Source organism: Streptomyces sp. ME19-01-6, from assembly GCF_033793745.1.
Lineage (GTDB): Bacteria > Actinomycetota > Actinomycetes > Streptomycetales > Streptomycetaceae > Streptomyces.
Genome location: NZ_JARAXF010000019.1, coordinates 113,623 through 217,143 on the forward strand (window position 1 = coordinate 113,623; position 103,521 = coordinate 217,143).

The 103,521-nt window shown below is 68.6% G+C and carries 84 protein-coding genes and 19 pseudogenes (1 of these 103 only partly in view); 44 read left to right on the forward strand and 59 right to left on the reverse strand.

Annotated features, from left to right (window positions below):
• The 3 genes from PV419_RS33320 to PV419_RS33330 form a co-directional block, all read left to right on the forward strand.
• Positions 1-591, forward strand: partial view of an ATP-binding cassette domain-containing protein gene (locus PV419_RS33320; protein ID WP_319695310.1) — the 3' portion only. It extends 321 nt beyond the left edge of the window; only the last 591 of its 912 coding nucleotides appear in the window; its start codon lies beyond the left edge, outside the window; its stop codon occupies positions 589-591.
• Between the two features lie 159 nt (positions 592-750).
• The gene (uidA, locus tag PV419_RS33325) at positions 751-2,544 is read left to right on the forward strand and encodes a beta-glucuronidase (RefSeq protein WP_319695311.1); all 1,794 of its coding nucleotides are present in this window, start codon (positions 751-753) and stop codon (positions 2,542-2,544) included.
• A gap of 90 nt (positions 2,545-2,634) precedes the next feature.
• Positions 2,635-4,146, forward strand: coding sequence for a cellulase family glycosylhydrolase (locus tag PV419_RS33330; protein WP_319695313.1), 1,512 nt, complete (start codon positions 2,635-2,637; stop codon positions 4,144-4,146).
• A gap of 1,150 nt (positions 4,147-5,296) precedes the next feature.
• Here PV419_RS33330 and PV419_RS33335 read toward each other — a convergent pair.
• Both PV419_RS33335 and PV419_RS33340 read right to left on the reverse strand, forming a co-directional pair.
• Positions 5,297-5,776, reverse strand: a complete 480-nt coding sequence (locus tag PV419_RS33335) for an integrase core domain-containing protein (protein WP_319695314.1) — start codon at positions 5,774-5,776, stop codon at positions 5,297-5,299.
• 131 nt (positions 5,777-5,907) lie between these two features.
• A pseudogene (locus PV419_RS33340) lies at positions 5,908-6,204 on the reverse strand (transposase); the annotation flags it as partial.
• 637 nt (positions 6,205-6,841) lie between these two features.
• Between PV419_RS33340 and PV419_RS33345 the strand changes: the two are divergent.
• On the forward strand, positions 6,842-7,594 hold the full coding sequence (locus tag PV419_RS33345; protein ID WP_415925431.1) for an integrase core domain-containing protein: 753 nt from the start codon (positions 6,842-6,844) through the stop codon (positions 7,592-7,594).
• A gap of 141 nt (positions 7,595-7,735) precedes the next feature.
• Here PV419_RS33345 and PV419_RS33350 read toward each other — a convergent pair whose 3' ends face one another.
• Genes PV419_RS33350 through PV419_RS33380 form a run of 7 tightly spaced genes read right to left on the reverse strand, consistent with a single transcriptional unit; the run spans position 7,736 to position 15,832 of the window.
• Positions 7,736-8,998, reverse strand: a complete 1,263-nt coding sequence (locus tag PV419_RS33350) for an aminotransferase class III-fold pyridoxal phosphate-dependent enzyme (protein ID WP_319695318.1) — start codon at positions 8,996-8,998, stop codon at positions 7,736-7,738.
• Between the two features lie 12 nt (positions 8,999-9,010).
• Positions 9,011-9,964: a cupin domain-containing protein gene (locus tag PV419_RS33355; RefSeq protein WP_319695320.1), complete on the reverse strand. Its 954-nt coding sequence runs from the start codon at positions 9,962-9,964 to the stop codon at positions 9,011-9,013.
• Between the two features lie 31 nt (positions 9,965-9,995).
• Positions 9,996-11,453, reverse strand: a complete 1,458-nt coding sequence (gene ahcY / locus PV419_RS33360) for an adenosylhomocysteinase (protein ID WP_319695321.1) — start codon at positions 11,451-11,453, stop codon at positions 9,996-9,998.
• Between the two features lie 56 nt (positions 11,454-11,509).
• Positions 11,510-12,298, reverse strand: coding sequence for an ABC transporter permease (locus PV419_RS33365; RefSeq protein WP_319695323.1), 789 nt, complete (start codon positions 12,296-12,298; stop codon positions 11,510-11,512).
• A gap of 11 nt (positions 12,299-12,309) precedes the next feature.
• The gene (locus PV419_RS33370) at positions 12,310-13,077 is read right to left on the reverse strand and encodes an ABC transporter permease (protein WP_319695324.1); all 768 of its coding nucleotides are present in this window, start codon (positions 13,075-13,077) and stop codon (positions 12,310-12,312) included.
• Positions 13,074-14,033 carry an ABC transporter ATP-binding protein gene (locus PV419_RS33375; RefSeq protein WP_319695326.1) on the reverse strand — a complete coding sequence of 320 codons (960 nt, stop codon included), beginning with the start codon at positions 14,031-14,033 and terminating at the stop codon, positions 13,074-13,076. The genes PV419_RS33370 and PV419_RS33375 overlap by 4 nt, the downstream gene beginning before the upstream one ends.
• Positions 14,030-15,832, reverse strand: a complete 1,803-nt coding sequence (locus PV419_RS33380; RefSeq protein WP_319695327.1) for a M16 family metallopeptidase — start codon at positions 15,830-15,832, stop codon at positions 14,030-14,032. Before PV419_RS33380 ends, PV419_RS33375 begins: the two co-directional genes overlap by 4 nt.
• A 476-nt stretch (positions 15,833-16,308) precedes the next feature.
• Between PV419_RS33380 and PV419_RS33385 the strand changes: the two genes are divergently transcribed.
• Positions 16,309-16,986: a hypothetical protein gene (locus PV419_RS33385; protein ID WP_319695329.1), complete on the forward strand. Its 678-nt coding sequence runs from the start codon at positions 16,309-16,311 to the stop codon at positions 16,984-16,986.
• Between the two features lie 17 nt (positions 16,987-17,003).
• Here PV419_RS33385 and PV419_RS33390 read toward each other — a convergent pair whose 3' ends face one another.
• The gene (locus PV419_RS33390) at positions 17,004-19,334 is read right to left on the reverse strand and encodes a hypothetical protein (protein ID WP_319695330.1); all 2,331 of its coding nucleotides are present in this window, start codon (positions 19,332-19,334) and stop codon (positions 17,004-17,006) included.
• Positions 19,335-19,494: 160 nt separating this feature from the next.
• Between PV419_RS33390 and PV419_RS33395 the strand changes: the two genes are divergently transcribed.
• Positions 19,495-20,724, forward strand: a complete 1,230-nt coding sequence (locus PV419_RS33395; RefSeq protein WP_319695332.1) for a nucleotidyltransferase family protein — start codon at positions 19,495-19,497, stop codon at positions 20,722-20,724.
• Positions 20,725-20,738: 14 nt separating this feature from the next.
• On the opposite strand, the gene PV419_RS33400 is transcribed toward PV419_RS33395, so the two are convergent.
• From PV419_RS33400 to PV419_RS33420, 5 genes are all read right to left on the reverse strand, one after another.
• Entirely contained in the window at positions 20,739-22,019 is a 1,281-nt protein-coding gene (locus PV419_RS33400) for a helix-turn-helix domain-containing protein (protein ID WP_319695333.1), read from the reverse strand.
• A gap of 298 nt (positions 22,020-22,317) precedes the next feature.
• On the reverse strand, positions 22,318-25,434 hold the full coding sequence (locus PV419_RS33405) for an AfsR/SARP family transcriptional regulator (protein WP_319695335.1): 3,117 nt from the start codon (positions 25,432-25,434) through the stop codon (positions 22,318-22,320).
• A gap of 349 nt (positions 25,435-25,783) precedes the next feature.
• The gene (locus tag PV419_RS33410) at positions 25,784-27,460 is read right to left on the reverse strand and encodes a helix-turn-helix domain-containing protein (RefSeq protein WP_319695337.1); all 1,677 of its coding nucleotides are present in this window, start codon (positions 27,458-27,460) and stop codon (positions 25,784-25,786) included.
• Between the two features lie 1,179 nt (positions 27,461-28,639).
• A complete protein-coding gene (locus tag PV419_RS33415) occupies positions 28,640-28,822 on the reverse strand; it encodes a hypothetical protein (RefSeq protein ID WP_319695454.1) in 183 nt (60 codons plus the stop codon).
• 188 nt (positions 28,823-29,010) lie between these two features.
• Positions 29,011-30,495, reverse strand: coding sequence for a cellulase family glycosylhydrolase (locus tag PV419_RS33420; RefSeq protein WP_415925432.1), 1,485 nt, complete (start codon positions 30,493-30,495; stop codon positions 29,011-29,013).
• Positions 30,496-30,693: 198 nt separating this feature from the next.
• On the opposite strand from PV419_RS33420, the gene PV419_RS33425 reads away from it, so the two are divergent.
• Positions 30,694-31,938: an ROK family transcriptional regulator gene (locus PV419_RS33425; protein ID WP_319695341.1), complete on the forward strand. Its 1,245-nt coding sequence runs from the start codon at positions 30,694-30,696 to the stop codon at positions 31,936-31,938.
• 22 nt (positions 31,939-31,960) lie between these two features.
• Here PV419_RS33425 and PV419_RS33430 read toward each other — a convergent pair whose 3' ends face one another.
• Together PV419_RS33430 and PV419_RS33435 are read right to left on the reverse strand one after the other, a co-directional pair.
• On the reverse strand, positions 31,961-32,809 hold the full coding sequence (locus tag PV419_RS33430; RefSeq protein ID WP_319695343.1) for an ABC transporter ATP-binding protein: 849 nt from the start codon (positions 32,807-32,809) through the stop codon (positions 31,961-31,963).
• The gene (locus PV419_RS33435) at positions 32,806-34,569 is read right to left on the reverse strand and encodes a dipeptide/oligopeptide/nickel ABC transporter permease/ATP-binding protein (RefSeq protein ID WP_319695345.1); all 1,764 of its coding nucleotides are present in this window, start codon (positions 34,567-34,569) and stop codon (positions 32,806-32,808) included. The genes PV419_RS33430 and PV419_RS33435 overlap by 4 nt, the downstream gene beginning before the upstream one ends.
• Positions 34,570-34,699: 130 nt before the next feature.
• Between PV419_RS33435 and PV419_RS33440 the strand changes: the two are divergent.
• Positions 34,700-35,454: pseudogene (locus PV419_RS33440) on the forward strand (IS5 family transposase); the annotation flags it as partial.
• Between the two features lie 155 nt (positions 35,455-35,609).
• On the opposite strand, the gene PV419_RS33445 reads toward PV419_RS33440, so the two are convergent.
• The gene (locus tag PV419_RS33445) at positions 35,610-38,060 is read right to left on the reverse strand and encodes a glycosyl hydrolase 2 galactose-binding domain-containing protein (protein ID WP_319695347.1); all 2,451 of its coding nucleotides are present in this window, start codon (positions 38,058-38,060) and stop codon (positions 35,610-35,612) included.
• Between the two features lie 275 nt (positions 38,061-38,335).
• Between PV419_RS33445 and PV419_RS33450 the strand changes: the two genes are divergently transcribed.
• Together PV419_RS33450 and PV419_RS33455 are read left to right on the forward strand one after the other, a co-directional pair.
• A complete protein-coding gene (locus tag PV419_RS33450; protein WP_319695348.1) occupies positions 38,336-40,060 on the forward strand; it encodes an ABC transporter substrate-binding protein in 1,725 nt (574 codons plus the stop codon).
• Positions 40,061-40,069: 9 nt separating this feature from the next.
• Positions 40,070-41,068, forward strand: coding sequence for an ABC transporter permease (locus PV419_RS33455; RefSeq protein ID WP_319695350.1), 999 nt, complete (start codon positions 40,070-40,072; stop codon positions 41,066-41,068).
• Here PV419_RS33455 and PV419_RS33460 read toward each other — a convergent pair.
• The 4 genes and pseudogenes from PV419_RS33460 to PV419_RS33475 all read right to left on the reverse strand — a co-directional run bounded on the left by PV419_RS33460 (position 41,020) and on the right by PV419_RS33475 (position 43,698).
• A pseudogene (locus tag PV419_RS33460) lies at positions 41,020-41,288 on the reverse strand (DUF1330 domain-containing protein). The gene PV419_RS33455 and the pseudogene PV419_RS33460 sit on opposite strands and share 49 nt — an antisense overlap.
• 33 nt (positions 41,289-41,321) lie before the next feature.
• Positions 41,322-42,755: an MFS transporter gene (locus PV419_RS33465; protein WP_319695352.1), complete on the reverse strand. Its 1,434-nt coding sequence runs from the start codon at positions 42,753-42,755 to the stop codon at positions 41,322-41,324.
• Positions 42,752-43,114, reverse strand: a complete 363-nt coding sequence (locus tag PV419_RS33470; RefSeq protein WP_319695448.1) for a MarR family winged helix-turn-helix transcriptional regulator — start codon at positions 43,112-43,114, stop codon at positions 42,752-42,754. The genes PV419_RS33465 and PV419_RS33470 overlap by 4 nt, the downstream gene beginning before the upstream one ends.
• A 92-nt stretch (positions 43,115-43,206) precedes the next feature.
• On the reverse strand, positions 43,207-43,698 hold the full coding sequence (locus tag PV419_RS33475; RefSeq protein WP_319695355.1) for a hypothetical protein: 492 nt from the start codon (positions 43,696-43,698) through the stop codon (positions 43,207-43,209).
• A 274-nt stretch (positions 43,699-43,972) separates the two neighbouring features.
• On the opposite strand from PV419_RS33475, the gene PV419_RS33480 reads away from it, so the two are divergent.
• Positions 43,973-44,098 carry a helix-turn-helix domain-containing protein gene (locus tag PV419_RS33480; RefSeq protein ID WP_415925426.1) on the forward strand — a complete coding sequence of 42 codons (126 nt, stop codon included), beginning with the start codon at positions 43,973-43,975 and terminating at the stop codon, positions 44,096-44,098.
• Between the two features lie 385 nt (positions 44,099-44,483).
• On the opposite strand, the gene PV419_RS33485 is transcribed toward PV419_RS33480, so the two are convergent.
• Positions 44,484-44,942 carry a hypothetical protein gene (locus tag PV419_RS33485; protein WP_319695357.1) on the reverse strand — a complete coding sequence of 153 codons (459 nt, stop codon included), beginning with the start codon at positions 44,940-44,942 and terminating at the stop codon, positions 44,484-44,486.
• Positions 44,933-45,475 (reverse strand): RNA polymerase sigma factor, encoded by a 543-nt coding sequence (locus tag PV419_RS33490; protein WP_319695359.1) that lies wholly within the window; start codon positions 45,473-45,475, stop codon positions 44,933-44,935. Before PV419_RS33490 ends, PV419_RS33485 begins: the two co-directional genes overlap by 10 nt.
• Before the next feature lie 152 nt (positions 45,476-45,627).
• Between PV419_RS33490 and PV419_RS33495 the strand changes: the two genes are divergently transcribed.
• From PV419_RS33495 to PV419_RS33520, 6 genes are read left to right on the forward strand one after another with little or no spacing between them, the layout of a single operon-like run.
• A complete protein-coding gene (locus tag PV419_RS33495; RefSeq protein WP_415925433.1) occupies positions 45,628-46,098 on the forward strand; it encodes an Asp23/Gls24 family envelope stress response protein in 471 nt (156 codons plus the stop codon).
• On the forward strand, positions 46,095-46,448 hold the full coding sequence (locus PV419_RS33500; protein ID WP_319695363.1) for a hypothetical protein: 354 nt from the start codon (positions 46,095-46,097) through the stop codon (positions 46,446-46,448). The genes PV419_RS33495 and PV419_RS33500 overlap by 4 nt, the downstream gene beginning before the upstream one ends.
• A complete protein-coding gene (locus PV419_RS33505) occupies positions 46,445-46,696 on the forward strand; it encodes a hypothetical protein (RefSeq protein WP_319695365.1) in 252 nt (83 codons plus the stop codon). The genes PV419_RS33500 and PV419_RS33505 overlap by 4 nt, the downstream gene beginning before the upstream one ends.
• A gap of 43 nt (positions 46,697-46,739) precedes the next feature.
• On the forward strand, positions 46,740-46,931 hold the full coding sequence (locus PV419_RS33510) for a hypothetical protein (protein WP_319695366.1): 192 nt from the start codon (positions 46,740-46,742) through the stop codon (positions 46,929-46,931).
• Complete coding sequence (locus PV419_RS33515) at positions 46,928-47,920, forward strand: DUF6286 domain-containing protein (protein ID WP_319695368.1); 993 nt, start codon at positions 46,928-46,930, stop codon at positions 47,918-47,920. Before PV419_RS33510 ends, PV419_RS33515 begins: the two co-directional genes overlap by 4 nt.
• Before the next feature lie 5 nt (positions 47,921-47,925).
• Complete coding sequence (locus PV419_RS33520; protein ID WP_319695370.1) at positions 47,926-48,492, forward strand: hypothetical protein; 567 nt, start codon at positions 47,926-47,928, stop codon at positions 48,490-48,492.
• A 127-nt stretch (positions 48,493-48,619) separates the two neighbouring features.
• Here PV419_RS33520 and PV419_RS53460 read toward each other — a convergent pair.
• Positions 48,620-48,730, reverse strand: a pseudogene (locus PV419_RS53460) (IS110 family transposase); the annotation flags it as partial.
• Positions 48,731-49,642: 912 nt separating this feature from the next.
• On the opposite strand from PV419_RS53460, the gene PV419_RS33530 reads away from it, so the two are divergent.
• Both PV419_RS33530 and PV419_RS33535 read left to right on the forward strand, forming a co-directional pair.
• Positions 49,643-50,902: a hypothetical protein gene (locus tag PV419_RS33530; RefSeq protein WP_319695372.1), complete on the forward strand. Its 1,260-nt coding sequence runs from the start codon at positions 49,643-49,645 to the stop codon at positions 50,900-50,902.
• A complete protein-coding gene (locus PV419_RS33535; RefSeq protein WP_319695374.1) occupies positions 50,820-51,053 on the forward strand; it encodes a hypothetical protein in 234 nt (77 codons plus the stop codon). Before PV419_RS33530 ends, PV419_RS33535 begins: the two co-directional genes overlap by 83 nt.
• A 230-nt stretch (positions 51,054-51,283) precedes the next feature.
• On the opposite strand, the gene PV419_RS33540 is transcribed toward PV419_RS33535, so the two are convergent.
• Positions 51,284-52,021: an SDR family oxidoreductase gene (locus PV419_RS33540; RefSeq protein WP_319695376.1), complete on the reverse strand. Its 738-nt coding sequence runs from the start codon at positions 52,019-52,021 to the stop codon at positions 51,284-51,286.
• Between the two features lie 92 nt (positions 52,022-52,113).
• Here PV419_RS33540 and PV419_RS33545 point away from each other — a divergent pair, with 92 nt between their 5' ends.
• On the forward strand, positions 52,114-52,995 hold the full coding sequence (locus PV419_RS33545; RefSeq protein WP_319695378.1) for a LysR family transcriptional regulator: 882 nt from the start codon (positions 52,114-52,116) through the stop codon (positions 52,993-52,995).
• 412 nt (positions 52,996-53,407) lie between these two features.
• On the opposite strand, the gene PV419_RS33550 is transcribed toward PV419_RS33545, so the two are convergent.
• Genes PV419_RS33550 through PV419_RS33560 form a run of 3 tightly spaced genes read right to left on the reverse strand, consistent with a single transcriptional unit; the run spans position 53,408 to position 55,370 of the window.
• Positions 53,408-53,668: a hypothetical protein gene (locus PV419_RS33550; protein WP_319695380.1), complete on the reverse strand. Its 261-nt coding sequence runs from the start codon at positions 53,666-53,668 to the stop codon at positions 53,408-53,410.
• 9 nt (positions 53,669-53,677) lie between these two features.
• The gene (locus PV419_RS33555) at positions 53,678-54,505 is read right to left on the reverse strand and encodes a TniQ family protein (protein WP_319695382.1); all 828 of its coding nucleotides are present in this window, start codon (positions 54,503-54,505) and stop codon (positions 53,678-53,680) included.
• Positions 54,489-55,370: an ATP-binding protein gene (locus PV419_RS33560; RefSeq protein WP_319695384.1), complete on the reverse strand. Its 882-nt coding sequence runs from the start codon at positions 55,368-55,370 to the stop codon at positions 54,489-54,491. The genes PV419_RS33555 and PV419_RS33560 overlap by 17 nt, the downstream gene beginning before the upstream one ends.
• Positions 55,371-55,474: 104 nt before the next feature.
• On the opposite strand from PV419_RS33560, the gene PV419_RS33565 reads away from it, so the two are divergent.
• Complete coding sequence (locus tag PV419_RS33565) at positions 55,475-55,723, forward strand: hypothetical protein (RefSeq protein ID WP_319695457.1); 249 nt, start codon at positions 55,475-55,477, stop codon at positions 55,721-55,723.
• Positions 55,724-56,382: 659 nt separating this feature from the next.
• On the opposite strand, the pseudogene PV419_RS33570 reads toward PV419_RS33565, so the two are convergent.
• The 3 genes and pseudogenes from PV419_RS33570 to PV419_RS33580 all read right to left on the reverse strand — a co-directional run.
• Positions 56,383-56,775, reverse strand: a pseudogene (locus PV419_RS33570) (recombinase family protein); the annotation flags it as partial.
• Positions 56,776-57,125: 350 nt separating this feature from the next.
• Positions 57,126-58,286: a macrolide family glycosyltransferase gene (locus PV419_RS33575; protein WP_319695386.1), complete on the reverse strand. Its 1,161-nt coding sequence runs from the start codon at positions 58,284-58,286 to the stop codon at positions 57,126-57,128.
• Positions 58,287-58,312: 26 nt separating this feature from the next.
• A complete protein-coding gene (locus PV419_RS33580) occupies positions 58,313-59,749 on the reverse strand; it encodes an MFS transporter (RefSeq protein WP_319695388.1) in 1,437 nt (478 codons plus the stop codon).
• A gap of 136 nt (positions 59,750-59,885) precedes the next feature.
• On the opposite strand from PV419_RS33580, the gene PV419_RS33585 reads away from it, so the two are divergent.
• Positions 59,886-60,560 carry a TetR/AcrR family transcriptional regulator gene (locus PV419_RS33585; RefSeq protein ID WP_319695390.1) on the forward strand — a complete coding sequence of 225 codons (675 nt, stop codon included), beginning with the start codon at positions 59,886-59,888 and terminating at the stop codon, positions 60,558-60,560.
• A 49-nt stretch (positions 60,561-60,609) separates the two neighbouring features.
• Here PV419_RS33585 and PV419_RS33590 read toward each other — a convergent pair whose 3' ends face one another.
• From PV419_RS33590 to PV419_RS33600, 3 genes and pseudogenes are all read right to left on the reverse strand, one after another.
• Positions 60,610-61,143, reverse strand: coding sequence for a Tn3 family transposase (locus PV419_RS33590; RefSeq protein WP_319695450.1), 534 nt, complete (start codon positions 61,141-61,143; stop codon positions 60,610-60,612).
• Positions 61,144-61,180: 37 nt separating this feature from the next.
• Positions 61,181-62,689, reverse strand: a pseudogene (locus PV419_RS33595) (Tn3 family transposase); the annotation flags it as partial.
• Positions 62,592-63,533, reverse strand: a complete 942-nt coding sequence (locus tag PV419_RS33600) for a DUF4158 domain-containing protein (protein WP_319695391.1) — start codon at positions 63,531-63,533, stop codon at positions 62,592-62,594. The gene PV419_RS33600 and the pseudogene PV419_RS33595, both read right to left, overlap by 98 nt.
• A gap of 98 nt (positions 63,534-63,631) precedes the next feature.
• Here PV419_RS33600 and PV419_RS33605 point away from each other — a divergent pair.
• From PV419_RS33605 to PV419_RS33635, 7 genes and pseudogenes are all read left to right on the forward strand, one after another.
• Positions 63,632-64,698 (forward strand): annotated as a pseudogene (locus tag PV419_RS33605) (Tn3 family transposase).
• 32 nt (positions 64,699-64,730) lie between these two features.
• A complete protein-coding gene (locus PV419_RS33610) occupies positions 64,731-65,384 on the forward strand; it encodes a TetR/AcrR family transcriptional regulator (protein WP_319695393.1) in 654 nt (217 codons plus the stop codon).
• Between the two features lie 50 nt (positions 65,385-65,434).
• Positions 65,435-66,800, forward strand: a pseudogene (locus PV419_RS33615) (MFS transporter).
• 1 nt (position 66,801) lies between these two features.
• Positions 66,802-67,293, forward strand: a complete 492-nt coding sequence (locus PV419_RS33620; RefSeq protein WP_319695395.1) for a MaoC family dehydratase — start codon at positions 66,802-66,804, stop codon at positions 67,291-67,293.
• Positions 67,294-67,539: 246 nt separating this feature from the next.
• On the forward strand, positions 67,540-68,049 hold the full coding sequence (locus tag PV419_RS33625) for a recombinase family protein (protein ID WP_319695452.1): 510 nt from the start codon (positions 67,540-67,542) through the stop codon (positions 68,047-68,049).
• 509 nt (positions 68,050-68,558) lie between these two features.
• Positions 68,559-68,681 (forward strand): annotated as a pseudogene (locus PV419_RS33630) (recombinase family protein); the annotation flags it as partial.
• 73 nt (positions 68,682-68,754) lie between these two features.
• Positions 68,755-69,221: pseudogene (locus PV419_RS33635) on the forward strand (recombinase family protein).
• A gap of 33 nt (positions 69,222-69,254) precedes the next feature.
• Here PV419_RS33635 and fabV read toward each other — a convergent pair.
• The 4 genes and pseudogenes from fabV to PV419_RS33655 all read right to left on the reverse strand — a co-directional run bounded on the left by fabV (position 69,255) and on the right by PV419_RS33655 (position 72,146).
• Positions 69,255-70,463 (reverse strand): enoyl-[acyl-carrier-protein] reductase FabV, encoded by a 1,209-nt coding sequence (gene fabV, locus PV419_RS33640; RefSeq protein WP_319695396.1) that lies wholly within the window; start codon positions 70,461-70,463, stop codon positions 69,255-69,257.
• Between the two features lie 137 nt (positions 70,464-70,600).
• A pseudogene (locus tag PV419_RS33645) lies at positions 70,601-70,942 on the reverse strand (helix-turn-helix domain-containing protein); the annotation flags it as partial.
• Positions 70,943-70,949: 7 nt separating this feature from the next.
• Positions 70,950-71,090: a hypothetical protein gene (locus PV419_RS33650; protein WP_319695398.1), complete on the reverse strand. Its 141-nt coding sequence runs from the start codon at positions 71,088-71,090 to the stop codon at positions 70,950-70,952.
• A 129-nt stretch (positions 71,091-71,219) separates the two neighbouring features.
• Positions 71,220-72,146 (reverse strand): thioesterase family protein, encoded by a 927-nt coding sequence (locus tag PV419_RS33655; RefSeq protein ID WP_319695400.1) that lies wholly within the window; start codon positions 72,144-72,146, stop codon positions 71,220-71,222.
• A 13-nt stretch (positions 72,147-72,159) separates the two neighbouring features.
• Here PV419_RS33655 and PV419_RS33660 point away from each other — a divergent pair, with 13 nt between their 5' ends.
• Positions 72,160-73,032 (forward strand): hypothetical protein, encoded by an 873-nt coding sequence (locus tag PV419_RS33660; RefSeq protein ID WP_319695401.1) that lies wholly within the window; start codon positions 72,160-72,162, stop codon positions 73,030-73,032.
• 155 nt (positions 73,033-73,187) lie between these two features.
• On the opposite strand, the gene PV419_RS33665 is transcribed toward PV419_RS33660, so the two are convergent.
• The 6 genes and pseudogenes from PV419_RS33665 to PV419_RS53470 form a co-directional block, all read right to left on the reverse strand.
• A complete protein-coding gene (locus tag PV419_RS33665; RefSeq protein WP_319695403.1) occupies positions 73,188-73,454 on the reverse strand; it encodes a hypothetical protein in 267 nt (88 codons plus the stop codon).
• Positions 73,455-73,548: 94 nt separating this feature from the next.
• A complete protein-coding gene (locus PV419_RS33670) occupies positions 73,549-74,529 on the reverse strand; it encodes a transposase (RefSeq protein WP_415925427.1) in 981 nt (326 codons plus the stop codon).
• Positions 74,429-74,812 carry a transposase gene (locus PV419_RS53465; RefSeq protein ID WP_415925428.1) on the reverse strand — a complete coding sequence of 128 codons (384 nt, stop codon included), beginning with the start codon at positions 74,810-74,812 and terminating at the stop codon, positions 74,429-74,431. Before PV419_RS53465 ends, PV419_RS33670 begins: the two co-directional genes overlap by 101 nt.
• Before the next feature lie 266 nt (positions 74,813-75,078).
• Positions 75,079-76,315: pseudogene (locus PV419_RS33675) on the reverse strand (IS701 family transposase).
• 88 nt (positions 76,316-76,403) lie between these two features.
• Positions 76,404-76,568 carry a hypothetical protein gene (locus PV419_RS33680; protein WP_319695405.1) on the reverse strand — a complete coding sequence of 55 codons (165 nt, stop codon included), beginning with the start codon at positions 76,566-76,568 and terminating at the stop codon, positions 76,404-76,406.
• 130 nt (positions 76,569-76,698) lie between these two features.
• On the reverse strand, positions 76,699-77,055 hold the full coding sequence (locus PV419_RS53470; RefSeq protein WP_415925429.1) for a ferredoxin: 357 nt from the start codon (positions 77,053-77,055) through the stop codon (positions 76,699-76,701).
• 40 nt (positions 77,056-77,095) lie between these two features.
• On the opposite strand from PV419_RS53470, the gene PV419_RS33690 reads away from it, so the two are divergent.
• Together PV419_RS33690 and PV419_RS33695 are read left to right on the forward strand one after the other, a co-directional pair.
• Complete coding sequence (locus PV419_RS33690) at positions 77,096-77,416, forward strand: hypothetical protein (protein WP_319695407.1); 321 nt, start codon at positions 77,096-77,098, stop codon at positions 77,414-77,416.
• A gap of 47 nt (positions 77,417-77,463) precedes the next feature.
• A complete protein-coding gene (locus PV419_RS33695) occupies positions 77,464-77,973 on the forward strand; it encodes an AAA family ATPase (RefSeq protein ID WP_319695409.1) in 510 nt (169 codons plus the stop codon).
• A 444-nt stretch (positions 77,974-78,417) separates the two neighbouring features.
• Here the strand turns inward: PV419_RS33695 and PV419_RS33700 are convergent, their stop codons facing one another.
• Positions 78,418-79,080, reverse strand: coding sequence for a hypothetical protein (locus PV419_RS33700; protein WP_319695411.1), 663 nt, complete (start codon positions 79,078-79,080; stop codon positions 78,418-78,420).
• Positions 79,081-79,361: 281 nt separating this feature from the next.
• Complete coding sequence (locus tag PV419_RS33705; RefSeq protein ID WP_319695413.1) at positions 79,362-79,919, reverse strand: MarR family winged helix-turn-helix transcriptional regulator; 558 nt, start codon at positions 79,917-79,919, stop codon at positions 79,362-79,364.
• A gap of 68 nt (positions 79,920-79,987) precedes the next feature.
• On the opposite strand from PV419_RS33705, the gene PV419_RS33710 reads away from it, so the two are divergent.
• Positions 79,988-81,250, forward strand: coding sequence for an MFS transporter (locus PV419_RS33710; protein ID WP_319695415.1), 1,263 nt, complete (start codon positions 79,988-79,990; stop codon positions 81,248-81,250).
• Positions 81,251-81,291: 41 nt separating this feature from the next.
• Positions 81,292-82,146 carry an oxidoreductase gene (locus tag PV419_RS33715; RefSeq protein ID WP_319695417.1) on the forward strand — a complete coding sequence of 285 codons (855 nt, stop codon included), beginning with the start codon at positions 81,292-81,294 and terminating at the stop codon, positions 82,144-82,146.
• 150 nt (positions 82,147-82,296) lie between these two features.
• On the opposite strand, the gene PV419_RS33720 is transcribed toward PV419_RS33715, so the two are convergent.
• The gene (locus PV419_RS33720) at positions 82,297-83,193 is read right to left on the reverse strand and encodes an IS110 family transposase (RefSeq protein WP_319695419.1); all 897 of its coding nucleotides are present in this window, start codon (positions 83,191-83,193) and stop codon (positions 82,297-82,299) included.
• A 300-nt stretch (positions 83,194-83,493) separates the two neighbouring features.
• Here PV419_RS33720 and PV419_RS33725 point away from each other — a divergent pair.
• Positions 83,494-83,642: pseudogene (locus tag PV419_RS33725) on the forward strand (AAA family ATPase); the annotation flags it as partial.
• A 42-nt stretch (positions 83,643-83,684) separates the two neighbouring features.
• Here the strand turns inward: PV419_RS33725 and PV419_RS33730 are convergent.
• On the reverse strand, positions 83,685-84,383 hold the full coding sequence (locus tag PV419_RS33730) for a nucleotidyltransferase domain-containing protein (RefSeq protein ID WP_319695421.1): 699 nt from the start codon (positions 84,381-84,383) through the stop codon (positions 83,685-83,687).
• Between the two features lie 557 nt (positions 84,384-84,940).
• Between PV419_RS33730 and PV419_RS33735 the strand changes: the two genes are divergently transcribed.
• Complete coding sequence (locus tag PV419_RS33735) at positions 84,941-85,555, forward strand: transposase (protein WP_319695453.1); 615 nt, start codon at positions 84,941-84,943, stop codon at positions 85,553-85,555.
• A pseudogene (locus PV419_RS33740) lies at positions 85,533-86,407 on the forward strand (integrase core domain-containing protein). The gene PV419_RS33735 and the pseudogene PV419_RS33740 overlap by 23 nt, the downstream one beginning before the upstream one ends.
• Positions 86,408-86,563: 156 nt before the next feature.
• Here the strand turns inward: PV419_RS33740 and PV419_RS33745 are convergent.
• The 4 genes and pseudogenes from PV419_RS33745 to PV419_RS53475 form a co-directional block, all read right to left on the reverse strand.
• Positions 86,564-87,703: an XdhC/CoxI family protein gene (locus PV419_RS33745; RefSeq protein WP_319695423.1), complete on the reverse strand. Its 1,140-nt coding sequence runs from the start codon at positions 87,701-87,703 to the stop codon at positions 86,564-86,566.
• Positions 87,704-87,858: 155 nt separating this feature from the next.
• The gene (locus PV419_RS33750; protein ID WP_319695425.1) at positions 87,859-88,029 is read right to left on the reverse strand and encodes a hypothetical protein; all 171 of its coding nucleotides are present in this window, start codon (positions 88,027-88,029) and stop codon (positions 87,859-87,861) included.
• Positions 88,026-88,508, reverse strand: coding sequence for a hypothetical protein (locus tag PV419_RS33755; RefSeq protein WP_415925434.1), 483 nt, complete (start codon positions 88,506-88,508; stop codon positions 88,026-88,028). The genes PV419_RS33750 and PV419_RS33755 overlap by 4 nt, the downstream gene beginning before the upstream one ends.
• Positions 88,482-88,668, reverse strand: a pseudogene (locus tag PV419_RS53475) (transposase); the annotation flags it as partial. The pseudogene PV419_RS53475 and the gene PV419_RS33755, both read right to left, overlap by 27 nt.
• Before the next feature lie 311 nt (positions 88,669-88,979).
• Between PV419_RS53475 and PV419_RS33765 the strand changes: the two are divergent.
• The 3 genes and pseudogenes from PV419_RS33765 to PV419_RS33775 all read left to right on the forward strand — a co-directional run bounded on the left by PV419_RS33765 (position 88,980) and on the right by PV419_RS33775 (position 91,005).
• Complete coding sequence (locus PV419_RS33765; RefSeq protein ID WP_319695427.1) at positions 88,980-89,240, forward strand: integrase core domain-containing protein; 261 nt, start codon at positions 88,980-88,982, stop codon at positions 89,238-89,240.
• Positions 89,241-89,340: 100 nt separating this feature from the next.
• Positions 89,341-89,489 (forward strand): annotated as a pseudogene (locus PV419_RS33770) (IS5/IS1182 family transposase); the annotation flags it as partial.
• Positions 89,490-89,661: 172 nt separating this feature from the next.
• On the forward strand, positions 89,662-91,005 hold the full coding sequence (locus tag PV419_RS33775) for an endonuclease domain-containing protein (RefSeq protein WP_319695428.1): 1,344 nt from the start codon (positions 89,662-89,664) through the stop codon (positions 91,003-91,005).
• A gap of 107 nt (positions 91,006-91,112) precedes the next feature.
• Here the strand turns inward: PV419_RS33775 and PV419_RS53480 are convergent.
• A pseudogene (locus PV419_RS53480) lies at positions 91,113-91,742 on the reverse strand (phosphotransferase); the annotation flags it as partial.
• On the reverse strand, positions 91,703-92,923 hold the full coding sequence (locus tag PV419_RS33785) for a metallophosphoesterase (RefSeq protein WP_319695430.1): 1,221 nt from the start codon (positions 92,921-92,923) through the stop codon (positions 91,703-91,705). The pseudogene PV419_RS53480 and the gene PV419_RS33785, both read right to left, overlap by 40 nt.
• A 371-nt stretch (positions 92,924-93,294) precedes the next feature.
• Here PV419_RS33785 and PV419_RS33790 point away from each other — a divergent pair, with 371 nt between their 5' ends.
• Positions 93,295-94,041, forward strand: a complete 747-nt coding sequence (locus PV419_RS33790) for a phosphotransferase family protein (protein ID WP_319695432.1) — start codon at positions 93,295-93,297, stop codon at positions 94,039-94,041.
• A gap of 49 nt (positions 94,042-94,090) precedes the next feature.
• Here PV419_RS33790 and PV419_RS33795 read toward each other — a convergent pair.
• Positions 94,091-94,545, reverse strand: a pseudogene (locus PV419_RS33795) (transposase); the annotation flags it as partial.
• Between the two features lie 110 nt (positions 94,546-94,655).
• Between PV419_RS33795 and PV419_RS33800 the strand changes: the two are divergent.
• Positions 94,656-95,141 carry a hypothetical protein gene (locus PV419_RS33800; RefSeq protein ID WP_319695434.1) on the forward strand — a complete coding sequence of 162 codons (486 nt, stop codon included), beginning with the start codon at positions 94,656-94,658 and terminating at the stop codon, positions 95,139-95,141.
• 30 nt (positions 95,142-95,171) lie between these two features.
• A pseudogene (locus PV419_RS33805) lies at positions 95,172-95,522 on the forward strand (transposase); the annotation flags it as partial.
• Between the two features lie 314 nt (positions 95,523-95,836).
• Here PV419_RS33805 and PV419_RS33810 read toward each other — a convergent pair.
• Genes PV419_RS33810 through PV419_RS33820 form a run of 3 tightly spaced genes read right to left on the reverse strand, consistent with a single transcriptional unit; the run spans position 95,837 to position 97,451 of the window.
• Entirely contained in the window at positions 95,837-96,268 is a 432-nt protein-coding gene (locus tag PV419_RS33810) for an SRPBCC family protein (protein WP_319695436.1), read from the reverse strand.
• The gene (locus PV419_RS33815) at positions 96,261-97,049 is read right to left on the reverse strand and encodes a thioesterase II family protein (RefSeq protein ID WP_319695437.1); all 789 of its coding nucleotides are present in this window, start codon (positions 97,047-97,049) and stop codon (positions 96,261-96,263) included. The genes PV419_RS33810 and PV419_RS33815 overlap by 8 nt, the downstream gene beginning before the upstream one ends.
• Complete coding sequence (locus PV419_RS33820; protein ID WP_319695438.1) at positions 97,050-97,451, reverse strand: VOC family protein; 402 nt, start codon at positions 97,449-97,451, stop codon at positions 97,050-97,052. It lies immediately after the preceding gene.
• Positions 97,452-97,693: 242 nt separating this feature from the next.
• Between PV419_RS33820 and PV419_RS33825 the strand changes: the two genes are divergently transcribed.
• The coding region (locus tag PV419_RS33825; RefSeq protein WP_319695439.1) for an SDR family NAD(P)-dependent oxidoreductase at positions 97,694-103,521 on the forward strand (5,828 nt) is incomplete at its 3' end.

Consider the following 103,521-nt stretch of genomic DNA (forward strand, 5'->3'; position numbering starts at 1 on the left):
GTCGGCGACATCCTCAGCGAGCCGCTGACGGCACACGGTGCCACGGCGCGCGAAGCACGGGCCCGCGTTGCGGAGTTGCTGGATCAGGTGGGGCTGCCCGGGGACGCGGCCCGGCGGCTGCCACGCGAGTTCAGTGGCGGACAACGGCAGCGGGTGGCGATCGCCCGCGCCCTCGCGCCCGAGCCGCACCTGATCGTCTGCGACGAACCCGTCTCCGCCCTCGACCTGACGACCCAGGCCCGCGTGCTGGACCTGTTCGTCGACATCCAGCGACGCACCTCGGTCACCTACCTGTTCATCTCGCACGACCTGGCCGTCATCCGGCACGTCAGCCACCGCGTGTGCGTCATGCGCGGCGGTGAGATCGTCGAGACCGGAACCGCCGGCCAGGTCACCTCCCGGCCCCGACACCCCTACACACAGCGGCTGGTGCTCGCGGCGCCCGTCCCCGATCCGGTCCAGCAGCGCGAGCGCCGGGAGCGACGCCACCGGCTCCTGGCGCGCGAGCGGGCGGACCTCTCCGGGGCGCGGATCCCTCGCCGCGGCGCAGCCGCACCGGAGGAGTGGAACGACACCGACAGCGACGCCTGAACCCGTGCGCACCGCGGACCCGCCGGAGAGCCCGACGGTGACGCCGGCCGTCGCCGCGGCGAGCGGACGCGCTCGCGACCGACGCGGGCCCGACCGCCACCCGGACGGCCATGCCGCCACCCGGCGGCCCCACACCTCGGAACAGGAACTCGGAGACCCATGCTGAAGCCCCTCGCCACCGCCACCCGTGAACTGGTCCGCCTCGACGGCCTGTGGGACTTCGCCGTCGACACGGCCGTGGGCGAACGCCCCTGGGCCGGACCGCTCGACACCCGCCTCGAGGCCGCCGTGCCCGCCAGCTACAACGACCTGTTCACCGACAGCGCGATCCGCGAGCACGTCGGCTGGGTCTGGTACCAGCGCAGGGTCCGTGTGCCCCGGGGCTGGTCGGGCGACCGGGTGCTGCTGCGCCTGGACGCCGCCACGCACGAGGGCAGGGTGTACGTCGATGACGTGCTGGTCGCCGAACACGTCGGCGGATACACGCCGTTCGAGGCCGACATCACCGAACGCGTCACCGCGGGGCAGGAGTTCCGTCTGACGATCGGCGTCAACAACGAACTCACCAACGTGACGATTCCCCCCGGCACGATCACCGTCACCGAGGACGGCCGCCGTCAGCAGAAGTACCACCACGACTTCTACAACTACGCCGGCCTCGCCCGCTCGGTGTGGCTGCACAGCGTGCCACCGGCCCACATCCAGGACATCACCGTCGTCACCGGGCTCGACTCGACGACCGCGACGGTGCAGTACGAGATAGAGACCAGCGAACCCGCCGCCGTGCGCGTCAGGATCCTGGACGCCGAAGGGGCCGAGGTGGCCGTGGGGGAGGGCGCGAGCGGGACGCTGCGCATCGAGGACGTGACACCGTGGCGGCCGGGCGCCGCGTACCTGTACGACCTGGTCGCCGAGATCGTGGACGGTGCGGAGGTACGGGACACGTATCCCCAGTCGTTCGGCGTGCGCACCGTCGAGGTCCGAGGCACCCGGTTCCTCATCAACGGCGAGCCCTTCTACTTCACGGGCTTCGGCAAGCACGAGGACACTCCCGTGCGAGGCAAGGGGCACGACGGCGCCTACCTGGTGCACGACTTCCAGCTCATGGAGTGGATGGGCGCCAACTCCTTCCGCACGACGCACTATCCCTACGCCGAGGAGGTGCTGGACTTCGCCGACCGGCACGGGATCGTCGTCATCGACGAAACCGCCGCCGTCGGCCTGAACCTCGCCGTCCAGGGAGGGCTGACGGGCCGCCCGCACCCGCCGACCTACTCGGAGGACACCCTCAACGACGACACGCGCGCGGCGCACGCCCGAGCCCTCCGGGAGCTGATCGGCCGCGACAAGAACCACCCCAGCGTGGTCATGTGGTGCGTCGCCAACGAGCCGTCCACCCACGAGGACGGTGCGCGCGAATACTTCGAGCCGCTGGTCGAACTCACCCGCAAGCTCGATCCGACCCGTCCCGTCTGCAGCACGGCGTCCCTTCTCACCACGCACGAGAACGACCGTATCGCCGACCTGTTCGACGTCGTCTGCCTCAACCGGTACTACGGCTGGTACCTCGCCAACGGTGACCTCACCACCGCGGAGGCGCTCATGGACGCGGAGCTGCGGGCCTGGGTCGACAAGCTCGGCAAGCCGGTCCTGATGACCGAGTACGGCGCCGACACGCTGCCGGGTCTGCACTCGGTCTGGGACCAGCCGTGGACGGAGGAGTACCAGGTGGCTTACCTGGCGGCGAACCACCGCGCCTTCGACCGCTGCGAGGCCGTCGTGGGCGAACACGTGTGGAACTTCGCCGACTTCCAGACCTCCCCCGGCATCCACCGCGTCGACGGCAACCGCAAGGGTGTCTTCACCCGTGAGCGCCGTCCCAAGGCCGCCGCTCACGCCCTGCGGGCGCGTTGGACCCCGCTGTCCGGCCGCAAGCCGTCGACCGACGCCTGACCGGCTCACCGCACACCGATTCCCACGACTGTTGGAAGCGAGGCTTTCCCAGTGCTCTTACCTACGAGACACCCCGCGAAACGAGTGCTGTTGGCAGGAGGTGCCGCGGCGGTCCTCGTCATCTCCTCGCACTCCGGCGCGGCTCTGGCAAGGACGTCTGAGCCGCCCGCCGGCGTCGCGGTCGACTTCGGTTCGACGCAAGGCCCGCTGCCGCGGCCCGAGGCACACAACAACTTCGGCAGCCTCAACTCATGGCCCCAGCAGCGCGCCGACGACGTGGCGTTCCTCAACAGACAGGGACTGCACGGTCAGATCTACCGCGTGTGGGTCAGCAGCCCGAAGGCGCCTGCCGAGAGCAACGTCTTCAACCTGTGCCACCTGGAGACGCAGTCCTGCGACCTGTCCATACTGGACGGCTACCTCACCGACGCGAGCACCGTGTCCGACGAGCTGCTGGTGAACGTCAACCCCACGGCCTTCGTCGAGGGCAAGAGGCCGTGGAAGGACCTCGCTCCGATGCTGGAGCTGATCATCCGCAGCCTGAAGGAGAAGTATCCACGCGTCACGTACATCGAAGCGTTCAACGAACCGGACTGGCAGTTCCACGGAGAACAGCGCCACGACGGACACCCCGCTGAGGAGACGACACTGCAGCCCGACGGTCTGTACCGCTACTACGCGCCGTTCTACGAGGCCGTCGACAAGGTCAACAAGAAGCTGCGGCCTGCGGACCGGATCAAGGTCGGCGGGCCGAGCTTGTCCCTGATGGACCCCAAGTGGGTGAAGCCCTTCCTCGACGCGTACGCGGCCGACCGGAACCCGCGCAAGCGCCTGGACTTCCTCTCGTACCACTCCTACCTCGAATGGGACGACGACTACCAGGTGGCGAAGCCCTACAAGGACGACCTCCGGGTGGTGGCGTCCCAGCGGAAGATCCTCCAAGGGTGGCTGAAGGAGCGCCGACTCGACCAGCATCTCCCCGCCTTCATCACCGAAACGGGCATCTACCCCGGGCCGAGCTTCGACGACACCGGCCCGAGGAAGGACTACATCCGGCAGGCGGCCGCCATGGCCACCTACGGCTACTTGTACGCGAACCAGCCCGGCACCCAGCTGTTCAACTGGAACGTCCGGCACCGGGTCGAGGAACGCAAGGACCAGCTGGTGACCCGCACCCCGAACGGGCCGCTGAAGGACACCTTCACCCCTTACGGGAACATGATGCTGATGCAGTCCAAGATGAAGGACACCCGGGTGTCCGCCGTCGCGGAAGCCGCCCTTGAGGGGGACAACGGCCTCTACGCGATGGCCTCGAAGGACCGCTCGGGCGCGTCGCTGATGGTCTGGAACTGGCAGCACGTGGGCGACCGCAGCTACCGGGCCACCATCACCATGTCCCGGATACCGTCGCAGCTCCGGCACGGCCCGGTCCGCGAGCGCGTATACCGGATCGACCAGACGGCAAGCAACTACTTCGGTGACCCGGCCAAGGCCAGTCTCCAACTGGTCAAGGAGAGGATCGTCAGGTTGGGCAAAACCTACACCGAGACGGTTGACCTCCCGCCCAACGCGATCCACCTGATTCTCCTCGAACGCTCCTGACGAACGAGGATCGTCTCGAGACGACATCAGGGCCCCGCTCCGGCCAATGGATCACCGTATCCACACCGCAGGGAAGCGAGGCCCTGTGGATCTTCGGCCGACCCGGATGCCAGCCGGTGTTGCCGGACCCGGGCCCGCTGTCGCCTTGCCCGGGTTCGACGCCCCACGCGCGGAATTGCGCAGGCGTAGGTCTCCAGCACAACGGCGCGTGGCACATCCCCGACAGCGACGCCGCAGCGGTCCACCCCAACGGCGGCGAACACACCATGTCGGATACTGCCCTGGACACGCTCACCATCTCGGCGCAGGCCCACGGCGAGAACGGCGCATAGGTCATCGTCAGTCACCATCGCCGACCACCGCATCCGTTCCACGCAGCCGACCTGGAACGGGCCGGACGACATCGAGCTGGGCATCGGTCATGAAAGCCGCACCGATGTCCTCGGACGCCTGGACGGACGCTACCTCTCCACCGAAGTAGCCGGCGGGTTCACCGGGCGTTTGATCCCGTGGTCACCCTCAGATAGGCCTCGGTGCCTGCCTCTTCTTGCATGTACGTACGCAAGGCCGATCATCCGAGGTGATCGGCCTTGTGCTTCCGTCAAAGGGTCAGAGTTCGACCGACGCCGAGAGAGAGGGGCGCTTGCTCGTTCGCTCCGGCTCACTAGGTTCGATCTGGGTTTGAGGGACCCTTGGCGTGCGCCTGTCCGGACTGATGGCGCGGCGTGTCGAAAGCCCCAGGTGCCCTCGAAGTACCGCTATACCGTGCAAGGCCATCGTTTTCGCAGGCAGTAACTCTTTCCCGTGCTGGAGTCCGGCAGCACCGAAGGAGTCTGTCGTGCCTAAGAGCGACGTGATCGATCTGTGTCGGCGCTACACGGGGGAATCCTGGGCCGGTGCGAAGGAACGCATCAATCGACTTCCGTCAGGAAGCCCGCTTATCCCCTCCGCCCGAGGTGATCAGGCGTTTCTCGACGGTCAGGTCCTGCGGGCCCTGCTGGAACACCCCCACCACCTATACCACCCGGCCGTTTCGCGTGCTGCGGGTCATCACGGGCGAGCGGCGTACGGTCATCCGCTTCGCAGCCGATTCCGGCCGTAGCGCTTCAAAACAGCTTCACCGGTCGTGAGCTGGGGTTTCGTTGGGTGGTCAGCTTGCTCGGTGGTATTCGTTGATGAGGCCTGTGACAGCCTGTCTGCGTTCGATCCGAGTTGTCGGTAGCGGTATGACGTTCGGGTCGTCGAAGGGTGCGAGCTGGTTTCGGCCTTGGTGGGGCCGATGGCTGTTGAAGTGACGGGCGTAGTCGTGAAGGAGTTGCTCCGCGTGGCCTCTGCCAAAGATCAGCACTCGGTCGGTGCATTCCTCGCGGACGGAGCGTACGAACCGCTCGGCATGCGGATTGCAGTTGGGGCTGCGGGGAGGGGTCTTGGCCACGTTGGTGCCCTCGCTGGCGAACACGGCGTCGAAAGTTGCTGTGCATTTCCGGTCCCGGTCGCGGATGAGGTGGGTGAAGTTTGTGGTGCGGTTGCCGAGTTGCCAGAGCAGCTGTCGGGCTTGCTGGGCGGTCCAGGTGGCGGTGGGGTGGGCGGTGACACCGAGGATGTGGACGGTGCGAGTGCGGACCTCCATGGCGAACAGGGCGTGGCCAGGAGGCCGTTTGCCTGGGCCTTGAGGAATTCCGTCCACTCTCTGCGCGCCGTCTGTCGGCGTTGCCTTGAGTTGAGGCCGGCGGCGCGCAGGATACGGCGGACGGTGGCTGTGCTGATGATGTGGCCGAGGCGGCGTAGCTCGCCGTGTACGCGGCGGAAGCCCCACCGTGGGTTCTCGGCGCCGAGCCGGATGACCAGGTCGCGGACTTCTTCGGATATTGGTGGCCGTCCTGGGGGAGGCGGCTGGGTCCACTTCTTCTTCAGCAGGCGCCGGTGCCAGGCGAGCAGAGTGCGCGGCGAGACGAGTCGGTTGCCGCGGAGGGTGTGGGGGAGGAGCCGGGCGAGTGCGGCGAGCAGCGCCCGGTCCGGCCAGTTGGGCTTCGGGGTGGGCACCTGTCGGCGCAGCACGGTGAACCTCGTGGCGCAGGATGAGTATTTCGGCGTTCTTGGCCGCGGTAGACCGGCACAGCAGAGCGAGCCACGCGAAGATTCGTGTGGCGAGTAGGTAGGTCAGCTGTACGAGCACAATGACGGATCATGCCCGACCGCGGGGTCAATGCCCAGGTCAGCAGCGTTGAAGCAGTTTTGAAGCGCTACGAGGTGCACGGGTGGCCGCTGCTCCCCGCGCCCGCGGGGATGGTGTGGGGCTCGGTTATTCATCGCTGCTGGTCAAAAGGTCACGGCCTCCGCGTAGTACTGCGATCCTGGTTGGATGGTCGTGTCGCTTCTCTACCGGATGACTCGATGTCTTCTCTCTGTCCCAGCAGTGCTCCTAAGCGGGACACCTCGAAGGAGGCTGAGCTTCTCGTCCTGCGGCACGAAAACGCCGTGCTACGACGCCAGCTGCGGGGGCGGGTACGGTACGAGCCTGCGGACCGTCTCGGGTTCGCCTCCCTGTCCTCGCTGATCCCCCGCCGCCGCTGGGCCAAGGTCTTCCCGATCACACCGAGCACGCTGCTGGCCTGGCACCGCAGGCTCGTCGCCCGCCGATGGGACCTACTCCCGACGACGCCGAGGTCCCGGACGGCCGCCCACGCAGGCTGCCATCAAGAAGCTCGTGCTGCGCCTTGCCCGCGAGAACAGCCGATGGGGCCATCGCCGGATCCAGGGTGAACTGGCCCGGCTCGGACACCCGATCGCCGCCTCGACCGTCTGGCAGATACTCCACACCGCAGGCATCGATCCCGCACCCCGCCACACTGGCCCAACCTGGCGCGAGTTTCTCTCAACGCAGGCGACCGGTCTGATCGCCTGCGACTTCCTCCACATCGACACCATCAGCCTGCAACGTCTCTACGCTCTGATCTTCCTCGAGCACCGCACCCGGCGCCTGCACATCACCGGCGTCACCGCACACCCGACCGCGGCCTGGACCACCCAGCAGGCCCGCAACCTCGCCACCGACCTCGGCATACGCATGGACTCGCTGCGCTTCCTCATCCGAGACCGCGACAGCAAGTACACCGACGCCTTTGACGCCGTGTTCCGGGCCGAGGACATCGAGATCATCAAGACACCGGTCCGCGCACCGAAGGCCAACGCCCACTGCGAACGCGTGGTCGGCACCCTCCGCCGAGAAGTCCTGGACCACATACTCATCCTCGGCGAAGCTCACGCGCGCCAGGTCCTGGCCACATACCAGAGGCACTACAACGCGCACCGCCCCCACCGAGCCCGATGCCAACTACCTCCCCAAGCTCACGGACAACCACCTCCGATCCTGGAACCGGCCAGCCGTAGAATCCTGCGCACCCGCATCCTCGGCGGCGTGATCAACGAGTACAGATACGCCGCTTGACCAGGAGTGACGATTATTCGAGCCTCACACGTGGTGCTGGTGATGGCCCAACGCCTCGAGATCCACTACACGCCCAAGCACGGGTCATGGCTCAACATCGCCGAAACACCCAACTCTATCCCAAACATTAGCCGCGACAGTCTACTGGCCGCACGCTGTCTCCTCCTGGGTGCGGGCCATCGCCGCATCCATGTGAGTCAGGCTCTCCTCCACGACCTCGCTGTCGTGCGCAGTGGACACAAACCAGTTGTGCATCGGATGGATCAGCGTGCCCTCAGCAGCAAGGTGGACGGCGAACCGGCTCATCCACGTGTACTCGGTGTCTCCGTCGACCGTCACGGTCGGGATCGCAGGCGGCCCGCTCACCCGCAGCGGCACCCCGTGGCGCTCGGCCAGGCGCAGCAGCCCCTCGGCGAAGGCACTTCCCGTTTCCCTCATGCGCTTCGTGCCGTCCTCACGGCGCAGCAGGTCCAGGTTGGCCACGGCGGCGGCCATGGGAGCGCCGGTGTTCCAAAAAGTGCCTGCGAGAAAGACGGAGTCGGCTGTCGGGCGCAGCTCATCCCGGCCGACCACCGCCGCGATCGGCCAGCCGTTGCCCAGCGCTTTGGAGAAGCAGACGAGATCGGGGGAGAACCCCAGAGCCACGTGTGATCCGCGGAGATCCAGGCGGAAGCCGGCCCGTACGTCGTCGGATATGAGCAGCGTTCCCCACTGGTCGCAGTGGGCTCGCAGGGCCGATAACCACGTCGGGTCAGGAAGCTCGGAGACTCCGGGAATGGGGTGGTGGAACGGTGTGATTGTGACGGCGGCGAGGCGTGGACCGTGAGCGGAGAACAGGTCGTCCAACGCTCCAAGGTCGTTCCAGGGAATGGTCCGCACCGTGTCCGTGTCGCTGGGAAGGCGGCCTTCGGAGGGGTTGCACCACCCGCACCAGGCGTGAGACCCGTGGTAGGCGCCCGCCATGCAGGCAACCATGTCCCGGCGGGTGTGGGCGCGGGCCAGGAGCAGGGCCGTCCAGGTGGCGTCGGAGCCGCTGGTTCCCCACGCCGCCCACGCCGCACCGTCGACCAGGTCCACAAGGGTCTCCGCGAGTTCGACCGAACTCTTGGTCGCGGCCGTCAGCGTGGTGCCGCGCCCGGCCCGGTCCAGCGCGGGGGCGTCGACCTCCTTGCGCCCGTAGCCGTTGATCATCGATCCATAGCCGCACAGGAAGTCGTTGTACCAGTTGCCGTCCACGTCCAGCAGGCGCGCGCCGTCCCCCCGGTCGGCGAACCATGGATAAGAGTCCGGGGCATAGGCGGCGGGGTACTTGTTGTGTCCCCACACACCTCCGGGGACCACGCGCCGAGCTCGGTGCAGCAGGGCCTGCGAACGGGTCAGACTTTTGGTGGGGCGATTCCGCATGGTGCTCCTTGCTCACGGGTGCGTGTACGGTTCCAGGCGGCGTGCGTGGCGGGGGAAGTCCACGGCGATCTCATCGGCGCGGGCGAGCCGCTGGTCGGTGAAGTCGAAGCCCGGCGCGACGATCTCGCTGATCAGGCCCTCATCGACGCCGGGCGGCAGGAAGCTGGTTTTCCACCATCCTCCGGGGCAGGTGAAGGCGGGCACCTGCCCGTGCTCCGCCTCCCGCCCCAGCACGCGCTCGTGGAGGATCCCGTCCGGGGAGAGCATCAGATAGTGGATGGGCCCGCCGAGGTGCAGGAAGTGGGTGATGTCGGAGACGTTGCTGTGCAAGTGTCCGACCGGTGAAGAGTGGTCCAGCAGGTAGTGGATGGTGTTCGCCAGGGCACGGGTTCCCCGGGGGGTTTCCAGGAGCCGCGACGACTGGTACAGCTGCCGGTAGTAGCCGCCCTCCACATGGCTGACGAGGCCGAGCAGTTCGGCGGTGTGGCCGGATTTCCCTGCCGACCAGGTCGGCGAGGGTTGTGCACCGGTCAGCGTGTCCGACGCGGGGCCGGGCCCATCGGGCGCGAGTTCCCACGGCGCGGTGCCCGGCACGGACGCCTCGCTCCACAGGGCGTACCGCGGTTCCTGTGCGATGAGGGAGTGCCAGGTGCCCGCGGGAATGGTGTGCTGCAGGACGTGGCCGGCGTGCGGGGCGCCGCCCAGGACGGCGGGACCATCACCGTGCGTACCCTTGAGCCGTACGCTCAGTGGGGCGCCCTCGTGGAAGAACAGCACAGTGTCCGACGGACTGCGCCGCCACGGCATGCGTACCCCGGGTTCGAGCAGCCGGGTGCGCCAGCTCAGCACAGGGCGGGCCGTGGATTCCCCGGGTACTAGTGAGTTGTGTCGTTCCCCGGTCCAGGCTCCTTCCCTGCTGTCGGTAAGGGTCAGCTGTTGTCTCAACTGGTCCGTACGCGCGGTCATCGCCGTCCCCTGGTGGTTCCGCAGGTCCGCTTCAGTACCGGTAGTGCTCGGGCTTGTACGGGCCGCCGACCGGTATGCCCTGGTCCACGGACTGTTCCTGAGTGAGGGTCGTCAGTTCCACTCCGAGGGCTGTCAGGTGCAGGCGGGCGACCTTTTCGTCGAGGATCTTTGGCAGCGTGGTCACCATGGTGCGGGCCCGGTCGCCGGTGTGCAGTTCGATCTGGGCGAGGACCTGGTTGGCGAAGGAGCTCGACATCACGAAACTGGGGTGCCCGGTGGCGTTGCCCAGGTTGAGCGGCCGCCCCTCGGACAGCAGGACGATCGAGTGCCCGTCAGGGAAGACCCACTCATCGACCTGCGGTTTTACGGGCACCTTGGTCACGCCGGGGCGTTGCGTGAGTCCGAGTACGTCGATCTCAGCGTCGAAGTGGCCCATGTTGCCGACGATCGACTGGTGCTTCATCCGGGCCATGTGGTCGCTGGTGATGACGTTGGGGACGCCTGTGGTGGTGACGAAGAGGTCGGCCTGCTCCACCACCTGGTCGAGCGTGGTGACGTCGTAGCCGTCCATGGTCGCCTGGAGGGCGCAGATCGGGTCGATCTCGGTGACGGTGACCCGGGCGCCCTGGGCCCGTAGCGCCTCGGCGCAGCCCTTGCCCACGTCACCGTACCCGCAGACGACGGCTCGCTTGCCGCCGATGAGCGCGTCGGTGGCTCGGTTGAGTCCGTCGATCAGCGAGTGGCGGCAGCCGTACCGGTTGTCGAACTTCGACTTGGTCACCGAGTCGTTGACGCTGATGGCGGGAAACAGCAGTGCTCCCACGTTCTCGAGACGGTGCAGGTGACGGGCACCGGTGGTGGTCTCCTCGCTCACACCCTCGACTCCAGCGGCGACGGTGCGCCAGTAGCCCGGCTCCTCCGCCACGGCCCGCTCGATCTCCCGCAGTGCCTCCGGGTCAAGGCCGTACGCCCCGAGGACGGGGCCCTGTCCCGTTTCGAAGGCGACACCGTGGTGGATGAGGAGGGTCAGCCCCGCCCCGTCGTCCAGCAGCAGATGGGGACCCCGGCGGCCGGGCCAGGACAGGGCACGGCGCGCGCACGCCCACAGGTCCTGCCGGGTCTGCCCCTTCCAGGCGAAGACCGGGACCCCGCGGTCGCCGTCGGGGCCGGCGGCGACCGCGGCGGCGGCTTCGTCCTGGGTCGAGACCTGGTTGGAGCCGGCCCAGCGCACCTGCGCGCCCAGGGCGGTCAGGGTCTCGATCAGCACGGCTGTCTGTACCGTCATGTGCAGGAAGCCGCTGATGCGGGTGCCCGCGAGCGGCTGGTGCGGACTGTATTCCTCGCGGATGGCCATGAGGCCCGGCATCTCGTGCTCGGCCAGCCCGATGGCGCGGCGGCCCTCAGCGGCGAGGGACACGTCAGCTATCGCGAAGTCCCTCTCCGCGCTCACGCGGGCGGTTGGGCGAACGTCGGTGTGCGGGGTGTTCATCAGCCGGCCTTCCTCAAAGGAGTGTGCTCACGGCGGGCGTGCCGCCGTGCGATCGGTCAGAAGTAGTCGGAGTTCCCTGTGCGGCGTCCGCGGTCCATGAAGGACTCGAAGACCAGGTATGCGGCGGCAAGCCATACCGCCCCGCAGAGCAGTGCCTTTCCGGCAGCCGCGGCGATCGGGAAGGCTCCCGCGTCGGCCTCGACCAGCCGGATGGCCGCGAGGCTGTGGGTGAGGGGGAGCAGGGCGGCGGCCGTGCGTACGGGCAAGGGCCAATGGTCCACCGGCACCTGGACCCCGCAGACGGCCATCATGACGAAGTAGGCCGCACTGGAGACGATGTTGCGCAGACCGTTGGCGTTGAGGACCAGCGCGGCGAGGAAGAGGCCGAGGCAGTAAGTGGTAAAGGCGGTAAGGACGACGAGCGCGGCCACCGGCAGTATGTGATGGGGACGCCAGGTGATGCCGAAAGCCGGACCGAGGGCGAATAGGGCGACAAGGGAAGTAGCGCTTCCGCTCACGGGCCACTGCAGGCTCCTGCCGAAGAAGACCCACACCGGTCTCGCCGGTGCCGCGGCCAGGAGGATGAGCGTGCCGGAGATGCGCTCCCACCCGGTGGAGGCCACGACCTGCACGCATTCGAGCACGCAGGTCATGACGGCGTTGCCGACCACCAGGTAGGCGGTGCGCTCGTCATCGCCGACGGCCCGGCCGAGGAACGTGAAGAACGTGACCTGGGCGAGCATGCGGCCCAGCCAGCCGAACACCCACAGACGCCATGAGTAGATCGCCCGCATGTCGGCGAACGCGTTGGCCGCACTGCTCCTGATGATGAGTACGGACTGCACGACTGCCGCCTTCACGTGTGGACGAGGGTGCCTGACCGGCGCACCCATACGATGACGTGACGCAGCAGCAGCATGCCCACGCCACAAGCGACCGCTCCCAGAGAGACGATGGCCGCCAGCCGGAGCGTCAGATGTGAGACCGCAGGGGCGTCGAGGCTGTCGCGCAGCAGGTCGGCACACCAGGACAGGAAGATGATCCGGGTGACGGGCTGGAGCCAGTCCGGCAGGAAGCTCGGGGGTACGAGGACACCGCCCAGGAGGTAGAAGGGGTAGCTGAGGGTGCTCTGGACGGTCCGCGCCGTCGGGGTGAGGACGAACAGCGGCGACAGGAGACCGGCGGTTGCTGCGGTTGCCAGCCCTGTGGCGAGCAGGCAGGCGCACAGGGCTAATGGATGGGGGACGGCGAGCCAGCGCCCGAAGCCCACGCCGGCCACCAGCCAGGTCTCGACGAAGGCGATGAGGCCCACGACGGCCACCGAGCACATCCGGCCCAGCAGGACCACCGCCATCGGCGCGGGGGCGGCGATCTGTCCCTCCAGTGTGCCGAGGATGCGGTCCTCGGTGATCGCCGTTCCGGCGACGGACAGTGCCAGCGTCCACAGTGACATCAAGGTCGGTGCGACGACGGCGTAGGAGGCCAGGTCGCCGCGTCCGGAGTACTCGCTGACGGTCAGGAAGACCGCCGACAGCAGCGGGGCGGTGACGCAGACCTGGAAGGTGTCCGGCGAGCGGCCCGACAGGCGGAGCTGGAAGACGAAGGCCGTCAGCAGCAGTCTCATCGGCGCACCGCCATGCCGCGCTTTCCCACCAGGCGCAGATAGACCTCCTCCAGGGTGGGCGGCCCGGTGGTCAGTCGGGTCACGCCCGAGGCCAGGAGCGACTCCACGACGGCGCGGGTGGCCATGCCGTCCTCGGTCGCCACCCGGACAGCTCCGGACCCCAGGTCCTCCACGCTGTGTACGCCGTGCAGGCCGCGCAGCGTCTCGAGGAGGGCGGGCGGAACGTCCGCGGCCTCGATCCGCTCGTTCTCCGCCACGAGGGCCCCTACGGCGGTGGTGGACTCGGTGGCGATCACCCGCCCGTGGTCGATGAGGGTCACCTGATCGCACAGCGCTTCCGCCTCACGCATGTCGTGCGTGGTCAGCAGCACGGTGCGGTCGCCGTCGCAGAGCTGTCCGACCAGGGCCCGAAAGTCGTGCGCGGCCATGGGATCCATGCCGATGGTGGGTTCGTCGAGAATCAGGACCGGGGGGTCGGGGACCAGGCCGCGGGCGATGTGCAAGCGCTGCTTCATGCCCCGCGACAGGGTGTCGACGCGGTCGTCGGCGTGTTCGTCGAGGCCTGTGCGCTCCAGCAGTGCGCCGACCCGTCGGCGCAGCTCCCGGCCCCGCAGTCCGTACAGTGCGCCCCAGAACCGCAGATTCTGCCGGGCGTTCAGCCGACCGTACAGGCCACGCTCGCCGCCGAAGACGATACCGATGCTGCGCCGGACGTGGTGGGCGTCGGACAACACGTCGTGGCCCAGGACCTCAGCGGTGCCCCGCGTCGGCAACAGGACCGTGCACAGGATGCGGCACAGCGTGGTCTTGCCGGCGCCGTTGGGGCCGAGCAGACCGTGCACCTCTCCCCGCTCGACGCTCAGGTCGACGCCGTCCAGTGTGAGGCGGCGCGAGCCGTCGTCGCCCCGGCGTGCGGCGTACGCGCGGGTCAGTCCCCGGGTGAGCACGGCCGTCACCGCGGAACTCCTTCCTGCTCGCCTTTGCCGGGCCCTCCGGCCGACTGCCCGGCGAGGGAACGGCACCAGAAGACGTGGTCGACCCCCCACCCGCGGGCCGTCGGAGAGGCGACGACGTGCTCCTCCCGGTCGGTCGGTGTGCTGCCAGCCGTGTGGACGACGTGGCCGATCAGCGGCGGGCCCACGTCGTGCGCGTGCTGTGCGGACGCGGCCGCCGGCATGCCGACTGCCTCCCCGCGGACGGCGTCGCCCGCCTCGACGAGGACGTCGAACAGCTCCACGAAGTCCCGGCCAGTCACCTCGTCCCGCTCCTGGCACAGGAGCGTGGCATGTCCGACGGCCAGCCCCTCGTCAGGGCCACGAAGCCGCGGCGGCCAGGTGTGCCGAGCAGTTGGCCGGCGACGGCGCGAGGGGACCCGTTGATGCCCGTAGCCTCCTGGTCCGTGGCCGCAGCCACCAGGACCTGCGCGAGCCAGCGGACGACAGCGGTGTCGTGTCCGGCGTCCCCCGGGATCACGGCGACCGTGGAGGACTCCCCGCCCGCACGCGGCGGCACCGGTCCCTCGTACGTACCGTACATACGGGGTGTGGCGGTGCCACGGGGGCGGCAGCTCCACACCGGCCGGTACGCGGGCCCCGACTGTCCGTGCTGCTGGGTGCCCGGCGCTCGCGATGTGAGGGAGAGCCGACCACCAGGAGCCGTCCGCGGCCAGAGCCGGGTCGCAGTACGTCACCAGGTACTGCGGTTCCCGGCGTACGGGCTCCAGTCGGCCGTCGGCGACGTAGGCAAGATCTGCGTGTTTCCGCAGCACACCAGCTCGGCACGCCAGTTCCGGCCGGGGTCCAGTGGGCTGTCGGTGTCGAACACGATCTGGCTGCATGCCTGGCGCCGGGCCGCGGCCAGATCGACCGCGGACGGGTCCGGACTCGGCCAGGTCCGAAAGCGTCGTCGTCACCACGCCGAAGATGGCGTCGCCGTGGCCGGTGTCCGCTCCGACGAGCACCCGCCACGCCCCCGCCTCGGCATAGCCGCGGTCCCACGCCTGGAATGAGTAGGCCAGGCCCCGCTCGCCGCGCAGGGTCCGGTGCAGCAGTGACGAGGGGCTGCCGCCGACGGACACCCAGGTGAACTCGTCGGCCCAGCGGTGGGGTGTGCGGGACAGGTCCTTGAGGGGGACGGTGTCCCCGCGTCGGCCACCGGACCTCCGGGGGGCCGTCGCCGCACCGTGCGGCAGGTTCGCCGGTGTGCAGGGGGCGACGACAGCGGGTACTGACCGTCTGGGCAGGAAGCGCTTCAGGTGTCCCTCGCTCACCGCGGGCAGGTCGAGGGCCTCGACCTCGTCCGTCGTACCGCCGACAGGCCGGCCCAGCGGGTGATTGGCGAAGAGAACGGCGAGGAAGGCGTCCTGGACGACGTCGGCGGGGTCCGCGGCGGCGGCCAGCTCCTGGAGCACCACGGAGCGCTCGGAGGCAAATATCCGCGGGGCGTGGCGGGGTTCGGTCACCGCCCGCAGGAGCAGATCCAGGACCTCTTCCAGGTCCTCGGCGAGGACCTGGGCGTGGAAGAGCATGTGCTCCAGCCCGGTCTCGGCGTTCGTCCGGCCGCCGAGGCGCTCGATGTGCTCGCACAGGGAGTCGGCACCGACCAATGGGTACGCCATCAGGAGGTGTTCGAGAGCATGGGCGAGGCGCCCGCTGCCCTCCGGGTCGTGCCGAGGCCCGTGGTCGACAGCCAGACAGATACCCGCTGTTTTCAACCCGCTGTCGCCCACGGAAAGCGCTGGGCAGTTTTCGAGCATAAGGATTTCCCGCCTGAGCTGCTGAGGAGACGAAGGAGGGGCGGTGGGCGCCGCTGAAGACAAGATACGGCGGCGCCCACCTTTCACCGCTGCGGTCAGCGCGTCTTCTTGATCTTGCCAACGCGCGGACGCGGTGTCGACGGGTTACGCATACCCATGCTCCTCTCATCGCGGGGGCAGTGCCGCCAAGATTCTCCACTGGATTCCGGTGCCTTCTGCCCGATTGCCGAGAAGCCTTTCACGGTGAAGTCGAAGAATTCCAGGGTTGCCCGGTTGTCCTTCCCTCATGGCAACGGAAAAGGCTGTTCCGGGAGAAGCAGCCTCCGGCGGAGATGTTCAGAGAAACGTTGTCCGTTGAATTGGGCAACGGGAAACCGCCTTCGCTCACCCGGTTTGATCCGCCATCCTGAACAAAGCGGCCCCACGGCCGAACGAAGACGTTTCACGCCCAGGAAGTCCCAGGAAGGTGAAGTCTCATGGAGGCAGAAAGCTCACCATTGGCCGCCGAGCCGGCGGGCTGTCTGTTCGTCCTGTCGGGTCCATCAGGAACCGGCAAGACCTCGCTCGCCGCAGCCATGACCGAGGCCGATCCGAGGATCGGCCATACGCGTTCGGTGACGACCCGCCTGCCGCGAAGCGCGGCCGAGGCGCATTACGACTACGTCAGTCGCGACAAGTTCCTAAGCATGATCGACGACGGAATGTTCGCGCAGTGGATCCACCCGTCCTTCGACGAGTACTACGGCACCCTGCGGGAGCCGGTGGAGGCGGCCCTCAGCCAGGGGCGAGATCTCGTCTTCGATTACTCGCCGGAGGGCTACCTCAACCTCAGGAGGCTCTTCCCGGACCATACGGTGGGTATCTTCGTCATGGCCCCCACCGTGGCGTCCATGAAGGAGCGGCTGGCCGGACGCGGTAGCGAGAGCGCGGACGAACTGGTTCTGCGCCGACGCATGGCCGAACGGGACTTCGACTTCGTCGACCAGCATGACTACCACGTCATCAATGACGACTTCGAGCAGACCCTGGAAGTGTTGCTGTCCATCCGCCGGGCGGAGAAGGCCCGCCTGGCCCGGCAGCGGAGCGTGCTGGCGGCCTATGCGCAGCACAGCAGGCCGACGCTGCTGCGGTACTACGACCCGCCGGCCCGGTAGCCGGTCCGCCGACGGTATCAGCGTCCCGGTGCCGCACCGGGCGGTCGAACCGGGAAGCTGTCGCGGCCCGATCGGAGGGCGAAGGCCAGTTGCGTCAACCGCGCCGCCAGCACGACGCGTTCCGGCGCCTGCGGTCCGGCCGCGGCAGCCGCGTAACGGGCGGGTCCGTCCGGCACCGAGCCCGCCCATGCCCGTACCGACCAGGCTGCCAGCCTCGCACAGTGCACGGCCTGCTCGGCCCGGCCCGCTCCCAGTTGGCCGCGTGCCTCCGCCAGCAGCTGCCGCGCGGTACGCAGCGTGTCCGGCGACGGGGCGGACCGCACGGAGCACAGCAAGGCGCCCGCTGACTCGACTGCCTCCCGGGCCTGTTGAGCGTCGGCCTCACGCGCCGACCAGATGTCGAGCAGAGCCTCGCGCAGCTCCGACTCGCCGGCCCGGTCCAGGTCGGTCAGGAGCCAGCCCATGGTGTGGCAGCGCATCGGACGCAGGTTCAGCACCAGGGTGGCCAGCGCAAGACTCGCCTCGCGCAGCGGGTCCGCCCGCACCGGTGCCCTGGCGAGGAGCCGCTCGATCCCATCCAACTCCTCGTGCAGCGCAGCGGGCGGCACGCGCAGGCCGACAGCGGCGCCGCGCAGTCGTGTCCCTGCTCCCTCACGCTCCCACAGGACCACGCCCGCGAGGCGGGCGACGCCGGGCAGGTCCGCCAGACGATCCGGCGGTCCTGCCACCAGCCGCTCCGCGTCCGCCAGTTCCAGGTGGTCCGTGCGCACCCCTACGGCTTCGGCCCGGCTGTGCCCGACGGTTCGGCCGCCGGCCGCCGACGGCTCGGCGGGCCCGTCGCGGACGGCAAGCAGCTCCGCCTCCGAGTCCGAGGTGGTCCGCCCCCTGCCCGCGGAGCCGTGCACGATCAGGACCTTGACCGAGGGGTCGCGTCGGAGGTCTTCCGAGGCGCGCCAGGCCGCGTCGACCAGACGCAGCGACCGCTCGTCATCCCACTCGTCGCAGTGGGCGAGCAGCCGCCCGCCGCGCAGTGCCCGCGCCGCCGCCGCGGCGTCCAGGCCGTCGGTCACCTCTTGCACTGCCCTGCGCTGCCCGTCGAGCACGACGAAAGGCGACTCCAGCAGCCGCTCGGGGTCCAGCCCCATCCGTCGGAGAGACTGCCCCACGGCCGTCCGCCCAGGCCGTAGCCCGAACCACGTCATGGCATCCTGCAGCGCCTCGACCGCTCCGTTGCTCAGATGGACACCGTTGTTGGTTCGCTGCACCGGCGTGCCGTCGAGGTTCCGCAGCGGCAACACGCCGGCCCAGGCATCCCCTCGCAGACTGCCCGGCAGGGCGCGGGCGGGGTCGGTCGATCCGCAGAACTCTCGCCGCATGCGGTGCCATGGAAGCGGCGTCCTCGACTGTGCGTGCACCAGGACGGCGACCGCCTGGTGGGTGGCGGCCCGCAACTGGTCCAAAACGCCCGGCAGGTGCGGATTCAGGACGACGAACGCCTGTCCACCGTGGTAGCCGGGATCCTGGAACACGTTGACGTACAAGCAGTCACCGATACCGTTGGGGCCGTCCACCGCTCCGCTGTCGAGCCCGTGCCGGAGGGTGGACTCCTGGCTCCACCGGTCGAGCAATGCGGCGGGCACGCCAAGGGTCCCGATCACCTCCCGTGCGGGCAGCACCGGCAGTTCCCAGGCCCGGGCACCGAAACGTTCCACGAACTCGGGGCGGTCGTAAAGCCGCAGGAAGGCGGCACGCTCCTGGACGGACATCACTCCCCGCTCCGCCAGGTCCACGTGTGGTCGGTAGTGGTGGGATGCGAGGTCCTGCCGACGGATGTCGTCACCGGACAGGATCCGGGCACGACTGGCCCGGTAGCCGCACTCGGCCAGGCGGTCCGCCAGTTCGGTCAGCATCTCGGACAGGACCGACACGCCGGGCTTGAAGACGATGACGCCGTCGGCGGCCACCGGTGCGGCTTCCCCGTCCGCCGGCCAGGCCCCGGGGTGGGTCCAGACCTCTTCGTCCAGCACGGTCTCCAGTCCTGGGGAAGTGCACGCCGCCGCGTCGGCCACGGTCCGCAGCCCCCTGTGGATCTGCGAGGCCGCCCACCACTCGGGGTCTGAGGTGTAGGTGCCGCGCGGATCCACGCTCAGGCCGATGCCCAGGCCACGCAGGACGGTGCGGGAGCCGCCGGAGGCGTCGGCCCGCGCCGCGGGCCGCACTTCGGCGAGAAGGGCCAGTAACCGCCGGGAATCGCACGGGCCCTCGACGACCACGGCGTTGAGATGACCGGCTCCGGGGACGCCGGCACTGTCCCGAACCTCAGTCTGTTTGTTCGCGTCATCGTGCATGGGTCATTCCTCCGGAGGGCGACGGCGGCGGGAGAGCCCGGTCTATTCAGCGGTCACCCGCACCCTAATTCAGTCTGCCCGGCGCGAGTCGGCCGTCTCAAGGGTTGTGCGGTCTCCCCCGCCAAGGAGACAACGGACAACATCGGGCGCGGCACATCGAGTGAACCTGGTATTCGGGCGGACAACGCATTGCCGAAAACATGAGACAACGGTCAATGCCTTTTTTGTTCGGCACCGGACGGGCACGCTGTGCGGCATGAGCCCCTCGGGAGATTTGTTCGCTGACATCACCACGGATTTGCTTTTCGACATGTTCGATGTGCCGGAGGAGGAGGGTCTGGGAAGCCTGCTCCACGCGGCCCGTCAGGCGCATTACACACTTCCCTATCTGGCGCTGTCGGTACTCGACCGGGACGGCCACACCATAGGTCCTGCGGCTGCGGAAGTACTGGCCAGAGCCCGGCGCCGCGCGCGTCATTACGAACGGGTACTGGAGCGGGTTTCCGCACAGACGTCCGTCACGGCCATGAAGGGTCCCTCGCTCTCCCATTACTATCCCGCCGGTGTGCTACGGCCCCAGGGCGACCTCGATCTGGTCGTCCCGGACGAGGCGGAGTTGTGGCGTGCCGCCCGCATCCTGTGTGAAAAGGAACCTCACGGGGCATGGGTCACCCTTTTCGGCGCCCCCGAACGCCATCTGGCGTTCACGCTCACCTGGGACGCGGAAGAACCTCTCCTCGATCCGCAACTCAAGGTGGAGCTGCTGACAGCCGCCCTCCTCGGCGACTTCGACGCCGTGCCCGTGCGTGTTCGTCCGCCGCGCGATCGCCTGCTGTCGAATCTCGTCTGCCTCGCCGAGGAACGCCTGCAGCGCGACTTCCACCCGCGCGACGCACTCGACCTGTACGCGATGTCCCGGCATCCGCTGCCAACGGCCGCGGAACTGGTCGAGACAGCGGACCGGTACCGGTTGGCCCCCGAGATCATCGAACTCGTCCGCTATGCGGAGGACCTGCTGCCCATCGGCCGTTTCGCCCACGTGGCCCCGGTACTGGCCGAAGCGGCCGAAGAGGAGCGGCAGCGGCGCGGCGAGCGCACCCCCGCGCCGACGGTGTCGGGAACCAGGTACCGGCTCCGGCAGGGAATGCCGGTGCACGGCATGCTGCTCGGACGGACGAGCGACAGCCCGGACCGGACATCGGCGGAGTTCCACTGGTACGGCGAGGAGGCGCTGCTGCTGACTCCGCTGGGGGACTACCTGCTGGTGGGTGATCCGTTGGTGTCCCCCGACAGGCATGCCGCCGCGGTCGAGGAGCGGAACCGTCTGGCGTCGGCTGCAGGCACGGCCGACCCGAAGCAGGCGGTGGACGATCTCTTGGACAGCCGGTGAGAAAGGGGGAGGGCTCACGTCCTGCCGCCTCGGACCTCGGCCCGTCGTGCGCACTCGACGGCGAAGGCCCGCATGATGCCGCCGAAACGGTACCTGTCGCCGGGGAGGGCCTCCAGCAGATGGATATCGGACAGAGCGTCCAGCAGTTGTCGGGCTCTCGTCGTGCTCGTTTCGAGCAGCATCGCGGCGTCCGGGGCGGCGATGTCGCCGCACGAGTGCACCCCCAGCACCCTGAAGGCGTGCCCGGCCTCCGGCGCCAGACGGCGGTAGGACCATGACAGCACCGCGCTCATCGTGCTGGTCTCGTCGTCGACCGTGGACAGGCGGCTCAGCAGTGTGTGCGCGTCGCACCGGGCCGTGGGGAGGAGATCTCCTCGCCATCCTCTCTCAGCGGCTATCCTGACGGACAGAGGAAGACGGTCGCACGCCGCTACCACGCGCTCAGCTGTCTCGTTGTCCAAATCGAGGGCGGTTCGGGTCAGTCGGGACAACAGATTCACCCCCTCGACCATCGTCATCGCGGGCATCGTGACCCGCACCGCGCCGTCCCGCGTCACCAGGCCGGACAGGCGGCTACGGCTGGTGACCACCACCATGCAGCCGCTTTCGGCCGGGAGCAGCGGGCGCACCTGCTCGGCGTTGACAGCATTGTCGAGCACGATCAGCATGCGTTTGCCGACCAGGGCGCTGCGATACGCGGCGGCTAAATGATCCACATCGTTCGACAGGGTCTTGCCGCAGTGGCCCAGCGCCTTGAGGAAACCGCGCAGCACCCTCCGGGGCTCCGTCGGCTCCCCGACCGGACCGAACCCATGGAGATCCGCGAACATCGTGCCGTCCGGGAAATACTTGACGACCTGGTGCGCCCAGTTGACGACCGCCGCCGTCTTCCCCGCCCCCGCCGCACCGTCGATCACCGTGACCACTGCCTGGCCGTCCAACTGGCGGTCGACCCCGGCGAGCGCGGCGTCCAGCTCCGCCAGCACCTCCACCCGCCCCTCGAAACCGGTGATGGCCCGAGGCAGCTGCGCGAGAGCCACCGGCTTGCCTTTCCCGCGGTGCTTGGCGCCCGCGGCCAGGGCAATCAGGCGCCCACCTGCCGTAAGCACCTCGTCGCACCGGAGTGCGAGCGCCTGGGTCGGACGCTTGCCCCCGGTCTCGATCCGACTCAGGTGGCTCTTGCTGTAGTTGACCGCCCGGGCCAACTCGCTGAGCGACATGCCCTTGTCGATGCGCAAGGCGCGCAGAGCGTTGCCGAACGCCACGTGGCCATCGAGTACTACGCCCTCCCGCAATTTGTTCGACTCCTCCCGGTCCGCGGCGGCCGATCTGCGTCGGTCGCGTCCGCCGCGTGAAATCAGTCCGAATGACCAACCGCCGCTGCAGTCTCTGCACACAACGGGACTGCTGCGCCTTGGATGACGCTGCGCTCCTTCCCTGAGAGACCGACAGTCAGCCAGTCTCGACCGCACGGAACCGGTACGCCCGACCACGATGAATCTCCGATCTTGCACAGAGCCTTCCGCATACCTTGAATCTGCTGGTAGAGCCGCTATCAGAGACGCGTCGCTACAGTGCGGAGTCTGCTCCACGTCAGTCACATACCGGTTGCCCGGGCGCGATGACGTGGTCGGACGGTGACGGGTGGTAGCCGGTCTCGTGCTGGATCCGCTGGGCCATCGCGGTGTGGCGTGCTGCCGCGGTGGGATCGCCAGTGACGTACCTGATGGCGGCGAGCGTCGTCAGCGCGCGGCACTCGGTCAGACGCAGCTCCAGGTCCCGGGCGATGGTCAGGGCGGTCTCGGCGTCGTCCGCCGCGGTGGCGGCATCGCCGGATGCGAGGCGAACGCGGGCGAGGCCGATACGGGCCTCGGCTTGCTGGTGCCGGAAGTCGCAGCGACGGGTGATCCTCAGGGCTTCTTCCAAGTGCGCGGTAGCCACGTTCAGGCGGCCGCGCAGCCGGTGCAGGCCGCCCAGGGTGATCAGGGAGTCCGCCTCCATGGCCGGGTCGCCGACCTCACGGGCTGTCTGCAGCGCCTGCTCGGCGTGCGCGCCGGCGAGATCGATCCGGCGGGTGTCGCGGTAGACCCTGGCCAGGATCTCATGGGCGTCGGCCTTGTTGTGGCGTTCCTGATGGACCTGGCAAAGACGCAGCGCCTCGGCGCCGTCGGCCAGCGCCTCGCTATACAGCCCCAGCTCGTGGTAGGCAATGGCGCGGTTGATCAAGGAGCTGATCGTGTCGGACGGCTGCCCGTGCTTCAGACAGGTATCGATGGACTCGGTCGTACGGTCGAGTGCTCGATCCAGCTCGCCGAGGTACGAGTGGATCAAGCCCATGGTGTTGAGCGCGATGCCCAACTGCACCGGCCGGTCGAGGCCGCGGAGCATGTCGATGCCGCTCTCTTGCCAGACGAGTGCCCGGCGCATCTCGCCCCGCTGCCCGTAGTGGAGTGCGAGGTTGCTCACGATGGCGGCCTCACCGGGGGTGAATCCGGTGCGCCGGTAGCCCTCCAGCGCGCCGTGTAGGGCGCTGAGGGCGGCCTGCGTGTCGCCGGTGTGCTGGCGCAGGAGAGCGAGGCTGTGCCGCATCGCCGCCTGTGCCAGCACCTCGCCGTCGCGTTCGGCCGCACGCAGCCCGGCCGTCGTCACCGTTTCCCACTCGGGCTGGTGCCGCCGATAGTAGAGGTACATGCGTAGCTGGTCGGCCAGCTGCCAGGCGGGCTGGTGCGGGCCGGCCTGGGCGGCGTGGGTGATGACAGCGACCAAGTTGGCGAGTTCGCTCTCCAACCAGGCAAGTGCCTGGTGCCGGTCGGCGAACCGACCGGGTTCGGTGCGCGGCCGGGGCAACTGGGCCCTACCGGTGTAGTCGAAGGCGGTGGCGGCGTCAGTGGTGGCGAGGTACCAGGCGCAGAGCCGGTGCCAGGCCGCGGGGTGGGCCGGGTCGGCCGCGGCGTGTTCGGCGGCGTACAGGCGCAGCAGGTCATGGAACTGGAATCGGTCGGCGGCGGTGCGCTGCACCAGCCCGGCGGTGGCGAGCTGGTCCAGCAGGTGCTCGGCGACGGGCGGCTTCGAGCCCAGCAGGGCCGTAGCCGCCTCGGTGGTGAAGTCCGGGCCGGGATGCAGTCCGAGCAGGCCGAACAGGCGTGCCGCAGCCGGGTCCAGAGCCGCGTGGGAGTGGTCGAAAGCGGTGCGGACCGCGGCCTGGCGGTCGCCGGCGATGGAGAGCTTGGCCAGCCGACCGTCGTCGGCCAACTCGGCCGCATGCTCGGCCACCGAGCGGCCCGGACGGGCGGCGAGGTTGGCGGCCGCGATACGCAGTGCCAGCGGCAGACGGGCACACAACTCGGCCAGCCGCCCGACCGCCTTCGGCTCCGCACGCACCCTCTGCTCGCCGAGGATTCCGGCCAGGAGAGTGTTCGCCTCAACCGGCTCGAGCACCTCCAACTGCACGGTGTGAGCGGCGTTGCTGGCGGTCAGGCCACGCAGGTCGGGTCGGCTGGTGACCAGTACCGATACCCTGGCGGTACCCGGCAGCAGCGGCCGTACCTGTTCGGCGCTGGCGGCGTCGTCAAGGACCAGCAGGACACGGCGATCAGCCACCCTGCTACGGAAGGCCGCCGCGCGCTCCTCCAGAGTCTCCGGGATCGTGTCAGGGTCCTGGCCGGAGGCACGCAGCAGCCCGGACAGCACCTCGGACGGGTCGCGCGGCCGGTCGCCGGTGCCCAGCAGCCGTACGTACCACTGGCCGTCAGGGAAGGCCGACCGCAGCCGGTGACCGATGTGCACTGCCAGGGCGGTCTTGCCCACCCCGGGCAAGCCGGTTACGACGACGGGCACCGCCTGAGGCGCTGCCAGCACTCCCTCAAGACGCTGGATCAGATTGGCACGCCCGGCGAAGCCCTGCACTGCCGAGGGCAGCTGGCACTGGACAGTCCAGGTCGAAGGGGCCGGCCGGACGGTGGTTTTGGCAGACGGCGTGCTCAGCTCCGCATCCCCGCTGAGTATCGTCTGGTGCAGGCGCCGCAGTTCCTGCCCCGGGTCGATGCCCAGTTCCTCGGCGAGGGTATCGCGGACGTGTCGGTAGTGGGCGAGGGCGTCGGCCTGCCGGCCGCAGCGGGAGAGAGTGAGCATGTACTGGGCGGCCAGCCGCTCATCCAGCGGATGGGCGATGACTCGTTCGGAAAGAGTCGTCAGCAAGGCGGCGTGGTCACCGAGCCGCAGCTGTCTGTCGGTGCAGTCCAGCTCCGCAGCCAGTCTCTCCTTGCCGAGGGCGTCGCGAGCCGCGTTGAACCAGGGGATGTCCACCCCGGCGAACGGTTCCCCCCGCCACAGCGTCAGCGCCCGCCGGAACAAGGCCACCGCACTCTCGTCGTCAGTGGCCCGGCGAGCTTGGACGAGCAGATGGCGGAACAGATGCACGTCCACCGCCAGCTCATCGACGGTGAGCACGTAGCCGCCCCGCCTGCGTTCGATGGCCGCCGCCTGCCCTGGCAGCACGCGGCGCAACCGGGAGACGTAACTGTAAAGGCTCTCTTTGGCACGCTGCGGCGGACCGTTCCCCCACACCCGGTGGACCAGCTGGTCGACCGGCACGGTGCCGTTGGCGTCGACCAGCAAGGCCGCCAGCACGGTCCGCTGCCGGGCGGGCCCCAGATCCACCGGCCCGATGCCGGCCCGTGCCTCAATGCCGCCGAGCAGTCGAAACTCCATCCCCAGCCCCCCGTAACCGATGCCTGGCCTCAGAAGAACCCGCTCTCAACAGCCGATTCTAGATTCGTTCAAGGTCTGTGCATGGTCAGCCGCCCATCGTAGAGCCCGCGACCGGCCGACTGAACGCTCGTCCTTCGTGCGTGAGCGCTCGGGGCATGCGAGGGCGTCGATGCTGTGTCCGCGTTTGCCGGCGGCGGGCCGCGAGGCCGGGGGTGCGTATCGCGTCCGAGCCTGCGGGGGACGAGGCCGTGTTCGCGCCCACGGCCATCGTGCGGGGGACGGTGGCCGTGGGACGTATGCCGGAGCACACCGCCGTCCGCCGCGCACGGGCGGCGGAGTCCCACGTCGATCAACGATCCACGATCAGAACCGGACGTTCCGTGATCGTTATGGTGTCCCGCGCTTCGACGCGACGGCTGTCGCCGTCCAGGTACTCAACGCGTTGGGCCCTTGAACCCACGACGGTGTGCGCGGTGTCGGTTATGGTCCAGCGGATGCGCGCTGTGTGGCGGCGGCCGTCACCGTCTGTCACAAGGAACTCGCACTGCCACACGTTCTCGGGCAGGTCGATCGACAGGCCGTTTCCGCAGGAGCGGATTTCAGCATGGGCCAGCCAGCGTTGGAGATGTTCGATGTACAGCCCGGCCTTGGTCGGGGGGCCTCCCTCGGCCTGGATCACGATCGGGATCGTGGCGTTCCCCCAAGCATAGAAGTACATGCGCTGAAGGCTGAACTTCCGTGCGTACAGGCCTGTCAGGTAGAAGCGGACGGCATAATCGGCTGCCCGTTCCTCGTACAGGGGGGCGTTCAAGGGTATGGACTGTGTGGTTCCCGTACTCCACAGCGGCGGATGAAAACCCGCACGGTGGAATGTATGGTCGATCCGCTCCACTGCCTCGAGCATCGTCTCGGGAGGGTCCTGGACGCGGCGCTGGTAGAGCTTGATTCCGGCCGCGTCGCAATACTGGTAGCCGCCGAGTTCTGCGAAGCGCAGTAGGAACCGGTGTGCTTCGGCCTTCCATAGATCGGTGACGGAAGGGCAGATCACCATGGCGTCGTTGTCATGGCGCCGGATGATCGCGCTGGCGCGACGGGTCATGTCGACGAGGGTTTGCACAGTGCCGTTGTAGTGGTGCGGGTGGTTGGCCGTCACCCAGAGTTCATATGCGTCGATACGGGACCCGGCGTGCTCCACCAAGGCGCGGACGAAGGCGTCCCACTCGTCGAGGTCATCCGGGGGCGCTGCTCGAGAGCCGTCCGGGTACGCGGCCCTGCGGGCGCCAGGAGCGGCCCAGGAAGGCGTGCCACCGAAGACGAAGAACGTAGGCAGACCTTTGCCTTGGGCCTCGTCGAGCAGCCGGTCAAGCGTCGACCAGTCATACTCACCGCGTGTGGGCTCCAGCTGTGACCACCGGGTCTCGCTGTCCCAGAACCGCACACTTCCGACGCGGAAGGACGGCATGGCCCCGCTGTTGCTGTTCATGGTCACGCCGAACAGAGTCGGGTCGACAGGAGACGGTGCCTGTACCCACCGCGCCGAGCCGGCCAAGGTCTGACGAGTCGGTGTCTCGGCACCGTGCGGCCCGCCACCGGATGGAACACTCGCGACTGCGGATCCGAAGACGGTCACTATGAAGGCGACAACCAGGACAAGGCGACGGCGGGTCCATCTGCCGATGAGCGTTCTCCGGACCAAGCGTGCAGTGTGGTCGTGCGAGGACCGCGCGAAGGTACGCGAAGGCTGTATTCCGTCAATCGTTGCAGCGATATCTGCCGGGGATTCGCCTTTCGCCGCTTTCCAGTACTGCAGAAGTCTATTCAGTTCGTCTGGCTCTGCCTTGCACTCCGTGGCGATTTTCAGGACGGTCTCGTATTCGCCTGGAATTCCCTTTCCGCTGCAATAGCGATGCAAGGTCGAACTGCTTGTGAAAACCTTACGCGCCAGCTCCTTGTAGCTGAGTCCGCTCCGCTCCTTCAGTCCGGCGAGCGCGGTGGCTAGCTCCCTGGCTCCCTCGGTCCTTTCCAAGACGACCTCCTGCGCAGCACCCGTCCCGACGGCGTCAACAGCATGACACGAGCATCCCAACTGGACTGTAACGCCGCAGGTAGACCTCAGGGAGCACATCCTACAGAGACTTGGGACGCCATCGATCTTGCCCCGCTGCCCAGCGGTCGCCACCGTTGATCCCGCAGGCCGCGAGCTGCCGCGGCTACGGGGTGGGATGGCCACCTGCGAATGGCGCGAGAAAGGTGAAGAGGTTTCGTATGAGCAAGCGGAATAGGTTCGTCGGAGGCGTGGCGGTTGCAGCGACGGCGGGCGGTACGATCGGCCTCGCGGCTGGGCATGCATTGGCTGGTCAATGGCTGTAAGAAGGATGACTATTCGGCTCCAGCAAGCGTGTCCCGCCGGCCTTGAACGGGTAAGTCACCATGGGTTTCCGGTTCCAACTATCGTTTTCAGGCGCACTGTGACCAAGCGCCTGAGCGATTCCCTCAGCGCTTCTGTTGACCTGGCCGAGCGGCGTAGTTGGTCCGGTCAAGTCTGCGGGTCGGCGGAGCCCTGCCCACGCGCTGAGCGCCAGGGGCCCGGTCGTTCCAGCACCCCCGTGCGCGGCGGAGCAGGATGTCCAGGGCCCTGGAGGCGTCAATGCGAGGGGCAATGCGGGGCCGCCTCCTCAAGAGCGGCCAGGTCTCCTCGCTGACCCGCTTGCCGGTCGCGACGTGGTGAGCCGCTGTTCGGCGTTTGTTCTCGCACCGCCAACCGGTGGGCCCCATTCGCCGCCCCTGTCGCCCGCGAGCCCGGCTTCGTACTTCCGGTCGGGAACAGCCTGTTGCTGGCCGTGGCCCGTGCGGTTGTCGAGGCGAGCGGCCGTGCGGTCGATCTGGCTGTCCAGGGCGATGCCGGCAGTGGCTGCCTTGAGAATGGCGGCGCTGCGACTGCGTCGGCCGCGTCGGGGCGGAGGGCGTGGACGAAGGTGTCGCTGTCCGTGAATCCTGTGCCGCTCGAAAAGTGAGGGGCCTCGCAGCTTCCGGACAGGTGTCTGACCGTTCATTGCGCGCGGTGATTCGCAACTTCTCATACTCGGCGTGGACTTCACGCGGAGGGCGGTAACCCCTCGTGTTTCGCGGTTCTGAGTGATCATGTTCCGGCGGCAGCCCAGGCTGCGAGGACGGCTCGGGTTCAGGGGTGGTCGAGGCCGCAGTGCTACAGAATCGTGTAGGCCTGACACGGCTCGAAGGGGCCGGCGTGCATGCGGCCGCGGGCGACCGAGACGCCGCGGCCACGCTCGGTACCGCCTTGGGCGATCAGCAGGATCGCCGTCGTCCGCGCATGCGGCGGCGCCCCGGCTCGGCGAAACCAGTTCAGGATCTTCCATGCGTGCGGCATCCGCGGCGTCTGTGTCGGCAGCAGTTCAGATCGCCGATTCCGGCATCGCCAGGGTCGCCTTGTACAAGCACCCACCCGCCCGCGACGCACTCGTGGTGCTCGAAGCCGCCCGAGCCGAGTTGTGCCATGGGGACATCCGGCCGGGGCGGCTTCGTCTTCGGCTTGGGCAGCCGTTGGGTGCTCGGCGGTTACGGGGTTGTGTAGGGGTCTTGGCTGAGGAGGTGGGCCTTCAGACCCTCGCCGACGCCAGGCTCCGGGGTGCCGGCCCAGTCCTTGATGAGCACGCCACCGGTGCTGCAGCCCCACGGGTTCCATGTCCACGCGAGATAACCCATGCCGTGCGCGTCGGCCCAGTCCACCAACCGCTGCATGTAGTCGAAGCCGCAGTTGTCCTGGCCGAACTCACCGATGACGACCGGCACCTGTTGCGCGAGCGGCGCGACCTGGCTGTCCCAGCAGGATTCGGTCGCGCAGGCGTTGAAGCTGTACGAGTGCCAGGACGCGGCGATGTTGTTCAACGGGTCGGTCGGCTTGTACGTCAGCCACTCCCGCATGTCGTTGGCCCACTCCAGGCCGCCCAGCATGAGGACATTGGTCGCGCCGGTGGTCCGGACCGCGTCGACGAGGTCCTGCATGCCGGCAGTTTCATAGGGCAGGCCTGTGCAGGTGCCGCCGTCACGCCAGCACTTCCAGCCGAGGGTCTTGTCCCAGTCGCTGGCGACCTCCGGGTACGGCTCGTTGAACAGATCGAAGACGACGGCGTCGTTGCCCTTGAACGCGTTGGCGACACCGGTCCAGAACTGAGGGGCGTACTGCGCGTCCGGCATCGGCTTCTGGCAGGTCGCGGTGGCGTCCTTGCAGTGCCAGTCCGGCCCGTTGGTATAGGCGCCCCGGGTCCAGTGCAGGTCGAGGATCGGGGTGATGCCGTTGGCCACCAGCAGGTTGACGTAGTCCTTGACGCCTTGCTGGTAGGTGGCTCCGTTGGGCGAGCCGTTGATGCCGAGCCAGCATTCTTCGTTCAACGGCAGGCGTACCGCGTGAACGTTCCAGTCCTTCATCGCGTCGACGGAGGCCTGGTCGACCGGGCCGCTGTCCCATTGCCCCTTGCCCTGCACACAGGCGTATTCACCGCTGGAGCGGTCCACACCCAGCAGCCGGTACTGCTTGTCGTCCGCAGTGACGATCTTGTTACCGGAGACCTTCAGCTTCGGGGCCGGGCCGTCGGGGCCGCCGGGGCCGCCGGTCGGAGTGACTGTGGGGCTGGGGGTCGGGGATGTCACCGAGCCGGTGCAGGTCACGCCGTTGAGCGCGAACGACGCGGGTTTCGGATTGGCGCTCTTCCACGCACCGGTGAACCCGATGGAGGCTGACTTGCCGGTATCCAGCGCCCCGTTCCAATCCAGGCTGGCGGCGGACACATGGGCCCCGGACTGTGTCCACGTGGCGCTCCAGCCGTTGGTGACCTTCTGGTCATCGTCCGGGAAGTCGAACGTCAACTTCCACCCCCGCACGGCGGCGCCGAGGTTGGTGATGGCCACGTCCGCGCTGAACCCGCCCGACCATTGGCTCTGCACCGTGTATGTGACCGAGCAGCCGGTGTCGGCTGCCGACGCGGGCAGGGTGGCGGTTGCAAGGCCACCCAGGATCAGCGCACCGGCGGCGCCGGTGGCCATTAAGGCGTGACGACGTTTCACCTGATCTCCTCGTTGCCGTAAGGGACCGATGGGAGCGATGCACCATCGTTAATTCGGTGACTTATGAAAGTCAAGGTGCCTGCGACTGGCTTCTGGCGACTGGGAGGCGGCCGGGGCGAAAGGTCCTGCGCGGCCTAAGTAAAGTAAGGTGGCAAAGCACGGAACTAAGGAGTACACGTGGCGACCAGTCCACTGTGGGCGAGCCGGCTGAAGACGCGCGGCTTGGTCCTCGATGTGATCAGGTCGGCGCGCGCGACCAGCCGGGTGGAGCTCGCGGCGGCGACGGGTCTGACCGGTGCGACAATCTCCGAGGTCGTGCGTGAGCTCATCGCCGACGGCCTGGTCGTCGAAGTCGGCCGCGGCGCGCCGACGGGCGGCAAGCCGCGCACGCTCGTCCAGCTCAACCCGCAAGCCCGGTACAGCGTCGGAGTTCAACTCGAACGCAACACGTGCGTGATCGTGGTGGTCGATCTGACCGGCCGGCAGGTGGCCCGGACATCGTTCCAAGGGACTGCGGTGATGCCGCCGGAGCGGGCGCTGCCGCTGGTGGCGTCCCAGGTGGAGGCGCTGCTGGCCACCGCCGCGGTCGACCGCGGGAAGGTGCTGGGCGTGGGCCTGGTCAGCTACGGCCCGCAGGATCGGCGCGCGGGTACGTTGTTGACCCCGCAGCCCACCGAGGAGTGGCTCGGCTACCCGGTCGCACCGAGGCTCGCGGAGAGCCTCGGACTTCCCGTCCTGCTCGACAACGACGCCGCCGCGGCCGCGATCGGCGAGTACTGGCTGGGAGCGGTCGCCCCGCGCAGCACCTATGGCTGCATCTACATGGCTACCGGCATTGGCGGCGGGGTCGTGGTGGCCGGCGAGGTGTATCGCGGCAGTTCCTCGAACAGCGTGGAGATCGGCCACATCTCCATCGATGTCAATGGCGAAGAGTGCCCGTGCGGCAACGTCGGCTGTCTGGAGAACTACGCCGGCCCCTCCGCCCTGGTCCGGCAGGCCATGGCGACGCCGGAGCTGGCCCAGCGACTGGCGCTCGGCCCGACCGACGACGGCTTTCTCACGGAGTTCGCGCGGATCGCGGCCGCCGCGAACGCCGGTGACCCCGAGGCCCGGGACCTCGTGGAGCGGTCGGCTCGCCATCTGGGGTATGCCGCCGTCACGATGTCCACCCTGTTCGACGTCGACACGATCGTGCTGGCGGGGCCGAGCTTCGCCGTGGCGGGCTCGATCTACCAGGCGGTGATCCAACAGGAGGTGGACCGACGCACGTTCGCGCGCCGGGTGCATCCGGTGCGGATCGTGCCGTCGGTCAACGGCTCGGACGCGGCGGCGATCGGTGGGGCGGTCCTGGTCCTGCAGAGCGAGCTGACCCTCGCCCACCCGCAGGACGGGGTACAGCCCGCTGCTCGCCAGCACGGGTGAAACCACCCCCTGACATGCCTGCCTAGTTGTGCTCGTACGGCGGCATGCCGCCTGCCCTGATCACCTCCGCGGGGTCGACGTTCACGAACTGGCCCCGTGCGGCCGGGTTGGGTGACGCCGCGGCCAACAGTTTGGTGTAGGGGTGTTGCGGGGTGCGGATCACCTTGTCTGCGGGGCCTCGCTCGACGACTCGTCCCCGGTAGAGGACCAGGATGTCGTCGGCGAAGTGCCGTGCGGTCGCCAGGTCGTGGGTGATGTAGAGGACGGCGAGGTTTTCCTCCCGCTGCAGTTGGGCCAGCAGGTTGAGCACATCCAGCCGGATCGAGACGTCCAGCATGGAGACCGGCTCGTCGGCCACAAGGACGGTCGCACCGGGCGCGAGTGCTCGGGCGATGGCCACGCGCTGGCGCTGACCGCCGGAAAGTTCGTGTGGCCGGCGGTGTGCGATGGTGGCGGCGGGCAGGCTGACCCGCTCCAGCAGTTCCGCTGCCGCGGACCAGGTCTCCGTACGGGTCCGGGTGCGACCGTGCAAGCGCAGCGGGCGCGCCAGGTGGTGCGCGATGGTGTGGAACGGGTTCAGCGAGGCGAACGGGTCCTGGAACACCATCTGCACGTGGTGGCGGTAGTCGCGACCAGGGACCGGTGCGCCGTCGGCTCCGGTGAGGGTGACCCGGCCGCCGGTGGGCCGTTCGAGGCGGGCGATGATCCGGGCGATCGTGGACTTGCCCGATCCGGATTCGCCGACCAGTGCCACCGTGCGGCCCGGGGTGAGGGTGAACGAGACATGGTCGACGGCCCGCAGCCGGGTGGGGCGAAGGCCACCGCGGACCCGGAAGTCCTTGATCAGGTCGGCCACTTCCAGCACCGTCATGACGCGCCTCCGGATCGCACGAACGCCCCGCGCTCGCCAGTGAGGCTGGGGAAGGAGTCGAGCAGTTGGCGGGTGTACGGGTGCCGTGGTCGGTCCCGAATGGCTTCGGCCGGCGTGTTCTCGACGATCTGACCGTCGAGCATGACCGCGATCCGGTCCGCGACCTCCAGCAGCAGGGGAAGGTCATGGGTGATGAACAGGACGGCGAAGCCGATCTCGTCGCGGAGGCGCATGATCTCCTGAAGGATGCCCCGCTGCACGACCACGTCGAGCGCGGTGGTCGGCTCGTCCAGGATGAGGACCTGCGGATCGAGCAGCATCGCCATGGCGATCATCACCCGCTGCCGCATCCCGCCCGAGAGCTCATGTGGGTAGGAGCGCAGGCGCCGGGGATCGACGCCGACCAGCGTGAGCAGGTCGGCGCAGCGGGCCCGCCTGGCCGCGCGGGACATCGCCGGCCGGTGGGTGGTGAGCACGTCCTCCAGTTGTGCCCGGATGGTCATGACGGGGTTGAGTGCGTTCATGGCGCCCTGGAAGACCATGGACAGCTTCGACCACCGGAAAGCGCGCAGCTCATCCGGGGACAGGGCGAGCACGTCGAGCGCGCCGCCCTCACGGTCGTGGAAGGTCACGGAGCCGCCGGTGACCTCAGCGGGTGGCAGGTGCAGCCGGTTCACCGCGTACGCGAGGGTGGTCTTGCCACAGCCCGACTCGCCGACCAGGCCGAGGATCTCACCCCGCCGCAGCGTGAGGGACACGTCCCGTACTGCCTGCACAGGCTGTTCGCCCTGGTAGGCCACGGACAGTCCGGTCAAGCTGAGCACCACGTCGTCCTCGGGGTCCGGCGTGAGGTCGCCGGCGGAGTGGGCCACATGGCGTGCCCGCCGCGGGAGGTTCCGCAGCGTCGGGTTGATGATCTCGTCGATGGTGAAGTTCACCAGGGCGAGACCGCAGCCGAACAGGGCGATGATCAGCCCTGGCGGTACGAACCACCACCAGGCGCCCACCTGGAGGGCGAAGCCGTTCTGCGCGTAGTAGAGCATCGTGCCGAGGGTCGACGAGGAGGATGCGCCCAGGCCCAGGAACGACAGGCCGGCCTCGCTCAGTATCGCGGCGATCACTGAGAACACGAACTGGGAGGCGAGCAGTGGCAGGAGGTTCGGCAGAATTTCGACGCCGATGACCCGCCAGGGTCTTTCCCCGGCGACACGGGCGGCCAGCACATAGTCGCGGTTGCGCAGGGACAGGGTCTGGGCGCGCAGGACGCGGGCCGACCCGGCCCAGCCGGTGATCGCCAGCACCAGCGCGATCGTCCAGGAGCCGCGCTGTTCCGGCGGGACGAACGCGGAGATCACGATGATCAGGGGCAGGCCGGGGATCACCAGCATCACGTTGGAGAACAGCGAGAACGCCTCGTCGACGATGCCACCGAGGTAGGCCCCGACGATGCCGAACAGCGCTGCCAGGACGGTGGCCAGGACGCCGACCAGGACACCTATGTAGAGCGAGCCCCGGGTGGCGTAGGCCATCTGGGCGAGTACGTCCTGACCGGTCTGGGTGGTGCCGAGCAGATGCCCGCCGCTCGGCGAGGTCAGACCGATGTTGTCGATCCGGTCCGGGTCGTCGACCAGCAGGGGGCCGACGAGACCGAACAGGGTGATCGCGAGAATCAGGACGGATCCGACGGCCAGCTTGGGTGACCAGCGCACGCGCCAGCCGTTGTGGAGGCGCGGCTGCACGTCGGGGTTGATGTTCGTCATCAGTGTGCCGCCTTAGAGGTCCTAACAGAAGTTGTTGATCATGTGACTTTCGGCCTCGGTGGCCGTTGGTCTGGTCGTGGGGAAACGACAGTCGCGGCCGTGGATCGTGTCGGATGAACTGTGGTCGCTCATGGAGCCCTTGCTGCCCGATCCGGGTCCGAAGCTGGTCGAGGGCAGACCGCGGATCCCTGACCGGCAGGCGCTGCGCGGGATCCTGTTCGTGCTGCACACCGGCATCCAGTGGGAGTACCTGCCCCAGGAGCTGGGCTTCGGCTCGGGCATGACCTGCTGGCGGCGCCTGGCCGCGTGGAAGCAAGCCGGGGTGTGGGACGAACTGGATCTGGTGCTGCTGAGGAAGCTGCGGGCCGCGAAGAAGCTGGACTGGTTGCGGGTGGTGATCGACTCCTCCCACGTCAGGGCGGCCCGGCGCGGCCCCAAAGCGGGCCCAGCCCGGTCGACCGCGCACGGCCGGGCAGCAAGCACCACGTCCTCACCGACGGCCAGGGCATCCCGCTCGCGGTGTCGCTGACCAGTGGAAACCGCAACGACGTCACGCAGTTGCTGTCCTTGCTGGACAACGTCCCCGCTGTGGTGGGCGCCGTCGGCCGGCCCAGACGCAGACCCGACGCGCTTCTCGCCGATCGCGGTTACGACCACGACAAGTACCGGCGCCTGCTGTGGCAGCGCGGCATCTGCCCGGTCATCGCCGAACGAGGCGTGAAACACGGCTCCGGCCTGGGCGTTTTCCGCTGGGTGGTCGAGCCCACGATCGCCTGGCTGCACGGCTTCCGCCGCCCGCGGATCCGCTGGGAACGACGCGACGACATCCACGAAGCCTTCCTCGGCCTCGCGACCTGCCTGATCACCCACCGACCTCTGAGGCGGCCGCGATGCGGGCACTCGACTGCCTCACCCCGGCCCCGCCCCGCGCCGTCCCCGCACCCTGCGGGGGCTGATCGGCGCCCGCAACAGGCCGACTCACCATCAGGTTCCGCCGTCCCAGCCCAGCTTGGTGGCCGCCGGTTGTGCGCGTCACTCACTCAGAGGTCCTCGACGGCCGGGGCCACGGTGTTGGCGCAGCACAGCACGTCCCGACGTATCAAGGCGGACGGCTGGTGCAGGTCCGTCGACGTGCGCACGAGGAAACTCATGGACTCTCCCGCCGGCAGGGAGACGAGCATGTCGTCCACGACCGCGTCGGGCGCGACCTTGTCGACCAGCAGGGCGATGTCGCGCACGTAGGAGGTGGCTCGCACGTCGATCCGGTAGCCACCGGCCACCGGCAGGACGCGGGCGGTGAACGGAGCCGGGTCGTAGTCGAGGTCGCGGTCCTCGCCGAACAGGTGGTGGGCGCGGGCATCGCCTACGGCTGTGACCAGTACTTCGCTGCGCGGGTTGGCGGGCTTGAGCAGGTCGTCGGCCAGGTCCAGCTGGGCGGTGGACCGGGGTGGCACGCTGAGTGGCAATTCGGCGGTGGCCAGCACCTCGCCGGCGAAGGTCTGTCTCGTCGCGAGCGCGGTACCCGTCCACGGTTGGTCGTGGTCGTTCACCGCGACCAGTGTGGGCCTGCCGTCGCGTGGTTGCACGGTGAGCAGACGCGGCGCGAACGCCTGCTTGATCGCGTAGTAGAGGGGTTTGGCTCGTTCGTCGCTGTCCACCGCGGCCCAGGAGACGGCCGGCCAGCAGTCGTTGAGCTGCCAGACGAGTGCCCCGGCGGTGCGTGGCCACCACGAGCGGAAGTGTTCGATGCCGAACCTGACGGCGCGGGCCTGGTTGAGCTGGGTCGCCCAGTGCCACCGCTCCAGGTCGGCCGGGACCGGCAGGTGAGGCTCCAGACCGCGGTGCAGTTTGCCGTTGCCGTCTTCGGCTTTCTGGTGGAGCAGGAGCGCGGGTGAGGTGGGTGTCATTGGCTCGTCGTGGATCCAGCGCTGGAGAGTCGTCCAGGTGGGCGGGCCCTGGAAGCCGAACTCGGCGCAGAACCGCGGCACATGCTGGCGGTAGTGGGTGTAGTCGACCGCGTTCCACACATCCCATTCGTGGCGGGTGCCGTGATGGGCGTCGTTCGGTGGCAGGTCGCCGGGGCTGTAAGGGCTGCCGGGTGCGTAGGGGCGGGTGGGGTCGAGTTCGGCGACGAGCCCGGGCAGCAGCTCGGTGTAGTAGCCGAGCCCCCAGCTGCGCCCCTTCAGGCCGTCCTGCCAGCCCCAGTCTGTGTAGGCGGGAAGGTTTTCGTTGTTGCCGTTCCACAGTACGAGCGACGGGTGGGTCACGAGCCGGGTGATGTTCTCCCGGGCCTCGGCCTCGACCTCGTGGCGCAGGGGCTCCTCCTCGGCGTAGAAGGCGCAGGCGAAGGGAAAGTCCTGCCAGACCAGCACACCGCGTTCGTCGCAGGCGTCGTAGAAGTCGTCGGTCTCGTAGATGCCGCCACCCCAGACCCTCAGCATGTTCATGTTCGCGTCGACGGCCTGGTCGATCCGGCGTGCCGTCCGCTGCGGAGTGATGCGGGTGAGGAAGTGGTCGTCCGGGATCCAGTTGGCGCCCTTGGCGAAGACCCGTTTGCCGTTGACGACGAAGGTGAATGGCGTACCGATCTCGTCCGGCTCGGTATCCACGGTGACGGTGCGGAACCCGATCCGGTGCTGGCTCGTGTCGACGGGCTCCCCGTCGGCCAGAAGCGTGACGGTCAGGTCGTACAGCGGCTGGTCGCCGTAGCCCAGCGGCCACCACAGCCGGGCGTTCGGCACGAGGACGGTGGCACGCGCGGCGGTGCCGCGGACCGCTGTCCGTACCTGGTCGTCGCCGATCGTGACGGCCACGGTGTACTCGCGGTCGTCGGCGCTGTCCACGTCCACGTGTACGTCGACGCGGCCGCTACCGTCGGGGTCTACGGTGACGAGCGGGCGCACCTGGGCCAGGCGCCCGGCCGTCCACCGCTCCAGCCGCACGGGTTTCCAGATACCGGCGGTCTGCAGGTCCGGTCCCCAGTCCCAACCAAAAGAGCACGCCATCTTCCGGATGGCGTTGTACGGGTGGGGGTAGGCACGCTGGCGCCAGCCGAGCCTGGCCTCCGCCTCTTCGGCGTGGGTGAGCGCTGATCTCAGCGACACGGTCAGCTCGTTGACGCCCTCGCGCAGCGACCCACGGACGTCGTACCGGTAGCTGCGGTGCATGTTGGCGGTGTGCCCGAGTACGTCGCCGTTCAGCTCGACGGTGGCGATTGTGTCGATGCCTTCGAAGACGAGATCTGTTCGCTCGCCGGGTCGCGGCCCTGAGGCTTCGAATGTAGTCGTGTACTGCCAGTCGACGCGATGCATCCAGGTCAGTGCCGCCTCGTTGCCATCCAGGTACGGATCCGGGATGAGGTCGGCGGCCAGCAGGTCGAGGTGGGTGCTTCCCGGCACCTGAGCTGGCACCTGCCGGTTCGCGAGGGTGTCCGTCACCTGCTCTCCCACGGCTCGCAGGCTCCAGCCGTCGTGCAACGTCATCCTGATCATCCGCGCTCTCCTCGGTGGTCGTCGGCACGGCCATGAGATGACTGCAATGCTTACGTTGGTGACTTAATTAAGTCAACAGCAGGGGATGCGAGCCGAACCTTTCGGTGCCGCAGGCGAGGCATACAACTTTGCGTCCTTAGTGTTGACGGCTTTCTTTGTCAACTTAATAATGTCCGGGCGTGCTTGCGGCATCACTGCACCATCGAGCGCCACGACGAGAGGACTTCACCATGCTGTCGACAAAACGAGGCGCGAGAACGCGTGCCGCAGCGATCTTGGTCGCCTCGACCCTGGCCGTCGCGGGATGCCAGTCGTCAGGCACGCCGAACCAGGGCAAAAGCCCGACACTGATCGCGTACACCGGGCAGGCCGGTGACTATCAGATCAACTTCAACCCGTTCGCGCCGACGGCTATCGGTGGGACGGGGACGATCTTCCAGACGCTGTTCTTCTACAACATCGTCCGCAAAGACGCCCCAACGCCATGGCTGGGCAAGGCGTTCTCCTGGAACGCGGACGGCACCAAGCTGTCGATCACCCTCCGGGACGGGGTGAAGTGGTCCGACGGTGTGCGGTTCACCGCCGCCGACGTCGTGTTCACCCTCGACATGATCACCAAGCACAAGGGGATGAACAACGAGAAGTGGTCCGACGGTGTGCGGTTCACCGCCGCCGACGTCGTGTTCACCCTCGACATGATCACCAAGCACAAGGGGATGAACAACGCCGGATACGCGGGTCACGCCACAGCGGTCGACGACACTCACGTGACCATCGCGTTCGACAAACCGTCATTCGTCGACGGCCCGTCGGTCCTGGGCAAGACCTACATCGTGCCCGAGCACAAGTGGAAGGACCTCGCCGATCCGGCCGTCGCTGTTCTGAAGGATCCGGTCGGTACCGGTCCGTACCTGCTTGATGACTTCAAGCCGCAGGCGTACACGCTGAAGGCGAACCCGACCTACTGGGGCGGGGAGCCCGCGGTGAAGAGGATCCGCTACCCCGCCCTCTCCGGCAACCAGTCCAGCGTCACCGCTCTCAAGTCCGGGCAGATCGACTGGCAGACGGGGCCGGTGCCGGGCATCAAGGACGTGACGAAGAACTACCCTGGCTACAAATCCGTCATCACACCGGTGAACCAGATCGTTCTGGACACCTGCAGCAACGCCGATCTCGGCTGCCAGGGCCCGCAGACCGACCCGGCCGTGCGTCAGGCGATCTACCACGCCATCGACCGGACCCAGCTCAACGCGCTGGCGTTCGACAACACGGCCGGTGATATCTCGCCCAGCCTCCTGCTGCCGACCCGGGACCGGGCCCTCATCTCCGGCAAGCTGCAGAACGCGATCGCGCCGACGAAGCCGGACGTGGCCGAGGCACAGCACATCCTGGAGAGCGCCGGCTACACCAAGGGTTCCGACGGGATCTACGCCAAGGACGGCAAGCCGCTGGCGCTGACGGTGAAAACCGTCTCCGGCTGGACCGACTACATCACCGCGGTGAACATGATCGGCCAGCAACTCAAGAAGGCCGGCATCAAGGTCACCCCGCAGCAGCTGTCCTGGAACGAGTTCGTCGACTCCAGGGACCGCGGCTCCTACCAGCTGATCATCGACTCTCTCTACCAGGGACCCGCGCCGGACCCGTACTACCTCTACACCTACTTCTTCAGCACCGCGCAGACCGCCAAGGTCGGCGCCAAACCCGGCTCGAACGCCAGCCGCTTCTCCGATCCGCAGATCGACCGGGCTCTCGACGCGCTCAAGCACATCAACCCCACCGACACCGCCGCGCGGCAGCCCTACCTGGAGAGCATTCAGACCCGCATCGAGCAGTCCATGCCGTACATCCCGGTGCTCACCCAGGGCACGATCAGCGTCTACCACGACGCCAAGTTCACCGGCTGGCCGACCGACAGCGACCCCTATGCCTTCCCGGCGGTCTGGCAAAGCCCCGACAGCGCGGAGGTCTACCTGCGCCTCAAGCCCGCTGGGAAGTGAGTCCAGCCCATGCGGTACTACCTGCGCAAACTCGCTTTCTATCTGGTCGCCCTGTGGGCGGCGGTGACGCTGAACTTCTTCATCCCGCGGATGATGCCGGGCGATCCGGCGGACATCCTCATGGCGAAGCTGCAACAACACGGCACCGGCGTCGACCCGTCCGCGCGCCGGGCGTACGAGCTTCTGCTCGGTACTCACACCGACGAGTCGCTGCTCAGGCAGTACATCGCGTACCTGGGCAACCTGCTGCGCGGTGACTTCGGGATCTCGGTGAGCGACTTCCCGACCCCCGTCTCGACGGTCATCGCCACCTCACTGCCCTGGACCATCGCTCTGGTCGGGATCGCGACCGTCCTGGCGGCCGTGGCTGGGATCGTGCTGGGCGTGCTCGTGGGGTGGCGGCGCGGCACCTGGCTGGACTCGCTGGTGCCGGCGACGACCGTACTGTCCGCGGTGCCGTACTTCTGGTTGGCGCTCATCCTGGTCGCCGTCCTCGGGTCGGCGCTGGGCTGGTTTCCCCTTCTGGGCGGGTACGACGTCGCCCTCACCCCCGGCCCGTACACCGACTTCATCGGCTCCGCGCTGTACCACGGCATTCTGCCCGCGGCCACCATCGTGATCTCGTCGGTCGGAGGCTGGGTGCTGGGAACGCGGAACATGATGGTCTCGGCGATGGCCGAGGACTTCGTGCTCACCGCCAAGGCGAAAGGCCTGAGCGAGCGACGCGTCATGATCCGGTACGCGGCGCGGAACGCGGTCCTGCCATCCGTCGCCGGATTCGCGATCTCCCTCGGCTTCGTCGTCGCCGGCTCGATCGTCACCGAGCAGGTCTTCGCCTACCCCGGCATCGGGTCGAAACTGCTGCAGGCGGTACAGAACAACGACTACGCGCTCATGCAGGCCATCTTCCTGGTCATCACGGTCACGGTGCTCGCCGCCAACCTCGCCGTCGACCTGCTCTACGGCCTCATCGACCCCCGCACCCGGACCGGCGGCTCCTCCTGGTAGGCCGCACTCTCGTGCGCCGCGACGGCCTGCTCGAAGCTGTCGAACTCGATCAGGACGGTGCGCTCGGCGATTCCGGCGTCGTATGCGGCGACCCGACCGCCACGGACGAGGAGCCGCCCGCCCCGAGCTGGACGGCCGGACGGGCCAGCTTGTTGTAGGCAGCCGGCTTCTCAGGGTCTGAAATGGTGCGGTAGACGCTGACCCAGTAGCTCTTGGGCATGGAACCTCCAGTGTTGGGATGAGTGCATCTGACCTACGGGTTGGTCCCGGACGAGCGTCGGCGGGCGAGAGCGAGGCTTGTCAGCGTCGTGATCGCCATGGCGCCGATGCCGACCAGCGCCGCGGTGGTGTAGGCGCTGTCGTCGGGGAAGAGGTGGCCGGGTCCGGTGCCCGCGGCGAGAATCAGGCCGCCGATGGCGCTGCCCAGGGAGTACCCGACGCTGCGGACGACGTAGTTGAAGCTCATGGCGCTCGAAGTCTCGCTCTTGGGGGTGACGGCCAGGATGACGCCGGGCATCGCGGCCGAGAAGCCGCCGACGCCGAAGCCGAGCACGCCCATCGCCGCGAACAGTTCGGCCAGGTCCGACCGGGCCGCCGCGAACAGGACGAACCCGCCGCCGACCACGACGGCGCTGCCGGCCAGGAGCAGGGGGGCGGCGATCCGCGTCCGGACCCGCGGCGTGAGCTTGCCGGCGACGAACCCCAGCACCGAGAACGGGATGAGGACCAGCCCGGCGACGAAGGTCGTCAGCCCGAAGCCGTAGCCGGCGCCGTGCGGCGTCTGCGCGTACCGGGTGATGAGCGTGAGCAGGAGGTACATGCCGATCCCGCCCACGAACATGGCGAGGTTCGCCCCGGTGACTGCCGGGTGCCGCACCGCCCGCACATCGACCAGGGGCGTCGTGCTGCGCAGCTCGATGACGGCCCAGACGCAGAGCAGCACCACCGCGACGACGGCGAGGCCCGCCGCCACGGCGAGGTGCCGGCTCCACAGATTCCGTTCACCGGCGAGGAACAGCACCAGGAGCAGCGCAGCGGCCAGGACGACCGCGCCTGCCACGTCCACGTGGGCGGAGCGGCCTTCGGGGGCTTCGGGCATGGAGCGCCACGCGGTCAGGAGGGCGGCGGCGGTGACGACCAGGCCGAGGCCGTAGGCGGCCCGTACCCCGCCGAGCTCGACGAGCAGTGCGGCCAGCGGGTAGCCGACGCCGGCCCCGATGATCGAGACCACCGAGATCAGGGCGATCACGGCCGCGCTGCGCTCCTCGGGGAGGTGGTCCCGGGCCACGCCCATCATCAGCGCCGTCAGCCCGAGCCCGACGCCCTGGGCCGCCCTGCCGGCCAGCAGCCACGCGAACGGCAGCGGCAGCACGGTGAGCGCGCTGCCGGCGACGACGACCGCCAGCGTGGCGAGGATCGTGGCCCGTCGGTGCGGGCCGGCTCCGAGCCGGCCCAGGACCGGCGTGGCGACGGCGCCGCTGAGCAGCGCGACGGTCAGCGTCCACTGCGCGCTGCCGAGCGAGACGTGGAACGAGGTCGCAACGCTGGTGATGAGCGGCGCCCCGAGGCTGGCGACCGCCGCCACGACCAGAGCGATGAACATCAGGGCGGGGACCAGCAGCCGCGCCTCGGAACGCGCCACCGGGAACGCCTTCACCGCGTCCCCACCGACCGGCTGCCCGGTCACTGCTTCAGCCCTTCGCGGTCCTGGCTTTCGAGCTCTGCCAGATGCTTCAGCGCCGGAAGGGCCGCCACCAGCGCCTCGATCTCGTCGCCGGTGAGCTCGCCGATCAACCGCTCGAACGCGTGGACGCCCGCCTGGCGCCGCGTCCGGACATAGGAGGCGCCGACCTCGGTCAGGCACACCAGCGTGACCCGCTTGTCGGATGCGTCGCCCCGCCGCTCGACCAGGCCGGACTCCTCCATCACCCGGACCAGGGCAGTCATCGCCGGCTGGGTGACGCCCTCGACCGCGGCCAGATCGGTGATGCGCCGCGGGCCGGTCCGGTCCAGGGTGGCCAGGGTGGCGGCGGACGTCAGGCTCATGTCCCGGGGCAGGCGTCTCGCGGCCCTGGTGGCCAGGCCGTAGAGGGCTGCCCCGATGGCGGCGGACGCGCCAGGAGCGGTGTCTTGACGACTCATGCTCGAAGCATAGCATTTTTATATTCATAGTTTATGGAAATGGTCGACTGGCGCGGGCGACCTCGATCCGCACCCGCGACGGCGGCCGGCCATCGCGCTCGGTGCGCGGCCGGAACCTGCCGCGCCCGTCGACCAGGAAGTGCTCGTCCAGCACCTCCGGCGCACACCAGGCCCGACATCCGTGCCAGGCTGGCAGCAAAGGAGGCGGCCTCCTGATACCTGCTGGAGACCATGCCGAAATAGAACAGCGGACCGCTCGCATTATTGATCAAAGGGCCGTCCGACCACGGACTCGCATACTCGTCCTCATCATCGGCACTCAGACCGGGCCATCGAGCCGCCAGTCCTTCGACGTACTGTCTGATACGCGGAGTCGGCGGCTCGCTCGTGCCTCCCATGAATCTGCCGTACAGATCCTCGAAGACATCAAGTGCCGCTGTGTCGTCCGCGGGCCTCGGGCCGTCCCACACAGCCAAGTCGTAGCTCATGGCCGCATTGTGCTTGTACCCGGTGACAGCCCTGACGCCAGGTGCACACACTTCAGTGTTTCATCACGGAACTGCGGACAGAGCCTTGAATCTCCCCACCTGTTGCTGAGCCGTGGGTGCTCTGTTGATCTCCCCACCCTTCGGGTGACCTTGTTCGGTCCTTTCGCGTGATGTCGCCCGGCGTGTCGAATGGCCCTGGGTGTGTCGTGAAGAGCCTGCGTGAGCTATGAGTTCGGCCTGGTCGGGGGCCTGAATACTCACGCGGGAGGAAGACGTGGACGCTCACGCTCTGCGTCGCCAGGGATGGACGATCTCGGCGATCGCACGGCACCTGGGCCGGGATCGCAAGACGATCCGCGCCTATCTGAACGGTGAGCGGGTCCCCGGTCAGCGACGCTAGGCGCCGGCTGAGATCGGGATGTCCGGCCAAGCGGAGGGCCAGCCGGTGCTCGGCGAGCTCCCGGGCCAGTTCCGACTCGTTCAGCACCCACCAGTCGTACTGCACCGTCACTTCGGACAGTCAGGGTCGGGCGCCCGCCAGCGGACGGCGGCTGCGTCCGCTTCTGCTTCACCAGGCGCTGGTGCCAGGCTGGCAGGGTGCGCGGTGAGACGATCCGGTGTTCTCGCAGGGCTCGCGGGAGGAATTGGGTCGGGACGGCGAGCAGTGTACGGTCCGGCCGGCCGGGCCCCGGCGCGGTGACCTGCTGTATCAAGGGATTCTTGGCCCATCTGCCTGACCGCAAGAGCCTGATCTCTGCGGGGGTTGGTGATCATGCCTATGGCGGTCAGAGACGTGGGTGGACGTCATCGATGGTGATGTCGATGCAGAGGAGGCGAAGACCGAGCTGGGTGGCCGCGGCTGCGTGCAGGGCGGCGCGTACCCGGTGGGCGGTGGTGGAGGCGTGCTGGCCGTAGCGGAGGCTGATGCTGACGGCCACGTGGGTGGGGTCTCCAGGGGTGGGGAAGCGGCAGCCTCGGCCGGTGGTGCCGGGGACGCTGCTGGTGGCGGCGGACAGGAGAGTGGCGGCGGCGTGTTCGGTGATGGACAGACGGTGCGGAGGTTCTGCGGGGAGCGGCAGCTTGCGGAAGCGGCGCGGTTCTTGGCGGATCCGGACCATGACACATGCGACGAAGCCCGGGGGGCGCTCGACCGGTTCGGCGGTCAGCGCGGCGGTCGCCTCACGGAGGGTGTCGATGGCGGTGCCGCTCGGCAACCGGTCCGCAGTTGGATGGTTCATCGCCATGGCGTGAGCTCCTGAGCAAGCCGGGCACGAGCGCGGTGGACGCGACCACGGACGGCATCCGGGCTGGTGTGGACGGTGTGGGCGATTTCGTTGGTGGACATGCCTTCCAGTTCTCTCAGCACCCAGCATGCGCGCTGCTCCGGGGTGAGCCGTCTGAGGGCGCGGGTCAGCGCGGCACGTAGTTCGGCGGCCACGGCCTGCTGTGCGGGGCCGGCTGTGCGGGACGGCGGCAGGGCCTCCTCTTCGAGGCTGATCTCGGGGCGCCGGGCGCGGGCGACGTTGACGGCGCGGGTCGCGGCGATGCGGTACAGCCAGGCGGCGAACGCCTGCTCCGCATGGAGTTCGTGCAGGCAGCGCCAAGCGGTGATGAAGGAGTCCTGGGCGGCGTCCTCCGCGGTGTCGGCGTCTCCCACGATGCGCAGCGCGATCCGGTACACCCGAGTGGCGTAGCGGCGCACCAGGTCCTCGAAGGCTGCGGTGTCACCGTCACGGGCGCGGGCGACAAGAATGCCGTCCTCCGCCTCGGAGGTCACCTTGTGCGAGTGCCCCGGCGGGAGGCTACGAACCACATGCGCGTGAGGTACATCCCATGACGGGCGTGAGGATCCCCGGGTCGGCTGTGTCTTTTTGAGTGATGCGGGTAATGAGCTCGCACGGAACGGAGAACGGCGCCGTGAACACACAGATGAAAGAGACGACGGTCAAGTCGAGTGAGCAGTCCGAAGGGGCCCGTTCCGTGACGGCGCGGGGGTCCGCGGAGCTGGTGAGTGAGCAGGGCAAGACGTCGGTCGCGGATGTGGTTGTGGCCAAGATCGCGGGGATGGCGACCCGTGAGGTGCCGGGCGTGTACGCGATGGGCGCCGGCGTGTCCCGTGCGCTGGGCGCGATGCGCGAGCGTCTGCCCGGAGTGGTCGGCCCCGGCATCACCCAGGGGGTCGAGGTCGAGGTGGGTGAACGCCAGGCCGCGGTCGACCTCGATGTGATCGTCGATTATGGGGTGTCCATCCCGGACCTGGCCGCGGGGGTTCGCCGCAACGTGGTCACCGCGGTGGAGAAGATGTGCGGATTGGAGGTCACCGAGGCCAACATCACTGTCGGCGACATCCACATGCCCGGTGATGAACCGGCCGAGTCGGCGGAGTCCCGCGTCCAATGACACATCCGGCACATCGCACACATCCGACACGTCCAGCCCCCGGCCGGGATACGGGCGAGGTCGGCCGACTGGCCGGCCGGATCGCCACAGCGGTGGCCGACTGCCCGGCGGTAGCGGCCCTGGCCGACGGGCCGATCGCCACCTATCTGCCGGGCAGCACCGTGGCCGGGGTCGCCGTCCGCGACACCGAGGTAAAGGTCGAGGTGGTCGCGGTCTTCGGTACGCCGCTGACCGAGGTCGCCGCACAAGTGCGGGCCGCGGTCCACGGGCTGACGCCCGGCACACAGGTGGAGGTGTGCATCGACGACATCGAACTCCCCGACAGCGCCGCCCGGGAGACGCTCAGATGAGCGCACACCCCACACCGCAGCGGCAGGCGTTCCGGGCCTGGGTGCGCCTGCACCACCCGGACGTCGGCGGCGATCCAGAGGAGTTCATCGCAGGGTTGAGCCGCTGGCGCACCGCTGTCGCGGCCCCGCGCTGTTCCGAGGGGGTGCGGGTGAGCGTGTTCCGCAGCCGGGGCGGACTCTGGCTGGCCGCCCGGTGGTGGCGGCGCCACCGGCGCCACCGGCGCCGTCGAGCGCGGCGCGTGCGCTGACGCGGTGCGGCACAAGTTCAGACGAGGGAAATGAGTGAGTGACATGGACGGAACGCAGTGGGCTACAGCGATCGGCCTGGGATTCGGGACCGCGCTGGGCTTCGCCGGAGCCTTCGGTGGCTTCACCGCTTTCTTGATCGTGCTCGTTCTCGGCGCCGTCGGACTCCTCGCGGGCCGGGCCGTGGCCGGTGAACACGATCTGAGCGGCCTGCTGGGCGGCCGGAGGCGGTCGTGACCACGGATTTGGTGCCGACACCACCGGCGGCGCTCGGGCCGCCGGAGACCCGCGGGCACACTGAGATCGCCGATCGGGTGCTGGAACGGATCGCCGTGCGCGCCGTCACCGAAGTGGACCAGGCCGGCGGGGCGCCGCGGCGCCTGCTCGGGGTGCCGCTCGGGCGTGCCAAGGCCCCGCCCGCCCCTCGGGCCACGGCCCACGTGGACGGGCACCTGGCCACCGTGGCGATGACGGTGTCGGTGGCATACCCGGCGCCGATCCGGCAGGTGAGCCGCCGCGTGCGGGAGCGCGTCGCTGCCCGCATCGGCGAGCTGACCGGCCTGGACGTGCGCGAGGTCGACATCGACGTCGCCCGCCTCACCCATACGGCCGCTCCCCGCACCACCGTGGACCACGAAGCGCCGTCCGTGCCCCCGCAGGCGGTCGACCGACAGCGCCGACGGGCAGCGATACGTGCCTTCCGGCCCAGGCGGACCCTCCCGGCCGTCCTGATCGCAGCCCTGCTGGCCGCCGTCGTGCTCCTGGCCGCCATCCAGGTCGTCGCGAGCCTGATCAACCGCGACGCACAGGTGCTGCCGGTGACATGGCTGACCCGGGCAGGCCGCGATCTGCGGTGGGACGATCCCGCCGTGCTCGCCGCAGCCGCCGCGATCCTCGCCGTCGGGGTACTGCTGGTCGCGCTGGCGCTGGCGCCCGGCCGTCCCCGGATGATCGCCCTGCGGTCCGAGGATCCCCACACAACGGTCGGCATCACCCGCGCCGGGCTGCGCCGCTGTCTGACCGCCGCCGTCGGCGGCCTGGACGGCATCGACCGCGCACACGTACGACTGCGCCGGAGGCGGGTACACGTGAACGCCGACAGCCCGCTGCACGACGTCGGCGACCTCCCCCAGCGGGTCCGGCAGGCCGTCACCGACCGCCTCGACGAACTGTCACCCATGAGACCACTTCACGTCCGCACCACCGTACGAGGACGAGAGGAGTGAGCCCGATGCGCCGCCCCACCGCCCGCGCCAACCGCATCGCGCTCCTCGCGGTCGGCCTCGTGCTCACTGCGGGCGGCGCCGCCGCACTCGCCCGCGGCCTCGACCTTCGCCCCGGTCTGCTCGGGGCATCCCACGCTCCACTGATCGACGAGCAGGCTCGCCGCTACGCCGCGGACCACTGGTGGTTCTGGGCCGCCGTCGCCGCGTGCGCCGCCCTGCTCGCACTCCTCGCACTGTGGTGGCTCGCCGCCCAGGCCCACACCGACGCCATCCACCACATCAATGCCGAGCCCGACCCTCGCCACGGCGCCACGCACCTGTCCGCCCGGGCCGCCACCGAAGCACTCGAGGAGGACCTGACCGCCAGCCCCTACGTGCGACGGGCCAAGGCCACCCTTACCGGCGCCGCCACCGTTCCACGACTGACGCTGACCGTCACCCTCACCGCCTACACCGACCCAGGCGCCGCGAACCGGCACATCCACCAGGCACTGGCTCAACTCCGCCACGCCCTCGAAAGCGACCGCCTCACTGCCACCACCCGCATCCACATCGCTCCAGCCGACCACTGAGTACCAGCCCTGGCCCGCGATGCGGGCCGGTTGCCTTAGGCGCGGCCACGTATCGGCTTCAGAGTTCGTCCGTCTGGGTGCGGTCGTCCGCGGAGGATCGGCTGGCCACCAGCCAGGATCACGCCGGCTCTACCGCGCGGGTGTCCACGTCCGGGGCGCGGGCTGCGACCGCGATCACGTGGGCGTCGTGGGCGTCGGTCTTGGCCTCGCCGGGGTAGAGGTCGGCGATCCGCCGCATCTGTGCTTGCCGGAAATCCCATCCGTGCAGGTCATGCGGCATGTCGGTAGGCGTGGAGGATGCCGCCGAGGCGATCGCGTCTTCGTATGTCGAGGCGGCGATTTGGTCCGGATCGGTGGCCGTTTGATCGGTGCGGGTAACGGGTGCAGTGGCCGGGCGTTCGCGATGTCCTGGTGGGCCCGAGCGTTGTAGAAGTGCTCGAACCACCGGAGCGCCTGGAGCAGGTGCCGCTGGTTCCAGGTCAGTGTCCGGTCCAGCAGTTCGCGCCGGCAAGTCTGCACCCACAGTTCCGTGACCGAGCTCATTCTCGGTATCCGAACCGCTCAGAACAATGTCAATCCCGGCATCGGTAAGGACGGCATCGAACAAGGCGGGGAACTTCCCATCGCGGTCCCCGATCAGGAACCGCGCCCGGCAGCCGACATCATCAAGGTCCATGACCAGGTTCTTCGTCGCCTGCACCACCCAGGAGGTGGTCGGGTGTGCGGTGGCGCACAGGACACGGATGCGGCGGCTGCTGTGTTCGATCACCGCCAGTACGTACATCCGCGCGCCGAACAAGATGACCGTCGCAAGGAAATCGCGGGCCGGGAGGGCGTCGGCTTGGGAGCGCAGGAAGCCGGCCCATGTGCTGGAGCTCCGGCCGGGCGCTGGTTCGACGCCGGCATCCTTCAGGATCTTCCATACGGTCGAGGCGACCACCTTCACTCCGAGCACGAGCAGTTCGCCGTGAAGCCGCCTGTAGCCCCAGTTCGGATTCTCCCTCGCCAGGCGCAGTACCAGAGTCCGGATGGAGCGCACCTTACCTCGTCCGGGTGACCGCAGGCCGTTCTGACCCAACCTCGTCCAGAGTGCGCAACCCTCATCCATGTCGGGATTCCTTCAGTCTGGGTGAAGTCGTGAAGGCGTGGGTTGGCTCTGGCCGTAGTGCGCGATCTGCGCGAGTACCGGTCACCGGTGAGCGAGGAGGAGCTCGCCGAGTTCGAGTCCGATGTGCTGGCGGGGTTCGTGCTCGCGCGAGCCTCGGCCGGTCTGGTCGACAGCACGATCCGCAACGACACCAACCACCTGGAGCTGATCCGGGACTGGTTCGGCCGACCGTTGTGGGAGATGGAGCCGACCGACGCCGACATCTATTTCGGCAAGGTGCTTCGCGACGCCAAGCCGTCGACGAGGACCGGCCGGGCCGGTGCGCTGGCGGTGTACTTCCAGTTCCTTGAGCTGCGGCACAAGGTCGAGCTGCACAACCTCACCGGCCGTGTGGTCGAGTGCCCGCTGGACGAGATGAACCGGCCGCGGGCCTCGGTGGAACCGCAGCTGCGGATCCCGCCCAGCGAAGCGGAGATCGAGGAGCTGTTCGCCGGATGGCGCGAGGAGCTGGTGACCTGCCGCAAGTTCGGCCCGGCAGCCCGCAACTGCCCGAGCCGGAGCGGGTGCCGGCCCCGGCGCCAGCGGCGGACTCGCAGGCCACCGCGGTGGGCCAGCCCCGCGCCGTCGCCCCGCGTTCTCGCACGGGCAGGTCCCTGCCCCCTCGATGAACTGCGTGCACTGCGGCAAGCCGCTGCCCGAAGGATCGCGGCGAGACCGGGCGACAGCTCCTTGGCGATCCGCTCCTGGATCGAGGACCGCGCTGGTGAACTGCCCGCCGGCTTCGCCGGCGACGTCCGCGCCTGGCTGCTGGTCCTCCTCGACGGCGACAGCCGCGCCAAGCCCCGGTCCCACACCTGCCTCTACGTCTACTTCGGATGCGTCCGCCCCCATCTGGAGAACTGGGCGCCGACCCGTGGGCACCTGCGCGAGATCACCGCCGCCGACGTGACGGCCGCGCTGTCACCCCTGCGCGGATGGCAGCGTCGCAACGCCATCGCCGCACTTCGCTCACTGTTCCGCTTCGCCAAGAAGCGCGGCCTGATCTTCGCCAACCCCACCACCCGGCTCAAGACCGAAGACATCCCGCGCAGCCTGATGCCGATGACCGATGCTGAGGTCCTCGCCGTCCAGCAGATCGCCGTCACCCCGGCGCAACGGCTGATCGTCGCCCTGGCCGAAGACCCCCAACCGGCACGTTCTGATCAACGCAAAGACCGCCTTGGGAACCGAGCCCGTCAGTGCCGAATACCTCAAGCGGCACCTGCTGCACCAAGGCGTCTACCTCGAACGCATCCGCGGTGACCGGGTACTGCACGAGGCGCTGACCGTCGGCGCCGACCCGCTGCACCTCGCCCTGGTCTTCAACATGTCCCACACCGCCGCGAGCCGCTACGCGGCCATCGCCCAAAGCCTGCTCGACGAGCAGATCGAGCAGGCCGCCGAGGGTGAATGAGTATCCTGCCGATCAGCGGCGACGAACCCACCGCATTTTCGAGCCCGCCTGCCGAAGACGCCGTGGTTTCCCGATGAAAGTCCCTCAGTCACGCTGAACCCACTTTCCTGTCGCGTGGGGCTTGTCTGTGGATCTTGTGTTGAGTTGCGGGGTTGCCAGGTTCGATGAGAACGCTCGGCCCGGGATTCTCAGTGCATCTGGTTTCTGCGGAATCCACGGCGGGTTCGTGATCACCAGGGGACGACGCCGTCGTCCTCGAAGAAGGAACCGGTCGGGCCGCCGTCGGGGAGGGTGGCGAGCCGGATCGGGGTGGCTGCGCCCTGTGCGGGGGTGCGGGGTCCGTGGAAGCCTGTGAAGTCGGTCGCGACCAGGCCCGGGCAGGCGGCGTTGATGAGGATGTTGGTGCCGGCGAACTGTCGGGCGTACTGCAGGGTGAGGGCGTTGAGGAAGGATTTCGACGGTGCGTAGGCCGCCATGATGGGGCCGATCTCGGTGTCCGGGTCCGCCTGTCGGGTCAGGGAGCCGACGCTGCTGGAGACGTTGACGATGCGTGGGGAGGCGGAGCGCCGCAGCAGTGGCAGCATCGCGTTGGTGACCCGGACGACGCCCATGACGTTGGTGTCCACGACGGTGCGTAGCACTTCCGGGTCGAGCGTGGTCGGCTCCTGTAGCCATCCCGGGCCCATTTCGCCCGGGATGCCGGCATTGTTGACCAGGGCGTCCAGGCGTCCGGCCAGTCGTTCGATCAGTTCCGCGGCGGCGGTGACGCTGCGGTCGTCGGTCACGTCCAGTGGTACCCCGAACGCGTCCACGCCGGCGGCGCGCAGTTTGCCGATGGCGGTTTCGCGTCGGGTCGCGTCGCGGGCTCCCACACCGACGCGGTAGCCGAGGCTGCCCAGTCCGGCCGCGATCTCGTAGCCGATGCCCTTGTTCGCGCCGGTCACCAGCGCGGTGGTCGTTTCGCTCATGCCGATGATGTTGGCCCGTGGGCGAGTGGTGCGGCCAACACCGGTACGGTGCCCTGTCATACCCGGCGGGTATCACCGCGTATGCTGCGGCCGTGGACACCCTGGAGACCCGCGAGTTGAGGTACTTCGTGGCTGTGGCCGAGGAGTTGCACTTCGGGCGCGCCGCCGAGCGTCTCGGCATGGCCCAGCCGCCGCTGTCGCGGGCGATCCAGCAGCTCGAACGGCGCCTGGGGGTCTGTTTGCTGGAGCGCAACCGCCGTGGTGTCCGCTTGACCGGTGCCGGGGAGGTGCTGTTGCAGGAGGGCCGGGCGGCTCTCGACGCGGCCGCTGCCGCCGTCCGCCGCACCCGGCGCGCCGGGTGCGCCGACAGTCCCGGCGGCCTCCGCGGTCGGCTGGTCCTCGCGGTGAAGGCCGCCGCGTCCCACGAACTGCTGCAAAAGCTTCTCGACGCCTACGCTGCCGAGCCCGACAGTGCCGAGATCGAGGTACTGCCGTGCGGCATTCACGAGCAGGAAGAGCTGCTGCGCGACGGACGCGCCGATGTCGCGCTCATGCACACGCCGTGGAACTCCCTCACCGGGTTCGACAGCGAGGCACTGGCGGCCGAGGGGCAGGTCGCCGTCCTGCCTGCCGGGCACCCCCTCGCCGCCCGCGAGACCTTGTCCCTGGCCGATGTCAGGGACGTCCCCGGTCTGCCGCTCGCCCGCTGGCCCACCCGCGGCACCTACGCACCCGGCCCTGGCCCCGAGATCCACAACCAGACACAACTGGCCCAGCTGATCGCCCTCGGACGCACCGTGGCGGTCGTCCCCGACTCCGCCCGCTCCTGGCTGTGGGCCGAGCACGCGGCCGTTCCCTTGGCGGACGCACCTTCCGTCGTGACCCACATCGCCTGGCCCGCGCACAGCCGCTCCCTCGCCCTGGCCGGCCTGGTCCGCACGGCTATGGCCAGGTCAGAACGCGAAACAGTGTGAATCCGACGACACGGATGAGATCCGGTGAGAATTCGTCAGCTTCGGTGCGAGAGGACAGCATGAATCCCATTCCCCTGTCCTATTGGCCACACGGTGGACATCACCGGTGGGAAAAGGACAGGGGATCTGGGATCCCACAACAGCTGTAGGATCTCGCAGCCCGTGGCGCAGGCCGAGCTTCTGAACTGCGGTTTTCAAGCTGTCTCACGGCGATGGCACACGGCCCAGTCTCACGAAATGTGGCACTTCCTCGGTGACTTCGCGAGGGCGCAAGTCTGTCCCGTCGAAGTGCATCTGTCAGATGGCGAGCCGCTGACCTGGTGGGCTGTCACGTCGATTGAGAACGCTGGCCCTCAGCGTTCTCAACGGACATGGCTTTCACGGAATCGTTCTGACGGATGGGACGGTTGACTCAGCCGTCTTGCTCTTCAGCGAAGCTGCCCATGGTCTCCCTCAGGCGGCGCCGTGCTGCATCCAGACGCTCCGCGTAGTCAGCAGCAAAGATCCCGGGAAGTGCCTTGTCCAGCGTCCCTGCGAGCTTGTGGATCGGGGCCCACGCGGCTGGGTCGTCGACCAGACGGCTGAGGTCGGTCATCTGAACTCGCTCCAGCCAGTCCGAGAGGACGAGGGCTTCGTCGGGGGTGAGCTTGATGGTGATCTCAGTGTCGTCCACGAGTCGAACTTAGACCGGAGCCTCACGGAAGTCTCGTTCGCGGTAGAGACAGAAGCGCCGGTAGAGGGGGTCGTGGGTTCCGAGGATGGTGTAGATCCGCGCGAATCGTCGGCTCAGTTCGGCGGTCGTCGCCAGGTAGAGCTCCTTGGGATCGAGGGCGGTGGTGGGCGGGTCGAGGATCAGGTGCGTCAGCACCACGATTTCGGGGAACGCCGCGAGGTGGCTGCGGTCCTCAGCCGAGATCTTCTTGCTGACGGCGAGGGCTTCGATTCGGTCAAGACGATCGGTCCACTCCTTTCCGAGATCGATCGGCATTCCGGACGTCTGCCGGTGGCGGCGGGCGAGCTGGTCGAGTCGGCGCTGGGCCTCGATGACTTCGGGTAGGACGCCGAGCGGGATGTCGTGAGTGGAGCGGGTCCAGAAGTGATGCCGCGGGCAGAGGTGGACGTGGGCGGGCGAGAGGGTGATGACCACGGAAGCGGTGGGACTGCGACGGGCTGTGCAGCAGCGGCAGGGGCGGCTGGTCAGCTGTTCCGTTCGCTGCCCGGGACCGTGTGGGCTGAGGAAGTCGGCGAGCGCGGGCAGGGCCCGGGCGAGCTGGGACGTTGGGCGCCCGGAGAGTGTGGCCAGACGGCCGGGGGAGTGGGGATTCCAGCCTGCAGTGGTGTTGCTGAGCTGGGAGAACTCCGGCGGCAGCAGGCCCAGGAGGCGGGCGAGGAAGCCTGCGGGACGGTTGTTGGCGACGGCCAGGCGGTGGAGATAGGAACCGAGGGTCTCGTTGTGGACGGGGCCGAGAGCGATGGGTGGCTGGCGGAGTTGGTCAGGCTGCGCCGGCATCCGGCCTCCGGCGGCGGCGGGGGCGATGGTTGCGGCGGTGTTCCTGGCGGGCGTCCTCGGCGGTCTGGTCGACCTCGACGGTCTCCAGAGTCTTGCGGGTGATGGCCTCGCTGCCGTTGATGATGGCCTCAAGAGCGGCGCCGCGGACGAGTTGGGAGAGGCTGCCGATCGCGCCGTCGGTGCGTTCGTGGAGGTAGCCGTCGAGTTTGACCAGGCTGCCGGGCTTGTGCCGGTGAAGTCGTAGGGCGTCTTCGAGTGAGGCGATCAGGTTCCGCCAGTTCTGCCGTTGTGCGGTGGTGCCGTAGGCGAACGGTTCGGTGTCGGTGACGGTGTATCGGCCGGCGATCTGCTGGCCTCGGACACCGCTGAACAGGCCGCTCGCGGCGACGTCGATGCCTGCGAGGACGAAGGTGGCGGGGATCCGCTCGGACAGGTATTTGAGCTGGTCGGAGGCTTCGGCTCCGGCCTGGGTGGCGAGGTTGAGGTTGTGGATCTCGTCGACGAGTGCGAGCTCGACGCGCATTTTGATCAGCAGGTCGCAGACGGCGTTGGTGATAGAGGTTTGGGTCTCTTGCCGGACGACCGGGAGGCCGAGGAACCGGGCGAACTCGATGGCGAGCATCTTGGGGGTGGCCCGGGGCGGGACGGTGACGTAGACGACCGGCAGCCGTCCCGCGGCGGCCGGGCCGAGTCGTTTGCGGACCAGGAGTTCATGGTTGCGGCCGAGCTGGGCGATGGCGGTCGTCTTGCCGGTCCCGGCCTGGCCGGTGACGATCAGCCCGCGGCGGCCGGAGATCTGGTGCCGGTTGAGCAGGACCAGGCGCCGTCCGGTGGTGAACACGTTGCGGACGGTGGGAGTGGCCACGATCACGAGCCGGGAGTGGTAGTCCAGCCGGGGCTCGTTGTAAGCGAGCCGCTTCTCCTCGTTGAGGGCCTTGAAGGCACGGAGCGAGAGTCAAGCTGAACGACGTGCGGAAACTCGGCCTGCCTGACGAGTTGTTCGCGGACTGTTCGGAGAAGCTGCTGGCCGCGTGGCGGGCGCGGGCGATCAAGATGTATCCCTCGGACTTCCGGGACACCGCCGAGGTCGTACGGATCACGCTGCTTGCGGCGCTGTGCTCGTCCCGGCAGGCGGAGATCACCGATGCCCTGGTGGATCTGCTGGTCGCCCTGGTGCGGAAGATCAATGCCCGTGCCGCCGGGTGGAGAGGCAGCTGACCGCGGAGCTGAAGAAGGTCCGTGGCAAGGAGGGCATCCTCTTCAGGCACGCCAACGCCGCGATCGGCAAGCCGGACGAGATCGTGCGCACGGCTCTGTACCCGGTCGTCGGCGAGAAGACGCTGCGCGACCTGGTCGCCGAGGCGAAGGCGAACGAGAAGGTCTGCATTGACGCGGTTCTCGTACTCGCGGCGGGCCTTGCGCTGGGCGGGGACCACCCCGACGCCCTCGAAGGCCTGGCAGCGGTCGAGGAGTTGGCGGTGCACCGCGGGCACGGCGGTGACACGGAGGGTGTAGCCCGTGCCGCGTCGTACGGCCTGGCCGTGGTCGAGCGCGGCCCGCTCGGCGTCGTCCAGCTCGGCGGCGCGGAGGAAGTCGGCGATCTTGCCGGGCATGTCGAGGGTGACGGGCAGTTCCGGGGCCGAGGCGCTCTCGTCGGTGGCGACGTGCTCGGGCATGAGGTCGGCGACGGCGGTACGCACAGCACCGCGGCTGACGTGGTGCTCGCGGGCCAGGGCGGCGATGGCCTGGCCATCGAGGTAGGCGGCGCGCACGTCGGCGACCGTCTCGCCCACGATGGCAGGGCGACGCCCGCCCTTGTTGCCCTTGGCCTCGGCGGCTCGCAGTCGGTCATAGGTGAGTTCGCGCTGGAGGTCGCGTTGGAGTTCGCCGGCGGCGGCGAGGGTCTGCACCATGAACTTCACCGTGGACAGCAGCTCGCCGGTGCGCGGGTGGCGGGCGGTGAGGTCCATGGCGGAGAACGCGCCGTCGTGGATGCGCAGGGCGAGGCGGTCGCGGTGGAGGACGTCGAGGATGTGGCCGGTGCCGCGTACGAGGCGGAACATCTCGGAGATGTGCACGGTGTCGCCCGGCCGCGGGTACGTGAGCAGTTCGCCGAACTTCGGGCGCTCAAGCGGGTGGAGGCGGCTGGAGGTGCCGGAGTCCTCCTCGAAAGTGACCGGGTCCTCGATTCCGGCCTCGGCGAGGACGAGGTTCTGTCGGGCGGCCGACTGCTGGTCGGTCGAGACCCGCTTGTAGACCAGGTTGGCCATGCCGCTCCCCGTGTCGGTGGTCGCATTCGACCCTAGCTGTCAGCAAACCCTGTCATCAGCCGCCATCGGATCTCATTGGATCGGAGCCGCCAACAGGCCCCGGAAGGTCCGGGTTCGTTGGACGCCCGCCGCACCTGTCGTCATTCGATCGATTGATGACAGCTCGGGCGAGGGGCGAGGCGTTGCGTGCCCAGCCCGACCACCCACCCGTCTCCCTTCTCGTCTCCGCCGTCACCCACGTCGCCGATGTTGAGGCACGGCGTCCCGCACCGGTCGAGCCGGAACATTCCCGGGCTGTCCGTAGTAACTCTCAGCCGCTTGTTGTCCGGTGTAGCCTCAGGGCTCAGGGTCTACCCGGTGGGGAGTTGGCCCTCGATGACTCCGGCCGCGCGGGGTGCGCCCCCGGCCGTGAGGACCTCCTGCTGCATGGCGCGCACTCGCTGCCGCGTGGCAGCGTTGGCCAGCAGGTCGTTCACGGCCGTCCGCAGCGTGTCGGCGGTGACGGCGTCGGGGGTGAGGACCGTACCGAGGCCCAGGTCCGTGATGCGCTCGGCGGTGGTCTGCTGCTCGGGTGTGTGCGGGATCGCCACCATCGGCACGGCCGAACCCAGGGCCTCCATCGTGGAGTTCATTCCGGTGTGGGTGACGAACGCGTCGGCGTGCGCGAGCACGGCCGGCTGCGGCACGCGCTGGTGTGCCTCGATGTTCACGGGCAGCGGGCCCAGGTCGCGCGGGTCGATGCCGGTGCCGACGGAGAGGATGACGTGGTACGGCTGATCGGCGAAGGCGCTCACGCACGTACGGAAGAACTCCGGCTCCTCGATGATCGTCCCGAGCGAGACGAGGACCAGGGGGCTGCCCGGCGGGGTGAAGTCGGCCGGCTCGGTCAGCCGGGTCGGGCCGACGAAGGCATATCGGTCGTCGAAGGTCTCGTTGCGTACGTGGAAGGCCCTGGGCTGGTAGACGAGGTTACGGGCGGCGGGCCGGTAGAAGTCGTGCAGTTCGACGGGCGGCAGGTCGTGACGCTCGAGCAGCACGGCAAGGAGCGCGTCGAACTCGGCCTTCACCGCTGGGGCCGCCTGGAACATCCCGACGATGAACGCCCCGAAGTCGTATCCCTCGCTCGCCGCGTGCGCACTCCACGACTGCACCCGCGGCACCCCCCACTTCGCAGCCAGCAGTGCGCCGGACCAGCCGAGCCAGTCGTTGACGAGCACATCCGGCCGGTCGTCCTCGTAGGCGTCCTCGATCTGCGGCAGCGCCTGCTCGACCTCCTCCAGGAGCGCGAGGGTGCCGCGTGCCGCGGCCTCCATGCCGTCGAGCACGAGGGGCTCGACGGGCTTGAGCCGGTAGGTGACCGGCTCGGCGCCGGCGGCGCGGACCGTGTCGGCCATGGCGGCGTCGGTCGCGTAGGTGACGCGGTGCCCGCGGGCGGTCAGCTCCCGCACGATCGGCAGGGTCGGGTTGATGTGCCCGAAGGCACCGGGGGCAATGAAGGCGATGTGCGCCATGGTGATCTTCCTTTTCGAGTGGAGGGTCAGGCAGCGAGGTCGTGATCGACCAGGTTCTCGCGGGGCAGGGCGAGGCAGAGTGCGGCACCGGCGAGGAACGCGGCGGCCGTCCAGGGCGCGGCGTGGGCTATCGCGTCGTTCCAGCCGCCGGGCACGTGGGCGAAGAAGGTGTTGCCGATCAGGGCGACACCAAGCGCGCCGCCGAACTGCTGGGCCGTGGAGAAGATCCCGGACGCGCAGCCCGCCAGCTCGACGGGAACGGCGCTCAGCACAATGTTGACCAGCGGGATCAGCACGAAGCCGAGCCCGGCGCCGGCGACGACGAAGCCGGGCACGAGCGGCCACGCGGCGGGTGCGGCACTGGTGGCCTGCCCCACCCACGCGAAGCCCACGGCCATCAGCAGTCCGCCGCCGGCCAGGACGTAACGGCCGAAGCGCGCGACCAGGCGGTTGACAAAGGGCGCGGAGAGGAACGCCCCGGCGCTGAAGGTGACCGTCACCAGGCCCGCCTGCGTGGGGGTGTATCCCTGGCCGGACTGCAGCCAGACGGTGAACACCATCAGGTAGCCGGACATGCCGCCGGCGAACAGCATCTGGATCACCAGCCCCGCACCGAACGCCGACCGGGCGAACAGCGCCGTCGGCAGCAGCGGCTGCACCACACCGCGCCGGGACTGATGGCGGACGAGCGCGATCAGCGTCAGGCAGCCGGAGGCGAGCAGCACCCAGCCCCACAGCGGCCAGCCGTTCGCGCGCCCCTCGATCAGCGGCAGCACGATCGCGGCAAGGGCGGCGGCCAGGGTCAGCGCGCCGGGCAGGCCGAGCCGCCCGGAGATGCGCTCAGCCCGCTCGTCCGGTATCCACAGCGCCCCAAGCACGAACACGGCCACAGCGATGGGGACGTTGACGGCGAACACGGTCCGCCAGCCCCAGCCGAACAGATCCCGGTCGGTCAGCACACCACCGAGAACTACGCCCACCGCGCTGGCCGTCCCCGCGACCGCGCCGTAGAGCGCGAAGACCTTGGCCCGCTCGGCCCCGTCGAACAGGGTGCGCACCGTGCCGAGCACCTGCGGAAGCAGCAGCGCCGCCGCCACCCCCTGCACTGCGCGCGCCCCGATCAGCTGTCCCGCGCCGGCCGCGACCGCACTGCCCAGACTGGCCAGGGCAAAGCCCGCCACACCCGTCAGGAACAGCCGCTTGCGGCCGAAGCGGTCGCCGAGATGCCCAGCGATGATCAACGTGGCGGCGAAGCCCAGCATGTAGGCCGACACCATCCACTCCAGCTGCGTCGCGGAGGCGTCAAGGCCCTGGCCTATCGCGGGCAGTGCGGTGTTCACGATCGAGGCATCGATCAGGTCCAGCATCGCGGCCAGGACCATCACGATCGCCGCGCCCCAGCCCTTCGCGTACGGCGGTGTCCTGCCGGTCTCCTGCTCCCGCGCGCTCGTCAGCCCGTCCATGCCTTCACCAGCTCCTGCCTCACAATGTCTTTCCATCACCGAGAATCACCCAACCGGATACATTTGTCAACCAGATGATTGATTAAAGTAGTGACGGGATTGATTCAAGTGTGCGAGCGGCTGACATAATGGGCGTATGACTTCAGCACAGACCGGCGAGGCATCCGGCCCGGAGCGGAAGAAGCGCAGGTCACCGGCGCCCGGCGAGCGGCAGCGGGACGCCGAGCGCACCAAGGAGCGCATCCTCGAAGCCGCTATGGAGGAGTTCTCCGCGAAGGGCCCGGCCGGGGCGCGCCTCTCGGCCATCGCCCGCCGGGCCGGTGTGAACCAGCAGCTGATCTCGTACTACTTCGACGGCAAGGACGGTCTCTACCGCGAGATGGGCAAGCAGTGGCGCGCCCACGAAGCGGAGGCGTTCCCGGACGACATGCCCGTAGCAGAAATGCTCAAGGGGTACGTGCGTGCCAGCGTCGGGCACCACCGCGGCGGCCGCCTGCTCGCCTGGGACGGCCTCGCCGACACCGGCCCCGACGACGAGGACCCCGAAGAGGCCCGCGAGCGCAACGCCCGCCTCCAGCAGGAGGTCGAAGCGATCCGCGCCCGCCAGCGCGCCGGCGAACTCGACGACTCCATCGACCCTGCGGCCCTGATGCTCATCACCTTCGGCGCGGGCAACGCCCTGGCCGTCTACCCCCACATCGCCCGCGGCCTCTTCGGCACCGACGCGAGCTCCCCCGAGCTCGTCGAGCGTTACGCGGACGAGGTCGCGCGACTCTTCGCACGGCTGGCGGGCGGATCCGACCCCCGCTGACGGCCACCTGCGCCGGCCTCCGGGACCTGTTGCCGATGCCTTGGCCCGGTCAGGCCACGGCTCCGAAGGTCTCGGCGTGCACGCCCTGGTCGCGGAGCTGGGTGAAGTCGACGTCGAGCTTCGTCTCGTACGACTCGGGCTGAATGCCGAGTTCGTGTGTGGAGTACTCGCCGAACCGTTCGATGTGCTCGGTCAGGTACGGCCACATGTGGCCCAGGTCCTCCGGGGCGATCTCCCAGCCCTCTTCCAGGAGCTGGCGGACGATCTCCGCGATGTCCAGGGCATTATGGAAGATCACCGCGTTGGTGAGCAGGGCGTTGAACTTCATCGCCCTTTCCTGCTCCATGGGGTCGTTGTCGGCGAGGACGCCCTGGTTGCCGAAGCCGACCCACTGGGAGAACCGGTTGAACGACTCGACCTTGTTCGTCGCCGCGGTCACCCGCCGGCGCAGCGGTGCGTCCGCGAGGTAGCGAAGTAGCTGCACCGTGCGGATCACGCGGCCGATCTCGCGGAACGCGGTGTAGGTGGAGTTCTTGTTCGACCCGGATCGCAGCCGCTTCAGCAGCGTCGAGGAGGAGAAGATCGAAGTCGATGACGTTCTTCCCGGCCTCGCCGAACAGCGAGTCGATGTGCACGTACTCGCTCTGTTTGGACGGGCGGTAGAAGGTCAGGCCCTTCCAGTTCCTGATCCTGGGCCTCAGATCGAAGCCCAGCAGGTGCGCCAGGGCGAAAACAGGAACGCTCTGGCCCTGGGTGTCGGCGTGCACGGTGGTCGGCTTGACCTCGCTGGTGTTCTTGAGGAGGCCCTCGATGATGTAGACGGCCTCCCACACTCCGCACGGGATGAAGTGCGTGGACAGCGCAACGTAGGTGTCGGAGATGTGGTGGTAGGCGATCCCGCCCGCCTTGCCGTACCGCACACTCGTCTCGGCGAGCAGGTTGTTGAGGTAGGTGTCCATATGGGTGCCGTCTGCCGCCACGGCGGTGCCGTCGCCCCACGCCTGGGAGATGTCCAGACGGGCGTGCGCGTTGACCAGGTCGGCGACGGCCTCGTTCAGCAGCACGATGGAGAAGTGCCGGTTCGCCACGTACGACAACTCATGCCCGGACACACCAGGGATGTGCTTGGCCGCCTCGTAGGGGCCCATGTTGGTGCCCTTGACGAACGTGGTGAGCACGTACCGGCCGAACGGATCCTTCAGCTTCGGGTCGTGGCCCGAGGGCGGGCCGAAACGGCGCCACCACTCCACCCAGTACGCGGTACGGGCCACGATCCCCATCAGCGTGCGCTCTGGCATTCGCGCCTTGACCTCCTGCTCCAGCCGCTTCGCCGAGGGCCGCTGCCCCTCGGAGCGGTGCGGCTTCAGCGACGGGATGCCGGTCTCCGGGTCGATGACCAGGCCCTCGTTGTCCGGATACCCGAACATCGCCTCGAAGTGCTTGCGCACGAACCGGCCGGGCCGAGTCTTGTCTAGGACGGCCTTGTGCCAGTTCTGCGTGGCGAACGAGATGTCGACCGCCTCGCCGTTCTCGCCGAGCGTGGTGATGCATTCGCCGCGGGCGCTCTCGTGCCGCATCGCGTGCGCGAGCGCGTCCAGCACCCGGCCGTCCTCGGACGTCGCGGTGAACTCCAGCTTCTCCGCCAGGTCGAACATCACCGACCGGTCCCGGCCCAGCTGCCCATACAGCAGCACCTCCCAGAAGTTGCCGTGGTGGGCGGAGACCTTCTCGATCTGCTCGTACTGCCCCGCGAACCCGCAGAAGCCCTCGACCGCCTTGGTGACCGCCCTCAGACCGCCGGCCTGCACCAGCTGGGCCCTGGCCAGGGCGAGCACGGCCGGGGAGATCTCCCCGCCCAGTCGGCGGGCGACCTCCTCCACTGGCGCCGCCTCGTCCAGCCCGTCCAGGGCCTTCACGGCCTCGGCGGTCATCGCCGCGGCCTTCGCCAGCGCCTGATGGGCGGGGCCGCCGTCGTCGAGGTTCTTGAGCACGGTGCGGTAGTTCCCGATCAGGGCCTCGGTGATCTCCCGCTCAGCGAGCCGGATCTCCTCCAGCTCCTCCTTGGCCTTCTTGATCTTCATGGCGACCCGCTTGCAGAACATCGTCGCCAGGTCGTCGCGCACCCGCATCCGTGCCTTGTGGGCGAGGCAGGCCATCAGCGCGATCCGCTTGACGGGCGCGTAGTCCCGTAGTTCGGAGGCATCTGCCGCATCCGCGTCCCCGGCGAAGTCGGTGATCTTTGGCGCGGCGATGCCGTCCACCCACACGGCGGTGTCGCCGAGCTCGTCCAGCCACTCCCGATGTGTGAACAGACGCTTGAAGTGCGACCAGTTCGGGCCCTGGGCTGTCTGCTTCAGCCGGTTGAACCGCGTGGTGCCGTCGCTGTCGCGCTCTTACAACAGCCGCAGCATCCCCGCTCGCTCCGCCAGGCTCATCCGGTCGTGGATGCCGCAGCAGATCGAGGCGTTTCACTTCGGCCCGGATCGTGGAGGCCATCGTGTCGAAGGTGGAGAACGCCGGCAGTTCGAGACCGGCAGCCAACACCTTCTCCAGCGCGATATTGATCAAGTCGGCGGGCCGGTTCTTCGACGCGGCCTCCTTTCGGATCGCCTCCTCGGCGATCCGCCGGGTCTTTGACTGCTTGTACTTCGTTCCCACCCGCCGGCGCACCTCCGCGCGCTGCCGCTCGGTGGTGCGTCCCGCCTCGTACAACGGGAGCGTGCCCTCCGGCAGCTCGACCGTACGACGGACGAAGTCGACCACCATCTCCGGATACTCGTCCGGCTTCGGGAACCGCCCCATCCGCTGGTACGACTTCAGCGCCAGCAGCAACGCGAGCTGATGCCCATCAAAGTCCATCCGCTCAGCGGCCCCCGCCGCCTCCTCTCGCGTCGGCGCGAAGAAGAGATGCAGCTCGTGCGCGGTGATCAGCCGCTTGAACCGCGGATACGCGGTCCGCTCGATCGAGGTCACAAGTCCTGTCCCCGGCCCAGAGATCAGTCAGTATCAGCACCAACGACCTTCGGCCGAATGGGTGACGGCCGCCATCGAGCCGGACTTCAAGATCAAGTATTGGCGGCTCTTGGGCTTGCCTCGGCGCTACCCCCCTCGCGGCCCGCGACACCGCATGGTGGGGGCAGGGCACGGCATGCGCGTCGGACTCGAGAAAGTTCGGGTCCTGGTCATCGAACTTCATGACCGAGTACCACGCCCGCTACGGCGGCAACGGCGTGATGATCTACTGCCACGTCGAGTGGAAGAACGTCTGCATCTACTCCCAGCTCAAGAGCTGTTCGTCGTCCGAGGTCGCGGCGATGATCGAAGGCCTGCTGCGGCACTGCAGCGATGCTGAGATCGAGTCGAACTACGTCGACACGCACGGCGCATCCGTCGTCGGCTTCGCCTTCACCGAGCTGCTGAACTTCCGGCTGCTGCCCTGGCTGAAGAACATCGGCAGCATCCGCCTGTATCGCCCCGACGACGATCCTCCCGGCTGGCCCGCACTCGGCGGCTCGCTGACCCGGGCCATCAAGTGGGACCTGATCGCCCAGCAGTACGACCAGATGGTCAAGTACGCCACCGCCCTGCGCCTGGGCACCACGGAGGCCGAACAGGTGCTGCGCCGCTTCACCCGCGGCGGTCCCGACCACCCCACCTACGCAGCGCTCGAAGAACTCGGCCGCGCCGTCCGCACCATCTTCGCGTGCGACTACCTCGCCAGTCCCGGCCTGCGCCGAGAGATCCACGGCGGCCTCCAGGTCGTAGAGAACTGGAACTCGGCGAACACTGTGCTGCACTACGGCAAGGACGGCGCCCTGACCGGCCGGACAAGGAGCACGCCGAGACGTCGATGCTTGCCCTGCACCTGCTCCAGTCCGCGCCCGTGCACGTCAACACGCTGCTCCTTCAACAGGTCCTCGCCGAACCGGCCTGGGCAACGAAGCTCACCGACGAGGACCGGCGCGGCCTGACCGCGTTGTTCTGGTCGAACATCAACCCGTATGGCACCTTCCGGCTCGACATGGACTCCCGGCTCGACCTGTCCACAGTGACCATCCCCGGTCAGCGCGCCCCCGGAGCCAGCGCGTGGACCATGCCCGGGACTGAAGTAGCGGGAACACCTGCCTCCGACGAGTAGACACTGTCTACGCAGCTTGGTAGACCATGTCTATGGATAGCGAAGGCTCCCTTCGGGAGCGGTTGATCGACGTCGGAGTGGATCTCGTGACGCCCGAGGGCTCCGCGTCGCTGGGGCTGCGCGAGATCGCCCGCTGCGCGGGAGTGTCACACGGGGCGCCGCGTCGGTACTTCCCGACGCACCACGCTTTGCTCTCCGCGATCGCCCGGTGCGGCTTTGAAGACCTCCGGGCACGGTTCGGGGCCGCGATCGCCAACACGGCATCGCCGCGCGCTCAGTTGCAGGCGGCCGCGCGGGTGTACGTCGGGTACGTGCTAGATTGCCGGGGAATGTTCGAGCTGATGTTCCGTCACGGCCTCCTCGACAGCCGGAAGCATGCGTCGGATGGGCTACGGTTGCGGGAATCGACTCTCCCTCTGTTCGAGCGCATCGTCGCCCTCGTTGCCCGATGCGAGGTGGAGCGGGATGCCGCGCACCGCAGCGGGCCGGCCGAGCCTGCACCACCGCCGACTGTGACGGCTGCCGCCCTGTGGGCGAACCTGCACGGCGTCGCCCAGCTGTGGGCGTGGGGCAGTCTGCAGCTCGCCCTTGACGCCGAACCGCCCGGCGGTGCACCTCGTGGCGACCAACTCGATCGGCTCGTCGCGGCGGTGCTCGACGCTCACCTGGGCCCGGTGAACTCGTGACCGCACCCGTGCGGCGGCATGTCGCGCTCCTGGCCAGCGTGGCCGGGGCGATGCTTGTCGCGCTGGACGGCACAGTCCTGCTGGTGGCGCAGCCCAGCCTGCAGCGCGACCTCGGCATGAGCGTGGCGCAGGTTCAGTGGACGAGCACCGGTTATCTGCTCGCGGTGGCCTCACTCCTCGTCATCGCCGGGCGCCTCGGGGACCGGTACGGGCACCCGCGGCTGCTGCTCGTCGGCGTGCTCGGTTTCGGGGCCGCCTCGGGCGGCATCGCGCTGGCGTCCGGGGTCGGCTGGGTGATCGGCCTGCGTGTCGCACAGGGCGTGTTCGGCGCGCTGCTCCAGCCTGCGACACTCGCGTTGCTGCGGCTGACGTACCCGGCGGACCAACTCGGTGTACCGGTCGCCATCCGCACCAGCGCGATAGGGGTAGCCGCGGGGGCCGGTCCGATCCTCGGTGGTGTCCTCGTCGCCCATCTGGGCTGGCGTGCCGTGTTCTGGCTCAACGCCCCCATCGCCCTTGCGATCGCCGCGCTGACCCTCGCAGTCCGGCCGCCGGCCCCCGAACGCACCGGCTCCCAGCGGCCCGACCTCACCGGCGCAGCCCTGCTCGCGACCGCGCTCGCGGTCATGGTCCATACCCTGGTCGGAGTGCCAACGGGCGGGTGGACCGCCGCGCCGACGCTGCTCGGGCTCCTTTCCGTCACGGCCCTCGCAGCTGTCTTTGCCTCGCACGAACGCCGCACCGCGCACCCGATCGTGCCGCACGCGGTCGCGCGATCCACACCGGTAACGGCGTCAATGGCGATCCTGCTGGTCACCTCCGCCGGCCTGTTCGGCGCGCTGTTCACGGCTACGTTCTACCTCCAAGACGTGCTCAGCCTCGACCCGTTCGCCAGCGGGCTGCGCGTCCTTCCGATGACCGCACTCATGGTCCTCGGCGCGCCCTTGGCCAGCACCGCACTGCGCCGGTATGGCCCGCGCCGCAGCGCGATCGCTGGTACGGCCCTCGTAGCCGCCGGCATCGCGGGGCTGTCCCGGCTCGGTCCGACGAGCCCGTGGATGGCCATGGGCGCGACCTTCGCCGTGCTCGGCGCGGGGTTCGCGACCGTGATGGTCACCGCCACCGGGACCGTCGTCGGGGACGCGCCACCCGGGTACGCCGGGGTCGTCGGCGGGCTCAAGCAGACCGCGATGAACATCGGTCCGATCCTCGGCATTGCCATCGCCTCCAGCGCGGCCAGGGATCACGCCGCAGGGCCCGCAGCAAATAGGCCCCACCCTGCTGGCCCTGGCCGCACTCACCGCCCCCGGCACACTACCGGCGGCCCTGCTACCCCGACGCCCGGCCCACCGAGCAAGACCAGAGCAGACACGACCACCCCAGCCGGTACTCACTCACGACACAAAAGACAGGTGACATGCATACCGATCCCGCAGCTGACGGATTCACAGTGCCCATCAGTGACCGCTACTTCGAGGACTACACAGCGGGAACGACCCACGACTACGGAAGCCTCACAATCACCGAGCAGGAAATCATCGACTTCGCATCCCGATTCGACCCCCAGTCATTCCACGTCGACCCCATCGCAGCGAAAGACGGACCATTCGGCGGACTCATCGCCAGCGGCTGGCACACCGTCGCCCTGATGATGCAGCTGTTCGCCAAGCACTACCTGTCCTCGGTCGCCAGCCTGGGCAGCCCGGGAGTGGACGAACTGCGGTGGCTCAAGCCCGTACGCCCGGACGACTGCCTGCGCCTGCGCGTCCACACCCTCGACACGAGGCGTTCGCGATCCGATCCCGGGCGCGGAATCGTGCGCACACTCGCCGAGCTCATCGACCAGGACGGCGCGCCCGTGCTGCGGGTAACAGTGGTCAATCTGCTCAGGACCCGGCACAGCACCTGAGCTTTCACGACTGGCACATCCCTCATCCCTGAGTGTCGGCAAACGACCGTCTGTCGACACTCGCCGCCGTGATCACGAACCCGCAGGTGGGCACTGTCGGCAACCCGCGTCGGAAGTCGACGCCGGCGATCGGTCGTTGGGGTAGTTTCCGACAATGCCTCTCGGCTACTGCCGCACATCGACGGCCGACCAGAACCCTGATCATCAGATCGAGCGCTTCTCCGCAACGGCGTCGACCGCGAAAGCATCCACGTCGACGTCGCCAGCGGCGCGAAGGCGTCCCGCCCGAAGCTCGATCTCGTCATGCAGCTGATGTGTGAGGGGGACACCTTGAAGGTCACCCGGCTCGACCGGCTCTCCCGCTCCGTGCTGCATCTGGTGACCCTCGGCGCCGACCTGCGCGTGCGCCGCATCGGGCTGCACGTCATCGAGCAGGGTATCGACACCGCCACCATGGAGGGCCGGGCGATGTTCGGGATGCTGTCGGTACTGGCTGAGCTCCAGCGCGAGCTGATTGTGGCGAATACGAACGACGGGCTCGCCTCCGCGCGGGCCCGGGGGCGGGTCGGCGGGCGCCGACCGAAGCTCACCGAGGACCAGGCCGCGCTCGCCCAACGGCTCTACGACGAGCGGGAGAAGACCGTCCAGCAGATCGCAGACATGTTCGGCGTGCCGCGGTCGACGGTGTACGGGCACCTCGACAAGACCAGGACCGTCCCCCGCCAACCCAGGAAGACCGCCGCCCCGAAGTCCTGAAACCAACCGGCGGGCTACTTTGCCCCTGGGGACAGAGCTGGGAGTCCGGGGCCGGCTGGACGAGCTCGGCCGGGCCGCCGAGGAGGTCCGGATGACTCGCAAGACACTGCTGGAGCTGCCCGATCCGCAGCCGCCAGGGCCGCCGGCCCCCAAGCTGCCGGACCATCCGGCCTACCAGCAGATCATGGCCGTGTTTGCCACGGCCGACGCGCCACTGCGGGCGCGGCAGGTATGCCAGGCGATGGACCTGCGCCCTCCTCCGACCGCGGGCCGCCGTCCGCTCGAGCGTGACCGGAAGCCGCGGAACGCCACAGAGGCGGCCGCCCCGATCCGGGGCAGCCGCCTCCGCTGCTACGCCGTGGTCGGTCTTGTAGGGCTTGCGCTCGCTCACGGTGTACAGCTCAGCACGCCCCAGCCCTCCGACCGCCTGGGATGCCACAGTCCCACAAGTTCAGGTGACGACAAATCACCTATCAACTCGCATACCACCCTCTGAGAAGATCTCGGGCATGAACGCGCCCCTGGAGCCGTCCGAACTCCTCGTCGCCTCGCCTGTGATCCTGACCGACATCCGGATCGGGTACGCCAGGGTGTCGACCGGCGGGCAGAAGCTCGACCGCCAGATCGACGCACTCAGCGCGGTGGGCTGCCGCAAGATCTTCGCCGACAAGAAGTCCGGCAAGAACGACCTGCGCCCGGAACTGTCTGAAGGCGTGCCATGCCTTCCTCGATCCCGGCGACACCCTCGTGGTGCCCAGCCTCGGACGGTACGGCCGCTCGCTCCAGGACCTCGTCAACATGGTCGCCGAGCTCCGCGAGCGCGGATCGGCTTCCAGTCCCTGCGTGAGGCGCTCGACACCATGACCCCGGGCGGGCGCCTGATCTTCCACGTCTTCGCGGCGCTCGCCGAGTTCATCCGCGAACTCATCGTCGTCGGCACTTACGAGGGCCTGGCCGCGGCCCGCGCCCGGGGCAAGGTCGGCGGGCGCCCCACCGTCGTCGACGAGGACCTGATTCGGGCGGCCCGGGACATGCTCCCCAACCCGGCCAGCAGCGTGACCTCCATCGCGAAGATCCTTGGCGTCTCCGTCGGGAGGCTCTACAACCACATTCCGGACCTCAAGGAGCTCCGCAACTCCCTCGTCCCGCACCAGCTGGAGGGCAGCAAGTGATCCCCACGTGATCAGGGGTGTTCGTGGCGCGGGTCAGTTGGTGGGGCTGGGCCAGGGGGTGTCGGTTTCGACGGGGTCGGTGTAGTCGATGCCGGGGACGGAGAATCCGTAGAGACGGCGGACTTCGTCGGTGAACCAGTCGAGGTCGGCGAGTTCGGTGATGGTGTCGCTGGTGGCGGTGTTCCAGCGTTCGGCGACGGCGTTCTGCACGGCGGAGTCGAGTTCCCAGGTATCGAGGCGGACGCGGCCCTCGTCGTCGAGGTCGAGGGGGCGGGCGCCGGTCAGCTGGTCCCATAGCTCTACCAGCTGACCGATCGGGGCCACCATGGCGTCGCCGAGGACGCCGCGCAGCAGCCCGACGTACAGGGCGATGCCGGGGATGGCCGTGGAGGACTGGGTGACGGCGGCGGCGTTGACCGAGGTGACGGCCCGGCCCCCCAGCATCTTGCCGAGGCGCTCGTTCAACGTGCGTGCGGTGGCTTCCAGATGAGACTTCGCGGCGCCGATGGTGCCCTGGCGGTAGATCGCCGCAGTGAGTGGCGAGCCGATGTAGGAGAGGGCGGCGGTGGTGAACCCGTCGGCGAGCAGGGACCGGTCGGCCAGGAAGGTGATCCAACGTTCCCAGTCGGCGCCGCCCATCACCGCCACGGTCTGCTCGATGTCGTCGCCCTCGGCCGGCGCGGTGGTGACGTCCTTGACCTCCGGGGCACCGTGCTCGTCGAAGACGAGGGTCTTGGTGGTGTACGGCGAGTCGACCGGCTTGAGGACCGACGCATACACGGTGCCGGTGTCCGGGTCGGTGCGGCGGGGCGCGGCCACCGAGTAGATCAGGAAGTCGAGTCGCCCGCCGAACCGCTCGGCGATCAGGTCGGCGACCTGCTCCTTCACCGTGTCGCTGAACGCGTCGCCGTTGAGGAAGACCACGTCCCGGCCGTGCTGTTGGGCGAGCCGGGCGGTGGCGGCGGTGCGATACCAGCCAGCTGTGCCGGTGCGGCGCGCGGGCGCCTTCTCGAAGCACACGCCGATGCCACGGATACCGACCCGGGCCAGGCCCGCGATCGTAGCGGCCAGACCGTACCCGGCGGACGAGCCGATGATCAGCGCTACCGGCGCTTCGCCGCCGACGGTGGCCGGGGTGGGGACGGCCTGCCACATGTCGTCCACCAGCTGTTGGCAGCCGCCAGGATGGGAGTCGAGGAACAGGAAGCCCCGGCTTTTGGGCGCAATGACGCGTTCGCTCATGGTGTGGTGCCCCAGGTGTTGTCACGGACAAGGACCCGGCGGCCGTGCGGGCCGCCGCGTTCTGCAAGTCTGCGGCCGTGCGGATGACTACGGTGATCTTGACTGGCACAACGATGTCCTGTGGGACTTGTAGGTGTTGTCGGGATCAGTGTGCCGTCCACGATCAGTGCGGCATCCTTGCGGAACCGCTTGCGCGGCTGCAGGGCGAGTGACGGGGCGAGCTGGTCGATGATGCGGCCGACGGCCGACTTCGAGATCCCGAAGAGCGGAGCGAGCTGCCGCAGTGTCAGGTTCGTCCGCCAGTACGCAGCGACAAGCAGGAGCCGGTCCTCCAACGGCAGGCTCCACGGCCGACCTTTGCGAACCGGATCCGCGCCCTCGCGTCGTAACGCGGTGAGCAGCTTGCCGAACTGCTGCGCTGTCAACCCGGTGAAGGGGATTATCCAGGAAGGCTCCGACGCCGTGATCACACCAGTCACGTCGCGATCATTCCACTGCTTCAGGTTCTCCCTGCTCGAACGCGGTACGGCAGAGTTCAATCTGCTCGGCCACCCGCTCCATGAACCAGCGTGTGATCTCGTAGGAGATGACGTGTACCTCGGGCCGTGGACGATCAGTTCCGCTCATCCCAGCGACGAGAACAGCCGGTCGGCTCCCTACCCCCTACCTCACCAGCGTGCCGTCACCTCGGAATGCATCGAGCACCGGCCGCTCCCCACGAGCAGCGGCACGAACCGAATCCAGCCCCACACAGACTCAAGGAAGGAGAGCGAGTTGGCGTGATTGGGCGACGAGGACGCCTCGCGAGTCCCAGATGTCGCAATCCTCTTCATGAAAGCCGCCGGCGACGTGACGGGTGTTGATCTTGCAGGCCAACCAGCCTGGGGCGGGCCGATCCCGCAGGTGGATGGTCAGCTCGAGAGTGGCCGAGGGCATCTCTCCCAGCTCCATGATCGCCGGATATGCCGCGTCGGCCAGGAACGGCAGACTCACAAGGTCGGGTTGGCGGCCGTCGGCGAACCGCATCCAGAACGTCATGCTGGGGTTACCGCTGGGCTGTCCATGCAGCCAACCGGGCGGTTGAGCAGTCCGGTATTCGACCCGGTCTGCGACGGTGATGCCGGGCAGTTCGATCCCGGCAAGTGGATCGGAGAGGTCGTCCGGCGATGGCAGGTCCGGCATCTTCGCCAGCGACAGACTGCGACCGTCCGCCTGGTCGAAGTCGGTGAACGTCGCCACGATCCGCAGGATCTCCTGGCCGCCCTGGCACATCCGTGCCTCGCGGGTAGAGGTTCGGCGCCCTTCCCTGGCCGACTCCACCTGAATCTCGGCCGGCCCCGCTGATCCCGGCCGGAGGAAGAACGCCGAGGCCACCAGCGGATCTGGATGGGCAGAGCGCTCCTGCAGGGCACGAACCCCAACGGCCATGAGATAGCCACCGTTGGGGTTGCCGCTGGTGGTGTTCCAGCGATCGGTGAGCTGAGCCGTGCAGCTTGTCTCACCGGCCCAGTTGAGCCGGGTGTCCTCGTCGAAATCGTGCTCGATGATCTGCCGCATGGGACAGAAGTTACTCAACAAGCGAAACCGCTCACCAGGCAGCCCATTCGTTGCTTCACTCACATCTTCCTCTGCACACCAGATGTCGCGCTCGTCAGAGTGAAACCCGCTGACGCTGACCTGCACAAATACGCTCCTCTTGAGTAACCAAGGATCCTTTGAGTCCGAGACGGTTAGTTCGCCCCTGACCGGGGTCAAGGCCGACGAGCGCGAGACGCTGCTGGACCTGCTCACTGCGAACCGCAACTGGCCGCCGCCCGGCCCGGACAACGGGGGGTGTGATGGAGTGGGCGCCATGACCGACATCGAGACGATCACGGTGCCCCGCCATCTGCGGGGATATCCCGGGGTGGCGTTCGGCGGATACATAGCGGGGGTGCTCGCCGGGCGGGCGGCGGCCAAGACCGTACGGGTGGACTTCCGACGGCCGACCCCAGTGGAGGTACCGGTGGGGCTCACGGAGACCGCCGACGGCGGGGCCGTGCTGACTGGTGCGGAGGGGGTGCTCGCGGTGGCCACGCCCGACGAACTGGACCTCGAAGTCCCCGAACCGCCCTCCTGGGACGAGGCATCGGCGGCGGCCGAGGCGTACCGCGCGGCTCCGCTGGAGGGGGCTGCGGACTGCTTCGGGTGCGGACTTGATCGCACGCCTGACACCGGGTTGCGCCAGCACTGCGGAGGAGTGCCGGGACGGGATCTGGTGGCCGCAGCGTGGACGGCCGGGCCCGCACTCGCCGACACGGAGGGGAAGCTGCGGGCGGAGCTGGTGTGGGGGGCACTCGACTGCCCCGGGAACGCGGCGGGTCGGCTGCAGGGGAAGTTGCGGGAGGGGGCCGTGACGGCCTCGCTCACGGCACGACTGCTCCGGCCGGTGCCGGTTTCCTCCCGGCTCGTGTCTTATGCGTGGGTCCTCTCGGAGGAAGGGCGGAAGCACCGGGTGGCTGTTGCCCTGGCCACGGCGGGGGGCGACCTTTGCGCAGTCGCCTCGGCGCTGTGGGTGGACCTTCGATAACCCCCCGGCGTTGGCTGGGGCCCGCGCAGCTCGGCCGACACGAGGTCCGGCCGACGCAGCCGGACCCGTGCGTGGACAGCAGGACCTCAGACCTAGAGGTTGCCCCGTATCGGGTGTGAGGGTTACGGGACAACCTTTAAACTTGTCGTTTAACTTCAGGCGTTCGGCGGGGTCGCGGCAACGGTGACCTGTGCTGTCCATGACCCGGGTTCCCGAGGCGGATCCCAGGTCACGTCGACGTCAGCTTCGTGAAATTCGTGTGCGAGTCCCACCACCATGGCGGCCACGGCGGCCCGTGCCTCGGCTGGGTCGGTGTTCGGCGGCACCTCGGCAAGACGCCCGCAAATTATCCCGCCTTCCTCTGTGAGGACACTGTGGCGCCAGCCTTCCGGCGTCGCCAGCAGGGCGATGCTTTTCGGCATGCCAAAGGGAGGCCGTCTCTTCTTCACGCGCTCTCGTCCCACCACGGAGCTATCCAACCTCGTCGGCTTCCTGGCGGTTCACGCGGGCGGAAGTTCAGTTGCCACGGCGGGGTCTGGTGCCGACCTTGTGGTGGGCTGGTCGGGCGTGTGCCTCACCGGTGGCGAGGACCCGCCCGACGTCGTGCCGGGGTGCCGGGCGCTGGTTCTTCGAGCCTGGCGGCCTGCCTGGGCCGGGGCAAGACGGTTTCGGTGCACCAGCCGGGGAGCCGGTCTTCGCGTGCAGGCGATGTCGAAGCGGCGCAAGAAGGACTGCCAGCAGCGGTCGACGTCCGCTTCGGTGGCGCCCGTGCGCGACCACCACAGCCAGAGCGGCTTGTTGACCCCACCGCTGGGCAGCTTCTCCACGACCAGGCGGATGACGGTGCCCTCGATGAGGGGCAGCGGCCCGTCGTGGTCGAGCCATGCGGCCCGGCGGGTCAGCCACGGGTGCAACCGGTCCCACGCCTGCGCGGTCGCCTTCCCATAGAGCCGGGTGTCCGTGGTCGTCACGGCCTGCTCGGTGCCCCAGGTTGTGGGGTCGCCGAAGACGAACTCGCCGCCGTGCTTGGGCGGCCGGCCGCCTTTGGGGGTTGGCCAGGTGGAACTCATTGCGGGAGGGTGCCGGACGCCGCATCACCCGATCCGAACGGAGCCGGCCGAGGATCTCGATGGGCAGCCCGGCCAGCAGGTGGGCGATGCGCGGAGCGTCGTATCCCGCGTCCAGCACGACCAGGACCTTCGGGTCGCCCGGCCGCCACTGGCCGGCGGCGACCAACCGCTCGACGACCTCGCGGATCTGGACCGTGGTCACGGCGGCGACGTCGGCGCCGGGCTCCAGGCGGATGGCGTCCAGCACCGCCGTCCAGGACGTGCGGCCGGTCTCCAGCGCGGCCACCACCGAGTACGGCCACCCGGGCACCATCTGGTGCTTGCCCTCACCCCCGCCGAACGCGTGACAAAAGGACCGGGTCAGCACACGTGTTGGCGTCCGGACGCAGCCACGGCGAAACATCCACCGCCAGCACGAGCCGACCATCCGCCGCCCTCGGCAACGGCACCCCGGCCAGGGCACAACGCAGCCGGGCGACGTCGATCCGACCCTGGTTGAGTCCGCCGTACAGAGCTCCGTGCCCGCGACGGTGTTCGGGCGCGAGCGCGAGATCAACGAGCGTTCGCACCGGCCCGTCCGTGCACAACAGCGCGTCGCCTAACTCGAACAACGCGGCGCCTCGCGCGGTCAGACACGCGTACAGCTCCGACCGGAAGTGCGACACTTCCGCGAACGCATCCCGCAGGACGCCCTGATGCACCAAACTCACGACCACGGCCTTCGCGCTGATCCACTCTGTGACGGAGCACAGGATCAGACGAAGGCCGCCTTCACGTCCGCTGAACTGCGAAAACGCCGACCAAGTTCGAGCCGCGTTCGACGCCGGACCATAAATGGCAAGACTGTGACCGTTTGACGAACGGCACCTCTTCGCAGTCCTCATCGTTTCCTGCCGCTGACCTGCCCCTTCGGGTTCAGAAGCACGTACTGAGCACATCTGTGAGGGCCTAGTACTCCAGCCGTAGAACGTGATCTTCATGTCTGATTCGCGGCTTGTCGGCGGGAATGGCTGGCCTGGGCTCGGGCCTGGTGGCGGCGTCGCCAGGCGGACCAGCGGAGCCGGTGGGCCACGTCGTGCACAGGCCGGACGACAAGCGTCGTGAACAGGCACTGGATTTCATTGCAGGTGAGCGGGATCAGCCCGTGGGGGGCGGGATGGCGGGCGTGTTCGTCGGCGCACGACGGCGAGGAAGGCGTGAGCGAGCATGGCCAGGGTGACCCAGCGGGACCACGAGGTGAAGCGGCGGAGCTGGTGCTCGTCCAGTCCGGCCAGGCCCTTTCCGGCCTGAAAGGTTTCTTCCACCCGTCACCTTGATCCGGCGACGCGGACCAGGGCGGCCAGGGGCACCGGGGTGGGCGAGAAACAGCGGTAGTAGGCCAGTTCACCGGTGGTGCGATTACGGCGGATCAGCAGCCGGTGAGTGCCGGGCCGTTCTTCGGCCAGGTCAATGACGGCCCAGTCGTAGAAGCGGTGCCCCTTGGTGCCGGCCCCTGCCGACAGCTTCTGCCAGGCCCGCCTGGGCACCTTCGCGGCCAAGGCGTCCGCGCGGAACTTGCCCGCACCGGTGGTGACTTCGGCCGAGCAGGCGATAGCGAGCACGTAGCCGACCTTGCGCTCTTCCAGCGCGGACCGCAGCTTCGGGTTGCCGCCGTAGACCTCGTCGCCCGCGACCCAGCCCACGCGGTGCTCAGCGTCCAGGAACCGGCCGATCACGCGGGCGGCCAGCTCCGGCTTGGTCGCGAAGACGGTGTCGTCGCCGAGCCCGGCTGCCTGGCAGCGGTCCGGGTCGCAGGTCCACGAGCGCGGAACGTACAGTTCACGGTCCACCGCTGCGTGCCCGCGGCGGCCCGCGTAGACGAGATAAACGGCGACCTGCGCGTTTTCGATTGTGCCGGCGGTGCCGGTGTACTGGCGCTGGACACCGACGGTGTGCGTGCCCTTCTTCACATCCCCGGTCTCGTCGACCACCAGCACCGCGTCCTCGTCGTGCAGATGCTCCAGTACGTACTCACGCACGTCATCACGCACGGCGTCGGCGTCCCACCTGGCCCGGCCGAGCAGGTGCTGCATGCCGTCCGGACTCGCCTCCCCGGCCCACTCGGCGATCGACCAGCAGTTCTTGCGCGACAGGTCCGACATCAGCCTGAGCATCAACTTCTCTGCTCGACGCCTGGGTTCGACCCGGCTGAATCGTCCTGCGATCCGGTCCATCAGGCTCTCGAACATAGCCTGCCACCGGGCAGGCACTACGCTGTGACCTGCGGCCACTGCAAGATCGTTAGTCTTCACACGCCGATGATCAGCGGTGGCCGCGTCTGAGCGAACCTGGAGCAGCCAATGACCTCGTCCAGCCCCGGTCACCCACGACCAGCTCGAAATCTTCGAGGACGTAGGAGATGAGACAGGCGTCCATGAGATGGACCGTCGCGGCGGTGGCGTGCACGACCCTGCTCGGGTCGGTCACCGGGTGCGCCGCCCAGGAGAAACGTCTGCCACCTGTCTCGTCCTCGGCCGTGATCGGCCACTGGAGGGGTGACTGCGGCGCCACTCTCGATGTGGCGAGGAACGGTCACCTTACGTTCGCCGAATTCCCGTCAGGAGAGGGACCACACGACGAGCGGCGGCTCAGCGGGAGCGGCCAGTGGTACCTGTACCGCGGAGGGAAGGGCGCCCCGCCCCCTTCCCTCGACCTGAAATACGACAGGACCCTCTTCTCGCTCCTCTATAACCGATCGTCCGACGGTGCCCTCACCGGGATGCGGTTCGAGGAAGAAGATCGCACCTGCTCGTTCACGCGGAAGGGATAGCCGGTCAGCCGAGTACGCGCAACGAGCGCGACGGGCACAGGTCCACGCCCGCAGTACCCCCTTGCGGAGATCCCCGGCCGGTTCCTCGACCAGGACGACGACCAGACCCTCGTCGTCCTGGGCGAACACCTCCGGGCTGAGCATCGTGCACTGGCCGGAGCCCACGCACCGGTCGCGTTCGGCGGTGACATGTGAGGACGTCCAGGACGTCGACCGGCATCTGTGGCCGGGCACGGCGGCCGAAGGCGTCCAGGCAGTGGCGGACGACTGGTCCCGATTCCGCAACCACGTCGAATCCCTCGGCGATGACCACCTTCTTCGGCCCATGGGTCCCATCGCCGGTCCGTACGCTCACGCGAGCTACCTGCAGCTGGCTCTCCACGCCTTGGACGAAGCTGCCCACCAAGGTGCCGAACTCGGCCTTCTTCGCGATCTCTACCTCCACAGCTTCACCATGGAGCACCGGGCGATCCACCCGATGACCCGAACCTCGCCAGGCTCCTGACAGGCAGCCTGATTACGATCTACGGCTGGAGTACTAGGGTGGGAGGAATGCAAATCATCCTGGTGAGCGGACCCTCGGGGTCGGGGAAGACGACCGTCGCGCGCATCCTGGCCGAGAGCATGCTGTCTCCCAGCGTGCATCTGCATACGGACGACTTCTACGCGGCGATCAAGCAGGGTGCGCTGGCGCCGTACCTGCCGGAGGCGCATGCGCAGAACGAGATCGTCACCGGGGTGATCGCCCTGGCCGCCGCCGGATACGCCGCAGGTGGCTATCACACCGTGGTGGACGGGGTGGTCGGGCCGTGGTTCCTGGAGGCGTACGAGAAGGCGGCGAAGGCCGCGGGTGTCGGGCTGGCCTACGTGGTGCTGCGGCCCGACCGGGAGACCGCGCTCGACCGCGGGACGTCCCGCTCTCGGCATCCGCTCGCCGACCGGGAGATCCTCGGCCAGATCTACGACGGCTTCGCCGACCTCGGCCCGTACGAGACGAACGTCCTCGACTCCACCGCACTTACCGCGGAGGAGACCGCGAAGGCAGTGCTCAGACTTCTATGAAACTGCTCAAACTTCGCTACGACTCTTGGTCGCCCAAGACATCCGAACCCGTCGTCCGGCCCGGTCATGGCGGTTGCTGGGCCTTCGGCGCCGCGGAGGGCACGGGTGTACTTCCCGCCTTGGCGCGCGGCCTCGCGGGCGCGCTGCGCGGCGGTGGACTGCTTCGTCGGCTGTGGTGACCAGTGGAGCAGCCGTTAACGGCTGCCACCTGGGTCACCACAGCCGGTTCAGGAACCGCGAGAGCAGCTGAGCGGACCACATCAGCTGGTGCCGATGCCGGGGCGGTGTGGCTTCTTCCATATGGATCGGAGGTTGAGGAACATCGGACAAGTAGCCGGCAACGTCCGTCAGCTCCCAGGTCCGCACCGCACCCCCCCCGGTAGGAGGGACCGCCTGCAGCTCGATGTGGTCCTGGACCAACTCGGTCCAGGACCACACGTGTGTTCAGGGGATGCGCCAGGTTGCATGCCCGGCTTCCCAGCAAGTCCCTCCGGCTCGCGAACCCGAGGGTGCGGTGCCCTGATTCTGGGGGATGGGCCCGTGGGTTCGGGGCCAACCCGCGGGGCCGGTCTCGGCAGCCTGCTCCAGCAGAACTCGTGCGGAGTCCGCGTAGCGCATGGCCGCCTTCTCGTGAAGCCCGAACACCTCGGCAAAGTGGAGGGGATCGGGGCCCTGGACCATGGCCTCTTCAAGTTGTCGATCGACGCGGAGCCTTTCCAAAGTCGCAGCCAGCCCGGCGAGCGGGCCTGGCCCGGCGTACGAGGCGACAGCCTTGCATGCCGCGACGGCGGTCAGGAAGGACAGGCCGAGCGCCGGCCACAGGCAGGTGCGCACCGCCAGCCGCCGTCGTGTGCTGCCCGGGACGCTGTCGGCGACCTCGCGGGCCAGCACCCAGGGGACGGTGGCGCCGGCGAGGGTGTCGACGCTGAGCAGCACCGAGGGGACGGCGGCGTAGACGGTGAAGTCGGGTGCGGGCAGGCGGTTGACGAGGAACAGGGAAAGCCCGTAGTTGCCCATGCCGACCAGCACGGCGGACAGGGCGAGGTGCAGGGCCCCGTGGACCGTCCCCTTCTGCCGGGGTGCGGCGGGAGCGGCACTCGCCGCCATGGTCACCGCGCCTTTGTCATGCGCTCGTGACCAGCCCGAGTATTTCGAAGCCCGCGCACAGCAGCCCCATGACCCGGCAACTTTACGATGCACACCACTGAATGGCGGTACTGCGGTCCGACTTACCTCAGGAACGTGCCCGTGGCGCACAACACGGTCACGGAGAAGTTCGGCCCCGGGTGACTGCAGGCTCGTCCGTGCGAGGTCACCGCTGATCGTCATCAGGGGCCGAGAGGCGTCGATTCCGCTGGCTGTGGGCGTGGCCGGTGGGGCAGGTGTGCTCATGTGTCCTTGGGGACGTCGTGACGTGTTGCCTGCCCGAACTCGTCCTCCAATCGACCCAGGAGTCGGCCGAGGAGTGCGTTGAGTTCCTCGAGGTCGTGCCGGGTGAGGGCTTCGGTGAACAGCCGGTGTTCCCGGGCCGTGCGCTGCTGGGTGGCGGCGCGCCAGCGGTCCTGGCCATGCAGGGTGAGCCGGACGGGCTTGCTGCGGCCGTCGGCCGAAGCCACGGACTCGATCAAGCCTGCCTGGGCGAGGCGGGCCAGGCGCACGCTCATCGTGCCGGACGTGATGCCCAGCTGCTGGGAGAGCGTGGTGGGGGAAGCCTGGTAGGGCGGGCCCGAGCGTTGCAGCGCCGAGAGCGCCGCCCAGTCGCCGGCGGTGAGCTCGTGGTCCGCCGCGACCTGGGCGAGCAGACGCTCGAACAGCCGGGACATGCGCCCGATGCGTTGGCGGGCGGCTTCGGTCTGCGGGTCGACATCGGGCATGTCGGCGACCCAGCGCGACAGTTCGGCCTGCACCGAGTCCTGTGGCATGGGTGGCTGCTCGGATCTGTGCACCTTTGACACTCCCTTGAGTCTCAAGATAATTTACCTTGAGACTCAAGGTAACCACATCAGGAGGGCTCGTGACACACACGTCCACCCACGAGGACACGCACGGCCTGCCCTGGGATGGGCTCCTCGCCCTTGCCGTCGCCGGATTCGTCACTGTCCTCACCGAAACTGTCCCCGCCGGCCTCCTGCCGCAGATCAGCGACGGCCTCAAGGTCTCCCAGGCCACCACCGGACAGCTCGTGACCGTCTACGCCGCCGGCTCGATGCTCGCCGCGATCCCGCTGACCACCCTCACCCGCCGCTGGCCACGCCGCCCCGTACTCCTCGCCACCGTCCTGTCCGTGGTCGCGGCCAACGCCGTCACCGCGGCCTCGCCCTGGTACGCCCTGACCTTCACCGGCCGCCTGATCGCCGGACTCGGGGCCGGCCTGCAGTGGGCGATGATCGCCGGATACGCGATGCGTATGGTCCCCGAGGCCAGCAAGGGCCGGGCACTGGCCATCTCCATGGCCGGCGTCCCCCTCGCCCTGGCCGCCGGCGTCCCCGTCGGCACCGCCTTGGGCACCGGCATCGGATGGCGCTCCACCTTCGCCGTCATGGCCGCCCTCGGCCTCATCGTCACCCTCTGGGCCCGAGCCGCCCTCCCGCCCATCGCCGCGGAAGCCGCCCACGAACGCGTCCCGGTCAGGCGAGTCCTCGCGCTCCCCGGCATTCCCGCGCTGATGCTGATCGCCTTCGCCTTCGAAGTCGCCCACATGAACATGTACACCTACATCGCCTCCTTCCTGTCCTCCTCCGGCCTGCAGGACCGCGTCGACGTCGTCCTGCTCGTCTTCGGTATCGCCGCCATCACCGGTCTGTGGCTCACCGGCGCCCTCATCGACCGCCACCTGCGCGCCGTCGTCCTGACCACCTTCGCAGCCTTCATCAGCGCCATGGTCCTGCTCGCCACCCTCGGCTCCAGCCCCATGGCCACCGTCGCGGCCATCGCGGTGTGGGGCATGGCCCTGGGGGCGGCCCCGACGATGCTGCAAGCCGCATCCGCCCGCGCTGCCGGCTCCGCCATGGAGATCGCCCAGTCCCTGCTGGTGACGATGCTCAACGCCGGTATGGCCGCAGGTCCTCTGCTCGGTGGAGCCCTCTACGCAACCCACTCCACCGGTCCCCTGCCCTGGGCCAGCCTCGGCCTCTTCGCCGCAGTCCTGGGCCTCGCAGCCCTCACCGGCCGCACCGCCTTCCCTGCCACCACCATCGGCGACGCGCCCGAACCCGGCTCTGCCCCGCAGAACCAGCCCGACGACGTCCCGGCCGCAGCCTCCCGCACCTCCGGTTGACACCGAACGCCGACCCGACCACTCACCAGTAAGGAACCCTGATGCCGTCACAGCAGACCGGACACGCGGCCACCAAGGTGTGGTTCATCACCGGCACCAGCACCGGCCTGGGCCGCGCCCTGGCCCAGGAAGTTATCGCCGACGGCGACCGCGTTGTCGCCACCGCCCGCGACCCCCGCACCCTCGACGACCTCACAGCGCTTGCACCCGACCGTGTCCGCACGCTCCCGCTCGACGTCACCGACCCCACCGCCGTACGCCTCGCCGTCGACACCGCCGTCAAGGACTTCGGCCGCATCGACGTCCTTGTCAACAACGCCGGCTACGCCCTGCGCGGCGCCCTCGAGGAACTCTCGGAAAACGAACTGCGCCGCCAGTTCGACACCAACGTCTTCGGAGCGCTCGACGTCACACGGGCAACCCTGCCCGTCCTGCGCGCCCAGCGCTCGGGCTGCATCGTGCAGATGTCCTCGGTCGGAGGCGTCCTGGCCACCCTGGGCGGAACGGCCTACGCGGGCACCAAGTTCGCCCTCGAAGGCCTCTCCGAAGGACTGGCCGCCGAAGTCGCCCACCTCGGCATCCACGTCCTCATCGTCGAACCCGGCCCCTTCCGCACCGACTTCACCAGCCGCTCCGTACGCTACGCCGCCCCCCTCGACGACTACCGCCCCGCCCTGGACCCGGCCAAGCAACAGTTCATGGCCATGCACGGCACCCAGCCCGGCGACCCCACCCGCGCAGCCCGAGCCATCATCACCGCCACGCACATGGACAAGCCGCCGCTGCGCCTGCCATTGGGCGCCAACGCCGTCGACCGGATCCGTGAACGGCTCCAGCAGCGACTGCAGGAAGTCGACGCCGTCGAGCCTCTCGGCCGGCCGACCGACTTCGCCTGACAGTGAGGATGTAGACGGCACCGCTCGGGGGTCTGACCCCTCGCCTGACTGACGCTTCGGCTGTCCTTGGCTGGAACCGTCGTCCTTCCGGGCGGTGCCAGCACGTACCGCGCCGGTCGGGAGCCTGTGACCTCATAGCGCCTCTGTGTGTCAAGCGGCCCGAGCGAGGTGGTTCCGTTGATCTCGTTTCATGATCCGGTAGACCACGTTGGACAGCCGTCGTTTCAGGGCCCGGCGGGCCTCCGCTGGCGTCTTCCCTTCCGCGATTTTGCGCAGGTAGTACTCCTGCCCGCGTCCGCCGTCGCGGACCTGGCAGACGGCGATGATGTGCAGCACGGAGTTCAGCGCGCGGTTGCCGCCGGTGTTGAGCCGGTGGCGGACGTTGTTGCCGCTGGAGGCGTCCAGGGGTGCGCTGCCGGTGTAGCTGGCGAAGTGGTGTTCGGTGGGGAAGCGGCTGACGTCGCCGACGTGGCCGATGACCTTGGCGGCCAGCACGGTGCCCAGGCCCGGCAGAGTGGTCAGCCCGGTGCGGGTCACTGCGAGGGCGTCGCGCATCTCGGCCTCGCTGTCCTTGACCTGCCGGTCCAGGCGCCGCAGGTCAGCCAGCAGGTCGCGGGCTATGTCCCGGCGGCAGGCGTCCGTGGCTGTCACGGGCCGGATGCCCTTCATCGCGACGGCTGCCTTGTCGGCGGACAGGCCGGTGGGAACGCCGCAGGGCAGGAGGTCGCGCAGGACGGCGTGGAGCCGGTTGAGGACGCGGGTGCGTTCGTGGACCAGGTCGTCGTGCCGTTCGGTCAGCAGCCGCAGGATCGTGGTCTGGTCCTCGGGCTCCACGGCCCGCAGGTCGTGGCGGAACAGGGCGACCTGGGCGACGTGGCGGGCGTCGTTCGCGTCGGTCTTGCGGTTGCCGCCGGTGGCCAGCAGCCGGGCCCTGGCCGACAGGTGGAGGGCACGTCCACCACGTTCTCGCCCGCGGCGGCCAGCTGCTGGGCGAGGGTGCGGCCCAGGCCGCGGGCGCCCTCGATGGCGAAACGGCGCTCTGGCCACTGCTCGCACCAGCGCATCAGCTGGCGGAGGGTACCGGCATTGACGATGAACCGGCGCTGGGCCACTTCGTGGCCTGCGGAGTCGACAGCGATGGCGGTGTGGGGGCTCCTGCGGGACTGCCCCGCCCGCGATGACCTGCAGTCTCGCCTCGGTCACCGGCACACCTTCCTCGCACCTGAACGGTCAAGGCAGCACCTGGAAAACCGGAGTACTACCGCGAGAACCAACGAGGTCCGCAAGACGGGATACGGCCAGGTGGCAGCGGCAACCCTTGTGAGGGAACAAGTGCCAGCCCCAGATGGATGGACCAAGACCTTCACCGCCCCCGCCTCTGCGCAGCCATCGTCGATCGCCTCACCTTCGGCGGCACCATCATCGAGACCGGCACCGACTCCTACCGCCTCGCCACCACCCGTGCCCGCGCCGAACAACAGGCATCCGCTGGCTGATCGCGACCACACTCCTGTGATGGTGTGATTGCCCCCACCGACTCATCGGATGGCATACCCGTCCCACAGCAGGCCGCCAGCCAGGTCCAGTACCTCTGCCACGACCGCGGCGAAGACCTCCGCATCCCCGGCGATCGCCTGCGCGGCAGCTTCGGACAACGCGCGGTGCACCCCGGGGTCGGCCGCAGCCAGCCGCCTCGACAACCATTTGCCTCCGCCGAGCCAGTGCCCGCCGACCAGGAGGACCAGCTCCGAGGAGCGCTGCAGCATGTGCGAGACCAAGTACAGCCGCTCTACAGGGTCCATGCAGCCGCGCAGGTCATCGAGCAAGTCGGTCAGGACATACCGCTGGTAGTCACGCTCACGGTCCGAGAGCGGCGGCGGGCCCGCGGCCCAGCGCTTTCGCGCCTCGTCCTGGAGCGAAGCGCCCAGCCCGTCCGTGTCTACCAGGAGCATGCCGTCAGCACACATAGCGAGCAGCGGCGATCTCCGCTTCGCGGTCTCCTGGTCGGCGAAGCTGTGCCAGACGGCCTCCGTTTGCACGAACAGCTCCACCGGCCAGCCGCGATACACCAAGTTCTCCCGGCTGGGGGCGGGCGGCCCATCCAAGAGGACCACGATGTCCAGATCGGATGTGGGCGTCCGGCGGTCGGTCAGCACACTGCCGGCGAGGAAGGCCGCCCGGGCGGCGGGAAATCGGTCTTGCACCAGTTCGCGGGCGGTGAGCACGGGGTCATCCATGAGCGCAGCGTACTGGCCGACGGTCGGTCCCGTACGAGGGCGGGTGCACCGCACCACAGCGGGTGCTCTTACTTCTCATCGACTTTCATGCGCTCTACGGACACGGAGTGATGCCGAAACCCACCGACAAGTGCTCTCGCTTCTAGGTTCTGGCACAGATCTTGGGGAGCCGTCGCGGAGCGTTACCTCGATGTTCGATTGCGAGGGGACTGGCTCCCTCAGGTGCTTGCCGACCGCTGCTGTGGACGGGTGATGGTGGTGGTCATGCAGACCGATGCACCGTTCTGGGACTCGCTGGTGTTCGACGGAATCGACGATGGCTGAAGGACCTTCCGCTCGCTGAGCAGGGCTTTGTGATCCGGCTGACGGTCCGGCGCTTCATCTGTGGGTCGGCGGACTGCCCGCGCCGAACGTTCGCCGAGCCGTTCTCCCGGCTGGTCGCCCCGCACGCACGGTTCACCACACGGCTCAACCACGCCCTGGAGCGAGTGGGGCTCGCCCTGGCCGGGCGGGCCGGTGCCCGGCTGGCTGCCCAGCTGGGCTTCGGCGCGGGAAGGATGACTTTGTTATGCAGGGTCGTGGCATTGCCCGATCCACGGTTCAGTACTCCGCGTGTGCTGGGCGTGGACGACTTCGCGATCCGCCGCGGCCAGACCTACTCCACCGTGTTGACCAGCGTCGAAGACCATCGCGTGGTCGATGTGCTCCCGACGCGTGAAGCCGGGCCGCTGGCCGCCTGGCTGATCCGCCACCCCGGCGTGGAGATCATCTGCCGGGACCGGGCGGGCGCCTATGCCGAGGGTTGTGCTCGCCGAGAATGTCATCCGCCCTGGTCGGAGACCTGCATCGGGACTGGCGGTCGTCGGCCTCGTCGCTCGAGTAGGCGCTCTCGCGTAGTCGGTGGTTCACGCGTCATGATGATCGATCGTGCTGCTGCGACTGGCCTACCTGGGCGTGACGAATGCGTTCGCGCTGCTGCGTCTGCTGCCGATGAGCGACCGGGACAAGGATGCGGAGATCCTGGCTCTCCGCCATCAGATCACGGTGCTCGAACGCCAACTCGATGGTGCCCGAGTACGGTTCACTCCGAGCGATCGGGCGTTCCTGGCGGCGCTGCTGCACCGGCTGCCGTTGGCCGCCCTGGGGCGTGTGCGGCTGCTCGTGCGTCCTGACACGGTGCTGCGCCGACATCGCGATCTCGTCAGGCGTCGTCATGCCGCCTTGTCGCGGCCCAAGCGGCCCGGTCGGCCTCGTGCCGTGTGCTTCATCCGGATTCTGGTGCTGCGTCTGGTGAGGGAGAATCCGACCTGGGCTACCGGCGTCTGCACGGCGAGCTGCTCGTGCTGGAAGTGAAGGTGGCCGCCTCGACCGTCTGGAAGATCCTGAAGGATGCCGGCGTCGAACCAGCGCCCGACCGGAGCTCCAGCACCTGGGCCGGCTTCCTGCGCTCCCAAGCCGACGCCCTCCTGGCCCGTGACTTCTTTGAGACGGTCACCCCGTCCGGCGTGCGGATGTACGTACTCGCGGTGATCGAACACGGCAGCCGCCGCATCCGTGTCCTGGGCGCCACCGCACACCCGACCACCTCCTGGGTGGCGCAAGCGGCGAAGAATCTGGTCATGGACCTCGATGATGTCGGATGCCGGGCACGGTTCATGATCAGGGACAGGGACGGGAAGTTCCCCGGATTGTTTGATGACGTCCTCAAAGACGCGGGGATCGAGGTCATCCTCAGCGGCATCCAGATGCCACGAATGAACTCGATCATGGAACGGTGGGGGCAGACCTGCAGGCACGAGCTCCTGGACCGGACCTTGATCTGGAACCAGCGGCACCTGCTCCATGCGCTCCGGGAGTTTGAGCAGTTCTACAACACTCATCGGCCCCACCAGGGCATCGCGAACGCCCGACCGCTGCACCCGTTACCCGCACCGATCACCGATCCGGACCAAATCGCTGGCCTCGACATACGAAGGCGCGAGCGCCTCGGCGGCATCCTCCATGAATACCGACATGCCGCATGACCTGCATGGATGAAGTTCTCGGCAAGGACAGCCCCAAGAGTCCCTACCGAACCCGGAACGGTTCACTGAACCGCCGCCCTGGGTTCTCCCACCCATGAACGGCTGCGCATCCTAGCCTCCTGGGCCGCTGACCAGCACGCGCCGCCCTTTCCGCCGTCAGCTGACAGGCGAGGGCCACCTCCGTGGCACGGTGCGGTGGATCGGGCCCGTGCCCTGGGACAGGGGCAGGCCCGAGCCCCCGCTGATGTGGGCGATGATCTCCGCGGTGATGGATACCGCCGTCTCCTCGGGTGTGCGCGCACCGAGGTCCAGGCCGATCGGGGAGCACAGCCGGGCCAGCTGTTCTTCGCACACGCCTTCTTCCCGCAGCAGGCGCAGGCGTTCGTCGTGGGTACGCCTGGATCCCATGGCGCCGATGTAGCCGACGGGCAGGTCCAGCGCCAGACGCAACAGGGGAACGTCGAACTTTGCGTCGTGAGTGAGGACGCACACGGCGGTACGAGGGTCCACCTCGGTGTGTTCCAGGTAACAGTGGGGCCAGCCGGCCACGACCTCGTCCGCGTACGGAAAGCGCGCCGCGGTGGCGAAGACGGGCCGGGCGTCGCACACCGTGACCCGGTAGCCCACGAAGGCCCCGGCCTGGCTGAGAGCGGCGGCGAAGTCCACGGCGCCGAAGACCAGCATGCGCGGGCGGGACGCGTGGACGTGCACGAGGACGGACAGTGGCCCTGGGCAGCCCTGTCCGCTCCCTCCGAGCGCGACGCGGGCGGTGCGCCCCGCCCGCAGCAGGGCAAGGGCCTCGTCCACCACCACAGTGTCCACCGAGCCGTTGTCCAGCGTCCCGGAGATGACCTGGCCGTCCCCGAGAACGCTGAGTGTCGCGCCGAGGAGGCCGGTTGGCCCGTCCACAACCTGGGCCACGGCGACGGGCAGGTCCTGCACAACCTCATCGAGGGCCGCGGCGATGTGCGGCTGCGCCGCAGGGTCGACAACCTGGACGAGGACATCGAGTTCGCCGCCGCACGTCAGGCCCACCGCGAAGGCGTCGTCGTCGGAATACCCGAACCAGGCACGGTGAGGGGTGCCCCCCTCGCGAAGCACTTGCCGGCACATGTCGTAGACCGCGCCCTCGACGCAGCCGCCGGAAATGCTGCCGACCGTGTTGCCGTCCGTGTCCACCGCTACGGCTGTGCCGATGGGCAAGGGTGTGCTGCCGCGGACGTCGACGACGGTGGCCAGGGCGAAGGGTCGTGCGTCGCGGCACCAGCGGAGCAGTGTCTGCGCGATGTTCAGCATGGGGCCTGTCTCCGTGGAGGTGAGGGCGGGCCGCCGCCGCGCCGGGGGAGTGTCGCCCGGCGGCGGCCGGGGGAGGGCCGACAGCCGGAAGGGGAGACGGGCTGCCGGAGGGGCGGGTGTGCACTGCTGTCGGCGAGCTGATCGCCTCAAGTGCGTCAGAGCAATGCCTCTGCTGTGATGGGCAGTGCGCGCAGCCGGCGGCCGGTGGTGTTGAAGACCGCGTTGGCAATGGCGGGCGCCACACAGATCAACACCAGTTCGCCGAGACCCTTCACCCCGAGTGTGTCGGCCTCGCGGTCCTCGCCTTCCAGATAGATCGCCTTCACCTCGGGCACATCCGCGTTGACAGGGACGAGCTAGTTGGCGAGGTCGGCATGGACGATCCGGCCGTCGCGGTGACGGCGGACGGCTGCCCCTGAAAGAGCACCCGGTTGTCCTGGAAGACCCGCAGGCGCCGGCCGGGCGGGTTGTTCGATCCGCTGTTGTCGCGGTACGGCAGCTTCGGCGCGTTCTCGTGGCTGATCATTCCCAGTACGCCGGGCTGGGCTTCGGCTGCGCGGGCGTCGAGGGACGTGATGCGGCTGTGGCCGATGCAGCTGTCGACGATGACGGCGTGCACGGGCCCGTCGAGCTCGTGCTCGGCGGCGTACAGCGCCTTGCCCGTGATTTTCAGCCGCCCGTCCACCCGGGACAACGGCGCACCCACGGCTGCCTCCGGCTGGGGGCTCACCTCGTACCTCCTACGCTCAGTTCCGTGTCCAGGGCGCCGCAGATGCGGGACCTTCTCGCGGTGCCCGTTGCGCATCGTCGTGCTGGTCTCGCGGTGCTCGCCCGGTGCGGCACCGATGTGGGCGGTGGCCTCGGCCTCAATGACTTCCTGGAGGATCCGCTGAGCCAGAACACGGGTCAACTCGATTCCGTCCGCCGTACATCAGCCGGACTAAGTCGTGCTGGGACAAGGTCATCGAGACACCTCTCGTTGGACGAGCCTCTCCACTCGGAGAGTGGGGCGGCGGCCGACCCTTGACCAGGGGCTACGCGGAGATCGCTGTTACACCACTGGTGGGACACCATCAGCCGGCGCCTCTCAGCGAGTGCGTCAGTCGGTAAGCGCGCACAAGCGGTCGGACGGTCGAGTTGAACCAGCAGGGTATGTCGACAACAAGCGTCATCAGATTCGTAACGCATTGAACGCGGGGTGACCGCGCGACCACATCACCGACAGGGTGGTGCTGCGTCAAGATGCTCTGCCGCAGAGCTTGGTCGGAGCCGACCGGTGAGTCCGTTCGACGTAGGCGTCAGGTGCCGGGCTGGCTCCAGCTACGACAATGCCCTGGCCGAGAGCCTGTGGAAGAGCCTGAAGCGAGAGGCCATGTACAAGAAGGCGTTCTCCACGATGTGTCAGGCCCGACTGGATATCTTCCGGTGGCTCACGTACTACACCGCGCGACGGCGTCACAGCGCGCTGGCCTATCTGTCGCCGATGCAGTTCGAACAGCAGCATCACACGACCGCTAAGCTCTCGCTCGCGGCATAAACCCCTGTGTCTACATTCCGGGGGGTCACCTCAGGCGGGCCGGCCGCCGGTCTACCGGGACAAGGTCCGCCGCTTCCAGATCACCCCGCACATCACCCGGCGCGGCACCGGGCACGGCTCCGGCCTGGGCGTGTACCGCTGGGTCGTGGAAGGAGCGATCGTGCTGCTGCACTGGTCCGCCGTCTGCGCATCTGCTGGGAGATCCGCGACGACATCCACCACGCGTTCGTCGCCCTCGGGGACCGTTGATACGCGAGGGTGACTTGCTCGATCTTTGACGTTCTGGTGGTGAGGCTGCGGGCACGGGACTGACGAACCAGATGCTCAGGAATCAGGAGTTGTGGGCGGCGGATACGGTGTGGGCGGCGGCCCGACTGACTGGGAACCCGTTGCCGCGTCAGCAAGCCGTTAGCCTGTCGGTATGTCAGAGCGTGTCATGCCCGGTTGCACGGACGGCCTGATCACCCTGGGTGCAGCGGACGCTCTGTGGGTCGATTTGACGGCCGACAGTGCTGTGCCAGCGGCTTTTGGGGCATTTACCTGCTCTCCTGCCCATGCCCGGGTGGGGTACGTCCTGCTCGGCGGCCATGTGGTGGCGACGGTGAGGGCGAGCGGCGGGCAGTGGAGGGTTCCGGAGGTTAAGGTGCGCCGGGCGGCCGCGGAACTGAACGCGGTGGGGATGGATCGGCAGGATCTGGTCCGCATCGGTCCGTTTCGTGGGACGCCGAGGCAGGAGTGCGATGAGGAAACGCCGCTGCGTTGGCGCCGGCGCATCACGGGGGAACTGCGGAAGCTGGGCGGCCCCGAGCGGGCAGCACGACGTGAAGTCGGCCGGCCGTACCATCTGGCGGGGATCGACTGGCGACAGATACTCGTGGAGCGGACCCGCGACGGGACGCAGCGCACGTGGTGGCTGCCGCGTGCCGTGGTCAGGCTGCTGGACGCGGCTGAGCACGCCGAAGCGCAGTGGGTGCAAGCCGCGCGGACCCGCGAGGCAAGCGCAGCTGTCACCGAGCTGCCCTCCCACCCCCGGGAGGCCCGAGACGCCGACGATCGGCAGACGACCAGCCCCGAGGATCCCACCGCCTCACTGCGTCTGTACAACGGAGAGCTGGAAGGCCAGCTGTACTCGGTCCTCAGCAGGAAGCCCGGTACCTCCCGCAGGGTGGCGGGGTGGGCGTGCGCCGTCTGCCGCACCGCGCCCGCCGCAGTCCTCGACCACTGCCACGAACACGGCTACGTCCGCGCCCCCGTCTGCCAGTCCTGCAACACACAGGAACGTCCCGACCACCTGTACAGCAACGACATCCGCGTGGCGAACCGCTACACACGCCTCTTCCACACCGACACGGACGACTGGCTTCGCCACTGGCACCGCTGCCCCGGCTGCCGCGCACGCACCACCCTGCCCCTGCCGCACCTCGCCGCATGGACCGCCCACATAGCTTGCCGATCGCTGCGCCCGACCCACCGCGCCCCCGGCGGGCGCGAGCCCTGCGGTGTCCTGCGCGTGTCCTGGACGGGCAGTCAGAACGCGCCCCGTTCCTGCCTGCTCACTGTCGCAGTCGATTTCTGTCCCTCCGGCGAGCACCGTGTCCTGGCTCGAGTCCCCTACCGCGAAGCCGCCGAGCGGTTTGGTGTCTGGTTGGCCGAGACGGCTCCTGCCGTGGCCGCCGCGGCCGGTCCTGACCGTTTGGACGGACTCCCTGCCCAGTTCCGGCCAGTCATCGCGGACACCAGCGGCGAGGGCCTGGCACTGTTCTGAGCGGGCACTGGGAGACCTGACGCCCCAACGTCACCTCGCAGCAGCCGGCTGCAGCAGAGTGAGTAAGGGCAGGTGATGAGCCCCAAGGAGCTGGCTTGTTCGATACGTCAGGACGCACTCGTAGCAGTCGGGGCCGCGCAGCCGCACAGCCGGAATCTCAACACGTCGACCACAGCCCGGCGCGGACGGGTCGAAGCCGTGTGCTCGATCAGCCGGCGAATCGTCAGCAGGCTTCGTAACGACCACCACGCTTGGATCATGTCGAGGTCGATGTCGGTTCCATAGATAGCCGGCGACGATGTCGCTGAGGTGCTCGTCGTGTCCGAGCGTGAAGGTGGCGAGGTCGAACAGGGCATCATCGTGGCCCGCGTCGGACCAGTCGATGATGCCAGTGATCTCGTCGCCGTCGACGAACAGGTGAGTGATCTGCAGGTCGCCGTGTGCGTCAACGCCGGAGTCCACGGTTGGAGCGCGGTCTTGGCGGTCTGGCGGTTGCGGGTGGCCAGGTCGGCGGGCAGGGTGCCGTTCGTCACGAGCCGCTCGCACTCGCCGTCGAGATCCGGCGTATGGCTTGTTGGAGCCGTCGGCCCGGGAATGGTCCGGATCTTGGCCGCAGCGAGGCGGGCCTGGTCATCTGTCGACGCCGCATCCCTCGGCTCGTGGACTGCTCCAAGCGGATGTGTCGGCCCGTCGAGTGCTATGTCGAGGTGGGCAGGTGCGGGGAGCGGAGTACGAGCAGGGTGATCTCGCTGGGGGCGAAGACGCGGAACGGCGGGCCCCAGAAGCCGGTGCCGCGGCTGGTGTAGAGGAGGGTGCGGGGGCCGTGGTGGCTGAGGCCGGCGAGGGCGGGCTGATCGATGCGGACGAGATGATGGAAGGGCCAGATCTGGCCGCCGTGGGTGTGGCCGGAGAGTTGGAGGTCGATGCCAGCGGCTGCCGCCCGGTCGACGAACTTGGGCTGGTGTGCCAAGAGCAGGACGGGCAGGTCGGGGTCGGCGCCGTTCAAGGCTCCGGCAAGATGGGCGCGGTGGCCTGCCAGGCCGGAGGACTCGGCGGTGACGTCATCCACACCGGCGACCACGAGGGTGTCGCCTCCGCGTTCGAGCAGCAGATGGCGGTTGCGCAGCGGCTCCCAGCCCAGCTCGTCCATCAGGTCGACCCAGCCCTGGGCCTCGCTGTAGTACTCGTGGTTGCCGGTGACATATACACGGGCCCGGGTGGCCCGCACGGTACCGAGTGGGACGGCCTGGGCGCGGCGGCGTTCGGCCGTGCCGTCCGCGATGTCGCCGGTGTGGCAGACCAGGTCGGCTTCCAGAGTGTTCACCGTCTCGCATACCCGCGCCGACCAGCGAGCGCGATCGAGCGGGCCGTAGTGGGTGTCGGTGATGAGGACGACGCGGATGCCGTCCAACCCGGCACCCAGCCTCGGGAGTTGCACGTCGAGTCGTCGCACGCGTGGCACGCGGCGGGCCTCGGCGTACCCCCAGCCGAGCAGTACGCCGGTTACGCCGAGGACGGCCCAGGTGACGATTCGGGCCCGGTCCTGACTCTCGCCGACGCCGGCCACGGTCAGGGCGAGCCGCAACAGGACGCCGATCAGAACGGACCAGGTGAACAGCACCCAACTGGTGCCCAGCAGGGTGTCGCCGATGATCGCCGCCCGATCCTGCTGGCGCCGGCCGTGGCCGCGCACCATCGCGAGCGGCATACCGATGAGACCGAGGGCGAACAGGGCGGTGCCGACCAGCGTGACGGGCAGCGGCCAGTGCTGGCCGGTGTGCAGGAGCACCCAGCAGGGCACGGCCCACAGCAGCACGGGGGCGATCAGGGGGACGTAGCCCATCAGGCGGCGCAGTCGGCTCTGCCGCGGCGCTTGCGCTTCACCCTCGGCGGGCCGGGTGTTGCTGGTATCAGTCACGCTTCCCCTCCCTGACCAGACTGCCGTCTCGCGCACTGTATCCGGTCGCCTCGGGCCGGCCGGACCGGCGTTCATGGGCGCGGCCCGTTAGGGCGGAGGGTTCTCTGCGAGATGGCAAGAGGCCGCCGCAGACACCTCCTTTGGCATGAGCCGCGATCAGGGTGCTACTGCCCCGGCTTGGTACTGCCGCCGGTGGAGGGCGCGGTTGGCGGGACGATGGCCTAAGGATTCCTGACAAAAGTGGTGGGCTTGACCTGGTCAGAGGTCGGTGTCGTGCACGAGGCCGCTGGGTAGCGGGACGCGGTCAGCCGCGTCATCGCAGACGATAGACCTGGCGACGTCGGGGATCACCCCTGGGATACTGGTCGCCCATGGATGAGGTCAAAGTCGTCGTCGCCCATTCCGAGCGCGCGACTCTGCGCGTCGGCGACGTGTTCCTGAAGGTGGACGCCGATCAGGCGCGCATCGACGTCGAGGTCGAGGCGATGTCCCTCGCGCCGGTCCCGACCCCGGAGGTCCTGTGGCGCAAGCCGCCCGTGCTCGCGACCGCCGCACTCCCGGGGACGACGCTTGGGCGCCTCGGCGGGCCGTCGACCGGGTCGCCGGCGGCGTGGGCCGCGGCGGGCGCCGCCATCCGGAAGCTGCACGACGCGCCGCCGCCGTCCCGGCCGGGCCAGGCCGGCCGGAGCATCGTCGCGCTGGCGGCGGAACTCGACGACGAGTGCGAGTGGCTCGTGACGAACGGCGTCCTGCCCGCCGACCTGGTCACCCGCAACCGCCAGGTCGCCGAGGCCGCGCTCCGACCTTGGACTCCGGCGTTCACGCACGGCGACCTGCAGATCGATCACGTGTTCGTCGACGGCGACGAGGTCACCGGCATCATCGACTGGTCCGAGGCGGGCCGGGGTGATGCCCTGTTCGACCTCGCCACCTTCACGCTCGGACACGAGGAGCACCTCGACGACGTCATCGCCGGCTATGGCACCGACATCGACCTCGACGTGATCCACGCGTGGTGGTCGTTGCGAAGCCTGCTGATAGTTCGCTGGCTGATCGAGCACGGCTTCGACCCGTTCGCGCCGGGCTGTGAGGTCGACGTACTGAGATCCCGGATGTGAGGCTGCGCAGGCCCGACTGCCAGGTATGCGTTCTGACGCATCGAGCGTCGCGGATCTCCCAGCGGGTGCGCAGGCGGCGGAACCAGTGCAGCAGCGCGATCGCCCCTTCCGCGACCCATCGGTACACCTCCAGGCCGGAGCCGTGCCCGGTGCCCGCGCCGGGCGAGGTGCGGGATGATCTGGAACCGGCGGACCTTGTCCCGGTAGACCTCGTGGTCATAGCCGCGGTCGGCATACAGGTGCTTGGGGCGACGCAGCGGCTGGCCGCGCTTGCCGCGGATCGGCGGGACGGCCTGGATCAGCGGGATCAGTTGGGTGACGTCGTTGCGGTTGCCGCCGGTGGTGGTCGCGGCGAGCGGGATGCCGTGCGCCTCGACGATCAGGTGGTGCTTGCTGCCGGCCTTGCCCCGGTCCACCGGGCAGGTCTGCGGCCCGCAGCTCGGAGAGCAGCAGCTCGTGCAGGTGCTGCCAGACCCCGGCCTCGTTCCAGTCTCGCAGCCGTCGTCAGCAGGTCATTTCGTATGAGTACCGATATCCAGTCTCACCAGCAGCGATGAGTTTCTGAGCGGCTCAGGGTGCAGTGGTCGGGCGTTCGCGACGCCCTGGCGGGGCCGATGAGTGTTGTAGAACTGCTCGAACTCCCGGAGTGCATGGAGGAGGTGGTGCTGGTTTCAGATCAAGGTCCGGTCCAGGAGCTCGTGTCTGCAGGTTTGCACCCACCGTTCCATGATCGAGTTCATTCTCGGCATCTGGACGCCGGTGAGGACGACCTCGATCCCCGCGTCTTTGAGGACGTCATCGAACAGTCCGGGGAACTTTCCATCCCGGTCTCTGATCATGAACCGTACCCGGCAGCCTGCATCCTCGAGGTCCATGACCAGGTTCTTCGCCTCCTGGGTTACCCAGGAGGTGGTCGGGTGTGCGGTGGCGCCGAGGATCCGGATGCGGCTGCTGCTGCCGCGGCCTGGGTGGGGTTCCAGCAGGTGCGCTCCGGCGCGAACGGACGGGGCAGTAGCACATACCGGCACGGGTTGGCCGCGATCACACGCGTGCGCACCGCGTGGCTGAGCGCGCTGGAGAAGGTGGCGCCGATCCGGTAGACGCCGGTTGGCCCGCGTCCGCGGGCGAGTTATGACTGCTGCTACACCCGGGCGGATGCGCTCTTCGAGCTCACCGACGCGGTGCTGTGCTCGGACGGTCCGGTGACGTCGCTGGTCGAGTTGACGCTCACAGCCGAGCACCGGCGTGGGCACGGGGCGATGTACGACGCGGTCAATCACGGCTGGCTGGAACCGCGCCGCCTGCGCAGGCTGCTTGCCTCCACTCCGCTGCCTCGTGCCGCCGACGGGCGGATCGTGCTCGCGGTGGATGTGAGCAACTGGCTGCGTCCCGACGCCCCCACCAGCCCTGGCCTGCTGTTCTGCCACGTGTACGGGCGGGGCCGCAGCGCGGATCAGTTCATCCCCGGCTGGCCCTACTCCTTACCTGGTAGACCAGCGGGATCATCATCCACGGCATCGTCCCAGGCAGCCTCGAGCGCCACCAGACCGCCTACTGCCTGCAGCAACGCATTTCTGAACGCCACACCCTCAAATTCGTTGCCCACCGCCTTGCAGACCGCCCACGCGTTTCCGTCCGTCACCATCGTTGGTACCACCAACCCCAAACGGGTCAAACGAACATCAAAGCCTTAAGTTACCGGTACTGGGGCTAGACAAGGTTCATCGTCCCAGCTCAGGAAGGCACTTTCGCGTTGTTGGTCAACATGCAGACCAGCCCAATTGGAACGGCAGGGTTAACTGGTCAGCCCGGCGAGGCTCTTGAGGCTTTTCTCCATTTCCGCGCAAAGGCCGGGTTCAATCATCTTCCCCAGGGTGCCGTCGATCGGGCCGCCGAAGAGTTCCAGGACGAGTTCCACCGAGCTGCCGGACACGGCAGGTGTCACCGCGTAGGAAAAGCGAGCGCCTACTTCGGTGGGGCCTTTGCCCGTGAGCTCCAACAGGGTGTCGGCCTTGTTGGTTTCGACGGTCCAGTGGACGGTGGAAGGCGGTCCCATGAGCTTGAGCTGCTGGGTGAAGACGTCGCCGACCTTCAGGTCCGCAGGGGCCCCGTCAGGCCAGGAGAAATGTACGCTGAGCCATTCGTCGTACCGGGTGCGGTCGGACAGGAGTGTCCACACTTCCTTGGGAGACGCGAGTAGCTCGATCGTGCTGAGCCCCTTAGCCATGACGGGTCCTTTCTGCGGATAGTGTTGTCAGGCGGTCCACGATTTTTCCGGCCAGGAAGTCCTGCTGATCTTTGAGATAGAAGTGGCTGCCGTGGGCCATGCTCAGCTCGAAGCCGCCCGATGTGTGTTTCGCCCAGCCGCGTGCGTCGTCGACCGAGACCCTGGGATCGGCCTCGCCGAGAACGGCGTGGATAGGGCATTGCAGCCGGGGGCCGGGATGAAACGCGTACGTTTCTATGGCTTTGTAGTCGCCCCGGATCGCCGGCAGGGCCATCTGTAGGATTTCTGGGTCGGACAGCAGCACGGAGTCGGTGCCGTCCAGAAGGGCGATTTCCTTGACGATGCCGCTGTCGGGGAGTTGGTGGATGTTCTCCTGGCGGGTAATGGACGGCGCACGACGACCGGACGCGAACAGCGCGAGTGGGGTGATGCCGTGCTTTTGCTCAAGCCGGCGAGTCACCTCGAAGGCCACCCAGGAGCCCATGCTGTGACCGAAGAGAATCAGTGGACGGTCAGCGAACAGAAGGATTTCCCGGCACACCGCGTCAGCCAGAGTCGGCAGATCGTCGATGCATGGTTCCCTTCGCCGTTCCTGCCTGCCTGGATACTGCACCGCCATGACGTCCAGAGCGAGCGGTTGCCCAGCCTGCCGTAAGGCTTGCGCGAGCGGAAAGAAGTAGCTGGCCGAGCCGCCGGCGTGCGGGAAGGCGATCAGCCGGGCGTCTGGGTCGGACGCGGACTGGAGTCGGTGGATCCACCGGCTCTCCCGGACGTTTCCCATTTAGAACAGCTCACCCTTTTCGTAGGTGAGCTCCGAGTGGAAAACGGCGATGTGGTTGCCCGAAGGATCTCGCAGATGCGCGAAGATGGCAGCGCCGTCATCGCTCGGCATGGCCGGAACGATCACGGTTCCACCCGCCTCGGTGACGCGTTCGCACGTCTTGGCCACGTCGTCGACTTTGATGACGCAGATCGCGTAGTTGGCGGGCAGCGGGTTGTTCTTCTCCACCTTGCTGTCCCACAGGCCGCCCAGCGCCAGGCCGCCTTCTCCCTGGGTCTGGATGATGCTGTACGGATTTCCGTGCCCTGCGGTGAATGTCCAGCCGAAGACATCGCTGTAGAAGCGTTCAAGGGCCTCCGGGTCTTCGGAACCGATCTCGAAGAAAGCGACTTCATTGCCCATCGCAGCAGTACGGCCTTTCCCTCTGGAGAGCTGAACCGAACATCGGCACTGGGTTCCTGACGGTAGGTGGTCGATGACCTCTGGCCAACCCCCTAGGGTCCCTGCTTTTCGCCCCTATAAGGTCCCTGTGTACTCCACGTAGGGGGCATTTAGGGGTTGAGGACAGGGGTGGTATGTGGAATAGCGTTCGGCGGAGTCGGTAATGCGTCGAGCTGTGTGTCCCGAGACAAATGGGGTAGTTGGTGGACGAAATCAACGCGACGACCGAGCGGGCTCTCCAGTTGCGCGAGTACTTGGAGAGCTCGGATGGGGCGAGCGCTGCTGCCCCCTTGGTCACGGGCCGGGAGAACACCAAGATCGGATTCGTCTTCCCCGGCCAGGGATCGCAGTGGGACGGAATGGCCATGGAACTCTTCGACTCGCTGGCCGTTTTCCGCGATGCGCTGTCCGAGTGCGACGAGGCGCTGTCCCCACACGTCGACTGGTCTCTCGTCGACGTTCTCCGAGGCGCCCCCGTCGCGCCGCCGCTCGACGGCGTGGACGTTGTCCAACCGGCCCTGTTCGCCGTCATGTACGCGTTGACCGAAGCGTGGAAGTGGTACGGCGTCGTCCCCGACTTCGTGGTCGGGCACAGCATGGGCGAGGTCACCGCTGCGTGTGTGTCGGGTGCGCTGTCCCTGGCCGACGGGGCACGGGTGGCCGCGTTGTGGAGCCGCGCGCAGCGGGTCCTGATCGGTCGGGGCGACATGGCGTCGGTCCTTCTGCCCCCGGAGCGGGTGCAGGAGTACCTCTCCGGCGAAACCGTGATCGCCGCGGTCAACGGCCCGACCTCCACGGTCGTTTCCGGAGACCCGAGCTCCGTCGACGCACTGTTGCGGCAGTTCACCGCGGAGAGCGTGCGGGCGCAGAAGATTCCGGTCGGCCTGGCCGCACACTCCCCGCAGTTCGAGGCCATTCGCGCCACCCTGCTGCACGACTTGCGGGCAATTGCGCCCCGCCCCCCTCGTATCCCGTTCTATGCCTCGACAACCGGCGGCCTCTTGCCGCCAGGCAAGCTGCTGGATGCGGACTACTGGTGCCGGAACGGACAGACGACGGTCCAGTTCGGGGCCGCCGTGCGCGCGGCTGCCGCCGCGGCGGACGATCCGGTGTTCGTGGAGGTGAGCCCGCATCCGGTCCTGGTGATGCCGGTCCGGGAAACACTCGACGCGGTCGGGGGGAAGGGGGCGGCCCTGGGCGGTACGCTACGGCGCGATGACGGCGGCCTGGACCGCTTCCTGGAATCGGTCGCCGACGTGCACCTGCGTGTCGAAGGGGCCGGTACCGGCCCAGCCGTACTGGCGGAGCGGACCGCCGGCCGTCCCGAGCCGGAGCAGCGGCAGATCGTGCTGGACCTGGTCTGTGAGGTGACCGCGGAACTCGGCCGGTCCCAGGCGGTGCAGCCCGGATCCACCTTCCAGGAACTCGGCTTCGACTCGGTGAAGGCGGTCGAGTTCCAGCAGCGACTCACGGCGGCGTCCGGGCTCAGCCTGCCGGTGACGCTGGCCTTCGACCACCCCACGCCCGCGGCGATCACGGAACGGCTGCTCGCGGAGCTGAGCGGCGACGGCGCCGTGAGCGAGGTGGTGACGGGCCGCCTGCCGGACGAGGAACTGATCGCTGTCATCGGGATGAGCTGTCGAACCGCCGGGGGTGTACGCACCCCTGAACAGCTGTGGCAGTTGCTGATCGAGGGCCGCGATGCGATTTCGGAGTTCCCGGCCGACCGGGGATGGGACATCCGGTCGCTGTACGACCCGGAGCCTGGAAAGTCGGGAACGACGTACGTCAGGCACGGCGGATTCCTGCACGACGCGGGGTACTTCGACAATGAACTCTTCGGGATCGGCCCCCGAGAAGCGGAGGCCATGGATCCGCAGCAGCGGGTGCTCCTGGAAACCTGCTGGGAACTTTTCGAGCGCGCCGGTATGAATCCGAAGGCGCTGGGCGGAGACCAGGGCATCGGGGTCTTCCTGGGCGCGATGACCCAGGACTACGGGCCCCGCCTGCACGCCGCCCCGGAGAAGGCCCAGGGGTACCTGCTCACCGGCACTCTGGGCAGCGTTTCCTCGGGCCGACTGGCGTACGTCTTCGGGTTGGGCGGGCCGGCCGTCACCGTGGACACGGCGTGCTCCTCCTCGCTCGTCGCCCTGCACCAGGCGTGCCACGCACTGCGTCAGGGGGACTGCTCACTGGCCGTGGCCGGCGGGGTGACCGTGATGGCCAACCCGGGGCTGTTCGTCGAGTTCAGCCGACACGGCGGCCTCGCCCCCGATGGCCGGTGCAAACCGTTCGGCGCACACGCGGACGGCACGTCCTGGGGCGAGGGAGCGGGCCTGCTGCTGGTGGAGCGGCTGTCCGACGCCGAGCGGAACGGTCACCCGATTCTGGCCGTGATACGGGGCAGCGCGATCAACTCCGATGGAGCGTCCAACGGCCTGGCCGCGCCGAACGGACCGGCGCAGCAGCGGGTGATCCGGCAGGCGCTGGCCAACGCCCGGCTCGCCGCCGACCAGGTGGACGTCGTCGAGGCCCACGGAACGGGGACCGTCCTGGGGGATCCGATCGAGGCGCAGGCCCTGCTGGCGACCTACGGGCAGGGCAGGGAGCGACCACTGTGGCTGGGCTCGCTGAAGTCCAACTTTGGCCACACCCAGGCCGCCGCCGGCGTGCTCGGTGTGATCAAGATGGTGCAGGCGATGCGGCGTGGCACGCTGCCGCGGACGCTTCATGTCGACGAGCCCACGCCGCACGTGAACTGGTCGACGGGGAACGTCCACGTGCTGACCGAGAACCGGCCCTGGCCGCAGACTGGGGGACCGCGGCGCGCCGGGGTGTCCTCGTTTGGCATCAGCGGCACCAACGCACATCTGATCCTGGAGCAGGCCCCACCGGCAGCGCACGAGGATACGCCGACAGCCGCGTCCGGACTGCTGCCGTGGGTGCTGTCCGGTCAGACCGCCGACGTCCTGCGGGCCCAGGCCGGGCAGCTGAGCGCGCATCTGGCCGAGTACGTTGAGCCGATCGCGGAGGTCGGCCACACACTGGCGACCGCACGGGCGGCGCTGGAGCACCGCGCGGTCGTGACCGGCCACGACCGGGCGGAACTGCTCGCGGGCCTGGAGGACTTGGCCGAAGGCCGGTCCCACGTCATCCAGGGTGTGGTCGACGAGGGCCGGCTTGCCGTGGTCTTCTCCGGGCAGGGCTCGCAGCGGCCCGGCATGGGCCGCGAGCTCTACCACGCGATGCCGGCCTTCGCGTCGGCACTGGACGAGGCGTGCGAGGAACTGGACCCGCTCCTGCCGCACCCCCTGAAGGATGTCCTGTTCGGCGAAGAGGATCTAGTGCACCGGACCGACTTCGCGCAGGCAGGACTGTTCGCGGTGGAAGTGGCGCTGTTCCGGCTGGCGGAGAGCTGGGGACTGACGCCCGATTTCGTTGCCGGTCACTCGGTCGGCGAGATAGCCGCCGCGCATGTGGCAGGGGTCTTCTCGCTGGCCGATGCCTGTCGGCTGGTGGCCAAGCGGGGCGCGTTGATGCAGCAGCTCCCGCCCGGTGGAGCGATGGTGGCCATCGAGGCGTCCGAAGCGGAGGTGACCGACACCCTCGGCCCGGACACGGCCCTCGCCGCGGTCAACGGACCCACATCGGTGGTGATCTCCGGCGCGACGGTGGAGGTCGAACGGCTCGCCGCGCTGTGGCGTGACCGTGGACGCAAGGTCACCCGGCTCCAGGTGAGCCATGCCTTCCACTCCCCGCTGATGGAGCCGATGCTGGAGGAGTTCCGCGCGGTGGTCGAGGAACTGACCCTGCACCCGCCCCGTTGCGGAACCATCGCTGACCTGCACAGCCCCGAATACTGGGTCCGTCACGTTCACGACACAGTGCGCTTCGCCGACGGCGTGCGCAGTCTCTACGACGCCGGCGTACGCACCTTTGTGGAAATGGGGCCCGACAGTGTGCTGACCGCGCTGGGCCAGGACTGTATGGCCGACGCGGCCGATACGCCGCCGGCGTTCTTTGCCACGGCCCGTCGCGGCCACGACGAGGAGCGGACGTTCCTCGATGCCATGGCACGGGCCTTCGTCCGCGGTGCGGACATCTCCTGGCACGCGTGCTTCCACGGAGCCGACCGGCTGGTGGAGCTGCCGACCTACCCCTTCCAACGCGAGTACTACTGGCTGGAAAGCGGCGTCGAGCGCGCTCCTTCGGCGGCCGGTTCGTGGAGTTACCAGGAGACGTGGCGTCCTGTACCCGAGTCGGCCGATGCCGGAATTTCCGGTGTCTGGCTGGTGGCCGTACCGGAGGCCGATGCCGAACAGGGAACAGTGCGGACCTGCATCGAAGGCATGCGTCGCCACGGCGTACAGGTACGGCTGTTGAAGGTGGCCTTCGGCACCGGTCGATCGGCCCTGAGCGGAAGGGTCCGCTCGGTACTCGACGAGGAGCCGGCCATCGCAGGGGTGCTCTCCCTGCTTGCCGACGAGGTCGGCAAGACTGTGCTCCTGCTGCAGGCATTGCTGGACACGGAAGTGCAGGCACCGCTGTGGTGCGTCACCCAGGGGGCCGTCAGCGTCGGTGCCACTGACCGGCTGGAAGAGCCCGCGCAGGCACAGATCTGGGGCCTGGGCCGGGTGATCGCACTGGAACAGCCCCGTCCCTGGGGCGGTCTGGTGGACCTCCCGCAGACCGTGGACGACGGCACGGTGAGCCAGCTGGTGCGTCTGCTCGCCGACCCGGGTGGCGAAGACCAACTCGCCCTGCGCCCCTCGGGGGTGTGGGCCAGACGCTTGGAACCGGCTGAACCACTGATGTCTCGTTCCCCTCAGGAGTGGGGCCGCACCGGAACGGTTCTCATCACGGGCGGAACCGGCGCACTCGGCGGCCATGTCGCCCGCCGACTCGCGGCCCGCGGAGCGGAACACCTGCTCCTGACCGGCCGACGCGGGGCGGACACGCCCGGGATCAGCGACCTGGTCACCGATTTGACGGCATCAGGGTGCCAAGTCACGGTGGCCTCGTGCGACGTCGCCGACCGGACCGCCCTGTCCGCGCTGTTGGCGGAGATTCCCGATCAGTATCCGTTGACGGCGGTGGTGCACGCTGCCGGAGTCAGCGACTTCGCTGAACTGGCAACCACGACTGTGCCCGATGTGAACGCGGTGCTGGCAGCCAAGGTGGACGGTGCCGCGCATCTGGATGCGCTGCTGGTCGACCACCCGCTGGACGCGTTCATCCTGTTCTCCTCGATCGCTGCCACCTGGGGCAGCGCCACCAACGGTGCCTACGCCGCAGGCAACGCCTACCTCGACGCGCTGGCCCAGCAGCGGCGGCAGCGCGGGCTGCCGGCCACCTCGGTGGCTTGGGGAGTCTGGGCCGGTGACGGCATGGGCGAAGGGGTGACAGGGGAACGCCTGGCACGAGTCGGCCTACGGGCGATGCCGCCGGACGTGGCTCTCGCCGAGCTCGACGAAGCGGTGCGACGGGACGAGGCCACCCTGACGGTGGCGGAGGTGGACTGGGAGCGCTTTGCTCCGCTGTTTACCAGCAGTAGGCAGAGCCCCCTGCTCTCCGGCATACCGGCAGCGGTCCAGGCGCTGCACGCCGCCGAACGCCTCGCGACGAGCGACACCACTACTGAGCGGCGGACAGCGATCCCCGACGTCGTCCACCAGGAAGTGGCCGCGGTACTCGGCCATGTTGACCCGAGCGCCGTCAACGCCCGGAAGACGTTCAAGGAGCTGGGATTCGACTCGCTCGCGGCGGTGGAACTGCGAAACCGCCTCCGTCAGGCGCTCGGCCGGCCTCTGGCCTCAACCCTGGTCTTCGACTACCCCACACCTGCCGCACTGGCCGCACACCTGTCCGAGGCGTCATCCGGGCCCGACACCGCCATCCCACGAGCCTCGGCAGCCAGGACTGTGTCGGGCACCGATCCGATTGCGATTGTGGGTATGGCCTGTCGTTTTCCGGGTGGTGTGGGGTCTCCAGAGGATTTATGGGATCTGGTTGTTGCAGGGCGGGAGGGTTT

Bases quoted from the DNA above. Each gene is read 5' to 3' on its own strand.
- uidA (WP_319695311.1), top strand. From the start codon at position 751: ATGCTGAAGCCCCTCGCCACCGCCACCCGTGAACTGGTCCGCCTCGAC.
- PV419_RS33335 (WP_319695314.1), bottom strand. From the start codon at position 5,776: ATGGAGGTCCGCACTCGCACCGTCCACATCCTCGGTGTCACCGCCCAC.
- PV419_RS33350 (WP_319695318.1), bottom strand. From the start codon at position 8,998: ATGCGGAATCGCCCCACCAAAAGTCTGACCCGTTCGCAGGCCCTGCTG.
- PV419_RS33355 (WP_319695320.1), bottom strand. From the start codon at position 9,964: ATGACCGCGCGTACGGACCAGTTGAGACAACAGCTGACCCTTACCGAC.
- ahcY (WP_319695321.1), bottom strand. From the start codon at position 11,453: ATGAACACCCCGCACACCGACGTTCGCCCAACCGCCCGCGTGAGCGCG.
- PV419_RS33370 (WP_319695324.1), bottom strand. From the start codon at position 13,077: ATGAGACTGCTGCTGACGGCCTTCGTCTTCCAGCTCCGCCTGTCGGGC.
- PV419_RS33380 (WP_319695327.1), bottom strand. From the start codon at position 15,832: ATGCTCGAAAACTGCCCAGCGCTTTCCGTGGGCGACAGCGGGTTGAAA.
- PV419_RS33385 (WP_319695329.1), top strand. From the start codon at position 16,309: ATGGAGGCAGAAAGCTCACCATTGGCCGCCGAGCCGGCGGGCTGTCTG.
- PV419_RS33390 (WP_319695330.1), bottom strand. From the start codon at position 19,334: ATGCACGATGACGCGAACAAACAGACTGAGGTTCGGGACAGTGCCGGC.
- PV419_RS33405 (WP_319695335.1), bottom strand. From the start codon at position 25,434: ATGGAGTTTCGACTGCTCGGCGGCATTGAGGCACGGGCCGGCATCGGG.
- PV419_RS33415 (WP_319695454.1), bottom strand. From the start codon at position 28,822: ATGCCGCACGCATGGAAGATCCTGAACTGGTTTCGCCGAGCCGGGGCG.
- PV419_RS33420 (WP_415925432.1), bottom strand. From the start codon at position 30,495: ATGGCCACCGGCGCCGCCGGTGCGCTGATCCTGGGTGGCCTTGCAACC.
- PV419_RS33430 (WP_319695343.1), bottom strand. From the start codon at position 32,809: ATGACGGTGCTGGAAGTGGCCGACCTGATCAAGGACTTCCGGGTCCGC.
- PV419_RS33435 (WP_319695345.1), bottom strand. From the start codon at position 34,569: ATGACGAACATCAACCCCGACGTGCAGCCGCGCCTCCACAACGGCTGG.
- PV419_RS33445 (WP_319695347.1), bottom strand. From the start codon at position 38,060: ATGATCAGGATGACGTTGCACGACGGCTGGAGCCTGCGAGCCGTGGGA.
- PV419_RS33455 (WP_319695350.1), top strand. From the start codon at position 40,070: ATGCGGTACTACCTGCGCAAACTCGCTTTCTATCTGGTCGCCCTGTGG.
- PV419_RS33470 (WP_319695448.1), bottom strand. From the start codon at position 43,114: ATGAGCCTGACGTCCGCCGCCACCCTGGCCACCCTGGACCGGACCGGC.
- PV419_RS33475 (WP_319695355.1), bottom strand. From the start codon at position 43,698: ATGAGCTACGACTTGGCTGTGTGGGACGGCCCGAGGCCCGCGGACGAC.
- PV419_RS33485 (WP_319695357.1), bottom strand. From the start codon at position 44,942: ATGGCGATGAACCATCCAACTGCGGACCGGTTGCCGAGCGGCACCGCC.
- PV419_RS33495 (WP_415925433.1), top strand. From the start codon at position 45,628: ATGAAAGAGACGACGGTCAAGTCGAGTGAGCAGTCCGAAGGGGCCCGT.
- PV419_RS33500 (WP_319695363.1), top strand. From the start codon at position 46,095: ATGACACATCCGGCACATCGCACACATCCGACACGTCCAGCCCCCGGC.
- PV419_RS33505 (WP_319695365.1), top strand. From the start codon at position 46,445: ATGAGCGCACACCCCACACCGCAGCGGCAGGCGTTCCGGGCCTGGGTG.
- PV419_RS33510 (WP_319695366.1), top strand. From the start codon at position 46,740: ATGGACGGAACGCAGTGGGCTACAGCGATCGGCCTGGGATTCGGGACC.
- PV419_RS33520 (WP_319695370.1), top strand. From the start codon at position 47,926: ATGCGCCGCCCCACCGCCCGCGCCAACCGCATCGCGCTCCTCGCGGTC.
- PV419_RS33540 (WP_319695376.1), bottom strand. From the start codon at position 52,021: ATGAGCGAAACGACCACCGCGCTGGTGACCGGCGCGAACAAGGGCATC.
- PV419_RS33555 (WP_319695382.1), bottom strand. From the start codon at position 54,505: ATGCCGGCGCAGCCTGACCAACTCCGCCAGCCACCCATCGCTCTCGGC.
- PV419_RS33575 (WP_319695386.1), bottom strand. From the start codon at position 58,286: ATGGCGCACATCGCCTTCATTGCCCCCGGTGCCTTCGGGCACATCAAC.
- PV419_RS33580 (WP_319695388.1), bottom strand. From the start codon at position 59,749: ATGGACGGGCTGACGAGCGCGCGGGAGCAGGAGACCGGCAGGACACCG.
- PV419_RS33585 (WP_319695390.1), top strand. From the start codon at position 59,886: ATGACTTCAGCACAGACCGGCGAGGCATCCGGCCCGGAGCGGAAGAAG.
- PV419_RS33610 (WP_319695393.1), top strand. From the start codon at position 64,731: ATGGATAGCGAAGGCTCCCTTCGGGAGCGGTTGATCGACGTCGGAGTG.
- PV419_RS33620 (WP_319695395.1), top strand. From the start codon at position 66,802: ATGCATACCGATCCCGCAGCTGACGGATTCACAGTGCCCATCAGTGAC.
- fabV (WP_319695396.1), bottom strand. From the start codon at position 70,463: ATGAGCGAACGCGTCATTGCGCCCAAAAGCCGGGGCTTCCTGTTCCTC.
- PV419_RS33650 (WP_319695398.1), bottom strand. From the start codon at position 71,090: ATGAGCGGAACTGATCGTCCACGGCCCGAGGTACACGTCATCTCCTAC.
- PV419_RS33665 (WP_319695403.1), bottom strand. From the start codon at position 73,454: ATGCCGAAAAGCATCGCCCTGCTGGCGACGCCGGAAGGCTGGCGCCAC.
- PV419_RS33670 (WP_415925427.1), bottom strand. From the start codon at position 74,529: ATGGTCGGCTCGTGCTGGCGGTGGATGTTTCGCCGTGGCTGCGTCCGG.
- PV419_RS53470 (WP_415925429.1), bottom strand. From the start codon at position 77,055: ATGCTCAGCCCGGAGGTGTTCGCCCAGGACGACGAGGGTCTGGTCGTC.
- PV419_RS33695 (WP_319695409.1), top strand. From the start codon at position 77,464: ATGCAAATCATCCTGGTGAGCGGACCCTCGGGGTCGGGGAAGACGACC.
- PV419_RS33700 (WP_319695411.1), bottom strand. From the start codon at position 79,080: ATGGCGGCGAGTGCCGCTCCCGCCGCACCCCGGCAGAAGGGGACGGTC.
- PV419_RS33715 (WP_319695417.1), top strand. From the start codon at position 81,292: ATGCCGTCACAGCAGACCGGACACGCGGCCACCAAGGTGTGGTTCATC.
- PV419_RS33730 (WP_319695421.1), bottom strand. From the start codon at position 84,383: ATGGATGACCCCGTGCTCACCGCCCGCGAACTGGTGCAAGACCGATTT.
- PV419_RS33735 (WP_319695453.1), top strand. From the start codon at position 84,941: ATGACTTTGTTATGCAGGGTCGTGGCATTGCCCGATCCACGGTTCAGT.
- PV419_RS33745 (WP_319695423.1), bottom strand. From the start codon at position 87,703: ATGCTGAACATCGCGCAGACACTGCTCCGCTGGTGCCGCGACGCACGA.
- PV419_RS33755 (WP_415925434.1), bottom strand. From the start codon at position 88,508: ATGCGCAACGGGCACCGCGAGAAGGTCCCGCATCTGCGGCGCCCTGGA.
- PV419_RS33775 (WP_319695428.1), top strand. From the start codon at position 89,662: ATGTCAGAGCGTGTCATGCCCGGTTGCACGGACGGCCTGATCACCCTG.
- PV419_RS33790 (WP_319695432.1), top strand. From the start codon at position 93,295: ATGGATGAGGTCAAAGTCGTCGTCGCCCATTCCGAGCGCGCGACTCTG.
- PV419_RS33800 (WP_319695434.1), top strand. From the start codon at position 94,656: ATGAGTGTTGTAGAACTGCTCGAACTCCCGGAGTGCATGGAGGAGGTG.
- PV419_RS33810 (WP_319695436.1), bottom strand. From the start codon at position 96,268: ATGGCTAAGGGGCTCAGCACGATCGAGCTACTCGCGTCTCCCAAGGAA.
- PV419_RS33815 (WP_319695437.1), bottom strand. From the start codon at position 97,049: ATGGGAAACGTCCGGGAGAGCCGGTGGATCCACCGACTCCAGTCCGCG.
- PV419_RS33820 (WP_319695438.1), bottom strand. From the start codon at position 97,451: ATGGGCAATGAAGTCGCTTTCTTCGAGATCGGTTCCGAAGACCCGGAG.